This is a genomic window from Paenibacillus sp. MCAF9 (assembly GCF_052114265.1).
In the GTDB taxonomy this organism is placed as follows: domain Bacteria; phylum Bacillota; class Bacilli; order Paenibacillales; family Paenibacillaceae; genus Pristimantibacillus.
In genome coordinates this window covers 1-111,560 of the sequence record NZ_JBFREL010000019.1, presented here as the reverse complement: position 1 = coordinate 111,560, position 111,560 = coordinate 1, and the positions used below count along the sequence as shown (strand labels likewise).

The window sequence follows — 111,560 nt, the reverse complement described above, 5'->3', positions numbered from 1 at the left end:
TTGCGATTTAAACTTCATAGTAGAGCGTCCTCCTGGATGATGGAATTTTTAGGGCTATGACCCGTTGCGTACTTCCATCGTACCGAGGCGCTCGTTCTTATGCAAAGCGGAAATTTAACGCTCTACAGGAATGCTAACGGGACACGATAATTCAATAACACACACATGGATGAGCAGGCCTGCAGCGCCTGCTCATTTTTTTAAGCTGACGGGCAGAATAGCGCCACAATGCGAATTGACATAAAATCATGGTAATGATTCGGAAAACAGGAGGGGAATATTATAAGAATCCATATCATTGGTGGTGCTGGAAGTGGTAAGTCGTACATATCAGCATTGTTAAGTCAAGAAATCAATATCCCACATTACGATTTAGACGATATTTTTTGGGAAAATGATGCAGATGTTTATGGCGTAAAAGCTTCGGAGGAACTGCGAGACCAAAAGCTTATAGAAATCGTAAATCAAGATTCTTGGATCGTCGAAGGTGTATACAGATCTTGGGTAGAACCAAGTTTTTCAACTGCGGATAAGATTATCGTTCTTATGCCATCTTTGTCTGTCCAAGAAGCAAGAATATGGAAACGATATGAAGAACGTGTTTCAGGAGTTGCCGTAAGCCAAAAGCGGGAGACTTTCGAAGGTGTCAGGAACCTGATTGAGTGGAATAAAAAATATAATTCGGAAAAGCTACCCCATTTTATTGAAAATTGTGAGTACAAAGAAAAGATCATTACTGTTACCGATAATTTGGATATCCTTGAGTTGTTGCGAAATTGAACTAACGGGTAACGATAGTTCAATAAAAAAACGGAAGCAGTCGATCACAATGATCGGCTGCTTCATTACACTAACGGACAGGTTTGAGCAATGAAAAAGCTGCTTGGATACTGGGGCAGTGATACGGAATAATTGCTACTGGGTCAATTTATTATATTTTCAAAAAAAGCCATGGCTGCTCCTCCCATTACATAGCCAGATGCAAGCTATATGAGAGGATCGATACCGGAGATACCTTCCTTGTACAATCGCTAAGACCTAAGTGATAATAATAAATGAATAGCAGCAAGAATTCCCATCGGATAGATGATTAGACGAGAGAATGTATTTTTAAATTCGTTGCGGGAGTGCTTTTCGAAAAATAAGTGCAGGATCGCATGGATCATGAGAAAGATGTTTATCACCCAAAACGTAATCGTCTGATATTGGCTAAAAAGTAAAGCGAGTATGATGGTATACAGGGGGAGATGGATAAGGGTGAACACTTTATAGGCTTTTGCATCATCCATATCTTGTAGAACGAAAAATAGTTTCCATTCCGATCGTAGAATTGCATCCATTTCGTGCAGGAGAAATGGAAATTTCGTGAAGTTCGTAAATAAGACGATCTAGGAAATTCACTTAAAAACTTTTGTTATGGAGGTGTCTCATGGAGGATGAATTAAATCTCATAGAGGATGAAATAAAGCGAATTAAGAATAATCAATCGAAAATAATATTCTATTTCATGCTTTCGATTGCAATAATTGGATCAATGATAATATTGCTTCTGAATATCTATCGCTTTACTTTAGCTGATATCCTCACTTCTTTTTTTTCGCCATTTATTGAGATACAGGGTTATATTATTTTCTTGATTTGTTCACTGATTGTTTTTGTGTATTTTGTCGTAAGTAAATCCTTCAATATGGCAAGAAGAGGAATACCTTTTTTGTTGAATCTAATAATTTTTTTTTTGGTGTTAATTGTTCCTTCTACCTCAATAGTTTTAGATTTAGATTATCGCTTTAATAAGGAAGAAAGAGAAGCTGTAGTTCGAATGGTATTGGATGGCACACTGAAACCGAATGTATCTGATAATGAAAAATTGATTCGTTTGCCAGAGGAATATAAGAAACTTTCCAAAGGCGGTGGTGAGATCGTGGTTCAAGGATACGGACAGAGCGATCAAATTCTTTTTTTTGCCTATCGTGGAATATTAGGTAATATGGCTGGATTTATTTATACCGCTAATGATAGCGCCCCTGATGAAATGCTTTTTGGCGGAGACTTTATGGAAGTGAAAAAACTGAATAAGAATTGGTATTCGGTTAGAGCTACGTAAAATGGATTTCATATATGTTCACGCACCAGATCATTTTCACCGATCCTCATTCAGCAGAGGCATTTCGGGTTAACGGATATATACGACTGAAACAATCGTACTCGATATAACGTTCTTAAATGTGAGGTGATAATTCATGATCAAATGGATGTTAACATTAGCGGCAGCATTAGTGCTGATAGCGGGCTGCAGTGAGAAGTCGGGCAGATCTAGTGACAATATGACTGATCCTACTACTGCTCCTGCTCCGGGGGAGACGGTTACGCCGTTAGCGAAGCCGGAGGCGTTCCCCGCTGTGTCCAACCCTTATGATGCTGACCAAGCAGCGGAGAACGGCGATGTCGTGAACGTTCATGGGGAAATGTACAATCTCGACAAGTGGAAGCTGTTTCTTGCGAATCTAGATGTTGGCGTGCCGGATCAAGTGCGTATTACGCAGTATACGATTGAAGGTGACCCGATCTTCTATGAGCTAGTCTATGACGGGGCTGAAGTTATTACGTATACGTATGACAACTCGCGTGACGGGTTCGGCAGCAATACAGGTCGTCCGAGCACGTTGTGCCGAGGCATTGAGCTCGAGGAGGACAAGGAGCTGGGCTCCCATTACAAGCTAACCGGATGCGATTCTGAAACCAGTAATACGTTCTGGTTTACGAACGTAGAGTCGGAAGCTGAGCAGGGCAGCCAATAAGAACAATATACTCTTTCTTCATTAAGCTAATGATGAGCAGGCACTGCGGTAGCCTGCTCGTTTTATTAATCTAACGGTTGTTATGCTTGACAATATACTGTGAATTCATTAAATATTTTCGATAAAAATGATTTGTTAATTTTTCGAATTCCCATAAAACCATCTATTTTCTCCACCAAGCGCTTGTCGGAAATACCTTTGAGGCTAGCATAACAGTTTCGCCGATTTTTGGAGTTGCGATATTTACCTTTTGTTCTAATGCTGCTTTCGTGACCCGTTCTATGGGTTCGGTCCAGTAGTGGAAGGCTAGCGTGAACGCTCCCCAATGAATGGGAATCAAGAGCTGTCCTCTAAGATCAAGATGAGCTTGCACCGTTTCTTCAGGCTTCATATGAATCAAAAACCTCTCGTCGTATTGCCCGCATTCCAAAATTGTCAAGTCAAACGGTCCGTAAGTTTCTCCGATTTCCTTAAAGTGGGGCCCATAGCCGCTATCTCCGCTAAAGTAGACCTTCGTTTCGCCTCCGATGATTACCCATGAACACCACAGTGTAGAATTGCGGTTAAATAGCCCTCTTCCGGAGAAATGCCTCGCCGGCATACAAGCTAACGTAAGATCATCAATCACTAGCTCTTCATACCATTGGTGCTCGGAAATTTTTTCTGAAGCAATTCCCCATTTAAGCAAATGCCGACCTACTCCTAATGGTACGATAAATCGATTAACTTTGTCCTTTAGTTTACGAATTGAAGAATAGTCCAAATGATCATAGTGGTCATGGGATAAAATAATAGCATTAATTTCGGGGAAATCCTCTGGCTGAAGTGGTAGTTTATCGCTGTATCGTTTCGCACCAACCCAAGGAATTCGAGAGCCCAGCATGGGATCAAAAAGAAGTTTTTTATTCTCTATTTCAAGTAGAAACGCCGAATGGCCAAACCAAGTTATACGTGAAGCATCAGGTATAGTAATTTCGTCTGCTAACCGAAAAGTCTCTACATCAATATTGGCTGTAGGCTTTAGTTTCGCAGTTAATAATAGAGTATCCCTTAATAAACTGAATATTTTTGTTAAACCCATCCTCATATCTGTCGGAATCTGATTTTCATATTTTTTCATGGATATCCTCTTTCGTTCCTAAATCATCTTCGCTGCCATATTCATATCAATTCTATCAGGATCATATTTTTGATAGAATTGATATGCTATGATTGCCTCCTACGTGTCGATCCTTTAGTTAAACTTTGCTTTTAAAACCTATCCAACCGATCATTTGTGTAGGGCGCGCTTTAAAGCCGTATGATAACCTATCACAATACTCTGGCTGATTTCAGCGGCAGGGAAATACTCTTCAAAGCCGTGAAAACATCCGGGATATAAATGAAACTCTGTTGGTACTCCCGCCTGCGTAAGCCTTAATACATAATCGATAGTTTCATCACGAAACGGATCTAAGTCGCCAACGCATGTGTAAGTGGGTGGAAGTCCTGACAAATCTGTTGCACGCGCTGGAGCAGCATATTGCGATACTTCACCTATTTCCCCTAAATACATTTTCCATGCCAATTGGTTTTTTGTTTTGTTCCATACTCTTTCATCTGTTATTTCATTACTTGATTTAGTCATGTTGCGATCATCAATCATGGGGTAGAGGGGCATTTGAAAAAATATAGAAGGACCCTTTCGATCTCTTGCCAAAAGGGAGACAGCAGCTGTTAGTCCACCTCCGGCACTAGGTCCGACTACTGCAATTCTAGTTGAATCAACCCCTAGTTCCTCAGCATTTTCAGAGAACCAATTGAGTGCAGCATAGCAGTCTTCGAGTGGGGCTGGAAAAGGATGTTCTGGAGCCAGTCGATAATCAACTGAAACAATGACGCAATTGATTTCGGATACTAGTTGCTGCAAAGTAGGGTCCATCATATCAGCAGATCCAAGAATATAGCCGCCACCATGAATATATAGTACACCAGGAAGGATTTCATCCTTGACTCTTGGTTCATAAATTTTGATCCGAACATCTGGATCCCCGTTTGCTCCTGGAATATGTTTCTCTGATGTTAAAACGGCATCATTAATGGGCAGAGATCCAGCTATACCAGCAAACATCTCATACATTTCGTTCCTTTTTGCAACTAAATTCTCTTGGGTATATATGACTTCCGGCATATGTGAAAAAATTTCTTTTATTTCCGGGTTTACTTTTTTCTCCACAATCCAACCATCCTTCGGTTATAGTTTTACGAAAGCGTTTCTCAATGTCCACTCTTTACTTTAATCAGGCATGTATCGTGCTCATCATTTTAAAGCTTAGGTTTATTAAACATTAATTTCCTTGCCTATTTCTCCATGCTGTTTGCCCCATTAGTTCACGTATGGTAGTCATGTACGTTTCTTCCGACGTGGTCCATCTGAGTCTGGCAGTTTCTTCTGCATCTGGACCTGCAAGAAAACGTAATTGGTCAGACTCATCGCTGACAGCAGTGTAAATCTGATCGGCAACCTGGTTCTCATCTGCATTGTCAAATGGATAGTTCATCATAGATTGCATCATGTGATCAAAATAAGGCTTGTACGATTGTGGAAAGGACGCATCTTGGGATGCGGACATGGTGTTTGACGCAAAGCTCGTCGTTCGCATGGCTCCTGGTTCCACCAGTTTGACAGAGATATTTTGCGATTCAAGCTCGTACGCTAGGGATTCCGACAATCCTTCGATTGCATGTTTTGTCGCGGTATATATTGTCAGAAGTGGATTTGACGTAAAGCCCAAATTCGAAGTGATATTTACAATGGTTCCGCCGTCTTGCCCTCGAAAATAAGGTGTAATAGCCTGAATGACGTTTATGGTACCGAAGACATTGGTTTCAAAAACCCCGCGGATAGCATTCATAGGTGTTGTTTCAAGCACCGAGAGGATACTAACGCCAGCGTTGTTTACAACGGCATCTATCTGGCCAAACCGCTCAATCCCTGCCTCAATCGCGGACGATATACTAGTAACATTTGTGACGTCGAGCTCAGTTACAAAAATTCGTTCGGGATATTCCGCTGTCAAACTATGATCGGGTTTGCGCATCGTCGCAACCACGTTCCACCCCTCATGTGCAAATTTCCTGGCTGTAGTATTTCCTAATCCAGTCGAACACCCTGTAATCAACACCGTTTTTATCATAGGACAATCTCCTTCAGATATTTTATTGTTATTCAATCTTAGAATACTCGGTTAAAGTGGCTCTAAGTCAATTCCATATAGCTACTCCTTATTGGTAAAGGATTGTAATTGACGCGTTGTAATGTCTGAATATAAAATAGGTTAGAGTAACTCTAACTACACAGGCGGTGTATGATATCATATGGGTTATACTATGAAGGAAATTTCGAAAAAAATGGGCATTACCCCCTACACTCTTCGTTTCTATGAGAAAGAAGGCGTTTTGCCAATTGCTGACCGAGACGCGAATGGGGTTCGCATGTTTAATGAACACTACATCGACTGTATTGAGACGGTACAAGCCCTGCGTTCAACAGGTTTACCACTAGCAGAAATAAAACAATATGTTGAGCTGTATAAGATGGGGGATAGTACTTTGCAACAAAGGAAGAAGTTGCTGGTACTTCAGAGAAGCAAAGTAGAGGATCAAATAACACTTTTATTAAAAACAATGGAAAAGATCAATTACAAGCTGGCTTTAATCGATGCCCAAGATAATAAGTTTGCAAAGCTGCCATAATATGAAGGTCAGTTTGAATCGTATCCTTTTTAAAGCATAGTGGAATTCATGGTACAAAGTGGAATCGACTGGATATTACAAATCCAATCGATTACTAACTGATAGAAATGATCCGGAATATGAACTAACTGAAAGCAAATCAATTAAATCAGAACATTATTTAAATTATTTTCATCTCCAACTCGTAGTTTCACCTGATAATAAATGGATTGTTGATAATGGATGGGTGTGGCACCCTGCGGGGTGTGTGACAGGTTGGAGCATTCTTGAATGGATAGAAAATCGATGGGAATCGGAAGATGGAATGAGCAAAAAAAATCTCTGGAGTGGAAAAGAGGATTGGAACGATCCATTATGTTGGGTAAGTGATAACGAGATTGGATTAGTAGGTAGAAACAATTATGATTTCATTGATGAGGATGAGCCACATGGGTGGATTTTCAGAGCGATTAATCTGGAAACAGGAAATGTAGCTAAGGAGTTTCCAATATCGTCAGGTAATATTTTTATGGATACATATTTGTTCTCTTGTTTAAAGGAAACAGGAATGAAAATATATGATATAAATAGTGGACTTGTACTGTTCGAAGACGAGAAAATAAATCCATGCAACTATCATCATAAATCAAAAGAGTTTATTGGTTTTGATAATGAAAAAATAATGATCTATAAGTTAATCGAAGAAGAATGTAAAGCAGCTAACACAGACACATCTGAGAGGCTTAGTTCGTCGGATAGCAGTAAATTAAGAGGCAGCCGATGACAACGATCTGCTGCCTCTTGATCGTAGACCTAACAGTGCTAAAAGTAAATAATAATTCATAACTGGAATTGTCCGAATGATTAGCTCAGTCCAATTCTGCGCGAGTGAATAGATCGTAAATAAGCACCTCATCCTCACAGGCGAATTTGAACGCCCATGCGAACTGTTCTAATACGGGTCCATTATTCGAGTAGGCACAGAACATGTCTGCTTCCGGGTCAAAATTGATCGTTTCCGCGAGTTCCGGCATCCGCTCATTCAAGAACACCGCCGCCAGTGAAGCCCAATCGTATCCGTTGCCTTCGAACCCCTCGTCCGCCCGGGTGTCGAATAGTTCGGTCAAATAGCTGCCGACCGTCAGAATGACAGATTTGCCGCCATTATTTTGTTTCACGATGATAAAGGGGGCCACATCCTTCGTTTCTCCTGCAGCTGACAATAACTGTGCAGCTTCTGCTTCCGCTGAAAGCTTTGCTATAACCGCACTGCGTGCCTCGTCCGTGAAGCGGAGAACCTTGTTCTCCTCAACGATAAGACCTTCCGCGATCCGCCCATCCAGCCAATCGCTGATGAAGCCAGGAGCGTACCCTCCTTGGCTGAATTCACCGCCGAAAGCGATCATTTGCTCATAGGTATCCAGATACTGCTGACGGCTGGTAGTCGGGTAAGCGTTGGTGTATAGCCAGAACTGGACATCGTACATGAGATGAGACCGCTCATCCGCATGAAATGAGAAATGGTTCTTCTCCTGGACGATCCGGGTACAGACACTGCGTATTTTGGACTCCAGCTCGTCAACCTCAGAGGCCAGACCGCAGAGTTCCGCGAGCAGTGGAGAGAATTTTCCTTCAGCCACTTTGCGCAAATCGTTCTCTTTATCTTCTTCAGTAGTGTCATAATCCTCATCATTCACCAGACCACGGATGAACGACTCGAAGTTGGGTGCCAGGAATGTGATCTCGTAATCATCTTCCTGATCGACATGAATGACTTCAGGTTCGCCGTCCTTCCCACAGCGACGGTAGTCAAGCATCACAACATCGTGCCCTGCCGAAGGGCAATCACAGATTACCACGCCGATATCCGGATAACCCCATTCTTCAATCATGAACGGACTGCCGAGATCACCGCAGATAGAGTAGCTTTTGTCGCGTCCGATCCCCATAATTCCTGTTATAGCAATATGATCCTCAGCCCAAGAGGTAGCTTCATCTGTCGGAAAGGATGTATTATGGGGAATGCCACCGTTCTGATGCTTCATCAGTGCGATGTAGGCTGCCGGTAGCTTATAGCCAAGTTCTTCTTCTACAGAAGAAATCAACTCATCTGTAGGCGGATCAGAGACATATTGTTCTCTAGCATATTTACTGTCTTCCCAGAAGCTATCGAGATCCATACCTTCAAAAGGGATCGCTCCCTGGTCTTTCTTTTGTTTGCTGAGTGTGCGCTGGGATTCAGCTTTTTGTTGTTTTTGCCATTTGCTATGGCTCCAGTCTAACAATCTGGCTGAATGCTGATCGTTAGGATCCAGCTCTAGCGCGGTGCTTAGCACGCCTGCCGCTTCCTCATACCGCTTCATATAATAGTAGGAATAGCCTACGCGAAAATGCCACAACGGATCATTTTTTCCCTGGTCAGCAATGATAGCAAACTGTTCCAGTGCTTTTTTATACAAACTCAGATTGTTATAAGCCCGACCCATGCTGCTGATCATATCGTAATCTCTGTCCGCTGGAGGAATCTTCATCAGAGTATCTACGATCTGCTGGTGTTCGTCGTCTTCGTGCCACTGCAATATCTGTGCGCTTAGCTCTTGTTCCATCGTTGCCGTCTGCCTCCTAAGTAAAATATGATTTTCTCTATTTTACCAGAGAGAAAGCTATGAATGGAAATGTTTAGCGTCAAGTCAATACGGAGTCTGCGTCGGTCTGCCCCAAAAGGGCAGTATACAGCTATAGGAAATTAGTGGTAATCTAGTTTTGTTATTTTAAAAAAGGGGAGGACGATATAGTGGCTCCAAAACATATAGTTTCTGCGGCAACAATTGTAGTTAATGAGCGTAACGAAATATTATTGATAAAAGGACCTAAACGAGGATGGGAAATGCCAGGAGGGCAGGTTGAAGAAGGTGAATCATTGAAAGATGCAGCGATAAGGGAAACAAAGGAAGAGAGCGGTATAGATATAGAAGTGACAAAGTTTTGTGGTATTTTTCAAAATGTAAGTAGTAGTATTTGTAACACTTTATTTTTAGGTAGACCGGTCGGAGGAGAATTAACAACTACCGCTGAGTCTTTAGAAGTAGGTTTTTTTCCAATCGAAACAGCATTAGAGATGGTAAGTTGGGGGAATTTCAAGCAAAGAATTGAGCTTTGCTTGAATGAAGAACTTCATCCTTTTTATGTTGAATTTTCCATTCCGCTTAATGATTGCTAGAGTGACATAAGTTTTTTCCGTCGGAACTAAGGGTAAGTATGCTTTATTGGTCGTTGAAAGAACGATCTTAGTATGACACGGTGTTACAAAGGACTTAAAGTTGGTAATCGAATAGCAAAAAGCCATCGTTTTGATCAAACTAAACGATGGCTTTTTTTCTTTTCATCAGGTCCGGTTTAAGTGGATATAAAAGATCATTGCGAGTTATAAAGTAGAAATGTCAATAACGAACCGATACCGCACATCACTTTTGAGAACACGCTCATACGATTCTTCGACTTGGTCTGCACTTATCACTTCAATCATAGGGGAAATACCGTGTTCAGCTGCGAAATCAAGCATTTCCTGTGTTTCACGAATTCCACCAACGAGTGAACCTGAAATGCTGCGACGACCCATAATTAAGGAAAATACATGATACTTATCTGGTTCGGCTGGCGCACCAACATTTACAAGTGTCCCATCAACGCGCAGTAGTGATAAATACGCATCAACATCCAGATTTGCAGACACGGTGTTTAAGATCAGATCAAAACGACCCGCTAATTCTTTAAATGTAGCAGGTTCACTTGTAGCAAAGTAATGATCTGCGCCAAATTTTAATGCTTCTTCTTTCTTATCAATAGAGCGACTCAATACTGTTATTTCAGCACCCATGGCATGAGCAAATTGGACAGCTACGTGGCCAAGACCTCCCATTCCGACAATGGCAACCTTCTTACCTGGGCCAGTATTCCAGTGTTTTAAAGGAGAGAATGTCGTAATGCCGGCACATAATAGTGGACTTGCCACATCCATATCCAGACCGTCAGGGATACGGACAACAAACCCTTCCTTTACAACGATTTTTTGGCTATATCCTCCGTATGTCGGATTACCATCATAGTCTAGACCGTTATATGTGTTGACTACACCCTTCGTACAATATTGCTCTTCTCCACTGAGACAATATTCGCATTCTCCGCAGGAATCAACAAAGCAGCCAACGCCAACGCGGTCGCCAACAACAAACTTGGTGACTTCTGTCCCTACTGCTTCTACGACTCCGGCAATTTCATGACCAGGAACCATGGGGAATATTCCGCCGCCCCATTCACCGAATGCACTGTGAATATCAGAGTGGCAAATGCCGCTAAACTTAATATCTATTAAGATATCGTTTGACCGTAAATCTCTTCGCTCAATAATGATCTTTTCAAATGGTGCTTTTGCACTTGGGACACTTAGAACACGTGTCGTAGAAATGTTTTTATGATTATTACACATAATAGATAATACAATCCTTTCTTTGATAAAATAATAAGTTGATTGAACTTATTTTAATAGCAAGATTAGCTTAATCCTTAATGTGGACTTTAAGGCAAGGACTTTTTGAAAATTATTAAAAAAGTTCTTATTTAAGATTCTCTTTGTAGTACTTCTTTTCTAATACATCGTAGTATTCTATTTTCAAATCAATTTTTATAAAAGCGTTATCCAAGTCTCGTTGTTTCTCCATCATTTTCTCTTTATGCTTTTCAAATATCTGTTTGCGTTGCGAGGCTGTGCTATCTCCTACTTTTGTTAACTCCACTATTGCACGTAACTCTGAAAGAGGGATGTCAGTTTTCCGTAAACATACAATAAGCTCTAACCATAATAAATCTGCTTCGTTAAAAATACGGTTTCCATTTTCATCCCTTTTTATAAAAGGTAAAAGACCTTCTTGTTCATAATATCGGAGTGTATGTGCAGGCAAACCTATCTTATCTGCTGCTTCTTTGATATGAATTTCCATTTGAATCCTCCATAAATCCTTATAATTATTTTGCTCTTATTAATGTGATCATCAGTTAGGTTTTATTATAGACCTTAAAGTGCACTTTAATGCAACAGCGCTTTCTCATCTTGTTCTAGTGATTTTAGAATATCGCTTGACTTAAAGTCGGCTTTAAGAGTTATTGTTGCTTTGTTTAGAAAATAGTAAAGATAAAAGGAAGGCTGGAGATGCTTTTTATGGATAAACGAAGTAATTTGCTTATATTTATATTGGCGGTAGGAGTTTTCGGTATTTTGAATACTGAAATGGGTGTTATTGGTATATTGCCTTTGATTGCTGATTATTATGATGTCAGTGTATCAAAAGCTGGATTGTTTGTGAGTCTCTTTGCACTTGTGGTTGCAATTTCTGCTCCAAGCATGCCGCTATTGTTTTCAGGAATAAATCGCAAAAAGGCAATGTTACTTGTACTTGGTGTGTTTGTTTTGGGTAACTTAGTCTCGATAATTGCATCTAACTTTACAATTGCATTAATTGCTCGTGTGATCCCAGCTATTTTTCATCCCATTTATTGTTCAATGGCATTGACAGTAGCTGCTAACTCAGTAAGCAATGAAAAAGCTCCAAAAGCTGTTTCCAAAATAATGTTGGGAGTATCTGCAGGTATGGTACTTGGTGTGCCAATTACTAGTTTTATAGCTAGTGAAACTTCGTTTGAAATGGCCATGTTATTCTTTGCTATCATTAATGCTTTAACATTCCTTGCTACATTGCTATTTGTACCATCTATGCCTGTTAAGGAAAGACTCACTTACGGATCACAGTTAAGCGTATTAAAAAATTCCATTACTTGGATTTCCATTGCCGCAGTTGTTTTTATAAATTCAGCAATATTTGGGGTTTACAGTTACCTTRCTGAGTATCTTGAAACCATTACTAATATTTCAGGAAAAACGATTAGTTTAATGTTAGTAGTATACGGTGGGGCAAATGTTATTGGAAACATTGTGGCTGGGAAGTTACTTACTAAAAATGCCATCAAAACAGTAGCAATTTTTCCTTTCACATTAGGAGCAGTTTACATCTTGTTATTCTCATTTGGACAGTTCACTGTACCTATGGCTATCATTACTTTGGTTTGGGGAATATTAGCTGGTATTGGAGGTAATATAGCTCAATATTGGATCACGTCCGCAGCTCCCAAAGCTCCTGATTTCGCTAATGGATTATTTTTATCATCTGCTAATATAGGAACAACAATTGGTACAGCTGTAGGTGGATTATTTATATCAATAATCGGTACACAATACATTGTAGTAGGGGGATTACTATCATTGATATTGGGTGCGGTGTGTATTTTGCTAAGAAACAACATATTTAGTCCTAGAAAACAAGTTTCTATAGAAGAAATTTAATCCTGATTTTCAAAAATCTATAAACAGACGATTTTTTTTTAAAAATGCCATTCGAAAGCTGATTTCTTTTTTTACATCTATGGCTTACTAGGAGAAATAATCAATAGTATACCAAACGGCCGATTCCACTTAAAAAAATGCAATCTCTCTTCGCGTTGTGCTGTGAGATGTGGGTGGGTTGACCGCCATGAGCATATGTGGAGATCCAAAGGTTCAATCAACTTTACCGAACTATCCACTTTTTATAGGAAGGTGGTCTAAGTAGAGACTTTTCGTGCTTTTACCAGCCCTATAATTTTCTTCATTCACAACTTCGTTCCATCTAGATGCTATTTGAGAAGAAGAATACTTGGTCAAAATCTAAGAAAACGTGAGCATATAAGAGAAAAGCGATTCTCCATATAGGGATGTTAGCATGGAAATGATCAAATCAAAAACATGAAATTAGAAAACCGCAAGTTACACTTTTTGGATAAAAGTAAATGAAATATAATGTCCTAGGATCGACTCACTAAATGAAAGTAAGAAATACTAGGAGAGTGACGTGAGATGAACAGTAAAGAAAGCTTTTCGAACCGGGTTGATTCATATTTGAAGTATCGCCCGAGCTATCCGAAAGAGGCTGTTGATTATTTGTACGACTACGTCGGTTTACGTTCGAACAGTAAAATAGCTGACATCGGTTCCGGTACAGGCATCTTTTCAAAACTACTTCTGGAACGCGGAAGCTATGTGATTGCGGTCGAGCCGAATCAGGCAATGCGGGTAGCCGCCGAGCAAATGTTAGAAAGCAATCCGAACTTTCAGAGTATACCAGGTTCTGCAGAATCTACTGGATTACCTGATCAGACGGTTGAGTTTATTGTCTGCTCACAAGCGTTTCACTGGTTTGATCGCTTAGCAGCGCAAACCGAGTTTTGTAGAATTCTACAGCCGGGCGGGAGAGTAATACTAATCTGGAATTCCCGTATTACAAGCGGTACTACATTTCGTGAAGAGTACGATCAACTGCTCCATACATACGGAACCGACTACGTAAAAGTTAATCATAAAAACATTTCCCAGTCGATGCTTCACTCTTTTTTCAAGGAAGGTACGATGCATGAGGTGCGATTCAGAATGAGCCAGGAGTTTGATTTCGAGGGCTTGAGAGGCCGGTTGCTATCATCTTCCTACAGTCCTGTACCTGGGCATCCCAATTACAAACCGATGATGACGGAACTGCGAAATCTATTTGCTAGGAATAATCAGGATGGTTTTGTTCTATTCGATTATGAAACTGAAATATTTTGGGGAGAAGTATAGATCAAACTTCGATTATAGAGAATCATTGTGCTAATGGGGAACGCTAAATATATTAAAACTTCTCATTAAAAGCAACTCTAGAATTATGAGGTTTAATGGGAAGTTTTATTATGAATTTAGATGAATTGTGGAGACTGTATGTAGTCGATAAGCAGATTAAGGGATTTAGTCCAAACACACTAAAAGCATACGCCTTACAGTTACAGATGCTGGTTTCTGAATTCGGCTATCCCCACGATCAGGTGCTCATTAAAGCTTGTATTTGACCCATTAATTAACGGCACTTTTTTCAAAATAATAGCCGCTGTTACTCAAATAAAGGGCAGTACAACTTAATATTGAACTTAAAAAAAGGAACATTTTATTATCGATGTGCGTCTATATTTACGTGAACAATGATCTCCAGTACAGGGAGTTAATTCCTGTTTTAACGGTCTTTTTGGAAAGGAGTGCTCGAATGAAAAATTTTGGGATTAATAGCTACCACTTTTATTTTTGATAAAAGGAGCTTTTAAGATGAAAAAGGTATTATCAGCATTTGTCATGGCATTGATTCTAATTATTACATCGTCGACTACATATGCAGCAGATACAGACTTCAAAATAAAAGTTGACGGTTTTGTTATTGCATCCGTTGTGAAACCCGAAATTAAGAACAATCGTATAATGGTGCCGTTACGTGTTATTAGTGAAAATTTGGGAGCTAAGGTCAATTGGTCAAATTCTGAAATTACACTTACTAAAAGCAAAATAAAAGTAACATTAAAACTAAACAGCAGTACAGCAGTCATAAACGGTAAAACGGTACTGCTTGATGTAAAACCATTTTTAAAAAATAATCACACAATCGTTCCACTTCGCTTTATTTCAGAAGCATTTGGCTGCACAGTCAATTACAAAAACTCCATCGTAACCGTTGATACCGAGCCATTAGTCATAGATGGTATAAAAGTGAAAGCATTGCAGCATGAATACCATATGACTATGGGTGGCGTAGAGCAACAAATCAAAGTGAATGCTTATTACGAAGCAATTTATACTATTTTTGTAGAAAACAAAGGCAGCAAGGTCGAAGCTCCAGTTGATTACTCGTGGCAGATTCAACTCGTCCAAGCTGGAGCATATTATAAAAATGCGCAATATGATTTTTTAGATCAAAAAGGGAAAAGCATCAAACGTTTTGATATTTACTCATTAATGGAATCTTATCCAGCTGGACCTTTGACAAACTCCCCAAAAGTTTTGTTGTATGACGATACGGAAAAACAATGGTATTTGTTTAGCTATACCGCAAGTCAATCTATTAATCAATTAATGGATACCGCGTCAATGAACGGTTTTCTAACGATTATCAGTAACACGGTCGCATAGACATATAAAATTCTTTTATTGTTTTACTGACGGAGAACGATAGTTGAATAATACTCAATGTTGAGCAGGTGAGTGTTAGCCTAGTATGTGTCTATCAACCATCTCTACTTCTAGTTTGAGTTCAATAACTAAAAGGAGTCTAAGAATGACAAAAACGCAACTGCTACTCGCTGTTCAACTGCTGGTTTTCGTTCTTGCCGGTTGCTCTGATAACCAGGAAGATATCACCTCAAAGAATGACCCAACCAACGTATCTGTTTCGCCTACCCAGAATATCGAAAACACCATTGATTCTGGGGAACATTCGAAATCAAGCCAACCAAATTCAATGATCGAAAACGGCATCTCCAATTTGGAATTGACCCTGCCGAAGGGATGGAGCCTGAATATGGAAGACCACTTTGGCGCATCCCTCACCGACGAGAATGGAATCAATCTCGGAAGTGTTGTCATGTACCCGTTTACTGACGATTTCAGCTTTAAAATGTATAAGCCGAACCATAGTGAAATTACAGATGAAGAAGAAATTGATACTTCCATCGGAAGCGGCAAGCTGTATACGCTTGACGCGGACAACGGTACGGCAGCCTCAGGCCTGACCGGTACGCATGACGTCTATTTCGCAGTCATACCTATTCAAGACAAAATAATATATGTATTGGAATTCACGAAGCATGATAAAGAGGCATCTACCAAAAAACAATTTATCAGTTTACTGGACGGATTGCGGTTAAAAAAGTGAATGTCAGCCAATCTGGACCTTTTGGAAATGAAGTAATCCTTTTTATAATCAGTGGACTGTAGATCTTGGATCAAAGTACATTCATTAAATATGCTAATGGAGAACATGCAACCAATATTTCATTAAACTAACGGGCAGAAGAGTGTGGTGGGCAATTTATTATCGCTCTTTCTTATGCCAGAGTAACACATTCGCTTCACCTACAATATGATGAGTCTAGAAATCTAAAGAGGTGAGTCAATGGCAGTCGTAAAAGCAAGGCAACAGGATATTAACATGTTGGCAAGGTTGCTTCGAGCTGAAGCGGAGACCGAAGGCGAAATGGGAATGCTGCTTGTTGGAAATGTTGGCATTAACCGAATAAGAGGGAATTGCTCCGATTTTAAAAATATCCGGACAATTCCCCAAATGATCAACCAGGAGCATGCGTTCGAAGCGTTGCAACATAGTTTGTACTATCAAAATGCAAGAGACAGGGAACGCCGTCTGGCGCAACGGGCAGTGAATGGGGAGCGGAATTGGCCAGCCAAATTCTCCCTATGGTATTTCCGTCCAGGATCATTCGAAAATCCCGGTCCATGTCCGCCAACTTGGTATAATCAGCCGCTCGCAGGACGTTGGAAGAAGCACTGCTTTTATGAACCGACCGGGGAAGAATGTGAAAATATCTATAATACGTTTTAGTTTTAAAAATGCAAAGAGCTCATTAGTATCTCATAACCTGACTTGTCACAGCCATGTGTCGGTTGACAACAACTTTATCTCATTAAGTGCCGCGTAAATCGCGGCTTTTTTTGTGTTTCGTAGAATAAAGTCATTGTCGTGTTAGAAATTGAACTGACGAATAACTATAGCTTAACATTAACAAAGACAAGGCTTCCGGTATGTTAAACGGCAGCCTCGTTGAGCTAACGGCCAGGATACTTGAATTTGAATCATTTGGCGAATAATATTAGAATTAATAAATTATAATTACTTAGATACTGGAGAATGTAACAATGCAAATTCGTGAGATTGAAGAAAAGGACAATCAAACAATAGAGCGAATTATTAGACGCTCGTTGGAATCGTTTAACCTAAACATTCCGGGAACAGCATATTTTGACCCTCAACTCAGCAGTCTGGCACAATATTACAAGGAACAACCAAATTCAAAGTACTGGGTTGTAGTGAATGAACAAAACGAAGTGGTAGGCGGTGTGGGGATTGCACCTTTTGGGCGGAATCCGGGAATTTGTGAATTGCAAAAGCTATACATTACACCGGAAGCTCAAGGTATGGGTCTGTCGAATGATCTTATGAAAGTAGCACTCGACTTCGCCAAGCAACACTATACACATTGTTACTTAGAAACATTGAAGAAACTTCAAGCAGCAAACCTCCTCTACATTAAATTAGGTTTCCAACAACTTGAAAAACCATTAAATGGTTCAGAGCATAATGCTACAGACGCTTGGTTTATAAAAGATTTATCGATTATGGATTAGTGCATTATCCCGAAGGTGATGTTAGCACCTGGCTGGAGATTTTTGGGACGATAGTTCAATGAACTTCCAGATTTAATTAATTTAAAATAAAAAAAGTGATTCAGCTATTGGAACACGTTAGAGTGAAAACAATGAGTAGTCTGCCGCAGCAGCTGCTCATTGTTTTTTCTGTTACTCTTCGGTTGTTTTTCATTTTGAGGAGAATCTTACTGATCATGTGGACTACCAGGAGGCTGCGAAAATTGCCTGCTGTTCAGAATATCATTTTACACGGATGTTCTCATTTCTTGCAGGCATTACTCTGTCGGAATACATCCGCCGAAGACGCTTAACTTTGGCAGCACTCGAGCTAAGCCACAGTGACATCAAGATCATCGATGCTGCGATGAAATACGGATATACTTCGCCGGATTCCTTTGCTAGGGCTTTCCAAAGCATGCATGGAATTAATCCCTCGGAAGCCCGAATCCATGGACAGTCCCTCAAAGCCTTCCCGCGGATGACGTTTCAACTGACTATCAAAGGAGGAAGTGAAATGAATTACCGTATTGAAGACAAAGAGGCTTTTCGCATCGTAGGAATCAAAAAAAGAGTGCCAATCGTATTTCAAGGGGTGAATCCGGAGATTGCAGCGATGTTTGAAGGACTCACCCCAGAAATGATTGATAAGATTAAGAGTTATTCGAATGTTCAACCGTCAGGACTAATCAGTGCATCCACGAATTTTAGTGAAGAGCGGTTTGAGGAGAAAGGAGAGCTCGATCATTACATTGGGGCGGCCACAACGAAAGATGGAGATGGCTTCGCCCAGTTGGAGGAGCAAGCCTCTACATGGGCTGTATTCACAGTTGTTGGCCCTTTTCCGAGTGCACTTCAAGAGACCTGGGGACGTATTTATTCCGAATGGTTTCCATCTGCGGAATATGAGTTAAGTGATGGGCCGGAAATGCTCTGGCATGAGCACAAAGATGTAGCATCACCGCAATTTAAAAGCGAAATATGGATACCTATTATAAAGAAATAAGCAGCGGCAGCGTTTAATGAAGTAACGGAGAACTATAATTAAATGATACAGTGATGAGCAGGTACTACGGTAGCCTGCTCGTTTCATTATTCTAACGGGCAAGATAGTGGGATTATTCCTAGGGGAAAACGTAAGATATTAATATCATTTTTGTGAAAAAAGGGGTGATTTAGTGGTTTTATTAGGAATATTTGCAGGTCTATTTTCGATTTTTTTCTTATTTTTATTAGTTTTTGGTCTTATACAATGCAAGAAAAATCACTTCATTGCAGGCTTTTACTTCTTTCTTATTATTTTATTATTGAAGATCTATGATTTTATTGCACCTTTTACAATAAGTCGACTCATTAATTCTTATGATGCGAACCGTACTACATTACCGCTTGGAATGACATTTGGAGAGATGATCACAATACTGAATATCATCCCTAGAATCATAGAAGTTGTTGCTTTTATCTTTCTAGTTGTCGGACTGTATCGAGTGTGGAAATCTAAGACACTAAAGCTATGAAACTGAGATAATTGATTGTGCTATCGGGGAGGATCGTTTATTGAATGTGCGAAATGCTTAAAATGTTAGTTGTTTACTCAGTTTGCAAGGAGCATGATCTGATCATAAAATAAGCTTTGTTTCAAGGAGGAAAAACATGGATTACACTTCACCAATTGATGCGGCGTTAAAGGTGAAACGATGGCCTAAAGCTACAATAGCGACGGGTCGTCGTCATACCGTTGGTCTTAAATCGGACGGAACGGTGACGACAGTGGGTGATAATAAATATGGCCAATGTGATGTGAGCGGCTGGAGCGATATTGTGGCGATTGCGGCAGGTAATGTTCATAGGGCAACGAACACAGGTAATGCGCATACAATCGGGCTTAAATCTGATGGCACGGTGGTTGCTGTGGGCGATAATGAATATGGCCAATGCGATGTAAGCAGCTGGCGTGGCATTAAACTGCCGGGCAATTAGTTTCAATTTTGATAATACATATAAAGTTTTAAGTCGGTGGCACGTCTGCGTGGAATGTTTCATGCACCCATGTGTGATAAAATTTGGGTATGATTATGGAGAAATATGAGAGAATGCAGGTGAGAGATTGAACTATATTTTCATTAAACGATTTGGAATATTAGTAGCAAGTCTTTGCATCTGGTTTATCATTCATACTACTTTCGTGATAATAGATGGGTTGAATGATGAATTGAAACCAGTTGACGCAGCTGTAGTATTAGGAAATAAAGTAGAAGTTAATGGACAGCCTTCTGAGCGGTTAAAAGCAAGATTAGATAAGTCCGTAGAGCTTTATAATGGGGGCTACTTTACTTTTATCATTGTAAGTGGCGGTATTGGTAAGGAAGGTTTCGATGAAGCAAAGGTTATGAAATCTTACTTAATAGATAAAGGGTTACCGGAAGATAAAATTATAGAAGATAATAATGGGTACAACTCATATATGACAGCCCAAAATACGAGCAAGATTATGGATGAATTAGAATTAGACTCTGTTATGGTTATTACTCAATATTTTCATGTATCTAGAACAAAATTAGCGTTTAGAAAAATGGATATTAAAGAAGTGTACTCAGCTCATGCCAAAGTCTTTGAGTTTAGAGATATTTACTCCTTAATACGAGAATTCCCAGCATATTATAAGTATCTCTTAAAATAATGAAATAAATAAAATGATAACCTTACCTGCATTCAAGTAGGAAGGAATCAGCTTCACAACTCGTTAAGTTAACTGGCAGATTAACGCTATAAACCTATTAGGATTAGTATGCTTAAGCAAAAAAAAGTATTCTCATGAATTCTTTGATGTAATTAAATACAAATTCCACTTCAGTTAATCCATTTTCTATACATATTTTTAATAGTATATTGAGGTAAATAAAGTGATTATTCACTTTGATAAATCCGAAATTGTTTTGTTGTTATCATTTTATGGCTTCGTAAGAATTGCAAAACCATCGAAATATGGGAGTTTAAAACAGATGTTGTGCCGTAGTTAGTTTTATGAAAGGAAGGTATAGGGGTGAGTATTTATTACGCTTCAAGCAAAGAGGATATCACTAAGGATGCACTCCAAGAGTTATTTCTTTCGGTAGAATGGGAGTCTGGCAAGTATCCAAACGAGCTTTTACAAGCAATCGGAGGGTCTCATTCAATTGTTACCGCTTGGGAAGAAGGAAAGCTTGTCGGTTTAATAAATGCTTTGTCAGATGGTGTTTTAACGGTATATTTTCATTATATGCTTATTCATCCGAGTTATCAGAGTATAGGTATAGGTAAGGAAATGATGAATATAATGCTTGATAGATATAAAGGGTGTAAAACAAAAGTATTAATTTCTTATCCTCATGCAGTGGATTTCTATAATAAATTTGGCTTTAATACAGAGGATGGAGCTACACCAATGTTTATCTCAGAGTTGATATGATTGAAATAACAGTGAACATTAGTTCAATAATTAAAGGGCTGGCCGTGAGGTAGCCCTTTGTTCAACTAACGGACAGAATAGTTTAATTACTTCACGAATACTTTAAGTATGGAGAATATGCATAGTTTGTACAAGAGACGTTATATGAAAGGAAAGTAATATTTAAACTAAGGAGCGAATATGTGTGATCATTCAATCTATCACAATTTTATGGGACAAAAAGGTCAGAGGAGCTCCATACTCTACTTTGAGAAATAGATTTAGCAAGTCGTTCTCGATTCCAGATAAGCTGATAAATTATATTGGAAGCACCACAATTCCTTTTCAKGAAATACTAATTATTCAAAATAAAAATGGATTTGAAATTGAAAGTAATAAAGTCGAGTATCTTGACTCACATCGAAATGATTGGAAGATAGCTAGTACTGAAATACAAAACAAGGATGACGAACTACAAGTATATTTTAAGTATTCTGATTCTTGTGGCAAGCCTGTTCGTTATGATTCAAGATATCATTACTTATCTGAAAAGGCGTTTATACTTCAAAGTAGTGAATATGGAAGGATTACCTATAACGGTAGATTAGTACACAATGATACAGGAGATTGGATTTATCAGTTAAAGATATTGAACATTTATAATGGTCATAGTGATGACAATGAGGCTTTAACAAAGATATCACCTTCGAAAGATTATAAACAAATAGAAGTGCTTTTTTAGTATTTTACGAAGGCATTCCTATCATATAACACCATGTTCATGCTTCGAGCCATTCGGCTCTCGGACCGGTAAATTTAGAAGTTGATTCGAAGATGACATTGGCAGTAGCAGGGAATTGGAATCAGACGAACATACCCTCACCGCATTACGATCGAACCATTGAGCTAACGGACACGTTAGTTCAATGAAATAGCGACAGTCTAGGACTCTTTGTTTTCTCGTCCTTGGCTGTCGCTATTTCAATTTCTAAGTTCAGACCAAAACTTATTTACGGAGTCTTTCGATATGACAACTCGCAAAATCTTGTGGAATAAAGACATCCAGTATAATACTTTATGTTCTTTTTACATATCGAATCATGACTGCTTTTTCTTACCATGGAATTGAAAATTTATGACGCGTGCTTTTCCAATTCAACGTACCTGTCACGACTAGAGCAGCGAAATAAAGAAACATGGAACAGATAATTGAAATGATTACGCACCATAACTGCGGCATACCGTGGCTGACTAGCTGGTTATAGGTCAAGTGTCCGCAGATTGCCATTAGCATCATGCAGATCCCAACCTTGATATAAGGACGAATGCTCCCATAAAATCCGATCGAACTCGAGATGGAAAAAAAGTTCAATAGCGTTTGTATCAATATGCCAATACCGATGCCGAACGCAACACCAACGATTCCTAATTGACTGCCTAACACGAAGACCGAGACACCCTTAAATACAGTGGCTATTACGTAATTCCATAGAGCTGCTTTCGCGCGACCGAGGCCAAGTAGAATCGCATGAAGTGGAGCATCGAAATAATGTAGAAAAAACATAGGTGCAAGTATTTTTAGAAGTAATCCTGCTTCAGGCGCATTATAGACTTGTGTCGTTAGTGGAGTTGCCCATTCGTACAGGATAACGGTCGCTGGCGCGCCGATCAGAAGTCCCAGTATCATAGCCTGATTCATCCGCTCATGTATGAGCAAACTATTCTTGTTCACCGTGGCCTCACCAATCGCGGGAATAAGAGCTGTGGATAAGGATTGCGTGATAAAGCTTGGCATGAATAATAGCGGAAACACATAGCCGGCCAGCAGACCGAATTGCTTCGTGGCTAAAGCTGTGCCGATGCCGTACAGGCCCAGGCTGGTAGTAATAAGAAGCGGCTGGAAGGCGTTGTATAACGAATGAATGATACCATGACCAGTCGTCGGAAGTCCGATTTGCAGCAGCTCGGCGAGTGTGCTTCTTCCTTGTTTCAGATGGCTCGCCCAAGTCTCGCCCGAAACCTTCGATTCACCATATAGCTTGTAGCTTGTCATCAGAAATAAGAGGCTTATCGCTTCGCTTACGACAGAGGCAGCCATTGCACCAGCAGCTGCATAAGCAATTCCGTAAGGCAGCAATAGGTGTACCAACGCTAACACACAAGCGATTTGAACCGTATGCTCCAGCACATCGGAAGCTGCAATGGTCTTCATCTGCTGCATGCCCCGAAAATACCCCTTTAATACGGCGGAGACTGCGATAATCGGTGCGATCGGTGTAATCGCTAGCATGGCGTAATAAGCCCGCTGGTCGCTTAACAAAATAGACGCGATCCACTCTGATCCAAGTAACGATATGGTCGTGAGCGCTACGCTCAAAACGCCCGTAACAGCGAGCGAGACATACAGAATGCGCCTCACTTTCATTCGTTCGCCGCGAGCCTGGGCCTCTGCGACCAACTTGGAAATTGCCACCGGTAATCCAAGCTCCGTAATCGTAATGACGAGCGGAACAAGCGGATGCGCCATCATCAAGATGCCGATTCCTTCTGCACCCAGTACGCGAGCTATATACATGCCGCTGATAAAACCGAGAATACGATTGATGAAAGCAGCAACAGACAAAACCAGAGTACCTCTCATAAACGATTGCCCGAGTTGTGACATGACTTGTGTCCTCCTGTTAATCGAATACATAAATGTATTCAAAAAATTGAAAAGCATGCGAACAAGCTCAAGACGCTAGCTAGGCGCCAGCGGTGTCATAAGAAAATAAATTCTTAGGCAGACGATGCTTTATTAAGCTAACGGGTAAATAATCACCAGGACGAGGCTGCCGGAATAAATCGGCAGCCTCGTTGAGCTAACGGGCAGTTTATCAGGGTGGACAAGAAAAGTGAGCTGTAAAATCAGTCTCGGGAATGGTTACCATGGTTACCACTTCATGGTTACGTGCTAAATAAGCGTCTTACAAAATTGTAAGGTAGATGTAAGGCAAAGCGATAGCTTAGGCCAGTTTAGCAGGATAATATCGGAATAAAAAAATAGAAATTTTTTAAAGGGAGAATCGAGATTAGGCTGTTTGAACTGTTGCTTTTTTTGTCAAACATCGGCTTGTTTGCATTAACAGTCCTCTTAAAAAAAGGACGGCGTAAAATTTCAGTATTCGTTGCAAGCGGAATCGCCGCACTTTTACTGGTCATTCATTGGACGGTGGAAGGATACAGAGTTCAGCTATTTTTCCTATATTGCATAACGATCATTTTTTTAGCCATTTCAGGTTATAGCTATTTTTAAAAAAACGGCCCAAAAAAAATCCCGCGATTCATGTTGGGTTCAGCTAATACCGCTATAGCGCTAATGCTGGTCGTAACAGCGGGTCTCATGTATGTATTTCCTGTATTTAAACTGCCTGAACCGACAGGCGAATTTAAGGTAGGAACGCAAACTTATCATTTTGTGGATACAGAGAGGGAAGAGATTTTTGACGAAGCCAGTGATGGTAAGAGAGAATTGATGGTTCAGGTATGGTATCCGGCTCAAGCTGGCACCGGCCAGTACGCTCCCTTTATTCCTGATCCCCAGATTTTACGTTATATGGCTGGGAACTATGGCCTTCCCGGGTTTACTCTTCAACACCTTACTACGTATCCAGTCATGCTTATTCGGGGGCCGAAGTTTCTTCGGCACAGACTTCATACCCGCTGATCCTCATTTGCAACCGAGTTTCCAGATGGTCGAATCACGACCAGCACAACCAACGACTTATTCTCGCCAGACCATGATTACCGGACGGAAAGCGGAAATCGCGACAAATTGGGAAAAGTTTTAACGGACGATGTGGCGTTTACGCTGGACCAATTCGAGCTCATCCAATCGGGGAAGATTCCAAGTCATCTAAAAGGGAGGATTGATCTCGGACATGTAGGGGTGTTCGGTCATTCCATCGGAGGAGCGACGGCCTATGACGCTTCTTACGATCCACGAATCACGGTTGGAATAGACTTGGATGGAGCGCTTTATCGACTGCGTGAGAGAGAGGGTCTGCGTAAGTCGTAGCATTTGAATTTTACCGAGGTACAGTTCATTTCTCCGATTTTTAAAATGCTGGGAGTTACAGGAAAGATTGCGCCCGAAAGAGTGAACTCCGTTATCAATGCCTATATGCTGAATTTCTTCGATAGTTCGTAACCTCGCTGCTGTAATTCCGATATCAGGTCTTATATTAAGCATTAAGGGCTTCCACATGGCAGCCCTACGCTACGTTAATGGGCAGTAAGGACCAATAAATAGGAAAATACATATGATCATTTTTCTCTTTTTTTGGATTATAAATTCAGAGTATCATTGACTAGATAAATGGTCAGTTCCTTACATATATCAAAAAAATCTTCGGAGGTGCAAACCGGACACGTTCATTTAATAACACAGCGGCAGTTTGACTTCGATTCCTCTCAAAAGACTGCCTTTTTAGGATCAGTATCATACAGCGTCAAAGGGACTTTAGCATTCGCCGCTTCCAAAACTGCTTTCATTAAAATTTAGAAATCGGGCATTCAACGATGACGTCTACCTTATTGATTGCGGTGGCGAACCGCTAGAAGCCCGGTATCGGCGAAACGACAAGCGCGCCTGCCGCACAAGTCCTGTCCAATATCGACCGGAAGGAGCATTAAGAAATGCTATTGTTGTTCACTCCATTTCTTCTCCTAGCGTTCACCGCCCTCATTCGGGCGGTGTTTACGTTCGCGCGAAAAGCTGGGGAAAGCGAACAAGGCGAAGGATTAACGTTAACCCGGCTCGTAGACGACATTCTACTTTCGATCGCCTCGTTTCTCCTGATCGTTGGTTTCTTATTTGATGTGAAAGGAGTACCAGGAGGTGCACCGTTGAAAATGTACTCAGAAACCGGAGAGCCATTATATGCATACGCATCTCTGTCCCACAAGCATAGTGCCGTACTTTGCGTAGACTGGTTGCTCGGCTTCTTTTCCTATTGGGCGCTGAGAATCTATCATAGGAAGCTTTCTCCAATTGTCTATACTTGCTGCAACGTCTTTTTGGTTCTTTGCACTTCGCTGACCGTAGTCTATTTCATTCATACCGGCTTTTCCAATTACGATTTTAATAAGATCTTCTCCGTATTGCTTCTTCAAACCGGAAGCTTAACGTCTTGCCTGCTGTATCTGGCGCAGCTCAAGCGTTCATTGGACGTATGGAAGGTGTTCGGAAAGGAGGAAGATGCGGAGACGATGCCCGCCTGGCAGCGGCCTCTGCATCGCTTCATCATCATGCGTCGCGGGGCAATTCCGGCGCTGTGGTTCGCACTGCTATTCCCCGTTCAGCTTGTTGTTCAATTGCTTCTAGTCTTGTTCGGGCAGCGGCCGGATGGCGTAGTGCGGGCGTTTCTGGATACGAGCGGCTTCTACTTGTCGAGGCTGCCGGCGCCACCGCCGGAAATGGTGTCGGGGGATGGCCATTATTTGTGTACCGTCGCCGCTCTGGGGCATCGATCCCTAGTCAAGCCGCTTAGGCCTGGAATCCGGCACGGCATGACTATTACAGTGAATCGCCAGCTGATGATCGCTAACGCGTTCGAAAATGTGCTGGAACAGTACATGCCCGCCTGCCACCGGACGATTCGAAGACTTTACGATAAATACGGCTATCCGGTAAGTCGGCAGATTCGTACGAAGACAGCAGCGGATGTGATCTATGTGGCAATGAAGCCGCTGGAATGGTTCTTTCTGCTCGTTCTGTATACTGTCGACATTCGCCCGGAAGACCGGATTCAAGTGCAATACAGTGGGTTCGGTAAAAAGATTAGTCGACCGGACGCCGAATTGACAGGGTAACGCAGAAAATAAAGTGTCGGAATGGAATACTCTAAGTTTTATCCACGTCCAAATTTAAAAGATCGGATATAGATCGTTTAAGTAACGGGACACGTTAGTTGGATTAAAACAAAAGAACCTCGGGCACAGCTTCTTGCAAGCAGTGCCCGAGGCTCTTAGTATTGGAATTGCCCTTAAGCGGCGACGTCGCGTCTCGTAAACAGTAACCAAGCTAAGAATTGGAATACGATGTAGTAGGCGACAAGTATCATAATCGAGAACGTCAACGTCATTTCCGGTCTTAGTGGCGTCGCACCTTGCATATATTGCGTCAGGTCGATGTTGGAGAAGAGCAAATACTTGACCCAGCTATAGCCGCTGAGAAGTCCCGATAGCGTATTGCCGACCAGCATGAACAGAAGCGAGAAGGCTATGGCCATCGAGGAGCTACGGAACGCGGACGAAATCATGAAAGCCATCGTAACGTACATGAGCATGGATACGATCGAGAAAGCGTATTTCTCCAACGAATTTAACAAATAGGAACTTTGTTGGATAACTCCGCCATCGGTAATCGATATTTTCGCTTGGCTTGTTCCTTCGAAGCCTTCGAGAATACCTCCGGCCGCGTAAGCAGACGCAAATGTCAATATGAGCAGCAGAAGCGCGAACCCAAGCGTGGCGATGTATTTGCTGATCATAATCTTCGTGCGCGAAGCCGGACCGACAAGCAGCAGCTTGATCGTGCCCCAAGTGAATTCGGCCGCAATCATATCGGCAGCGATAATGACGGTTAGAATCGTCGCTAAAATAATTAAGTATGATGATGTATCTACATAATTCCACAATGACAATTCGTTAGGATTTGTATTTTGTTCCAAATAATATTCATTGAGCTTGATTTCGTTAGTGAAGTATGTTTTATCCTCTACCGAGAGTTCTTTGTTTTCTTGAAGCTCCTGCTGCATGTTGCTATTCCGTTCGGTCAGGTTGTTTTGCCAGTCGATCGTATTATTTTGGCCTGATTCCCACTTCATGATGCCGCTCATCAATGCGATTGTAAAAACGAGGAAGGCGATCATAAGCCATGTACGAGGACGACGATATATTTTCATATTTTCGTTTCGAATTAGATTAGACAGACTAGACAACCATCTCACCTCCGGTAATTTCCAAGAACTGTTCTTCAAGCGACTTCTGCGCCACTTGAATGCCGAGCACGTCAATCTCCGAGCTTACAAGCAGCCTTGTAATATCGGGAATGGCAGCTTTGTCAGCTGCAATTTCGAGCAGATTGCCTTTCACCGTAATGCGGGTGGCATCGAAGATGGCGGATAGCAGCTGCTGAGCGGCAAGTAAATCGCCGACTTCGATAACGATCTTCGACTGTATTGAATCGCGAGTTTCCTGCAACGAGCGAATATCGATGAGCTTGCCGGCTTGTATTATCGCAACCCGGTCGCACATAAGCTCCATTTCGGACAGAAGATGGGAAGAGACGATGACGGAGATGCCTTCTTCTCTCGTCAGCTTGCGCAAATAATCGCGCAGTTCTCGAATGCCTGCAGGGTCGAGCCCGTTTGTCGGCTCATCAAGGATGAGCAACGATGGACGATGCAGAATCGCTTGGGCAACGCCAAGCCGCTGCCTCATGCCGAGAGAGTAACGCTTAACCTTCTCGTGAATACGGTTCTGAAGTCCGAGAAGCTTAACGACCTCATTAATCCGTTCCTTCGTAATGCCTTTATGCCGACGGGCAAAATGAACAAGGTTTTGATAACCGGTCAAAAATTTATACATTTCCGGATTTTCGACGATCGCTCCTACATGCGTCATGGCAAGCTCGAAGTGCTCGCGGACGGATACGCCTTTTATTAGGGCCTCGCCCTTCGACATCGATATCAAGCCAACAATCATCCGTATTGTTGTCGTCTTGCCGGCACCGTTAGGTCCGAGAAATCCGAATACTTCGCCTGCGGGTATATCGAAACTAAGATTGTCGACGATCTTACGTCCGCCAATCGATTTGGTCACGTTGCGAAGCTTCAAAACGGCTTCTGTCATGCGTTAAAACCTCCTAGTATTATCTTACATATGGAACTATACTGGAAGTTGCTTTGTCATAAAATAGACCTTCGATCAGGATTTCCCCCCTGCTTAGGTCGAGTATGAACGTTTTTCAAAACATTTTTCAAACAAATATCTAATAATATGCTTGATAAAACAACTATGGATTATTTACAACATAATGAGGTATCTCTAGAATTTGAACTGGAGGGTATAGGTGCACTTTCTGATCATTACCCTGACTAGACAAAACCCGAAAGATGATCACTTTTTCTAAATTAAAATCAAATATGCTCGTTGCAGGGAGCTAGAATAGGAATGAAAAAGATCTTCATTATTGGAGTTGTAGCTAGTGGTAAGACGACATTGGCTAAACGCTTATCGCAGAAAGTTAGTGTACCTTGTTATGAACTTGACTCCATAGTCCATCATCAAACACCCACGGGACGATATAAACGTTCAGCAGAAGAACAAATTGAGGTTATAAAGGAAATAGATATACACGGTACATGGATATTTGAAGGAACAGATAGAGAGTCCTATCAATGTTTGTATGAAATAGCCGATACAATCATATTTCTAGATACTCCATTGTGGACGCGAAAGATAAGAATCCTAAAGAGATTTCTTAAGCAAAATCTTGGTATTGAAAAGTGTCATTATAAGCCAGACATCCTGATGTTGAAGATGATGTATAAATGGACACGGGATTTTGAACAAAATAGAAGCGGTTTCGAAGCCAAGTTAAAAAAATACAAAGAGAAAGTGATTCGGTTAAGTGATAATAACAACCTGGACTTTACCTGAACGAATATTTCTAGGGGATGGGAGGCGTTAGTTGAACACGGAGTGGGCTGCCGCGTGGTAGCTCATCGTTACGCTAACTGGCAGGGTAACTCAACTATGTTCCCGAATTTTTGATTAATAATCGATAGAATTGAGGGATGTATCGCTTCTTTATATGAACGATCCTTTGATAAATTCAAGACAACCGATTCATGGAAAGTATTGATTGAATGTGTGGATGAAATCATTGTTCCGGGAGTCATAGACTGTACAGGTGTTTGTAAGGTGAACCTCATCATAAATAGCGTGAAAATGTGACCCTCAATGATTGTAAAAGAGCTTATCCTCTCATGGTAAAATATGCCCCAAACAGCTTAACAAGCAAAGGAATTTGCAAATAAATGTCGAATTTACTCCTCATTACTTGTATTTTGTATGGTTTTGGGAGGCATTTCAATGATAGCTTCGACAAAAATTCACATTCCCAATGTACGTCATGCCCTGATTACCCGCTCCAATCTGCTTCGCCTGCTAGACGAGGGTATGGACGCGAAGCTGACACACATATTCGCCCCATCCGGCTATGGGAAAACGATGGCGTTAAGCGAATGGACTAAACAAAGCGGCAAGCTTGTTGCATGGGTATCACTCAGCAAGCAGGACGACGATTGGATCGCTTTCTGGAATATCATTATTGCTTCAATCCAGAATCGTGTCGCCGGCTTTGGTTTGACCGTTTGGCCGCTGCTAGCGGATGGCCCCACTGCATCATTTGAATCGATGGAGCCGGCAATGACTGCGCTGTTGAACGAGTTAAATCAACTGCCGGACGAGCTAGTCATCATTTTGGACGATTATTATCTTGTGACGATGCCGGCAATCCAGAGGTCGATAAGTTACTTGCTCGAATACATTCCTGAGCATATTCATTTCTATATTGCAACCCGCAACGTTCTTCCTTTTCCTACGGCAAAATTATTCGCAAAAGGAGAAATGCGGCGTATAACGATCGAGCAGTTGCGGTTCAAGCCTGAGGAAGTCTTCAGTTTCTTTCAAGAAACTACTGATTTGAATCTGTCATTTGAGCAGCTCAATATGATATATAACCAAACTGAAGGTTGGATTAGTGGCTTGCGGCTTGCGGCCCTCTCGCTGAAAAAAAGCGGTAATGTGGCTGAGTCGATCCGTCAATTCAGCGGCCATCAGCAGGACATATCCGATTATTTGTTGGATGAAGTCATTCGCGATCTGCCGGAGGAATTGTACAATTTCCTATTGCAAACCTCTGTGTTAAACCAGATGAACTATGAGTTGTGCAATGCAGTGACGGGTCAAGCGAGAGGTCAGCAACAGTTGGAACAGTTGGAGCAGCTTCAACTATTCATCATTCCGCTGGATAATCAGCGCCATTGGTATCGCTATCACCATCTGCTGTCTGATTTCCTCCAATCCATGCTCGCTCGAACGGCGCCTGAGCTGTGGGTACAGTCGAATATACGTGCCGCGCAATGGCTCGAAAACAACCTGTTTATCATAGATGCGGTGGAGCATTATCTAGCGGGACGGCAGTATGAAGATGTCGCTCGCCTCATTGAAGCGCATCTATACGAGCTTCTTGGAGGCAAGAACATCGTCGTTTCACGTTGGGTGATGCAAGTGCCTGAACCATATATAGCAAGCCGACCACTGGTTGAGCTTTTTTGTTTGTTTGTAATGATGGGTGTACGGCAGTTCCATAACATTCCGGCTCGAGCGGAACGGCTTCGTATTCGTGTTGAAGGAATGAAGGAGCATATGGAAGCGGATGTATGGCGTGCGTTAATGGGAGATATCTATAATGTATGCGGTGCTGCTGCTTATGCGGAAAGAAACCTTTCAGTCGTGGCTGACTATTTTATCCTTGGCGATCGGTACGCACCTGATCAAAGCTTCTTTATTCGGGCCGGCAACAATAATCATAGTGCAGTTGATGAGTTTGACGATCATCTTTGCTTCATTAACGATTACTATGATGCAGTACGATTCTTTTCCAAGATGTTAACACATTGGAGTAATCGTGGTAACCATCCGTATGCGACACCGATGTATGCTTCCTATGCTAAAGTATTGTACGAGTGGAATCGGTTAGAGGAAGCGGAGGAATGGATCAACCGCGTAATACATACAGACGGATTCGCGCCGGTTCCTCGCAATCGGCTTCAGATCTTTGTGGCTGCTTCGATAATTCAACAAGCCAAGGGAAACTCGCGAGAAGCGATGGAGATGCTGGAGCAAATTAAATGGAAGATCGATTCACCTGATTACGATATTTTTATACGAAAAATTGAAGCAGAACAAGCGAGCTTGGCGGTGCGACAAGGTGACGTGGAGTCGGCTCGACTGTGGTGGTCGCGGTGCGGACAATCGTATTCGGATGAAGTAACGCTGGACAAAGCTTCTGAACAATTGGCGCTCGTTCGCGTGCTTTCAGCATGCGGACAACTTGATTCGGCGCTATCTCTTGCAGAACGGCTGTATGATCTATTGACGAAGGAGAACCGTCTGCGAGATCGCATTCGTGTTCTTATTCTACAAAGCATGACGCTGTATCGCAACAATCAGATTGAACAAGCACTTGCGAAACTGGATAACGCTCTACGTCTTGCCGAACCTCAAGGTTTCATTCGCAGCTTTGTGGACGAAGGACCAGCGCTGGCAGAACTGTTGTCTATGTATGTGAAGTCGTATGGAGACAAAGGCATGGACTTGACGGATGTATCCGATTATACAAATCAATTATTACAAGCGTTTAATGTCTATCAATCTCCGCCACGAATTAAAATTAGATGTTTTGGGATGTTGCGGATAGAGACTGAGTACGGAACTGCGATTAAATGGCGGACATCAAAAACCGAGGAGATGATGGCATTTCTCGTTCACCATCGCGGCGAGGCAGTAAGCAGAGACCGTATTCTCGATTATTTGTGGGGAGAGGTTAATGTTGAACGGGCAGGAGCGCAGTTTAATACAACAACTCACTATTTGCGAAAAGCATTAAGCCAAATAGGGCTTGACGGCATCGTTCAACATGTGGAAGGCGGGTACCGTATTGAGTTGAATCAATTGGACTGTGATCTTGATAAATGGGATCGTATGCTGGCCAACGGGACGCAACTCGATGACATCCTGTTGCAGGACTATGCTGCTGAGCTTGTTCAATTATACGGAGAGGGATATTTGGCGGGTACTTCGTACGTATGGGCAGAGTCAACACGTATTCGTATGGAAAGAGAATATATAACAATGTTACTTCACCTCTACGAACGTGAGGTGAAGCTAGGGCATTATGATGCGGCTGCGGAACTGCTGCGGAAGGCGCTTGTACATGATTCGCTGAATGAGTACATACATGAAAGGCTCATTCACGTACTAGTGCTCGCGAATAACCGCGTCTCAGCAATGAAGCAGTATGAGGTGCTTAGAGTGATGCTGCTAACTGAATTTGGAATGAAGCCGCAGGAAGAGGTCACAAGATTGCTAGGTTTTGCTGATAAGCTTAATATGCATTGAGTGGTAGATTATTTGAACGAGAAGAGTGTATCTCAACGTCATTAAAGTTGACAATGGGGTACCTCTTTTTTGTATTTACACGTTCATTGATCGAATTGTTTAGACTTTGTTTAGCCTGCTTGTGATATTTTGTGGAAAAGTGTAGAAAATTGCGGGAGGGAAAGTATTTTGTATAAAAGAATACTAAGCTTATGGCTAACATTATGTATACTTGTTTCCTTAGTACCACCTCATATCTTTGCTGCTAACGCTAAAGCACCCGAAGCAGTATCACGGCAAGCTTCTCCGAATCTTTCTTCTTCGACAATCAATTGGCATGATCTGTCACAAGAAGGGTCGGTAGCCGCTGCGAACATCCCTGATGAACAACAGGGACCTCAACAATCGTTTAAAGATATTAAACCAACAGACTGGTTTTACGATGCCGTCACCTATGTACAACAAAGTGGAATATTCAGCGGGACGGATAAGGACAGCTTCTCGCCCGGCGGTACAATGACTCGTGCGATGTATGTAACTGTACTTGGGCGTATGGCAGGAGTTGATGTAAGCCAATATGCAACTCTTGTTTTTACAGACGTGCAGCCGACTGCTTGGTATGCGCCATATGTGCAATGGGCCGTTGACAAAGGCATTACAAGCGGAAGTGGCAACCATATTTTCTCGCCGGACGCGCCGATTACAAGAGAGCAGATGGCCACGTTGACTTTGAGGTTTTTTGAAGTATACAAAATACCCTATCAGACGAACGTCAGCCTAACCTCTAAACCCAAAGACATATCCAATATTTCTCCCTGGGCAGTCGATGCGATCGTCAAGCTGTGGCAGGCAGGATTAATTTCTGGCGATGCCAAAGGCAATTTTAATCCACGCTCCCAAGCATCTCGTGCTGAGGCAGCCACGTTTTGCATGAGAAGCAACGAGGTTGTAAAAGCAGTAGCAACCCCCGGTTCAACAACAAAACCTTCAACACCAACGACAATAGAACAGAACCCTGGTGGCAGTGGCGGTCAAAGCCCAAGCAACACCAAGTATATCATTTCATTTGAAACCAACGGGGGCTCCGCTATTAATAGCCTTACGCTGCGTCAAGGTGAATCACTAAATAATCTTCAGGTGCCATTCAAGGTAGGAGCGATTTTCCAAGGCTGGTATAAAGATAGTGGCCTTACCCAAGTATTGCTCAATAACGATGTCGTGAGCGGCAATATGACGCTGTATGCCAAATATGTGGATAGCGTCGAAGAGGCTGTGCAAAGTATTCCGAGTATTACGATACTGGATCAAACTCCGAGCTTCACTGCCCAAGTGAATGATGCTACTGGCAGCATGACGGCAGATCAAGTTAAAGCTGGATTGAAGTTTGAATCTCCGGCCAATCCTGCATTTGCTGGTATTGAAGTAACCGGCTCCAATGGTCGATTCACTGTTGCTGCCAAAGGCGGGAAATTTGAAGAAGGCAACACCTACCAATTAACGTTGACTGATACTAATCTTTCTTTTGCAGGTCAAGACCAAACGACCACAATCTATATTTTTAGCATTGCTAAACAAGAGGTTGTAAATCTACCGCTAAATTCCGATATGATTTATTTGCCATTCGCAGACCTATCGGGCATGACTAACAACGGCACGTCGGTTGCCTCTGCTTCGATTCCGGTACTATTTGCTAGTGTTGGTAATAGTGGAATTGATCTAGGCTCCGCAAATGTGACAAACGGCACTTTCGTATATACCGGCAGTACGATCATTCAAATTGGCGAAACCGTCACGATCTACGAAGGGATTCGGCCGGATCAGCGTACTGCGGATACAAGCGATGCCGATAATGGCGATGTAGCATATGTGCAGATCACGGCGATAAACGGCAACACGTACACCTACACAAGTGCCGATGTCAAAAATGTGTTAGTTAAACCAAACGTCCTACCAGTTAGCATGGCATCGGATACGGATGGGGATGCGACAAACCACTCCATTACAGTAGAGCATTCAACGATGAACTTCCAAGATAGCAAGTATGCGCCACTCGGTCTTAATGACCTCACAGTTGTCAAAGCGGGCGACTTTATCGCTTTCTACAATGGTGAATTCGGCAGCGGATCTTCTGCGGGCTACGGACTCATTACGTCAATAACTCATGATGCAGAAATGGATGTTATTGCCTACACCGATGCAGCTGAGGAGCAAATTACCGGCGCCCTGGATTTCTATCAAAAACAAAAAATCGATGGAGATCAATTATTGTCAGATGCTGATAGTGCTGCTTTGGAAGGACAAATTAAGCAGGAAGCGGTAGCAAGCGGATTCGTGCAAGAAGCTGCTAATTATTTGTCAGCTGTGGCGCTGCAGACTGACACCTTCAAGCAGCGTTACGAAGTAACTGCGTTGTCGGCTTCGGAAAACGATGGTGTAAAAGTATCGGTAGAAAATCTGACCGTCGTACCTTCCATAAGCGATAAGCTGAAGCATTTTCCTGGATATACGGGTGCAAGTGTTACACTCCAAGTTCAGTGCGATATTGTCATAGATACGGACGATGGAAATGATGATAGCATCGTTATCCATTTGACTAGTACATTCGTCGAAGAATTGCGCTTTGAACTCGGTATTAACGGGGATACCCAAATCCAGTGGTATTGGTTTATTCCTATCATAAAGGACTACATGATTACAGCCAACCTGGATGCCTACACGTATACAGGAATCACTGTGACTGCTGAGATCGGCACAATGGCAAAGGAAAAGCTGAAGGATTCGTTGGTGGACTGGGCCGAAGCAGAAGACGTGCAAAACATCGCTACGGAAATCCAAGCGCTTCTGGATGGTGTGGGTGATTCAGGTGCAATATCCGGGGACACATTGAGGAGCAAGTATCAAGACATACTTGAGAATGAGACGGAATGGGTTCCACTCTTAAGCAAAGAGCTGGTTAAAAAAAGCGCAAGAGTTTGCATGGGTATAATTGAGATTGAATTTACAGTCAATTTAGTTATTAACATGAATCCGAATCTTACTGTAGGTATTGATTTCAATTATAAGAGTGCTAAACGTTATTCGGTGACTGTACGCGTTCTAAGCGGATCAGGCAGCAGCAACACGGTAAGTTTATCAGGTGATGGCGAGTATAAATTTAAATTTTATGTCCTTGGCACTTTAGGGCTTCGAGCAGGTATTCAAATGGAGCTTAAAGCAGGAATTTTAAGTGTCGATCTGAACAGTATTGGGTTCGAGGTAGAAGCGGGTCCTTACTTGAACTTATGGGGGTATTTCTACTACGAGCTGACAAATTCGGCCGCCGGTAAGAAAGCTAAGTCTCTCGGAGCCTTGTATATGGAGGTGGGCATTTATTTGGAGTCGGCATTGGCCGCACAGCTGGGGGATGGCCTGCTCACAACCGAAGTCCCAATCTATGAAAATGAATGGCCGCTTTATACTGCGGGGGCACAACATGATGTCTATGACTTTGTATACCCACAGGATGATAAGCTTGGCGTTCAGCTCACAGGCAAGGTAACATCTGTACAATTGCCAGACAAGCTTTTCACGATGAATGTGATGGATTTGAAAACAGGAGAGACGAGTGAAAGGACGTTTGATCAATCCAATTTCACGATTGAGGTTGATAGTCCTGACTTCATATACGATTCTAGAACCAAGACATTAAAGATGAAAAACTCGAACACATTGGGAGCCACAGGAAACCTGACGATTACATGGAAGAATGCGCCTTTGGCATTCACTTCTGCCCAAATCAAGCGCACATTTTCATTGACTTTCTCAGCAGCCTCGTTTGATTGGGGATTCCAACTGTATTTTAATAACGGTGATATGCCTCTGGCGATCGCCGCGCAATATAACGCAAAAATCACGGTTCCGAAGGATCCTGTACGACTAGGGTATACGTTTGCAGGTTGGTATGACAATCATGAGGGCGGCTCGAAGTATACGATTCCTGACCGAATGCCGGCAGTTTTCAAGACGCTCTATGCGCGCTGGGTGCCTGACGCCGATACGCCGTATACCATTGAGCATTATCTGCGAGACCCTAATGACAACTCTGCTACCCTTGCGGATAAAGAGGTCTTGAGGGGCCCAACCGATTCTGAGATTAAACTCACTTCAACCAAATACGTGAACCAAGGTTATTTGCCGCAAACGGTACTCAAAGGAGTATACATTAACGCGAACGGCTCGACGGTCGTTAAGCTTTATTACCTGCGTGCGACTAGAACGATGACTTTCAAATCTGGCTACGGGGATCAATCGGTTGTGCGTTCGCTAACGTTGCCTATTGGTCAAAACATTTCATGGACGCCTGTAGTTATAAGACCAGGTTATACATTTACCGGATGGTCGCCATCCGTTCCGAGCATAGTACCGAATCAAGACACAACGTACACGGCGACGTGGACGGCAAAGAGCGATACGCCTTACAAAGTCGTGCATTTGCAACAGGATATTAAAACGGGTGTCACCGGACTATCGATCTTAGGAAATACGTATACAGTCGTCGATGAGGAAAACTATAAAGGTACTACGGATGCGGCGACGATCACGGCAACTGCTAAGAGTTATGAAGGCTTTACTTTGGACAGCAGCGCTCCCGGCACACTGCAATCGAGTACAATAGCAGGTGATGGAACTACTGTTCTAAGACTGTACTACAAACGCAACTTATATCCGGTGACCTATGATTTAAACGGAGGGACTGTCTTAGGCAACACCGAACCCTATTTCGTATACAACCTTCCATATGGTGCAAGAATCATGCAACCCTATGTGACGCATGAAACGGCTGCATTCGGCGGATGGTCACCTTCCAAGCCAGCAAAAATGACAATGCCGGCGTACGCTCTACATTTCAAAGCCATCTGGAATACGGGTTCTTATGTGGTGACCCATATAAGGCAAGATCTAAATGGCTCTTACACCATAAGCGAATCTGAGACAATTTACTCTTCAGAAAATGAAGCGGTCACAGCAACTCCAAAGAGTTATGAAGGCTTTACTTATGACAGCAGCGTATCGGGTACCGTTGCATCAGGTACAGTTTCGGCTAATAGCCCGCTTCAGCTAAAGCTGTATTACAAACGGAATACCTACAAGGTGACGTATGATGCAAATGGAGGGACAGGTGGTACAACGATCAATGTTGTGTATGGAACAGATATGTCCGGCGTAATTCAGCCGAGAGTGACACGAGCAGGTTATACATTCAAGGGATGGTTACCTGCCATTCCAGCCACAATGCCAGCCCAAGATGTCACCTATTCAGCACAATGGGAGCCTGGTGTGGTGAGAGCGAAGACACCGACGGCTGATGTAACGAGCGGAGCAGTACCATACGGAACTTACGTACATCTGAGCGCGGAGGCTGGCGCGACCATTCGTTACACGTCGAACAACGCCGTGCCGACAGCAGATATTACGGACTTGAATAGCTTTACGTATAATGCCGGTTCTCCAATTTATGTAGTTAACGATATGAACATTAAAGCCGTTGCCTTCAGAAACGGCGTAGAAGCCAGCGAAGTGTTGACACTGAGCTATACGATCAAAGCAAGTACGCTGCCTATCTCCGTATCCACTGTGGAGTATATTGGCGAAGCGGCGGGCTCATCCGGCAGTCTTCTGAAGGTGAAGTTCAGCAAGGCAGTCGATCAATCTTCGGCAGCAGAGATTGGAAACTATATGGTGTGGATACAGAGCGGTATGCCTCCCCAAATGGCGACCGTGCATTCAGCGACTTGGGGTGGCGTTGGTCATGAGAATGAAGTTACGCTAAAGGTCGATAGCTTGGCGAATGTAAATACAGGCACTTATGTAAGTATCCAAGTGTATGGTGTCAAAACCAGTGATTTGAGTGAAACGATCCAAAGCGGTAATTATAATGCCGGATTCGTGATGCCGGATCTAACCTGAATCTATTTTGATTTCATAAGTGAAGGCGCCCTATTGGGCGCCTTCGTTTTTACTCTTTAGCTGTTATGGTGATGCTTGCCACACCAAACCCTAAAACTAATATTATTGACATCAATGACCCTGTTGAGTTTGTTTTATCAATGAAGCAAGGCAATCTAGAAAGTGTAAAACGGGTTTTGCGATATTTTTGTAGACATCCTTTTTTTCAATCTTCCTCGCTCACTGCGAACTAACGCACACAAATTAACATTCACTTTATAAGCGTATTTAAGGGCAATCCAAAAAGCTGCGTTGACTATAATGGTAAAGATTCCTTGATGTACTGGATAAAAATAAATAGCGGTTAATGCTACTTTCCTATCGTTTCTTCCAAATCTAATTTAAATTAATAAGCAATTCTATTTATGAGAACAAGTATAGAATAAAATTTTTGTTCCTGTTCAATCGATGTCTTGGTATATAATGATAATTGAATAGGAGGGCGTTATCTAAATGGAATATATAGAAACAGGATTAAAACTATTTGTGTTTATAATAGTTATTTCACTATTCTTTAGTTTGGCACGGTTCCTTGTCCAAAAATATCTAAATGATTTCTTTCAAGGTTTCTCTGAAAAAACAATAAAAATATTTAGTTTACTTAAAGGAAAGTTTCAAAAAACAGGCTGACCATATGGTTAACGTTTTTGAGAAATTTTACGCGGAAAACCGACTGAAGGCGTGCATGAAATCGCTGAATCGTCCGATTAATAGTCGTTAACATTGTTACAAACAACATGTTGAAAAATACTACAAAGGTATTTTAATAATAAAAACCCGATGTACTGACAGGGAGATTAAGATTAACAAAAAGGAAACCGCCTATCGAACAGGTCACTGGCCGCCCAGCACGCACCTTTGCCCAGTGGGTGTCTGAGCATGTGCAATATTTTAAAAATCAATATATTGAGATATTACAAAGCAGCGACGATAACGGAATGAAAAGATATTTTATTAAAGAGAACTTCACTGCAGGGTACTGCGGGGAAGTTTTTTTGCGTATTCTTGTTATTTACTGTTGGGCAGTATGGTTCCAATATGTGTTAAAATTGGGTAACAAAAAAATAAAACTATCAATTTTTTCTGAGGTGATTCAGTACAATGAGCTTAAACCCTTATGAGGTAAAAACAAAAGAGGATATGCTTCATTTTGTAGCTTCTTTAATGAGCGATTTGGATACAAATAAAAATGATTGGGAAAATTCGAATTTGGAATCATTTTTAGAAGGGATGAAGGCCTGGCTTGAAGATTCATGGACTAATCTTGAGCCAGATTGGAGTATTTTCGCAATTATTCTCTCTGCTGGAAAATCCTACGAGTGATGATTATTAATTAGTCCAATTTTGATAGATTAATTTACTTTGAGAGCACCTTAATGGAATGATCACTAAGTTTGTAACTAAGACGTTCATATATTGTAAAATAAGGTAAAGATATTTTTGGAGGAAAACAATATGACTTTTGAACTGGTTATAATTATTGTTTTATTTCTTTTAAATATTCCAATATATAAATTTCTGTTCCGTATTTTCTTTGTGGATGAAAATGATTATAACGAATCTATTAGGCATACTTTTACTCCTAACATAATTTCGTTTTTTAGAGGGGAATATTTGAAGGATAGAATTAACACAGCGAGACTTCAGTTTTTTATACTTATTTGCATAGGAATAGTTGTGTTGGAATACATCGTTTTGAATAAGCTAATCGATGTTTTTCGTTAAAATACGGTATGACACTGTATAACCAAGTTTGGACAACGTTCTCAGATAAATAAGGCTCTCTTGCGCTAACTAGGGAAGTTAGTTGAATAAATCAAAAGATGAGTAGGGACTTCTGTGGCTTGCTCATTTTATTAAGCATATAATGATATGCAAATTGGGGGATTCTCAATGAATATGGATGAAAAATTGTTTCATTATTATCTTGAGCTCAAAAGTCCCGAAGCTGGTGAGTGGAACTTATCACCACCTTGTATCCACACTGAATTGGTGACAAGAGATTACGTTAGAAAAGCATTCCCCATTACAGATGAAATGCAAGTATGCAATGTCGGTATCGGTACAGGGGATTGGGATGACTACCTTGGATATTGGTTAAAGGGAAAGGGGAATTTAACGAGTATTGATATAGACACTGAAATATGTGAAATATTCTCGTATAGGCAACAGAAGGAAAGACATCCGAATCCTTCAGAAGTTTTGTGCAAAAATATTTTTGATTCGGATTTGCCTATAGAAAAATATGATCTTGTGACATTAATAGGATCTGCTATACACGAGACTGGGGATTTTAAAAAATGCCTGGATTCATGTTTTAGATTGTTAAAGCATGGGGGATATCTAATGTTCATGTCGAGCTTAAAATACTCAATAGAATTGGTTTATGAATACATAAGAAATAGTAGCTATCTCCTAGAACAAAAGGATGTATACGAAGTTTTTCCTGAATATTCTTTTTACATTTGCAAAATCAAAAAATGATTTAACTGACGGTACAAGTTAGCATATGAAAATCAGGATGAGGCTGTTGCATGAAATAGCAGCCTCGTTGAGCTATGGCCCAAGATAGTTCCAATATGAATTAGAATGAGAAAGAACGCCGATTGAAGTTGAATTTTAAATTCATTGATGAAAGGCAGTGGCATAATTGGGGACAGACATTCATGTATATATCGAGCAGAAAACAATTAAGATTGATAATCCTTTGATTACTGAATGGATCAGCGTAGATGAATGGATATATAACCCTTACTTTGAGGTAAAAGAAGTTCGAAAAAGATACTGGACAGATAGAAATTATCTACTGTTTGCGGTTTTAGCTAATGTAAGAAATCGATATAATATTCAACCAATATCGCTGCCAAAGGGACTTCCTGATGATGTTAGTCCAGACGTAAAGAATCAAAGTGATGAAGAAAATGGGGATGCTCACACAAGAAGTTGGCTCACTTTAAAAGAACTCCTCCAATATGATTGGCAACAAACAATGGAAGATGACAACGAAGAAATTTTTACTTTTGAAGAGTTGGTTATCCCTTTTGTGAGTGACTTTATCCCACGTCTAAGTAAAATTGACGATCCTGACAATGTACGCATGGTCTTTTGGTTCGACAATTAGTAGCGTTTAAAACTAACGGGACACTAAAGTGGACCAAAGAAGAACAGTTTACTAATGCCGTTGCTCCTTTGTTATCAAGCTATAACGGGTAAAATTAGAGTAAATATAACCATAATATAGCGGTTAACAATATATGAATAAAACCCAATGAGTATGTAATGCGGTGCCTGCTCATTTTATTAAGCTAATGCGTAAATTAGAATATAATGGCAACTGAATCTATGATCGAAAAATAATGAAAGCATATTTAATGAGGTGGGTTATGTTCGAGTTGAGTAGGAACGAATTTACTAAAGTATTACCAATGTTTTCAAAAATCCAAAACAAAGCAGTCTTTGCCATTTCTGTAATTGAACATGTGCAAAGAGGAAGGATATTTGTAAACAGTAGATTAGATCCGTCTGCTGCTTTTCTTACAAGTTGCGGTGGATTCTATTGTTTAGTTGGTAATGCCTCAGATTGCAGATTTAATGATGCTGTAGCGAACTTTCTAAATCATAAGGACAACCACATTGGGTTCTATGCACTAGCGATGTTCACAGACGAATGGGAAAGAGCTTTCCAGAAATATCAACTAGAACATGCAAATAAAATAAAACGTACTTATTTCCGATTTAATGATCAAAAGTTTATTGAAAATAGTAAAGACATACATATAAACATCGATGAAGGACTGAAATATGAAGTTCTAAACGAAGATATCTCGAATAGATATCGCGAGGATTTCTACACATACTATTAGATAGTGTGGGATTCCAACGAGCATTTTAATGAGCGCGGCATCGGACATTTTATTACAAAAGAGAATAAAATCATAAGTGTTTGTTCATCCCCTTACGTTGGCGGAGGTTTTGCTGAGATTGATATTATTACAATCGAGGAACATAAATGTAGAGGGCTCGCGACAAAAGTTGGTATCGAGTTTATCAATGAATGTCGTAGTAAAAGACTACTACCAAACTGGAGTTGTCATACAGATAATCAAGCATCGATATCTCTTGCCAATAAACTTGGATTTGATCTAATCGCAGAGCATCCGATGTATTGGTATAACATGTAGCGTGGCGAAGCCCATTGACGTAGGGAGCGCTTTGAAGGCGAGGACATCTCACATATTTAAAGGTTGGCAGCTTGATTAATATAGGGAAAAGAAATTGTAGAATATTTTGAGATTAGTCTCCATAGTATAGAAGGTGAAATTTATATTCTACAAATTGGCTTCGTTAAACTTGTTATTGGACGGTGATGAGATATGAAAAAAAGGTATTTATTAATAATGGTACTTATGACTTTTACTGTACTTTCATTAACGGGCTGTGTACCTGGAGATGGTGTAAATAATGCTCAAAATCCTGCAGGTTTTTTCTGGGGGATATGGCATGRCTGGGTTGCTCCTATTTCCGTTATTATTGGCATTTTCAATCACGATATTAGAGTATATGAAATCTACAACTCTGGCTGGTGGTATGATATAGGTTTTTACATTGCTGTCATCAGTGGCTTTGGAGGGGTATCACTCTCTCGACGAAAAAAAGTGAAACAAGAAGAGTAGTTGTTTGTATAATTAGCTCGTTAAACTAACAGATATGGTGATTGAATAGCATAGAAGAATGAGCAGGCGCTGCGGTGGCCTGCTTTTTTTTATTAAGCTAACGGGCAAAATAGTTATAACCGAAAATTACTAACTACGCATTGAATTTACTAGTTATAATTATAACAATTATTCATTAAGTGGAGGTGTTTCTATGCAAGAAATAGACTACAGCACTTACTTTTGGCAAGACGAAGCTATACGATTGCGGGGAATTTTACTAGAAGATTGGGAAAGCTGTTATGTAAGTGGATATGACACTCCTGCGCGTCGATTGTTAGAATGTACAATAGAATTGCCGCCTACAATTTCTGAAGCAAAAAGATTTGTTGAGGAAAATACGGACTTTTCATCAACGAACAGTAGAATTATGTTTACCATTGAAGACTTGAATGGTGTAAGTGTAGGCGGTATTAATTTAAATAGCATTGACGAGAGGAATGGAACATTTAGCATAGGCATCGTCATTGATAAACCCTACCGAGGTAAAGGATATGGTACCAGGGCAGTACACATGCTCCTAAGATATGCTTTCTTCGAGCGTAGACTAAATAAATTCAATGATTATGTTCTTGAAGGAAATGAGCCATCGGCTAATATGCTTAAAAAAGTAGGCTGTGTTCAAGAAGGAATCAGGCGTCAAGTGTTTTACATAAACGGAAAATATCATGATTCCATCTTGTTTGGTTTAACGAAGGATGAGTATGTGAATTTTCTTCATAAGGACCATCATATTATATAGACGCAATTTGGGTGATTGGAGAGGTGATTAATGAAAAATATAAATGTTGATGTTGTTGTAAGATTAATAAATGAACAATTCCCAGAATGGTCTGAGTTAGAAATAAGACCTGTAAAATTTAGTGGGAATGATAATAGAACATTTCATTTAGGTGAACATATGAGTGTAAGATTGCCAAGTGCAGCATCCTATGTTCCTCAAGTGGAGAAAGAACAAAAATGGCTGCCAATGTTATCAAAAAAACTTTCTTTACCCATTTCTATGCCAATAGCTAAGGGGAATCCTAGTGAAGAATATCCTTGGCCATGGTCAATCAACAAATGGTTGGAAGGAGAGACTTTGTCTCAGGAAAAATTAAATGATCTTAACCAATTTGCAATAGACTTGGGTTCTTTTTTAATTGAATTACAATCTATTGATGCAAGTGAAGGTCCTTTAGCCGGGGAGCATAATTTCTATAGAGGCGGATCTATAGCTGTATACGATGAAGAGTCAAGATATGCAATTGAGAATAATAAAGATGTTTTTAATGAACAGGTCTTAAAAGAAATTTGGGAATCAGCCCTTGATTCTAAATGGGAAATGGAGCCGGTTTGGGTCCATGGTGATATAGCACCAGGAAATATACTCATTCAAGACGGAAAACTCTATGCTGTCATTGATTTCGGTATATTGGGAGTTGGTGATCCCGCTTGTGATGCTGCAATGGCATGGACGTTTTTTGATAAAAAGAGTAGAAAGATATTCAAAAGTGCATTAAATATGGATGAAGGAACTTGGAACCGAGCAAGAGGATGGGCGTTATGGAAGGCTTTAATAACCTACAATGGTAATAAAAATACTAACAAAGCAATTGCAGACGAATCATATAAAATTATTAATATAATCGTAGACGACTACGAATCAGAGAAAATTGAAAAACAACTTTAGCTTCCGTTTAACAGAGACTTTGATTTTCGCAGTGGAGTTTGTTTTATATGAGTAAGAATTAAAATGAGCAGGCGCTGCGGTGGCCTGCTCATTTTATTAAGCTAGGGGTAGTAAAGTTGAGTAACACAAATATCGATATTGGATGAAACATTCTTAATTGGAAACATTTAAAAATCCCTTACGTCTATATTGTCATACTGATTGGATTAATAAAAAGGAAGGCGCTAAGTCTATAGATTCATTATTTAGAGAGAGGTGTTTAATTGAAAAAGACATTCAAAATTATTCTATCAATTGCAGTGGTAGTTCTTGTTATACCAATTGCGTCCATTCCATTTGTAAACAATAATATTGCATATTCCATTAAAAAAGATTTAATCAGATTAAATTTGCCAGATAAAACTGAAATAATAGATGCTGTATCATCAGCTGGAAAATTAGTTGGAAACGGAAATGGAATGCAATTTTTTGGTGCTATTTTAATCAAATCAGAACTTGCTTTGGAAGAATTAAATAATTTTTATTCGGTGTATCGCAAAAATGATTGGAGTTACATAGTTGAAAAACAGGTTAGTAATCACATTGCTTTTATAGAGCATGATGATTTAACTTTTAAGGCATTGAATAAAGATGAAACATTAATTAACTATTATATTGTTTATACTTGGGGTAGTAGTAATTATCCATTAAGTGATCTTGATTTACGAGGGCATTAAGACTCGATATGAGCAAATTATTACATTTTACAAATTACCTTTAATACTTTAGCATGCCCCTAAAATGGTTGATGCAAAGGTGATATGAGTGCTAGGACTACCCAAAGGTAAAGTCTTTCTTGCGGCTTGGACGGCAGAGTGGGAGAAGGAGTTTATATGGGAGAAGACACAAATAGAAAATGAACTTGGTGAACTTATTTTGGCAGTCCACCATATAGGCAGTACAGCTGTGAAAAACTTATCCGCGAAACCTATTATTGATATAGGAATTGAATTGAAAGAATTTCAACTTGGGGGTTAATGTGTCAACGGCTTATTAGAAAATAACGCAGCACTAAACGAATATCAAGACTTGAAAGTGAAACTCTCCAAGAAACACCAGACAGATAAACTGTTGTATGCGGATGAAAAAACTGAGTTTATTAATTTAATTTTGGACAGTTTAGGATTCGAACTAAGTGTAACTAAGAAGATTAAATGAACATAGTTAAAAATATATTATAGGAGTGTCGCTAATTGATTGGTCCAGATATAAAAAGTGTTTTCCCAATGAAGGATATCAGAAGCTTATGTTTTCTTAAAAATATAGTGGTTAATCCAAATATTGAAGTTGGAGATTACACCTATTATGACGATAATAATGATCCATTAGGCTTTGAGAAAAACGTTCTTTATCATTTTGATTTTATTGGTGATAAGCTGAAAATCGGAAAATTTTGCGCTTTAGCATCCAACGCCAAATTTATTATGAATGGTGGGAATCATAATACAAACTCGTTTACAACCTTTCCTTTTGGGGCATTTGGAGGAGAGTGGGAAGCCGGCCTAAAAATCTAAGTGGTGGTTTCAAAGGGGATACAGTTATAGGGAACGATGTTTGGATAGGCTATAATGCTACAATTATGCCGGGAATTCATATTGGAGATGGTGAGATAATTGCAACAAACGCAGTCGTAACTAAAGATGTTCCATCCTATTCCATTGTTGGAGGTAACCCAGCAAAATTAATCCGTTATAGATTTGACGAGGAGACTATTGATATTCTCAATACTTTGAAGTGGTGGAACTGGGATGTTGAAAAAATAACTGAATATATTCCAATTTTGACAAGCAATAATACGGATGATTTAAAAGAACTACTGAATTCATTATAAAAACGGTATTACGCTAACAAGGTATGATAGTTTGACAAATAAGGAGCAGTTTGCTATAGCGACTGCTTCCTTTTTTCATTAAGTTAGCCGGAAGTTAATGCAATTGTCAGGAAGGAATCGTGAACCGTTTCACGTATTTTAAATGTATATATTTTGAAGAAACAGAGGTCTGTTCATAATGATAACCGCAAAAACGGAAAAAGATATTAAAATTGACCCTGATTACTTACAGTCACTATTACAGCGAGTTGTAGCTTCTCAAAATTTACAGTTATTATCGTGGAATTTCAGCCCTCTTGGAAAAAACAAGGAAGAAAGTTCGGTTTATAGGGTATCTTGTATAGCTCTGGACAACGATAGAAAGCAAAATTATACAATGATACTCAAGATACTAAAATCTGATCCTATGCGTAATCAAGTCAATCACTACTACTACTGGAAACGCGAAGCTCTGGTTTATCGTTCAGGGATTCTGAATCAATTGCCACTTGGTATAAGGGCTCCCTTATGCTATACAGTAGAAGAGCATCCGGATGAAAATGTCTGGATCTGGCTCGAGGATATAGTTATTGAAAATGTCCAAAGCGAATGGTCATTCAAGCACATGTGTAAAATATCCTATTTACTTGGCAAATACAATGGCGCATACATAACAGCGAAAACTCTCCCAACTGAATCTTTTTTATGCCACAATTGGATGCGTTCTTGGGTTGAGGTGTGTACTGCTTATGCTAAACCTATTGAGGAGCAAAAAGTTATTTGGGATTCTTGCTTGAATGATTTTAATGGTAAGAGCTCAATGTGGGAGCTTTATCGTATCAATAGAGACCGAGTAAACAGCTTGCTGGAGACATTAGAATTACTGCCTCGTGTATTTGCCCATCAAGACGTACACTGGGATAACATTTTTATAGAGCAATTGAATGGAAATGATTCATTAATAGCGATTGATTGGCAGTTTGCAAGCATTTCAGGTGTGGGAGAAGAGCTTGGTCGAATGATTGGATATGCGTTATTAAAAAAGAAAGTTCCCGTTAACATGGTAGCAGAGTATAAGGAAGAGTTATTTCTAAATTTTATGCAAGGACTCAGAGATGGCGGGTGGGATGGGGATTTCAAACTTGCCCGTTTCGGTTTTACTGCGAGCACATCGCTTAGGTTTATCATGGTTATTGATAAGATGCTTAGTAATTTAGAAGTAGACGATAAAATAAACCAAAAAGAAAAATCAAGTCATCTGTTGTTAGTAACTCAGGCACTGCTTGATTTGGCAGAAGAGTCTTGGAACCTAAGAAGTCAAATACTATAGTACTTTTCGGGGAAAGGGTGGGAAATGAGTGACAGCATCACTTGATCGTTATCTCAATGACAAGTTTCTAGGACTAAAATTGGAATCCCCTCTATTTTATAACGCGGATGTAGGTATTCGATTTGAAATTGGTGACCCGGATCCTTTGGTTTCTGATGAAAAATACAGAGAACAAGTTCTCTATCGTACTACTCAACTATTTAAAAAAACGCACAGTGAAAGTGATGAAATATTTATTGTTTTATTTCTTAGCTTTAGAAGGAAGAGTAAGCCTTACAAGATAAAATTGTTTAAAAAAGGCGTTAAAAGCAAGGAAACTTTAAAAAAACTTAATTGTAACAGCATTACGATATCTGATGAAGAGGAAGATGAATGGGTAAGGTTCCGTTATGTACTGAGTTGCAAAACATCAGATATTAAACCTGCAATGTTTCTCTTCGCGTATCATAGAATATTTTTTGTAAATACAACTCGTAATACGATTTTTTATTTATATGACAGCAGAGGTTTAGATATTGTTTCTAACACAACGGCACCTCTCCAGGAACTTTACATAAATTATAATCACTGGATATTAGATTACGATAGAGAGAGTATCGACTCCATCTTCAAGTCGTAAGTCGTCGTAAGTCATGTTAGGAGGATAATAGATGTTCAAACCTATAACAGATTATGACTTTAGGATATATTCAGACGACAAAAAATCATACATTAATTTTACACTTGAAGAGTATAAACATAACCGCCTCCCTAGTCTATCCTGTACCATTGATGTGATTGATAACAAATTTTCAGGTTGTAATGCAGAAGTATGGTTTTCAATAGACGAGCTGATGCAATTTATTAATCAAGTTGAGAGTGGGAGAGTTTCAAAAAAATGCAGTTTACAATCAATGTCTCCGAATGAATTTACAATGTCATTTGAGCGAATTAATCACAAAGGAGACTTTTTGGTTACATATTCATTATCAACTTCAAGAAACGATTCCAGTGGGCATATAAATTCGACTCTAGCGGGAGAGTTTCATTTTAACCAAGAATTTATCGATTTAACTATTCAGGACCTAAAACGGTTTTCTTCAGTGACGAAGCTTCAAACGGATACCGATTTCAGATTTGCCACATAGAACCATAGCGAAATAAACGTTAGTTCTGCAAATATACTATAGGAATTTCAATTTAAGATGTAGGCTATGAGAAGAGCTTGAAAGGAGTATTCTTATGGATTTTACATCTTTTTTGATTTACTGTACGATTGCAACGTTTACACCTGGACCTACCTATATCGTCATATTATCCACTGTGCATAATTTCGGCGTAAAAAAGGCAATGAAATATTCGTTTGGAGCAACAATTGGCTTTTCCTCATTACTTGTTATTTCTGCTTTGCTGAATACGATTCTCATAACGATTATACCGAAAATAATCATTGTGATGCAGATCATTGGAAGTGGTTATATGTTTTATCTTGTTTATCAAATTTACAAAATGGATGCATCAAACGGAGCATTAAACCAAACGGCTACTTTCGTCTCAGGATTTCTTATGCAGTTTTTAAATCCAAAGGTAGTATTATTTACATTGACTGTGATTCCAACCTTCATTATGCCCAGCTATAACTCAAGTTCTGCAGTCACATTAAGTATTCTAGCTATCACGTTAATTGGTTTTATGGCATTTATGACATGGGCTCTCTTTGGTTCGATCTTCAAAGCGTTTTTACAAAAGTATAATAAGACATTTAATGTATTGATGGTGTTATCTCTCGCTTACGCTGCAATCATGATCTGGATGTAGGCAAGTGATGAAGAGGTGAATGGAATGAACAAATTTATTTATCAAAAATCAGCGGGTATTACGGTGCTGTCAGCGAATATGACTGATTTTACGTATAAAAAGCACGCCCACCAAGAGTATACCATGGGTGTAACTTTACGTGGAATCCAAAAATATAATTTGGATGGCACTTTACAATTATCCCACCAGAATGGTGTTATGTTTTTTAATCCGGAACAGGCTCATGATGGAATGGCGCAGGATAAGACAGGTCTGGATTATGTTATGATCTATATTGACCCGCAATTATTTTTGGAGGTTATTGAGAAAAAGGATATCGTACGTTTTCCTAAACCTGTTGTGTATGATGATCGACTAAAACAAGGGATATTAAACCTTTCCTATGCAATATTAAGCGGAAAAGACGAGGCCATTTGTAATGAATTATTCGTATCTCTCACTGATAGCCTCGTCCAAACGAAATTTTCGACAGATAACAAAAAGGATACCGCACTAATTCACAAGGCAAAGGATATGCTTCATGCCAATCTGGTACAGGTATTGAAACTTGATGAGATTTGTCATGAACTTTATTTATCAAAGTTTAAGTTTATTCGCTTTTTCAAGGAGAATACTGGAATTTCACCGTATCAATACTTTCTTAACTGCAAAATTGAACTTGCTAAACAGTTGATCGAAAAAAATAGAGATATTTACTCTGCAGTGGCTGCATGCGGTTTTGTGGATTTAACACATTTAAATAAACATTTTAAAAGTGTATATGGCACAACTGCTTTCGAATATATGTCATATTTGAATTAGAGGGGCGATAGGTGCCTATGACAGTAGGTGCAATAATCTATAACCACTGGGATTAGCCTTGTTATTCTTATTCAAATATAACTTAATAAACATTAAACGAGGCTGCCGACTTAGATTGGCAGCCTCGTTGCGTTTACGAGCAGCTTAGTTGAGATGAAAATGTTTATTTTGGATGATATACCATAAATTAAAACATTTTTGGATATCTAACGTCTATACAGTTATGGTTTTCAAAATTAAAGAAAGGAGTTCTTATAAAATTATGGAGGTGTGTAATTGAAAACTCTATATCTAATACTAGGTGGAATCATTAATTCATTTTTAGCGCAGATGTTTCCATACATTATAAAAATCAGTGCATCATGTATATATGTAATAGGTTATTTTATGGGATTTCATGACGGTTCTGATATGAGAGGAGAAGAAGATGTAATAGTCGTCCTCCTACCCATAACTCTTTTAATATTAACTTCATTTCTAGCTATTTTAATATTTAGCAATCGAACAATTTTCAGAAAAATAAAGATAAGAAAATCACGGTTCGTTTTGTTTAGTTTTGTATCCTTTGTACTTTTTTTTAGTTTAAGCATGATGATTTTTGACACTCCTAATCTTACATAACGACTTGAGAGAAAATCGATAACTATGGAGGTTTAAAAGTATGGATGAAATAGTAGGAAAATGGTCTGCAGATGCATTATTTGCTCCGGGAACTAGTGATGAGATCATTTATTTTCTTGAACACGGAGATGGGTGGATAGAATACCTAAATTGGTCACTTTCCACAATCGAAACATTTAGATGGTGGCGTAATGAGGAAGGGAGAATTAATATTAAGGGAGAAACCATCCATTCAAACTCTGAACCTCTGAGAAAGTCAAACAAAGTACATTCAAATTTATTAATAAGTATTCAACAAGGAATTACCACATTAGATAAACCCATAACTATCCTTACAGTAGAAAACGATAAGCTATATGAAACAAATAAATATGGTCTAGTGAATAAAACAATAGAAAAGGATTATTTGGCTAAAAGACTGCTACTTTTAAATAAAAGATAGTTTAAATGTGAACGACTGTTTGAGTTAATGGGTAAATAGTTAAACAAACAATTAGTGGCTGGAGTGTATGCGCACGGTGGCTAAGCATATCGTGGAGCGATGTGCAGCTTATCCGGTGCTAATCGCAGTGTTCGTCGAAAAATATCAACTAAGATGAATATCGCCAGTATGCTCAATCGATGTTAGGCATAAAAGAGGAATGAATGGAGAGGCTTCCAGAATGTTCCGGAGGCCTTTTATTCTGTTTGTGTAAAGTGCCAAATTGTAAAAACCGACTGATTTCATAAACAATGAGTACCATAGTTCAGCAATCACAAGAATGAGGGGAACAGCAGGAAACAAAAGCCATTATGAGTCAACTAGCATGGTAATAACTTGTGAGGGTATAACTAGAAATCTGGTTGTATACAATGAAATTATTAAGATAAAAAATTAATTAATAATAGAGTTTGTATGCAAACTGTACAATCCATAAAAATGCAGTACAATGGAACCTATGTGCAACTGATGAAAAAGTGATGACGCGGTATTAGTCGATGTCCATCAGCTTGGAGCGGGCACAAAAAGGGACAAGATTAGAAAGCAATCCTGTGGATTTATTAATGATGAAGAGGGGTATTCCTTGATGATAAATAGTGGACTGAATCTTAAGGTTGATGGATTTATAGGTAAATCTAAAAAGTGGAAAGAAGAATATAAGAAGTTGAGAAATATCGTTCTTGACTGTGAGCTGACTGAAGAATATAAGTGGATGCATCCTTGTTACACGTTTCAGAATAAAAACATAGTTTTAATCCACGGATTTAAAGAATATTGCGCGCTTCTGTTTCACAAAGGTGCTTTGTTAAAAGATCCTAATGGCATCCTAATCCAACAAACAGAAAATGTACAGGCGGCACGCCAAATTCGGTTCACCAGCGTTCAAGAAATAGTTGAAATGGAAGCTATCTTGAAATCCTATATTAATGAAGCCATTGAAGTTGAAAAAGCCGGTTTGGAAGTGGTTTTTAAAAAGAATACAGAATACACAATTCCTGATGAATTTCAAAACAAATTAGATGAGATGCCTGCCTTGAAAACTGCTTTTGAAGCATTGACGCCGGGACGGCAAAGAGCATACATTTTTTACTTTTCTGAACCCAAACAATCCAAAACTCGCGAGTCAAGGGTTGAAAAATATAAGCAGCAAATTCTGGATGGAAAGGGTTTAAATGATTAGGATGTGTATTTGTTTTCCTGTTCGAAAGAAATAGAAGAACCCAGTCGCTAAATACCATTTAGCTAATGGGACTGATAACGAAATCAAATTGTTTTTTAAACTAAACGGTAAAAGAGTGATTTTATGTTCATTGTTACTGTGGAAATGACTCAGGAGCGAAAAGATCAGCTGCTTAACTGGATTGACTCACATCAGAAGGCTACATTGGAAAATGATAAGGGAACCCTGGCGGGGCTGCAATGGATGGTTGATAAGTTGGATTTAACTAATCATCTCTACTCAGAGATGGCTGTAACAACTCCTATTATTATTAATCAAACTATTATTGATGAATGCAAGAAGAAGTTTGAAGAAAATTGGATTCATGCGTTATGGAATAGCGGGTTTGCTTTGGCAGTTTTTGCGGTTTTGGATCTATTCAGCATTCAAATTGTGGAGTTTCCAACTGCAAAAAGAAACTAAGAATGCTTGAAATACATAGATGAGAATTGCGATTTGGAAAATGAATTAAAGATAGTGCTAAATATAAAATAGTTAATTATGATTCTGCGGATAAGAACCGATACCAGCGCTGCTCCGCCAGCATAGGTATTGTATAAAATATTTGATCTTGTCAAAAAGTTGGTTATAATAGGTTTATATATTTAAACGAATGAACGGAAGTGAAGTGTATGAGCCAAAATACTGAACATATTGTACAGCAATTTAAAGATTCCATTCCCTTGCTGGATGTTCTTACAGATGAAAAACGTCAAGCCATAATTTTGCTGCTTGCACAGCATAAAGCTGGACTTAATGTTAATACTATAGCGGATCAAATTGACTTGTCCCGGCCTGCCGTCTCCCATCATTTGAAGGTATTAAGACAGTCTGGCTATGTTAGCTACGAGAAAAAGAGCGTTGAAAATTACTATGTCCTGACTCTCCGCAAACCATTAGAGCAACTTAAATCTTTAATTGAGGCTATTGAAGCTCAGTGTAGCGGATCTTTGCAATCTTCAATGGAATAAAATGAATTTTTTCGCTTTATACGTTTATATGTTTAAACGAATGATCTTGATAGGAGTGATAATAATGAAGGCTATGACGATTGAGAAATATGGGAAAAATGTACCCTTAATCATGACGGAACGACCAATGCCTACAATGGGAGAACATGATGTATTAGTAGAGATTTATGCGGCGAGCTTAAATCCTATCGATTTCAAAATAAAAGAAGGAAAAGTAAAATTACTGCTAACGTATGAATTTCCTTTAGTTCTCGGAAATGATTTTTCTGGGGTAGTAACGAAGGTTGGTAAGCGCGTGAGCGCATTTAAACCCGGTGATGAGGTTTATGGAAGACCTCGCAAAGACAGGATCGGAACGTTAGCTGAATATATTGCCATTCATGAAGATGATATTTCTCTAAAACCACGAAACCTAAATTTTGAAGAAGCGGCATCGATACCACTGGTCGGACTTACGACATATCAGGCCTTTTACGATATTTTGAACCTTCAAAAAGGGCAAAAGATTTTGATTCATGCAGGATCTGGAGGGGTAGGAACCTTTGCTATCCAACTGGCCAAATTGATGGGCGCTTATGTCGCAACAACAGCAAGTGATAAAGGCTATGATTTGGTCAACTCACTGGGCGCCGATCAAATCATTAATTATAAAACAGAGAATTTTGAAGAAATGCTTAAGGGATATGACGCGGTGTACGATACCTTAGGTGGGACAGCATTGGAAAAATCATTCCAGGTGCTGAAACCAAACGGAAAAATAGTATCCGTCTCCGGCCTGCCCAACTCCAGATTCGGCAAGGAAGCAAAATTAGGCTGGTTGAAGACGGCCGTTCTATCCATTGTGAGCCGTAAAATTACAGCCCTAGAGAAGAAAAGCGGTACGAGATATCATTTCCTCTTTATGAAACCAAGCGGAGCGCAATTAAAGATCATTAAGAAGTTTATAGAAGAGGGTCACATTATTCCGGTTATTGATAAAGTGTTTGATTTTAAAGAAACAGGGCAAGCCTTTCAATACCTTGAAAGCGGAAGGGCTAAAGGAAAGGTAGTCGTTAAAATAAAGTAAGTTTTACCAAGTAAAATAGTAGAATGACAAAAGGCAGCCTGGGCTGCCTTTTCCGCTTATATACATATTCAATAATAGGCTGTGGGAGGCATTAAAGTACTTACCTCTTTGAGCTTCGCTTCTCATCCAACTGCTTCTGTATTTCTTTCCGCACCTCTTCGATACCTGCTAGTTTTAGCTCCTCGTTAAATTTTGGGAGGATTGTGTCAACATCGACCGTACCAGTCATAAGACTTGGATAGTATTTTTTCCAAATCATCTCGATGTTATCGGTTTGGGCGGTCAGCTTAGATAGATCAGGCGTGAAGCCAAGAATGGTGGACTTGATTGCTTCAGCGTTGTATTTGCGGAATTGATCCCACTTATCGAGCGGTTCCGGGTTATCGCCGCCTATAGTTTTCAAGATAAACCAGTTGCCCTGTGTATATTGTACTCCTGCATAGCTCGCTGGTGCATCCGGGATTGGGTTGCCTTGGCTGTCTTTGCCGGGAATGGGGTTCGCTTGCCCATGTTCATCTAGCGTGTAATGCAATCCTTCAATTCCATAGTTAAATAGGTTTCGTATTTCAGGGTCTGTATTAAGCAGGTTCAGAAACTTAATAGACTCAACAGGATGCTTGGTGTTGGCATTAATAGCCATGATTCCGCCACGGACGGATTCCGTAGTGACGACACTAGGGGTTACGGGATTCGATACAACCTTGTACCCGCGATCCTTACTCCAATTCGTATCCGAGAGTGGGCCGCCGCCTGAGGATTTCCAGAATACCTGATCCCCACGCTTAAGTCCGCCAGGCTCCCGCAGTGCAGCATCCTTGTTAATGAAGCCCTCTTTGTAATACCGTCGCATTGTGTCTAATATCTGCCGGGCTTCCTTTGTTTCAAAAATATTCACGACCTTAGAGTTAGGGTCCAGTGATTTCACCATTAACGGAACTTTATGATTCAAAATATACTCGTAGCCATAGAGAGCGAAGAAATTTTGTGAATCCCGATCTAATTCCATTGGTATATAGGATGGTTCATTCTGCTGAATCATCCGGAGCAATGGTTCTAGCGATTCCAGCGTATTATACTTGGTGATATCGATATTGTACTTTTTCACGATCGAAGCAGGGTACATCCAATGATCACGTACAGCCAGCTCTTTATTGGTCGGTACACCATAAATGCCTCCATCATTCATTCTTACCCCTTGCCAGAAGGTGGGGTCAATCGTGTCGTACAAATCCTTACCTAGACTCAAAAGATAGTCATCAAGTTTCAGCCATGCGCCGCGCATAGCGGTAGTTGCATAGTTGGGGGCAAAAGCAATGTCGAACGGGCTACCTGCGGATATGAGCGTGTTCAGCCGATCCTCATACTCCTGCCAACCAACCTTAATATAGGTGATGGTCACGCCAATTTTACGAGCCATAATTTCATTAATTTTATCATTTACGAGCTTCAGATCTTTGTCAGGCTCTCCGATTGTGTAATAGATCAGATTTACCGTGTCCCCATGATATTTATCATTGTTGTTTTTGCTATCTTGCCGAGAGCAACCGGTTGTATACGCTGTGAGCAGCAGTATAACACTGAATGTAATGAAGATATATCTGTATCTAGAGCGCTTTTGCATCGATATCCGCCTTTCTGCCGAGTTCGTTGTTAACCTTTTCCCCGCAGATCAGAGGGAGACTTTCCGAAAAAGCTTTGAAAATGTGTATAGAAATAATTGAGATTGTTGTAGCCGACGGAAAGCGCGATAGAAGAAATCTTCTCATCAGTCGATTGAATTCGTTCTTGTGCGAGCAGCATACGGTAAGCCATTAGATATTCTGAAAATTTCATTTCGGATTCTTTAAGAAATAATTGTCCGAGATAGGTACTGTTCATCTGGAAACGTTCTGCCACTGATTTTAAAGTAATATTCTGAGCATACTCCGTCTTGATCATGAGCAAAATGCGGTTAACCAGCTTGGATAAGCTGTCATAACTTACACCGAGTACCGGGTCCTTGTTCAGGCTCTCGCAGCTAGCATTGCCTATCGTACCATGGAGATCCTCGACAATAATTTTCTCAATTACTTGCTGCAGCTTTGTACGATCTAATGGCTTGAGCAGATAGTCTTTAACACCACAGCGAATGGCTTCTTGGGCATACTTGAATTCACTATAGCCGCTCATAATCACATATTTGGTAGGGATTTGGAGCTCATTAAGTCTATGAATCGTTTCATAACCAAGATCCTTGCCAACACAGACATCAAAAATAGCGACATCAGGCAGCAGGTCTACAACCTTGGACATGGCTGCTTCCGTAGATTCGCACGTATCTATTCGACTGAATCCGTATTGTTTCCAGTCGAGGATTCGCTTCATCCCCTCCAAAATCTGTGGTTCGTCATCCATTATCAGCAGTTTGTACATGTTCAATCACCTCTTTTGGAATCCGTACAGAAATCTTAACTCCAGCTTCCTCATTATTTCCAATCTCTATATAAAAGCTTTTCCCGTAAAAGAAGTGAAGCCTCGTGTAGACGTTGCGTAAACCGATACTCTCGGAAGAAGTATCATCCTGGTTGGACAGTGTGCTTCGCACTGCATTTAAACGCTCCGCGCCAATACCACGACCATTATCCACAAATTCCAATACATAATAATCTTCAGCTTCCCAGCCATTAACGATATACAGGTTAAACTCATTGCTAGCGCTAAAGCCGTGGATGAAAAAGTTTTCAGCCAAAGGCTGCATCCAAAATTTCACGGTAGGGATCGAGAGTAGCGCAGGATCTACATTGACTTGATAAAAAAAACGTTCTGGATATTTAAACTCCATAATTTCCAAGTACTTTTGCAGCAATTCCAGCTCACTTGCAATCGAAATAATATTTTCCTTCTTGACGATTTCGCGATAGAGCGCCCCTAAGGTAGCAATGGCATCAGCGGTATCTCTGTCCTGATTAACCAAAGCAGTGGAGCGGATGACCTCTAACGTATTATAAAGGAAATGAGGATTGATTTGATTTTGAAGCGCTTTCATCTCAGTTTCTTGCTGCTTTAGTTTAAGTAAATATTCATTGCGGATATGCTTATCTAACTTCTCAATCATATCATCTAGTTCCCTTGCAATCATGCCGTATTCATTTCGACGATAACGGGCAGGGCGATTAGGTGTGAAATTAGCAGATTTTACGCGACCAATCGATTGAATAATGCGGTGCAGGAAGCGGAAATCATCCCGCATATTATACACAATGAGCAGTAGTACACTTATCATGGTCGTTATTACGATCAGAAAGATGGTAAGCAGCATCCTGGCATGCTGCTTAATCAGCATGGATAAATCAACGATGCTAACGAACTTGAAATTGAACTTGGTGGATGGAAAGGTAATATAAAATATATGCTTGAACAAGCCCTGCGAAATAACGCCATGACTGCGTCCATTCGCCGCTGCGAGACGCGATAATTCCTCTAATTTCTGATCCTGGCCGCTGCCGATAAGGTAGACCTCACCAGAGGTACTGACTGCAGCAGCTTTTCCCAAACGATAATTTTGTATAGATTTAAAGACTTGATCACTGCTGACCAAGAAGCGCAGCTCCCCTAATTCCTTAGAGCCCAGTGATGTATCCGATAGTTTCTTGCGATATACGAAGCCTTTTTGAATCGTATCGTGAAAAGCTTCGTCTGTATTTGGAAGACCGAATATGAAGCTTGCAATTCCGTTCTCATTAAAGCGTACAACATTGCTATACTGGTTGGTATGCAGACTAACCTGCGTAATTTCACCCTGCGCCCAGCTGTACAGGTAGGTTTTAATATCCTCTGGGAAGGATACCAACGGCTGTGAGAATTGGCTGTTTTGCAGGCTATTGGTTAAATAGCCTTCAACGCTGCTGTTCAAAAAGCTGCGAGCATCTTCCATTAGACTATGATTGGAGTATATACGCTGCATGTAAGCCTCAATTCGGTCAGCATCGTACTGCAGCTCATTCTCTACACCTGCGAACGCATTTGCAGCCTCTAAACGAGCATCACCAACCCACTGATTCAGCAGCATGACGCAGGTCAGAATGCCAAGGGCGAGTCCGATAGTTACGACAAAGACGACATAGGCAATAAACTTGTAACGATAAATTTTGATTTGTAAAAAAGAGCTCATATGGCACCTCAATTGCAGCAGCTCGCCTTAAAGCAAGTGGTTTCCATACCACTTTATCATGATTAAGCGAAGCTTCATAGATAGCAAGAAATAAGCATCCCATACAGAGTGACTCAATAGGGGATGCTTATTTAACTTACTTGAAGTAGTTATTAATTTGCTCTTGAGCCGCTTTCATAATCGTGTCCATACCAGCAGACTTTAATTCAGCAGTAATTTTCGGAATCATTTTCTCCGGATCGGATGCGCCTGTAATGAGTTCATATTTGTATTTGTCCCATACGGATTGGCAATTTGCCACTTCAGTCTGAAGATTGCTGATGTCCAGTGCGAAACCTAGTACAGTGGAGGATGTCGCTGCGTCATTCAGCTTTTTAACTTGATCCCATTGATCCTCAGGAGCACCTTTGGTAACTGCTAGATTAAAGAATGTACCTTGGGAGTATGCAGCCAGCGGCCAAGTATCAGAAGTACGCTCGATAACCTTTTCGCCATCCACATTTTTGTAATCTACGTCTAGCTCGCCGAATGCAAGCATATTGCGTAGTTTTGGATCTGTATTGACTAATTCGAGGTACTTCAATGCTTCTTTCTTATATTTCGAATTCGCAGAAATCGCATTCAAGGAGCCTTGGATCGTGCTTGTTGTATAAATAGGGCCAAAGTGTTGAACCATATCATATTTTTCAACAGCATCATTGATTTGCCAGCTTACTTCTGCACCTGGAAATGCCTGAGCTGCAAAGAAAGGTCTGCCTTTTTCATTCTCTGTTTTAGTCGGAGCATCTGGGTTGATGATGCCATCTTGGTACCATTTATGCAGGAGCTTCAGATCGGCCATAACATCAGGCTGCTCAAGAACAGAAACAACCGTGCGTGATGCATCATCAGCTTTTACGCCAACTGGAGTGAAGCCTAGCGTTAAATCATCATAATTGTTAAAGAAACCATTCAAGCCTTCACCTTGCGTCATCGGCAATGGGTAGAAGCTTTTGCCTTCGCCGGACTTGATGTTGTGAAGTGGTTGATCAAGGTCCTGCAGGGTTTTGATGTTGTTGATATCAATATTGTACTTTTGCACGTATTTATCATCGTACACCCAATATTGCGTTAGTGCCGAATCCTTATAAGTAGGAACAGAATAATATTTGCCGCCAATTTTCGTGCCATCCCAAACCTTTTCAGGAATCAATTTGTATAAGTCAGGCGCATCACTTTGAACTAAATCAGTGATATCTGCAAAAGCTCCCATAGCCACTTGCTTGCTGTATTTACCGCTGTTTGTGAACATAATGTCGAAGGGTTCGCCAGTATTTACAATTGTGTTGATTTTGGTATCCCATTCACCCCAGCTGGCTACTTTGATGTCAATTTTCACACCAATCTTCTCCGCTGTATATTCATTCATAGCATCAATCGCTTTGCCGAAGTTATTAGGCACTTGGCCGCCGATCGTCCACCAGATGAGCGTCGGAATATCCTTGCTTGGTGTTTCGTTGTCCTTTGGCGCGTCTGTCGTTGACGGAGCATTTGTTGCAGCTGGAGAGTTTGAGCCGGAGCAGGCTGCTAAGCCACTCACCAGTAGTGTGAGAATACAAAGCGTAGAGATGAACTTCCAAGATTTCTTCATTTCATTTCCCCCTTATTGAAGTTGTGTCACCGTAGCGTTGTACAGTGATCTATCATAAACCAAGCAGGCTTGGTTTATTTCGTTGATTATCCTTTGACTGCGCCAATCGTTAACCCGGAAATGAAATATTTCTGGAAGAACGGATAGGCGAAGGCTACAGGCAGAACAATGATAATCGCTACAGCCATGCGGGCAGATTCCTTCGGCATCGTTGCGACGAGCACGGCATAGCTTACGCCCATACTTGCAGCATTTTTGGCAAGCGCATCGACATTGCTCATCAAGCTGTTAAGCAGTGCCTGCAAAGAATATAGGTTCTGGTTGTTGATGTATAACATCGATTGAAACCAGTCATTCCAATAAGAGAAGCAGAGAAATAGTCCAATGGTTGCAATGACCGGCAGGGAAATCGGCAAAATGATGGAGAAAAAGATTCGCAGCTGGCTCGCACCATCAATTTCAGCAGATTCAATCAGCCCGTCGGGAATTGTGCTTTTAAAGAAGGTTTTACAAATGATAACGTTAAATGAAGAGACGGCAAGCGGCAGAATAAGTGCCCAGACGCTGTCTTTTAGTCCTAATAGATTAGTATTAATGAAGTAGCTGGAAACCAGACCGCCATTGAATATCATGGGGATGAAAACGACCCAAGTTAGAAAGCCCTTCAGTTTGTAGTTTGGGCGAGAAAGGACATAACCCATGGAGGTGGTAAGAAATATACCGAGCACAGTACCAACCACCGTAACAAGAGCGGATACGCCGAGCGCCCGCAAAATCATCGTTCCTTGCTTGATCACATAAGCGTATGCTTCGCCTGATAATGCAACCGGCAATATATGATATCCTGTCTCACGTATGGAGTCCTCACTGGAAAGTGAAATGGATAGCACTACAATTACGGGTATGACGCAGATCAGCGCCAAGACGATAAAGATCAGGTTGAAAAATAGGTTTACAGCGTTGCTTGTACGGTTGAATTTCTCAAGGCCTGTTTCGTAAGTCCTTCTCGTTGACATGGTCTTACCTCCTTACATCATCGCGCTATCTGGATCGATTTTGCGAACAATCCAATTAGCGATTAGAATAGTTGCACAACCCAGAACGGACTGTACGAATGCGGCAGCAGCTGCCATCCCTAAGGTGGCGGATTTCAGTTGTTTATACACCATGACATCGATGGTGGTAGACACGTTAAACAATGAATTGGAATCTCGCGTGACCTGAAAGAACAAGCCGAAATCGGTGTAGAAGATACGTCCAACTGATAGAATGAACAGCATGACGATAACGAGTTTGAGCATTGGCAATGTAATAAAACGTGTTTGCTGCCAAATGGAAGCGCCATCAATTACAGCTGCCTCATAGTAAGTGCTGTCAAGGCTTGTGATGGTTGCCAAATAAATGACCATGCCATAACCTAAGCCTTTCCATACATTTAAGAGAATTAGAATGTACGGCCAGTAAGCCGGCTCCATGTACCAGTTAACAGGATCGCCGCCCATGTTGACGAGCAATTGATTAAGAATCCCTTTATCAAAGCTTAGGAACGCCCAACCTACAGCAGATACGACAACCCAAGATAAGAAATAAGGGAGGAACATCATCGTTTGATAGACTTTGCTTGCTTTGCGGCTGTGGAGCAGCCCGATCATAATAGCGAAGAGAACGGGCAACACAATACCAAGAACGATAAAAATAATGTTGTATCCAATAGTGTTTCGAATAATGATCCAAGCGTCATTTGACTTGAATAAGAACTCAAAGTTTTTGAAGCCTACCCAAGGACTATTAAATACATTGCTCAAAAACCCGCCGCTAATTTTGAAGTTTTTGAAGGCAATTATGATCCCGAACATAGGTAAGAAGCAAAACAGGATGTACCATATCGTTGTAGGCAATGCCAAGAGGGTGAGTTCCGTATCCTGCTTGTGCCAACGAATTCGTAAGCGCTTTCTTTTATCTTGAAGTTCAACTGTCGATTTCATGCCTTTTACTCCTTTCGGTGTCTTCTCGGATGTGTTGCACTTGTTAAGCTCATTGTATAATAGGAGGATTTGATGCTTCTAGATAACAAACTTGATACTATAGTCAACAAACGTTAGATTCGATCATTCTGTTTTACAGAACTTTAAGAATGGACTCAAGGTTTAATTCCAATATGTGTTAAAATAAATGGATAATTACGTGAATGGGCTTGAAAAGTTAAGTCAGGAGTGTGGATAATGGGTACATTTCTTTCAAACATCCAGGTTTTCACCGGTGTGCAAGATAGCGCAAAGTTGCTCGAAGAACTGGTGCTTGCCGTAAGAAATAGGCTAGTAGGGGACGAATATGAGGAAACAGACTCCGCTGAATCGGCTGACCGCTCCCTTATTTTGCAGATTTCCTCTGACCGATGGATTTCCGTCTACGACCAAAGACTTGATGAACAGGACATGGATGCGCTGGACGCGCTGGGCACTTCCATCTCGGCATCTGCTGGTGTCCCTGCTATTGGTTCCCTCGTACATGATAGCGACCTGTTCTTCATGCGTCTGTACCGGAATGGCAGGATGGCCGATACGATAATCAATGACTTGAATCTATTCAATGAGATGTTCGGGGGGAGTCGTCCCCGAAAACGGAACGGTCTGCCTTCAAAATGGGCTGAGGTTTGTGCTACAGGTGTGAACCCTGCCGAACTAAAGGCGATTTGGGAGAAAGAAATGGTCTTCGCTGAAGAAGCGCTGGCGCTGGCGGCGGAGCTGCTGGATATTCCAGCTGATGCGGCAATGCGGGGTTATGAAACGGATTCGGATTTTAAGCAAGAAACGAAAGTAATTCATTTGCGCAGCAAGATCCGCTTCACAGATCATTTTGAAGAAATCAATGCACCCAAACTGGCATTCTCGAGCTGGAACTCCTTCGCAGCAGGAGATGCTGGCATTTTGTCAAAGGTTCAATACGGACTAATCAATCAAGGGCAAGCCTTTACTGGTCTTGATGTGCTGCTTTGGGGGCCTGCTCTCGAAGAGCGGCTGATTGAACTAGGAGCGGGGATTCTGATTTGTACGTCGAACCATTCCCACACCCGGCCTGAATGGAACATTGACCCGCAGCCGTATGAGTTCGAAGTAAAACAGTCGGGAATGGATCAACTATCGCAAATTAAGGGATACCGCTATGAATATCCAGAAATGTCCTTTCCTGATGCGTATATACAGATGATGAATCCAGAGACTGCTGCCAAGCTAGGCCTCATGCGTAAGTGGATGGATAGTTTTAATCAAAATGGCTATTCGTTTCAGCTTTCGTTTACAGGAAAAAGGGTGGGCAAATCCGATCTATTCATCGCATTTTTGCCGAGAGAGATTGGGGAAGGCCAGCTGGTTAAAAGCTTGCCAGTATTTATTGGTGTAAAACCGGACAAAGAATCGATTTTTATAAATGAGACGGGCGGCTAATGTAGTTAGTGACGTCGTTCCTGATCATAGTTCCTTTTGAAATAACCGGGATTGACTCCAGTTATGGACTTGAAAGTTTTGGATAAGTGATGAACATCAGTGAAACCGCAATATTCACTCGTCTGCTGGAGGGACATGCCTTCCTTCAACAGCTCCTGAGCATGCTGGATACGCAAGTTCAGTAAGTATTGATAAGGTGTCATATTGAATTGTTTCTTGAATAGCACTGTGAATCGAGAGGGAGAAAGGTCTGCTCTTTTGGCCATATCGCTAACATTGATAGGTTCTGAGATGCGAAACGCTAAATAGGAAGTAATCCAGTTCAAGAAAGGACGACGAGATGACGAGGCAGCTTGTGGCTTCATATAACTTTTGAAAATAACGGTCAGAAATTCATAAGCCAGCTGATTGGCTTCCATAATGCCTAGATAGGTTTGTGACTGCCAGCATTCGATGATCTTGAAGACGAGGTCACGCAGCTTAACGGAGTGCGGAGTTTCAAGTTTAAATGGAATGAGTAAGGATTCGCATTCATGCAATCTAGGTTGTGAGTAAGTGGAGTAGGGGGACATGTCCAATTGTCCTGGTCGCGTGATAAAGCTCTTATCCTTCTCTGGATTATAAAAGAAATCCAGATGCACGTAAGGATTGATCGTATCGGTAATGCCTTTGATTGTATGTACATCTCCGGGCTGAAGCAAACAGAGATCTCCTGCTTTCAAGAGATGAACGTTACCGTTGACCTCGATTTCGAACGAACCCTCCTGCACGTAAAAAATGATATAATCCAGCAAATTGCGCTCGCCTAGGAAAAAGGGCGGACGGATCGCATAATCTGATTCGCGAACATAAGGAGCGATAGTGTAGTCCTCTAATCTCATCGTAATTTGCCTCTTTCATTATAAAATAATCGTTTTATACATAATAAATAGATCTTATATATACAGGAATAAAGCTTATATTCCATTAAGATGAAGGTAGATTGTTGTTCAAGTATACCATGATCTTAAGGGAGGTAATAAGCATGAAAAAGGCGTATAAGGGTACTAAAATGAGAGAAATAAGTTTTCCGCTTGGAGGAATCGGCAGCGGAAGCATCGGTCTTGCAGGCAATGGCCGGTTGGTGGACTGGGAAATATTCAACCGTCCGAACAAGAAGAGTTTCAACGGTTTTAGCCACTTCGCCATAAAGGCGGAGCGGGAAGGAAAAGTGCTGGATGCGCGGGTGTTGAACGGCGATTTGCAAGCGCCTTATGTCGGCGAGCATCTTCGCGGTGCTCCGCTCCATAGCGGATACGGATTCGGACCTGAAAGCCAGACGATGGCGGGTATGCCGCATTTTCGAGAGGTCGAATTCAGGGGCGAATTCCCGTTGGCAGGCATGTCATTCGCGGAAAACGATTTCCCCGGGCGAGTCGAATTAGTGGCCTTTAATCCGTTCATACCGCTCCAAGAGGATGACTCTAGTCTTCCCGCGGCTTTTTTTGAGTGGGAAGTTGAAAATACAAATCATGAAACGATGGCGTACACGTTATGCCTCTCGGCTGGCAACCCCATTCCGACGGAAAAGGTAAATCACCGATACAGCATGATTGAAGGCAACGAAGGCGAATGCATACACATGATTAAGCTAAGCTCTGACCATCATGACGATGCGCACGCTCAGTTCGGCGATATCACTCTGTCAACTGATGCACCAGATGTCAGCTACCAAGAATTCTGGTATCGCGGCGGCTGGTGCGACAATCTCGAGATGTTCTGGCATGATTTCACGCAGCAAGGACGTTTGCAAAATCGGCAGTATCCCGTGACTGAGCCGCCTTTGGTTCGCAAAGACACGGCATCACTTGCCGCTCATATTGAGCTGAAGCCCGGAGAAAAGAAAAAGATTCGGTTTACGATCAGTTGGAGCTTTCCAAACGTGGAGAACTATTGGAATCCCAATCCGCTAGGCTCTAACAGCTGGAAAAATTATTATGCGACGCTGTTTGAGAATTCCAGCGCATGCGCGAAATATGCGTTTGACCATTGGGATCGTCTTTACAGTGAGACCGTAAGGTTCAAAGATGCGTTGTTCTCATCGACTGTGCCCGATGTCATCAAGGATGCGGTGTCCGCAAATTTATCCGTGGTCAAAACGGCAACAACACTTCGTCTAACCGACGGTTCCTTCTATGGATTCGAAGGCAGCATCGAAGATACTGGCTGTTGCGAAGGTTCCTGTACGCATGTATGGAATTATGCTTATGCACTTCCCTTCCTATTCCCACGCTTAGAGCGCAGCATGCGGGATTTAGATTTTAAATACAACAAACGTGACGACGGCAGAATGTCATTCCGGTTAATGCTCCCGCTTGGACGCGAGCGGATGGATTCCCGTGCTTGCGCGGATGGTCAATTTGGCGGCGTTATTAAAGCTTATCGAGATTGGAAAATATCGGGCAATACAGAGTGGCTTACGTCCGTCTGGCCAGAAATTAAGCAAAGCATTACGTATGCTTGGGCCGATACTAACGAGGACAAATGGGACCCGGATAAAATGGGCCTATTGTCGGGCAGGCAGCATCACACACTTGACATGGAGCTATACGGACCGAATTCTTGGCTGAGCGGATTTTACTTAGCGGCCCTTAAAGCGGGAGCGGAGATGGCGGCATTCTTAGGTGAGAGTGAAACTGCTGACGAATTTGACAGCCTGTTTCAATCGGGGAAACGATGGATCGACGAGCATCTGTTCAATGGCGAGTACTACGTGCAACAAGTCGATTTATCGGATAAATCGCTGCTTGATAAATTCGACACGGATACCGTCAGCACGTATTGGAACAATGAACGAGGGGAAATCAAATACCAGATTGGGGAAGGCTGCGTCATTGACCAAGTCATTGCACAGTGGCACGCTAATTTATGCGGTTTGGGCGAAATTTTCGATAAGGAACAGATGCGTACATCTTTGAAGTCGTTGTATCGGTATAATTTCAAATCCAGCATGAGGCGGGAAGCGAATACTTGGCGCTTGTACTCTCTTAACGACGAGAGCGGACTCGTGATCTGCACTTGGCCAGAGGACCGACATAAGCCGGCGATTCCACTCACTTATAACTCAGAGACGATGACCGGCTTCGAATACCAAGCGGCTGCGCACATGATTCAAGAGGGTTTTGTCGATGAGGGAATTTCCATCGTTCAAGCGATCCGTGACCGTTACGACGGCGAGAAACGTAATCCGTGGAACGAGATCGAATGCGGCAGCAACTACGCGAGATCTATGGCAAGTTACTCCTTGCTGCAAGTCTTCAGCGGCTTCGAATACGACATGGTCGAAGGCATGATTGGATTCAAACCTGTTCAGTCGGATGCGGATAAGTTTCGTACGTTATGGTCGCTTGACATGGGCTGGGGCGTCTACGAGCAAAGCGAGACACAGACGCAGTTGCAATTACTGGGCGGCAAGCTAGTCTTGAAGTCGATTGGATTACCCGAAGATAGAATCGAAACGATTAAACAAATTGAATTAGGCGATGCTAGTTTGGCTTATATCATCGTAGAAGATAGGATTCATTTTGAACTGCCGATTATCATTGATGAGGGAAACATGCTTGTAATTAAGCATGCTTAGAGGCAAGAAGTTTAGCTTTAACCAGTCTGACAGAACGTATCCTACCTAATTAAGTTAACTATTTCGGCCAAAGCGGCATTTGTACGAATGCTTCATATGCGCTTAACATCCAGAAAAGCTCTAGTTTATGGGCATTTGCGAACTTAAGCCTAAAACCACTGTTTTCCAAAACGGTGGTTTTTTTGTTTTATATTAAATTTGATCATTAGGAATAGTAGTTTACTATTTTGGAATGAACAAAGATTGAAAAACACTTGAACAACTCAGTGAAAAGTATAATATGGAAATGAAGCTATATTTAATAAGAACTTGGGACTGCGTGAAGCAAGCTGTTAAGGTATCGTTGTGCAAATAAAGGAGGAGCGTGCATGAGGATGAGTCAAGACGCTGCTGTTAAGAGCCAATGGGTGGTGGAGGTTCGATGAGGATTGACGATCAAGAGTATATTTCGAGCGAGCTTCTTTTGATTTTGGAAGCGGTTGCAGACCAACTGATTCCAGGAGATGCATGGCCGTCGGCGACCGATGGAGGAGTTATAGCATACCTGAAACGTATCTCTGCCCAGGATGCCGCTGTCTGGACGGATCTGATAGAACCAGGTCTTCGTGCATTGGAAGCAGAGGCATTAGCTCTCCATAACCAACCTTTTTCGGAACTATCGCCTCATGAGAAGGATCGATTGTTGCGCGACGCCGAGCATGATTCTTTTGGCGGCTGGCCTGTTTCATCCAAACATTTCTTTGACACTTTATTGTGTCTGGTCGTTGAAGGATACTATGGAAGCCCGGAGCTTGGCGGGAATAGTGAAGGCAGATCATGGGAAATGATCGGGTTTCGTCCGGGGACTGTCCCCGAAAGCGTTGACACAGCGCCAGAAATAGATTTACCGCAAAAAAACCTCGATCAGCTTCGCGACCAATATGATGTGGTCATCATAGGTGCTGGAGCTGGCGGCTCGGTAGCTGCGGCTGTATTAGCTGAATCAGGGCTTCAAGTTCTCGTTATCGAGCGTGGAAGCTGGCTTCGTTACAGTCAGGTAGGCAGTGATCATTTGCGCAACCATCGCTTTAGCAAATATGGTCATAACACAGGACCAGGAATGGAAGGCAGCCCTCGTACGATTCTATTGGCGGGCGGAGATGAACGGATTACGTCGCCTATTGATGGGGACTATCACAATAATGCAATGACGCTGGGTGGAGGGACAAGAGTTTACGGGGCGCAGGCATGGCGATTTCATCCAGATGACTTCCGCATGGCGAGTCGCTATGGAATACCAGACGGGAGCTCGCTCAGCGATTGGCCGATTAGCTATGAAGAACTTGAACCGTATTACATGCGGGCAGAGTGGGAAGTTGGCGTCTCTGGTGATGGGAATGCCCATTCTGGACGCGGGAAGCGACGACAGGATTATCCAATGCCAGCGCTGTCACGTACGCTGGAGGCAGACCGTCTAGCTAGAGCAGCAGAAAAGTTGGGATGGGAAGCGGGTCCGGTGCCGCTGCTCATCAACTCCGTTGATAGGGACGGTCGGCCAGCTTGCGGCCGGTGCGGACAGTGTGTTGGATTTGCCTGCCCGACCAATAGCAAGAATGGCGGGCATAATACGATGTTAGTGAGGGCACTCGCAACAGGTAACTGCGACCTGATCTGTGATACTACGGTGGAGCGCATTGAAACCGAGGGTGGAAAACATGCTACCGGGGTTCGTATCGTGCAGCAATTGGAGGGCTCAATCCAGCGACGGATAATACGTGCGGGGCATGTTGTAGTTGCCGCCGGAGCTATCGAAAGCGCACGCCTCCTACTCAACTCGGCAACGGAATCAGAACCGGATGGAATAGGCAATCGGAGCGGACAAGTAGGAAGAAACCTTCAAGGCCATGTCTACTCTGGTGCTTACGGCCTCTTTGATGAACCGATTCAAGACGGTCTTGGTCCGGGAGTAAGCATTGCTACTTTCCGCTTTGACCATAGCAACGAGGGCATTATCGGGGGAGGGCTGCTTGCCAACGAGTTCACTCGGTTGCCGCTTATTCACTGGTATCGAGCGCTTGCCCCGAATGCGGCGCGATGGGGGAGCGCAGGCAAGGAAACCATGCGGCAGAGCTTCTTGCGCACCAGCCAAATTCAGGGGCCGATCCAAGAGATTCCGAGCGCGGAGTCAAGGGTGCGGCTATCGAATACGGTAAAGGATCGCTTTGGCATACCTGTTGCTCAGCTCTCGGGCAGCGTCCATCCTGAGTCGCTGCGAGCTTCAGCCATGCTGGGAGAGCAAGCAGAGAAGTGGCTCTGGGCTGCTGGAGCAAGTGAAGTTTGGCAAACTCGGGCAGGTGGCGGGCTTAGCGCCGGACAACATCAGGCAGGTACACTTCGCATGGGCAATGACCCTTCTACTTCCGTCACTGATCCCTTAGGTCGTATACATGGATACGACAATCTATGGGTGAGCGACGGATCTGTGCACGTGACCAATGGCGGTGTTAATCCGGTGTTGACGATCATGGCTTTAGCTTTCCGTACCGCAGAAAACCTCGTTAAACAAGGGTAGCGAAAAATTATAGAAGCATAGTAAAAAAACGAATCATAAAAAACTCGCTAAACCCTCGGATGGTCATCTTGCTATTAGAGAAGCGTAGTGGAAGAACTGCATCTGTGCAGTTCAAAAAAGGGAGGTAATTATGTCCATTATACGCCTTGCTACCCTGGAAGATATCGATGAGCTTGTTCTAATGCGCTGGGAGTTCTCGGAAGAGGAGAACAGCGATAGTACACTAAACTACGAGGAGTTCCATCAGACTTGTTATGAATTCTTAGTTAAAGCAATGAAAAGCGGAGAATGGTATATTTGGGTAGCAGAAGATTCAGGAAGCATAGTGTCACATATGTATCTTCAACTCATTCATAAAGTACCGAGACCCGGTAAATCCCCGGACCCTTATTATGGATACGTGACCAACGTATATACGCGACCAGCATTTAGAAATCAAGGAATCGGCAGCGACATTCAATTGGCCATGGAGCATTGGTCAAAAGAAAATAAAGTCGAGTTCCTTTTGGTTTGGCCGAGCAGCAATAGTGTGCAATTTTACTCCAAAAATGGTTTCTTTCGCTGCGAAGAAGCGATGGAAAAGCATTTTTAATTCTATAATAAGAGCAGGAGCTGCGATAGCCTGCTCTTCTTTTTTTGCTCGATCAGAAAATATTCAGATTTCTCTATTCGTATTCGTCCACATCCGCTAAGATAGGTTTGTACTCAAAAAGATGGATAGCGGGGGTTCAGCACCCCAAAGAAAAGGAGCACTAACCATGATTAAGCAAGTATTAGGATTACAACAGAAAGAAGGATCTGCTGAAAAGAAGGTTACCTGGTTGGAATTGTTTTATGATTTGCTTTTTGTAGCGGCAGTTTCAAAAGCAGCTCATGTGCTGCTGCATGTCGAGAATGGCACCATTCCAGTAGAATACTTGGGGAAATTTGTACTAATCTTTGTTCCAATCTGGTGGGCTTGGGTGGGGCAGTCGCTTTTTGTAAATCGCTTCGGACAAGATGTCTTGTCTCACAGAATATTTCTGATTTTACAATTATTTTTTGTATTAATCATGACCGCCAGCTTATCGGTTGATTTTGATCAATATTATGTTTCATTTTTAATAGGCTATATTGGTTTAAGAGCTATGACGGCTATTCAATATTTAGCGGTACATAAGAAAGAAGAAGCACATAAAAAAATCACTGCTCAGTATTTAGGGAGTCGCTTTTGGATTGGTTTGGTCATATCTGCATCATCATTATTTTTTGACTCGTGGATACGATATGCCGTTTTGTATGCGGGAATAGCTGTAGACATATTGCTGCCTTTAATCGGTCGAAAATATTTAGTGAAAAGCCCGGTAAATACTCATCATTTATTAGAACGCTTCTCACTGTTTACCCTTATTCTGCTTGGCGAATCCGTAATCAGCATACTAGCTGTATTGCAGTCCAGCAACTGGACGTGGCAATCTATCTTATTTGCGTTAATTACTTTTGTGTTAATCATCGCTATGTGGTGGCAATATTTTGATAACGTCGAGAAGAAAGTAAACAAATCAATAGAGACTGCAGGACAAACGATTATTTATGGACATTTATTCATTTATTTATCAATGTGTATGATCGCAGCTTCGATTCAGTTGTTATTTTTGAAACAATTAGATTATTTATTTATGTTAGGTTATATGTTTGGATCTGTGTTGCTCTACTTTTTTTCAACCTCATTAGTTTTCCATAAGTATAGACATGAACATCAAAGATTGGGCATATCACATTTAGCACTTTTCTTAGGGCTGCTGATCACTTTTTTTACAATGGATTTATTTTTTGTACTCCCAAATTATATAATCATTGGAGAAGTAATGGTGTTTTTTGTTGTATATGCAAAATTAACAACGCAAAACATGAAAAAGCCATGAGCACGGATCATTGCTGAACGGTACTCATGACTATCGACTTGTCTGCTGCTTGCTATGGGCTGATGATACCTTTGGCCCGAGCGTCTTTCAGCCACTGCGGGTATTCATTGAATAGTCGATCATACAGATCCTCGTCACTAACTTGGTCCAAATCATCCAGCGCAAAAAAATCGGCGTTATCGAGTACTCGTCCCCTCAAATCATCGAGCTTGCGCAGCACGCCGAAGTCGGCATTACCGAGGCCGACAAATTGCCAAAATATATTTTGACCAGAGCTATCAATAAGCAGCTTCGAAATTTTTTTCGTTTCATAGATGCCGCCATCGCTGAAGAAGACAATGTAGGTTGGCATTTTAGAAGGCTCTTCTTGTGTATACTTCTTGATTATATCGGCCATAACGAGAGGCTCATTATTACCAGCGCCGAGGCCGCCAAATAGGCGAGGGGCCGGATATGTATTTTTAACGTAATTTTCGTATTCATTTTCGTTTACGCTCTTCATTCGTTGACTCTTCGAGGCAAAGAACCAGACATCCATCATGCCATCGTCATCCATACTGGCGGCAACTGCAAGTACCCGCTCAAATGCTCGCTGCACGACGCCTTTTTCGTAGAGAGCATACATGGAGCCGGAGGCGTCGAATATAACAGCTACGCGTGCTTTTTGCTGATCGATATTTTTTTTGCGAAGCGATATGGCCACTTTTTGTTTCAACAAATCAATTTTGTTCAAATTAATTTTAGATGGCGCAGTACTTGCCGAGGAACTCGCTGCGCCTGAGCGTGCAGCTTTGATTTCGGATACAGCTTTTGAGCGTGCCTGATCGGCTTGAATCGTCGGAGCTGCTGGGGATGGGGGACTGCTTGTATCTGCTTCCTCAGCAACGTTTACGCCATGAGCTTCCGCGAGCGGTTTCAAACCACCGTGGAAACCTTTGCCAACTGCACGAAGCTTAAAGCCACTTGAATGCAGGTACAGCTCGGCGAGCACTAGCGAGGTTTCAGCATTTCCTTCTGTTATTTCATATACAATTTTATTCACCGAGGTTTCGGCAGTGATTTGGCATCCCTTTACATCTGCGAACGTTCCCGGTCCATCAAGGGTGATTGCAAATACGCATTTTTGAACCTTCGATGATTGGAGGGCAGTAAGATTAATGATAAATTCACTATTCCATTTGTCTTGTGGAGTGAATTGCACGATGCGCCCGGGATCGGCAGGCTGGTTATAAAATACGAAATAATCATCGGATGAAACTTTACCGTCAGAGCCTACCATAAAGCAGCTGACATCGAGATCTGCTGGCGAATGCTTGCAGGAAATGGAAACCTTCACCGTGGCCGCCTCGCCAAGTGGAGCATTAGCGCCTGTTATTAATTTAATCGTAGAAGTACTCATACGTTCACTCTCCTTGTCTCGTACTGAGAATGTGAGGGATAACCTGCATATTATGGAAACCTTACACTGTAATGGTTGAATTATATCATAGGATTGAATAGAGAACTATTTTAATAGATAGGTGTGATTTAATAGATTATCCATGTTTAACAATCAATCTGCTTAGCTTGGTTTGGTGTCCGGTGAGAATGTGTTTGGCTGTTGGAATTTAAGATGTTGATTCTACGAGCTTCCAAACTTCACTCATTCTTTCAATCCCGACTGTCAAATCATCGTCAGTGAGGTGGGAAAAGCCGAGGCTTATGCCAATCCGATTACGGTTCGTTCGATCTTTCGCCCACTCGACGCCTGCTTCCCTGCAAGCCTTCTCAAAAGCATCATAATCCTCTTGTGCTCCTGCCCACCAACCGAAAATATGCAAACCTGCATCTCCCTCAACCCAGCGAATCGGAATGGTCAATCGTTTCAACGCGTCGCGCAAAAGAGTGAATTTGTGGCTGTATATTCGCTTCATTCGTCTCAAATGCCGTTCATACAGCCCGCTATTCATGAACGAGGCGAGTGCCCGCTGCTCAAGAATTGCGCTTGGATGCGGCTCATATAACGCCTTTGCTCTAGCAAAGGGCATGACTAAAACTCTCGGCAGAACAACAAAACCAAGCCTTATATCCGTCATCATCGTTTTGGAAAATGTTCCTGTGTATATGACGAGATCAGCTGAAGTTTCCAAACTTTTGAGCGTCTCAATCGGTTTGCCTCGGTGGCGGAATTCACTGTCATATTCATCCTCGACGATAAATGCACTCTGATCAGCGGCCCATTGGAGCAGCTGCTGCCTTCGCTCCATGTTCAACACTGCCCCCGTTGGGTATTGGCGATTCGGTGTAACAAAAAGCAGCTTGGCATTCCACGGCTTAGGAACTAGTCCTTGATCGTCAACTTCACCTTCAATCAACATTGCTCCTGAAGCAAGTACAGCTTTCCGAATCCCATAATAACCGGGGCTTTCGGCTACGACGGCATCCCCAGAGCCTGCTAAAAGCTGTGTCAACAAGGCAATTGCTTGCATCGATCCGTTTACGATCGCAATTTGCTCCGAATTAGCAACAATACCCCGATAGCGCTGAAGATGCTTAGCGATGGCTTCGCGCAAAGTTTCCACACCAAGCGGCTTGTGTGCATCGATATTAGCTTTTTCTGTCATTTTCCTTGTTTCATCATACAGGCACCGATTCCAGTCTTCCTTCGAAAACGAGCTCATGTCGGTTATTCCCAGTTGAAAGGATATTTTCTCGGAACATTTTGAATGTTCTGAACCATCATTTACTAATGTCTGATGGCTATCCGTCCCATCAATGTGGGTATCTGTTTCCCTGACATGAACTGCCATGCCTGCAATCCGCTCACCCCATTCAGACAATTGTATTTCTCTCTTGGCAAAAGGGAGCAAAGAAAGGTTCGTTGTCTGATAACTAACGTATGTTCCGCTGCCGGTCAAGGGAGCCACATACCCTTCAGCTGTGAGTGCTTCAAGTACATTCGAAACTGTACCGCGTGAAAATCCATACATCCTCGCTAGTTCCCGGCTTGAAGGAAGTTTATCCCCATGGACAAGCTTGCCTTCCATCAAAGCATCCCGCAGCGCATGGTACAACATCTCATATTTGGTGGTGTAACGTTCCTTATACGGCTCTAAAGCTAAATAAATAGTCATGTTTGCTTACCTGCCGTTTCTAAAGTGGTCTAATGAAATTTATCGAAAATGGATCTATTACTAATCCGATATGCATCATATAATGACAACAATCTCACATTTCAAGTAAACAAGCAATACGGAATCCATACCATAACAGAGATACTATTCTTATATAAAATTGGAGGTCACGGTAATGAATACAGAAAAAAAAACATTGCAAGGAACGCGCGCAAAGCTGACCTTGTTGGAGGAGCATCATGCTGGCATGCTGCTGGAAGCGGCAAAGGACACACTGATTTGGGGGGTGTCTTTGAAAGGGATTTCTTCGTTAGCTGATGCCGAGCAGTATATTGGGCAAGCCAAAAAAGAAGAGGCAGCGGGAACCTGCATTCCTTTTGTTATATGGGATCAGGTGCAGAATAAAATCGTTGGGAGTACCCGATTTTTCGATATTTCAGCAGAGCATCGCGGTTTGGAAATCGGCTACACTTGGATGAACCCCAGCGTTTGGCGGACAAGGGTGAATACCGAATGCAAATATTTACTGCTGCGCGAAGCATTCGACAATCACAACATGATCAGAGTACAGCTTAAAGCGGATCTTCGTAATACGAGGTCACAGGCAGCTATTGAGCGCATCGGTGGCATTCGAGAAGGGGTGCTGCGCAACCATCGCGTGTTAAGTGACGGCTATATTCGCGATACAGTAATGTACAGCATTACGAATCAGGAATGGCCGTCGGTTAAGGCAAGGCTGGAGTCTTATCTCTCTAAATAGGAATGGGGTTATACCCCTTCCTTTGTATATAACGAATCATTTCTTGGCAGCTCACCTCGAGTCGGTATACATCACGAGCATGGAGGATACAGAGACCTTGGACAATGAACATGACGGTAGAAAACATGAGCGTTCTTCAAGCGCTCAAACCTTTCGCCGAGGCAGAGCGATTGCATTCCTTATATATTTAAAGAAATTCCATAGGTTGAATTTCAAACCACAAATAATTAATTTATAAAGGTTGTGATTCCATGTTCACGCCAGTCACCCTTCGAGGGGATCTAGTCCATCTGGAACCAATGACAATGGACCACGTCGATGCTCTCTGCTCCGCCGCTTCGGAAGATCGGTCACTTTATATGTATACGAATGTGCCAAATGGGCGGGTGGATACCGAACGCTACATAGAGGGTGCATTAATGTCCTACGAGAAAGGCCGTGCAGTGCCGTTTGTGGTTCGTCATATTGAAACAGGGCGTATTGTTGGAACCACAAGATTTCTGGATTTAGAGGTTTTCTCATGGCCGCCTCCATGGCCTCCAGGCGTTGCGAGCGGACCATCGCCTTCGGATGAGAAACCGCCAACCGTGGCCGAAATCGGCAGCACTTGGTATGCAGCCTCAGTTATTCGTTCAGGAGTTAATACAGAGTCTAAGCTTCTTCTGCTTACCCATGCGTTTGAAACGTGGAAGGCGACTAGAGTTTCGCTCAAAACAGATGCTCGCAATTTACGTTCTCGTTCAGCGATATTACGGCTTGGTGCTGCTTTTGAAGGTATTCGAAGGGTACATGTCCCTGCAAGCGATGGGGGTATTAGAGATACAGCTTATTATTCGATACTTGCCGAGGAATGGCCAGCGGTGCGAGCCAATCTTCAAGAACGTCTTCAAAGAGGCCCAAATCGTCGTTGATATTTTAGCAAATGTCGCATGTGAAAATGAACTGAACAAATAATAAGCTTAAAAACGAGCTCCCAAACGATCAATTTAGCATAAATGAACTTGCAAAACAGTACATTCAGATGAAGGTAAGCAAGTTAGGAGGGAAAAAATGTGGAAACCATATCAAGAAATACTGAATCATGAGGCGGATTTTAGGGTTAAATATAGGTTCTATTCTCATGAAGAAGGGGGCAGGAAGAAGCCTGTATTTCAAGGTTTACGCACTGATTTCTTTTATGATGTTAATGATAGCAAGGAAGGTATTTTTTCTGCTATCTTTCCAGAGTTTGAAGACGAACATGGAAATATTATATTAAATGATGCTAGACCTGTACCAATAGAAGGCACTGCTAAAATGTGGATTATTTTCTCTCAAATGAGAAGAGAAGTTCACGTGAATAATATTAAAATGGGAATGATAGGCTATTTCATGGATGGTCCGAAGAAAGTGGCGATTGCTGAAATTATTGAGATTTTAGGGCTGCACTCTAATGCGGAATTCATAAAATAAGATATTTAATTAAAATGTGATTTTTTAACAAGAAACTGGACAGGTTTTTTTGGGCAACTCCTGGCACACTTCTCAATTGTACATTGCTGCGCGTGTAGTTACCTCACTCTTCTAAAGCCAAGAACACAAAGAAGGTTAACTTAGTGAGTACATCAATCAGCAGCAGCTTCATCCAAGTGCACAAATGCACTTATTTAACCAACTACTTTTCAAATTTGCTCAACTAGATGTATTTGTGCACCTATTTTCTTCATTTCGTCTTGTTTGTTAAAAATCAGGTGCACTTCTGCACTTATTTAAATTCCAAAAGGCAGAATTGCTTGATCTCATCCGAGAGAATTCTTTTTTTGTAGAGGGGACGAATGAACGGGCAGATCTTATCGAGGCATGCAAGTTATCCTATACAAATTTGTAATAGAGGATTGTTAAAATTCATTGTTTTCTCAACCTAAAACGAGCCACTAGAAGCGATTCTAGGGCTCGCTATTTTTTTGGATATGACTTTCAAGTTGCGGGTTATCGTTAAGACAGGCTATTTGGTATTACAAGTGCTGAATCAGTTGCTTAACGAGCTTTTCCAAGTAAAGCTGGTCAACCTCGTCAAAACGATCAAGCTCAGGACTATCTATGTCGAGAACGCCGAACAACTCGTCGTTTATAATAATTGGAATAACGATTTCGGATTGGGATGCGGCATCACATGCGATATGTCCCGGAAACTCATGCACATTTCCAACTCTGACAGTCACTCTTTGGCTGGCAGCTTTCCCGCAAACGCCCCGATGTAGAGGAATGCGGACGCAAGCAGGCAATCCTTGAAATGGTCCTAGGACTAGTTCTTCGCCCCGATACACGTAAAATCCAACCCAATTAATACGATCTAAAAATTGATTAAGCAAGGCCGATGCATTGGACAGGTTGGCAATTACATCAGATTCACCCTCCAGCAAAGCTTGAAGCTGCCGGATGGCTAAATCGTATTTTTGCTCCTTTGATCCTTCGTAATGTTCTGGATGAAACATCGTTCGACTCCTTTATCTTAAACGGGATTAGTTTATTATTTTTTGTTGTACATCACATTTTAGCATACTCCCTAATAAAATTTAAACATTTCGAGATAACTAGGAAATGAAGCAGCGGAAATCAAATGGATTAATTTTCAATGGGAGAACGCATACTAACAAAAAGGAGTGATGGTTATGGAGAATAATAAAGACAATCCGAAAAAAGACTACAAGCCAGACATTACGAATTACGATTATGTTTGGGGCAGTGACCAAGATGAATATGTGAAAAACGACCAACCTGCTGACGAAGCAACAAAGCAAGAAATTGAACTTTCCGAAAAATGATTTAATGGCACGTATATTTAAATCAGGAAGAAAAAAAGTCCCTATCTTTGGGGATTTTTTTTTGCTATTTACACCATTGGTAATTAGTCGTAAAATAAGACGCGAAATGGGAAAGATGAGATATTTTCTATGGGGGAATGATAATGAGTTCGTTCATTAATTGGTTGAATCGTAAACGAATTATTCCTTGTGATTTATGTGGAAAAGAGCTTAACATTTATGCATATCAATCAGACGACTCATTAATCTTACTATGTCCATTATGTAAGCAATACTATTTTAAATCGGATGCGACTTCACCAATTGTTAAATATGATCTGCCTGAAGGTCTTAGAAAAATATTTGATATGGACCCGGATAACAAATATTATATTGGAGGTTCAATTAGCGAAGCGTATGAACCACGTTGGATTAAGGTTTTACGCAAACTATTACATTAATTTAGTTTAACTATCGTTCTGCGTTAGAGTTGAAACCAGTTCAACCTTAATTCTGTCGGGGTCTTCAAAAAATACTGCATAATTATGCTCCCCTCCAGCATACGGATGTTTGTCTTCGTACAATATCTTCATACCACGTGCTCGCAACTTTTTGGTGAAGTTATCGACTTGCTGACGGGATTCTGCTTGGAAAGCCAAATGGTTAAGCCCTACACGACACCTATGATAAGTGGTATCTAGGTACTTTTCCTCTGCTTGAACGAATACAATATATGTTTCTTCATGCTTCCAACTTATCCCTTGACTCCATTTCTGAAACTCCTCATAACCGAGTTCACTTAGAAACCATCCCCAAAATTCTGAAGAATGCTCTAAATTTGAAACGTAGATTTCAATATGATGAATGAGACCTGCCTTTTTGCTCATAGAATTTCCTCCATTTAAACAATCATAAACAATTAAATTCTGTATATTTATTGTTCTCTCTTGCTCATAGCAAGAAATAGCCGTTTGTTTCATTCAAATTGATCAACGATTAAAGATGATTTCGCCAATTTTTCGGTATCCTATGGAGTTGGGGTGAATCAAATCCTTAGACCAAAAGGTGTCGTCTTCAGCTATTGGATGATTCCAGAAATCGATTGGGATTAATTTGTACTCGCTGCTAAGTGAACGAACGACTTCATTTGCTTGCAGCAGCTGTTCTTTTATTACTCGTTTTTTTTCATCAGGCAAAGGCAATCTAGCTGTAAAGTCGGGAAGATTTCCGATTATAACAGCAGCACCTGACTTGCTTAACGCATCTATCATAAGCTCCATTTCCGACTTATAATCATTGAAGTTCCAGCGTCCTTTTAAAATATCATTTGCGCCTGCGATTAGGCTGACTAAGTCGGGCTCTAGTGCTAGAGCCTCTTCCAGCTGCTTTAAGCGAATTTCTTTGGTTATCAATCCACGTTTAGCCAAATTGGTGTATTTTAATGCGGGCTCATGCAGCTCGGCGAAGTGATGGACCCAGCTCTTTAATGGGGTCTCCTCAACTTCATCACCAATACCTTCCGTAAAGCTATCACCTATGGCTACAAAGTGTTTCCACATATCGGGCACCTCTTTCTATTTTATGTATACCTATAGTATAAGACACCGATGTAATGGAGTCGAAGACTAGATGAATCAAGCTATTGATTTATCTAGTCTTTTTTCTGTCCAAATGTTAAAAACGTCAATGTTGAAAGCACATGAAATCGCTTAACATTAAACTAGTGTTTGTATTGCTTTTGAGCACAATCTTCTAAATAATGAAAAAGTGTATACGGTGAAGCCGCATCATTTGCAAGTGGAAACAAAAAACGAGTCTAAGCTGCTGCTTCACGGCAATCTTAGCAAAAATGGAGGCGGTACTTATCCGTACAGGGTTTAGCAGAATAAAGAGCTCACTGTTGCTTCGCTTCGCGTTATTGCTAGCTTTGTTGCTGATCCCGATTGTCTTGATCGGGAACAACTTTTATTCTGGAGGCAGGGAGCTGCTGCGAAGGGAAATATCCAACTCGATGGAGTCGAGGGTTGATGCGAATATACGTGCGATGGAGAAGGAAGTCGAACGGATTCAACTGCTGCAGTTTGAATTAATTAACGACGAATCGCTGAACAAGTTGGCGGTTATTCCAGACTACATGAATCAATATGACAAAAGCCAAGCCATATTAATGGTACAGGACAGGCTGTTTGCACTAAAAAACAGCAGCGTCTATATATCGGATGTGTCCGTACATATTCCCTCCCTTAACCGTACGATATCCGCTATGCAGGGAACGGGCGAAATGATGCATGAACAATTTAATGCTACTAGTGAGCTGGCTAGAAAAAGTCCGGGAAAAGCGATTTATTTCCTTAATCATATTCCTTATATTGTACTTGTTCACGAGGTGCGTGGTTTGTACGAAGCGGAAAATGCGATGTATTCCATTATTGTGGAGCTCTCACCGAATGAGCTAAGCAAATCACTTTCCTCTTTAGAGAGCAGTGAGAATAGCGGCTCCGTTCTAAGCGATCCGAACGGCGATTTTATTATTCGCACTCATCATTATGAGAATCCCTATTTGGATCAGTACATCGATCAATATAAATCGGGTGCACCGAATGAATACGAGAATATTAGGAGTGTCGGCGAGGGAGATGATAGAGTGCTCGTATCCTCTCGGTTCTCTGAGCTTCTCGGGTTCTCGCTCATTCATTTTGTTCCAGAGAAACATTTGTTCAATAACTTACATCGATACCAGCAGCTGTTCTGGGTGTTAATTGCCGTATTCCTCTTCTTTATTATTGTTTTGTGTCTTTCCTTGTACCGTATGATCCATCGGCCGTTGCTTGCGCTTTTGCGCGCATTTAGGAAGATGGAGAAGGGCGAATTGGACGTAACGATTACCGAGAACAGCCGAAGCGAGTTCGGATATTTGCTCCAGGGCTTTAATAAAATGTCCCGTTATATGCGGGATTTAATTGAACAAGTATATACGCACAAAATATTAGTTCAACGAGCTGAGCTGAAGCATCTGCAATCACAAATTAATCCGCATTTTCTATATAACAGCTATTTCACGCTGTATAACATGATTGCGGTAGAAGATCATGACAGTGCCAAGCAGTTCGCTTCCCAGATGGGCAGCTATTTGCAGTACATTACCCGCAATTCCTCAGATGAAGTACCGCTTTTCGAGGAGGCCAAGCATGCCACAATTTATGCTGAAATTCAGGGCAGGCGCTTTCGTCTGCGGATGAAGGCCAAGTGCGGTGAAGTTCCAACCGCTTATCGTGAGGTTAAGGTACCGCGCCTTATTCTTCAGCCCTTAATCGAAAACGCTTTCGAGCATGTTTTTGATCATGTGGAGGAAGGGGGACTTCTGTCAATCACTTTCGAAGAAGCAGAGGATTGTTTGTTGATTCGTGTGGAAGACAATGGCCTATTATTGGACCAGGAACGGCTGGAGATGCTAGAGGATCTGCTGAGAACGGATGAAAGTACGATTGAAACGACCGGCCTTCTAAACATACACCGAAGATTGCGGATGAAATACGGGGAGCGAGGCGGAATCGTTGTGGGGCGCAGCCGCCTTGGAGGATTGGAAGTTCGTTTGACCATATGGAAGGAGGACAAGGAGTATGCTTAGATTGTTAATTGTTGATGACGAGCCCGATATTGCGGACGGTCTCTATACGCTTCTGCAGGAACGTTTTCCGATCGAATTTGAATTATATAAGGCTTATTCTGGAAAGAGCGCACTCGAATGGTTAAGGAGGGGCAAATTTGACATCGTAATGACCGATATTCGAATGCCTGTTCTAAGCGGTCTGGAGCTTCACAAGCATATTCGCAGGTTATGGCCTAGATGCAAAGTTGTTTTTTTGACCGGGCATAGCGAATTTGATTATGTATACGAGGCTATCCATTATGACAATACCAGCTATCTTCTTAAGACGGAGGGTCATGAGAAAATTTTGGATACAATTGGCAAGCTGGCAGAGGATATCGCTGGAGAACATCAGATTGAAGGTCTTATGGGCAAAGCGATGCAGCAGATGGAGCAAACGCTGCCGCTGCTTCAAAACGAGTTGTTAAGCGAACTGCTCTATGATGAATCATTTGATAGGCGCAGCAGATCCAATCAATTCGAGGAGCTCGGTATTCCGCTCGATCCGAAGCGTCCAGTTCTCCTTATGATGGCTAAACTGATCGGATTGGATTCTGGATCGCGGCAGGCTGGAAAGGCGCAGCTGCACGCAGGGATGAAGGTAATCGAGGAGCAGTATGGTTATTCCCACCTGCATATGAAGTATATATTTGTGGACAAGGAAACAATGGCCTGGTTCATACAACCGGCAGCCATTCATCTAAGCGAACCGATTGAGCTTGAACAATCTGCTTTGTGGAGCGACACTCGACTAGCGGTTCGGGAATATGCGGAGAATGCAGAGGCTGCTTTTCAGCTCTCTTTCCATATTTCACTATTTTTTCTGCTGGACAGGTCTCCTTGCGAGTGGGATGACATTGCCGACCGATGGGCGATGCTGGAGCATGAGTATCATCGTCAATCCGGTGATCGAAACGGTGTTGTTCAAGTTGAATTTGACGAGACCGAGCTTTACCTTGCGAAGATGCTGCGCAAAACGGATTTGTTTGGCGAATATTTAGCAAACGGCCAAGCCGAAGCGTTTGATTCCGCCTGGGATCACTTCAAAGCTGAGCCTATGCGAATAGAATCGGTTTACTCTGCGCTATCGCTTGTTTTCCTGCGCCATATTCATCGATTTAATTTGCAGGAGCGCCTTTCGGTACGCATTGATTTGTCGGTATTAATGCAGCCGGCAGCTGATCAAGTGAATCTGGCATCATATATGGATTATTATTATCGGCTTGCCATGACGATTTTTGAGATGCAGCAGCAGGACCAGGCTGAATGCCGCGACCGAACCATTGATCTTGTGAAGGGCTATATTCACAATCACCTAGGAGAGGATCTATCTTTGGTGCGTTTATCCGAGATTGTACAATGGAATCCGTCTTATTTATCCAGAGCATTCAAAAAGGTGACGGGTACAAACGTGCTTACTTATATCCATGAGGCTAAGCTGAAAGAAGCGATGCGGATGCTGCTTCAACCAGATCTGAAAATTCATGAAATAAGTGCCGCGCTTGGCTTTATTTCACCGCCCCATTTTACACGATTCTTCAAGAAAGCAAGTGGTTATACCCCACAGGATTACCGATCGCTGGAAGAACGATGATGGATGGGTTTGCTCGGCAAATTTTTGTACAAAGGTAAAAAATAGATAAGCAGAAGTAAAGAAATGGCCTGTTACGTAAGTCGATGTAGCGGGCTTATACTTTATTCATGCATGTGATAGCGTTTACAACAAAAGGGGGATTGAACATGCAACACAAAAGCTTGAAGCGATATTTGATTCTCGCTACAGCAGTCATGCTTCTCTTAACATCAGCATGCAGCACTACGAATAACGGAGCGAGTGGAAACAAGGGCAAGCAAGAAAACACTGCAAGCACAGGCGACAGCAAGGGCGTAGAGAATTCGACAGACAAACCAGCCGATGGTGTTCCGCTGGGCAAATATGAGCCTGCAATTGAGGTGACAACCGTAAGATCGCTGCCGCCGTCGATCAAGTTCGAGAAGGGCGACAGCATAGACAACAATATTTGGTATCGCTCTTATGAAGAGGAGCTGGGTATTAAGCTGATCAATAAGTGGAGCGTTCCACAGACACAGTGGCAGCAAAAAATGAATGTGACCATCGCATCTGGCGATATTCCTGATATTTTGACGGTGTCAGCGAATGAGCTGAAGCGCCTTGTCGATGCCGATATGGTCGAGGACATGACGGAAGTATTCGAGAAATATGCCTCGGAGAAAACGAAACAAGTCATAAGTAATGATGGAGGCAATGGAATGAAGGCCTCCACCTTCGAAGGCAAATTGCTTGCACTGCCTGGTGTTACCTTCACAGGTACCGGTGCGCAGATGTTATGGATTAGACAAGATTGGCTGAAGAAGCTTAATTTGCCTGAGCCCAAATCGATGGAGGACGTATATCGCATTGCCGAGGCGTTTGCGAGTCAAGATCCTGATGGCAACAACCAGAAGGACACGATAGGGCTGGGTGGAATCAATAAGGATCTGAATTCCTTAATGGGCTTCTTCGAGAGCTTCCATGCCTATCCAGGCCGCTGGGTCAAAGATGATTCTGGACAGCTCGTCTACGGAGATATACAACCAGGACTCAAGCCGGCGCTGCAGAAGCTGCAGGATCTGTTCAAAGCAGGTCTGATCGATCCAGAGTTTGCGGTCAAGGATCAGGCTAAAGCATACGAATTAATTGCCGGTAACAAAACGGGCATGTTCTACTCAGGCGAGGGTGCCGTGTGGTGGCCTTTGACGGATCATTATAAGAAGGAAAAGTCGGATTGGAAGCCGTATCCGCTTATATCCTTTGACGAACAGCCAGCCAGCACCTCGGGCGGCATTCCGGTTGGGAACTACTATGTCGTGCGCAAAGGCTTCAAGCATCCGGAAGCGCTTGTGAAGCTGCTTAATTTTGCGGTAGAGAAGCAGTATGGTCCAGAAGGTCGTCTAGATGCCTATTGGTATGGCGGAGAAAACAAGGAAATTAATGTATCAGCATTTGCAGCAGTCATTATTAGTGATCCATTGGAGCTCATTAATATTCACCGAGGTGTTCAGGCATCGGAGGATGCAGGGAAGTATGTAGATAATCCGATTGCGGATGTAAAACATCATTATGACCTCTACCAGTTGTGGTTATCGGGGAAATTTAAAGACAGCAACGAGGAAGGGCAAGCATGGTCATCCTACAAATGGGCTGGACCTGGTGGCGGTATGAATGTAGTCAGCGACTATGTGAAGGAAAACAAGTACCTGGTCGATGAATATTCGGGACCGAGCACGCCGACGATGACAGCCAAGAAAAGCACGCTGGATAAGATGAAGCTGGAAGTGTTCACGAAAATTATTATGGGGCAATCGGATGTAAGCGAGTTCGATAAGTTTGTAGCGGATTGGAAGAAATTTGGCGGAGATGCAATTACGGCTGAAGTAAACGAATGGTATAAAGCTAAACAATAACCTGAGAAGGGAGAGGAAGCAGCTCGAATGGCTTGCTTCCTTTCTTACTCTATCAGCTTAGAAAGGAATGATCATGTTGCAAGCGGCGACCGTCAAAAGAAGACGATCTTGGAAGAAGCATCTACCTCTGCATCTTATGCTGGTGCCCGGAATTCTATTGTTAATCATGTTTCATTATATCCCTATGGCAGGAATCGTCATTGCCTTCCAGAATTTCATTCCTGCTAAAGGCTTCTTCGATTCCAAATGGGTGGGTTGGAACAATTTCGAGTTTATGCTCCAAATGCCTGGGATTGGCCAAGTATTATGGAACACCATTTTTATTGCTTTTCTGAAAATCATCTTCGGGCAAGTTGCCCCTATTGTGACGGCATTGCTGCTTAATGAAGTGCGGAAATCATCGATCAAGAGATCGGTGCAGACTCTTATTTATTTGCCGCATTTCCTATCGTGGGTCATTCTTGGCGGCATTCTGATCGATATTCTCTCACCATCACAGGGACTACTGAATGAAGTGATTAGCTGGTTTGGAATGGAACCGCTATTTTTTCTTGGCAATGATAAGCTGTTTCCTTATGTGCTCGTTGTCACGGATGTATGGAAGGAATTCGGGTTTGGCACGATTGTTTATCTCGCTGCGCTTACAAGCATTAATCCTACATTATACGAAGCCGCCATTATGGATGGGGCAGGCAGATGGAAACAAACGATTCATGTGACATTGCCAGGCATGCTTCCCATCATCGTGCTGCTCGCGACACTCGGGCTTGGGGGCGTACTGAATGCAGGCTTCGACCAAGTATTCAATTTGTATAACCCGCTTGTCTATCGTACGGGAGATATTCTAGACACTTTTGTGTATCGACTAGGTCTTATAGATGCTCAATATGCGGTTGCGACAGCTGTCGGCTTGTTCAAATCGGTGGTCTCTTTGATTTTTGTAGGAGCATCGTACTGGCTGGCTTACCGTATAGCTGGATACCGGATTTTTTAAGGAAAGGAGAGACCGTTATGGACATCAATGATTCACTGGGAAGAAAAGTTTTTCTTATCTGCAATAATGTTTTCCTTATTACGTTAGCTGTTGTTTGTTTGCTTCCTCTCATTAATATATTAGCTCTGTCGTTTAGCTCAAGCTCAGCGGCGACGGCTGGGGCGGTCAAGCTATGGCCAGTTGATTTTACGCTGAGCTCCTACAAGTACGCACTGTCCAAACCGGAGTTTTTACAGTCGCTTTTTGTTTCTATTGTGCGGGTTGTTCTCGGAACGATCATTAGTTTGTTGGTGGTTGTTATTTCCGCGTATCCGTTGTCGAAGGAACGGACGGAGTTTCCGATGCGAACCTTCTATGTGTGGTTCTTCTTTGTAACCATTTTGTTTAGCGGGGGATTAATCCCAACCTACATGGTCATTAGAAATTACCATATGCTTGATACGATCTGGGCACTTGTACTTCCAGGCGCTGTGGCGGTGTTCAACATCGTGCTGCTGCTGAATTTCTTTCGCGGTACACCGAAAGAAATTCAAGAGGCTGCACTTGTTGACGGATGTACCCATTGGCAGCTGCTTTGGAAAATGATGGTTCCGATATCGATTCCTGCACTTGCGACAATTCTGTTGTTTACATGTGTAGGACAGTGGAATTCTTGGTTCGATGGACTGATCTATATGAACTCGCCTATGAATTATCCGTTGCAGACGTATCTGCAGACACTTGTTGTAAGCACGGAATTATTTACGGCAGGGGGAAACCTGACAGCGGAAGATATGAAGGCGCTTGCTGAGGTATCCGACCGTACGACCAAAGCCTCGCAAATTTTTCTTGCAGCACTGCCTGTGCTTGTTCTCTATCCTTTTTTGCAAAAGTATTTCATGAAAGGCATTGTACTTGGCAGCGTGAAAGGATAGATTCAAGAATTATCATGACTTCATATCGGGAGGAATGGTTTGTGATGAAGATGAAGCTGTTGCTTGTGCTCTTTTTAATAGCAACTTTTTTGAATGTTGGGGAGGCGCATGCTGTGAATCAGGAAAATAAGCAGAGCACTTCAAAAATCGTTACTTGGGATACACCTGCTTGGCAGCAAAAAAACAATAGTTTTTCGGTTTGGATAAGAGAGAGCGGCCAGAAAACGTGGAATGAGCTATATGTTTATAACGTAAAAAACGGCGAGCAGAAGGAGCAAGATGTGCCAACGGATGCAGCCATGGTTAACGTAGACTTTTCAGGTACAGCAGAGTTTAAGGTAACGTATAACAAGGAAAAAATCCAAAATTATGAAATACGCCCTTCGGCTTATGGAATAAATGCTAAAAAAACAGAAGGAAATACATTAATTTTTTCGCTCACGCAAAATAGCAAAGCTCCATTAAAGCCCACTATTATGGTGAATGGCAGCTGGAGTGAGGGCAATTTGCATATCCTTTCAAACATGCCTGAGAACGATGCACCTTTACAGAATGCCGCAAACGTTTATGTTATAAATCCTGGCGACCCGATCCCGCTTTATTTGCCAACGGGCAAAGATACGTATTATTTTAAGCCGGGCGAGCACGAGCTGCCAAAAGGGATGTGGGTTGAGCTTGATCTCGAGGAAACCGTTCAACTGGAAAAATTTGATTTGGTGCAGCAGCTAACCAACTCCCAGTGGTTTGCAAAAGGACCCCAACGATTTGTGATTGAGGCCAAGGAGAGAAAAGACGACCCGTATGTAAAAGTATACGATGGGTATGAGAATAACAAGGAAGGAACAGTCACCGATTTATTGAGTAATGTGAACGCGAGATATGTAAAGCTTGTCCTACTAGGTAATACCGGATCAAGTCATTATGTAATGACATCATTGGCAAGCGAATTTAAGCTTTATAAAAAGGGAGACGATTCTACAAATATTGCAAAGGGCAAAGCGGTAAATGGGGCATTCCCCAGTTACTCCAATATGACTGACGGCAATGATTCTACTCATTATATGTCGTCTACCGGTTATGGCAATTGGCATGCAGGAGAAGCGTTTTATATCAGTCAGAGCGATACGACTGTTTATTTGGCACCAGGCTCGCTTGTCAAAGGGTCAATTTCTGCAGATGATCTGAGCAACATTACAATTAAAGGCCGAGGTATCATGTACGGTGGTGATCTTTTGCGGCCTAGAAATTACGCTGAGGGACGAAGCGGGGCGATATGGATTACGAGAAGCACTAATTCAAAGGTAGAAGGCATTACACTGATCGATTATCCGATGTGGTCAGTCGTTATGAACTTTACGGATCAAACGTCGATCAAAAACATAAATTTTTTCGGTTCGATGGTTAATGCTGATGGCATTCACCTCTCAGGCAGCAAAAATGCGCAGGTTTCAGGCGTATTCATAAGAACGACAGACGATAATTTTGTCATTTATCATTATGGTGAGAGTTCAAATATAACGGTGAAGGATTCTATATTCTGGGCAGATAATGCTCGTCCTATTTTGCTAGGCTTGGGAGATACGCCAAATGCGACGATCGATAAGGTTAACTTTGAGAATATCTATATTTTGAATCAACGAGGCGTATGGGATCTGAATAAATATAATGGTGCGATTCAAATTTGGGCAACAGGAGGGAACAAGATAAGCAATATTGCCTTTAAAAATATTCATATCGATGAGTTCGAAGCTCCGGGGGACTCTATGCTTTTTCAAATCAAGACAGATGAGATGGCTGCTGGAATTACGCCTGGTTCTGTGAGCAACGTCTCCTTTAACAACATTATCTACCGCGGCAAGCTTCCGCGAAAATCTCTTATTAGCAGCGTTGACGACAGCCATAATGTGAGCGGGATCGTATTTAACCGTTTTAAAATAAACAATACGTTATTGTCTTCTACTAACATGAAACAGTTTATCGAATTTAAAGGGAAGTATTCGGATATAAAATTTAAATAGCATCAAAAAAACGGAAAATAAGCTGTTGACCTGCCTGTTATGGGCAGGTTTTTTTGTGTTTGCTATCAGGAAGGATGCATGCGTTCACGGAAAGCGGTAGGGCTGATTTTCTCATATTGCTTAAATAATTTACTGAAATAAAAGGTGTCCGAGATTCCGACTTCTTGAGAGATTTCTTGTACCGATCGATTTGTGCTTTTTAATAAAAACTTTGCTTTTTGAATTTTTAGCATGTTCGTATATTTGATGATGTTTGTACCTGAATATTTCTTAAAGATTTGACACAAATATTCATACGTACGATCCATGCTGCGTTCTATTTCTTCTTTTGACAGGTTGTCGGTGTATGCTTCGTCCAAGAGACGAACCAATTTCCGATAAACAACAAAGGATTCGGGAATGTAACGCTGATTTTTGGATTCGACTAAAATGGACAAAGCAATGGATTCCAAGATTTGCGCAAATTGCAGCGTTGAGCGAAAACGAAAGTATACTTCTGGTTTTGAGAAGGTCTCCAGCAGCTTTTCGAATTGGGAAAGAAGCTCGTAAGGACGAGGGAATTGAAAATGCCTAGGCAGGATCAATTCATCGACATGCTCATATTCAAAGGTACGTAAATCCTGGTGCTCCAGCAGCGAATAATCGATGCCAGATGCCAAGTCTCCGACTTCCTTCAGAGAAGGCGTGCAGGAAAATTGAACCCAGAAGAAATTCGCTTTGGGGTTCGTTTTTTTCCAGCTGTAATGCCGCTCCCACGGTTTTAAAATGAAAATGTCTCCAGAGTTCAGCTCCAGCTGTTCGGATTCCACTTGCAGGTAAATGGGCCCTTCGGCAACGACCATCAGTTCAAAAAAAGGATTGGAATGCTCCATCATATAGAGGTTATCATTGCCCTGTTGTATGCCAGCCCATCTCACATCAAGGCTCGCGAGCCTTGACATCGTAAAAAAAGACATGAAATCCCTCCCGTACCTATTAAATATGATCAATTAATTATAGGAGATTATGGTACCTCTGACAACACTGCGAACATACGAATATGAACCGATAGAATCGATGAAATGGAACGGTTTTTTTTAACATTATTTATTTTTAAACCTTAACAATGTCGATGTTTCTCGTACTGTTTCGTTGATAAACTCATTGATGTAACCACTATGAGAATAAGAGGTGCAACGATGAAAATTTCATTAGACCAGTATAAGAACAAAGTGCGCGGATGTTGGATCGGGAAAAACGTCGGAGGGACGCTCGGAGCGCCATTTGAATGCAAACGCGGGGTGCTGGGTGTCACTTACTACACCCATGATCTGACGCAAGGAGTTCTTCCTAACGATGATTTGGATTTGCAATTGGTGTGGTTAAATGCAGCAGAGAAACACGGGAAAATGATTAATTCACGAATATTGGGCGAATATTGGCTGTCTTATATCGTTCCTAACTGGGCCGAATACGGTGCAGGGAAAAACAATATGCGGATGGGAATCGTGCCGCCGTTATCCGGTTATGTAAACAATAAATTCCGTGACAGCAATGGGGCTTTTATTCGCTCGGAGATATGGGCATGTCTCGCACCCGGCCATCCGGATATCGCTGTGAAATATGCTTTTGAAGATGCGGTTGTCGATCACAGTCACGAGGGTGTCTATGCAGAAGTGTTCTTCGCAGCCATCCAAAGCGCCGCTTTCGTAGAGAGCGATACGTATAAGTTAATCGACATCGGACTTTCATATCTTCCAGATGATTGCGGATCTGCAAAAGCGGTTCGGACAGTTATAGAATGTTATCGTTCGGGTATGAGCTGGCAGGAAGCTCGAATTCGTGTGCTGACTGAGCTTCCTGGCAGCTTCGGTATTATCGGGATGACTCCGGAACTGTTGACGGATGAAGTTCCTGTCGGGGACATGGGCTGGGATGCGCCAAGCAACGTTGGAATTACAATCATCGGCTGGCTTTACGGAGAAGGCGACTTTGGCAAAAGCATTTGTATCGCGAATAATTGCGGTGAAGATACCGATTGTACAGCGGCAACACTTGGCGCCATTATGGGGATTATTGGCGAGCCTGAGCGTGTGCCATCGGAATGGCTGGAGCCTATTGGGGACGAGATCAAAACCTTATGCATCAATCTGGGAGATCAAGGCTTAAAGATCCCGAAGACGGTGACGGAACTTACGGATCGGATCTTAAAGCTGACACCGATTTTTCTTGGAAGCGAGTATTGTGACTATGTAAATGCGGAACGCGGTTATACGATCGAGACTAAAGAGGATAAGGATTTATATAATCATCCGAAAAGAGTAAACTGCTGGGTTTATCGCGAAACCTCCGATTTATTCAAGCAAAGCCCATTTATGGTCCACTATGACTTTCAAATCTTTTCGGTCTATTTGGATTATCGGAATGAACCCTTTGTATCGGAGGCTCAGCCAAAACGGTTCCGCCTTGTTTTGGACAATCAGCTGTTTATACAGCAGTGGTTAAACGTCAAATGGCATTTGCCGGAGGGTTGGACCGTGTCTCCTGGACCGAATATTAGCGTACCGCTTGAGCAGTATCACTGCAATGTTGGCTATAATGAGCTTTTCTTCGAGTTGACGCCTCATGCATTAAAGGAGCCGCGGTATGATCTGATCGTCGAGATCACATCGGCTGGACGGCCTACGAAGGGGCTAATTCCCATCGTTCTATTGAATGTGCCTCAAACTGCCGAAGAAGAAACGGTATCTCTTGTGGCGGATCGTTCAAAGGCTCCTGCCGCCCACATGATCCGATCAGTTATTTAATCTAGCTGCTAAAACATAACCAAAACAGCTTGGAGGCTAAACAAATGACAACTCCGACAGTGATTTGGCCAAAAGGTGCACCTCATATTATTAGTGGAGAACCGCAAGGAGACCCAACATTAACTCCTTATTTGGTTCAAAGTGCTGTTCCTACAGCAGCTATTATTGTATGTCCAGGGGGTGCCTATGGCATGCTGGCAGATCATGAAGGTGAGCCGATCGCCCACTGGTTTAACAGTATAGGCATTTCTGCATTCGTGCTGAAGTATCGGTTCGCGCCCTATAAATATCCTGTTCCAATGCTTGACGCTCAACGTGCCATTCGATATGTGCGTCATCATGCAAAAGACTGGAATATTGATGCGGAACGAGTAGGTGTGATAGGTTTTTCCGCAGGAGGTCATCTTGTGTCCACAGTTGGAACACATTACGACAGAGGGCGTATGGTGGATCTTGATCCAATTGAGAGGGAAAGCAGTCGCCCCGACTTGGTTATCGCATGTTACCCTGTTATTAGCTTTGGTGAATACCGACATCATCATTCAATGATAAATTTGCTAGGAGAATTTCCTTCGGAGGAGCAGAGACACGACTTATCTAATGAGCTGCAAGTCACCGCGGATACTCCGCCTGCCTTTTTGTGGCATACGGCAGACGATGAGGCCGTTTCGGTGGAGAACAGCCTTCTCTTCGCACAAGCTTTGTATCGGAACCATGTTCCGTGTGAAATGCATATGTTCGAGAGTGGTCCGCACGGAATGGGATTAGCCGAGAACGATGCAAGTGTTGGAATGTGGACATTACTGTGCAGGGAATGGTTGAAAAAACGAGGCTGGAGAGTCGTAGAGGGAAAAGCTCCATAAATAATATTTTTACAACGTTGAAAACAAGCAACAGCTCCTATCGAATGATGATAAGGAGCTGTTGCTTGTTTTTAGTTGATTTCAAATAGATGGTGGCCGAGCTGGAAAAGGATCATGGTGTTGTAGAACGCACCGCCTACTTTTATAGACTTGATTTTCTCACTAATTAAACATTGTTATATATAAAGTATATGAATATAATAGTGATAATGAAATAAAACCATGGGAGGATCATATGAAAAACTTTATTATTTTTGGAGCGAGTAAAGGACTCGGTGAAGCATTCGTTAAAGGATTACCGGAAGCGGGAGATAACGTATGGATAGTTTCTAGAAGCTGTCCGAATCGTATGGAACTTAACGATGGTGTTCATCGCTATTGGATTGAAGCTGATCTGGCATTAGTAGAAGCAAGCGATAAAATTGCGAGTAGATTACGTGATGTCGTCATAGACGTATTCATATATAATGTTGGGATATGGGAAAGCAAAGGATTTATGGATGACTACGATTTTGAGAAGGATGATCCTAACGAAATTGTTAAAATTATAAATGTAAATGTGACCTCTGCAATAACTTGTGTCCAGAAGCTGCTGCCGAATTTAAAAAAATCAAACAACGCAAAAATTTTCTTCATCGGATCTACATCAGGTCTTGAAAATAATGACAGTACACAAATTTCATTTGTTGCCTCGAAATTCGGATTGCGTGGAATAAGCAATTCCTTGCGGGAGCATGTGAAGAAGTACGGAATAGGTGTTACGTGTATAAACCCAGGCGAAATTGCAACTCAGATCCCATATGAAGATGGAATAGAGAAGGTTTTATCGGCTTATAATGGGACACAGATCCCCCTTCAGGATATTGTATCCTTGGTTAAATGTGTGATGAATCTCTCAAGGGCTTCCTGTGTGAAAGAAATAAATATTCCAGCCATGCTCGGCACGAGTGTATGATTGCACGGACAAAGCATGGTAATGGGAGAAAAGAGATGACAAATCAAGATGAATATTGGAATTGATGCTGGCGGGACACTTATCAAAGTCGCCTATATGAAAAATGACCTGCTCGAATTTGAAAAGTTTCCTATTGCTGAATTGGAGCAAGTGGCATCTTGGATAAACGGATTAGATAACATTAAGATCTGCACGACAGGCGGTAAAGCTACTTTTTTGAGATCGCTATTAAGTCAACAAGCAGAACAAATCGTTGAATTTGAAGCAACATCGAGTGGTGTGCGACATCTTCTTGCAACGTGTGGAATAACGGAGGAGTCATACATATTAACGAATGTTGGCACCGGAACTTCAATTCACCATATAAACAAAAGCGAGCAGCAGCGCGTCGGCGGTACCGGGGTCGGCGGCGGCACCATGATGGGGCTATCACAGCTGCTTACAGGAATAACTGACTATGACAGCATTGTACCTTTAGCAGCTAAAGGTATACGAGAGCGTATAGATTTGAAGGTAAGTCAAATTTATAAGGGGACAGTGCCCCCTATACCGGGAGATTTAACAGCCAGCAACTTCGGGAATGTTGACCCCATGGTATCGAAAGCAGATTTGGAACAAGAAGAACTGCTAGCTTCTGTCATTGGAATGGTAGGGGAAACGGTGGCGACCGTTAGTGTTCTTGCGGCTGGACAATGCGGCGTATCCTCTGTCGTATTCATCGGTTCGTCGTTTAATCGAAATGAATTTCTTAAAGAAGTGGTACAAAGCTATACGAGGCTTAGAGGGGCAAATCCTATATTTCTCGAAAATGGGGAGTATTCAGGTGCCATCGGCGCTTTGCTGCATGTGAGTAAATAAACGCAGCTAGCAAGTAGAGTATTCAAGGAAATGATAGTTCAACGAGACATCTATGATAGCGCTAACAAAAATGCTTGCCAGTCCTCTGAAGTTGCAGTAAGTTAGTAGTATAAAGGAGGAATGAAATGATGGAACGGACTACTCTTCATTTACCCAGAAGTCAGCCGGAAGCACAAGGAATACCCTCCGCTGCTGTAATTGCCTTTTTAAATACTGTAGAAGAAAAAAAGCTGGAACTGCATAGCCTTATGCTGCTTAGACATGGACAGGTAGTAGTAGAGGGATGGTGGAAACCTTATGCATCAGATATTCCTCATATGCTGTTCTCACTTAGCAAAAGCTTTACCTCAACCGCAATGGGTCTCGCAGCTGCAGAAGGGAAATTGTCGTTAAACGATGCGGTTGTATCGTTTTTTTCGGAGGATGTTCCAGCTGAGATAAATTCTAATTTAGCTGCAATGGAAATCCGTCATTTGCTGATGATGGGAACAGGGCATGATCAGGACACAACAAGTAAGCTGCAGCAGTGTGAAGATGGAAATTGGGTCAAGGCGTTTCTGGATGCTCCTGTTGAGCATGCACCTGGTACACATTTTGTCTATAACAGTGGGGCTACATATATGCTGGCAGCCATACTGCAGAAGGTGACTGGTCAAACGCTGCTTGCATATTTGCAGCCGCGGTTGTTTGAACCGCTTGGCATTGAAGGGGCGACATGGGAATCTTGTCCTCGGGGAATTAATGTTGGCGGCTGGGGACTAAACGTCACCACGGAGGATATCGCTAAGTTTGGCCAGCTATATTTGCAGAAAGGCGTGTGGAATGAACAGCGTCTGCTGCAGGAGGATTGGGTTGATGAAGCAACGTCAGCACAAATATCCAACGGAGACGGTGGAGTGAGCGACTGGGCGCAAGGTTATGGCTACCAGTTCTGGCGATGTCGGCACGGAGTGTACCGCGGTGACGGTGCATTCGGTCAATTTTGTATCGTAATGCCGGAGCAAAATGCGGTGCTGGCAATGACAAGCGGTACAAATGATTTGCAAGGTGTCCTGGATGCGGTATGGTATCACTTGCTCCCAGCAATGGAATCTTCGTCACTACCTGCAAATCAGGATGCACATTCGAAGCTTTCGGATGAATTGCAGCAGCTAGCGCTACCGCTGCCGCAGCTGCCGCCGGATTCACCGTTGGAAGCCATCATTGACGGAATTGAATATACGCTCGAACAAAACGAACCGCTTTGGAAAAGCATTTCTATATCCTTCGAGGCTAATACAGCCGTTGTCCTTCTGAGCAAGGAGGATATTGAATATAAGATTAAGCTTGGTCGAGGTGCCTGGGTAGAGGGAACGACGCCTCTGTTTCAGGGAGAATATCAACGCTTCGTTGGCAGCTTTGCTTGGGAGCAGGAAAACACGCTTCAGCTGACCTTGAGGTTAATCGAAACGCCTTTCTCTATTCATGTCCACATTTTATTTGATGGTGACAACGTTGTATTAAGTCAAAACTCAAATGTATTAGCTGAAAAGTCTGAAATTCGTGGACGGAAAACGGAAGTGAAATAGTTAAAAGCCGCATGGAATGCGGCTTTTTTTTTGAGATAACTGTGATTAACGTAACATTATTGATAAGTTGTTTGAAATTTATCTTTTATGCTAGTTTCGGGAACAATCCGCCTTGTATGCGGTCCCCAGCTGCTAGACCCAAACTTTCCGTACAGCTGTGCGGCTTTCCGCTAAATATGGTGCCATCCGGCATGAAAATAATAGCAAGCGCGCGCCGCGGTTTATCGGTATGATTGGCATTCGCATAATGGAACGTCAACCCGTCATGAAAGGTACAGCTTCCGGCTTTCATACGCACGACCACCGCAGTGTTTCTATCCACGTCTTGAGCTCCTGCATCGGCAAATATATCACTTGGAGCAACTAAGTCGATGCTTTTTAAATTTTTTATTTTTTGCGATTTCGGAACAAACATCATACAGCCGTTATTCTCATCCACATCATCCAGCGCGATCCAAATAGAGAATGCTCCGCTTTCCTGCATCGGCCAATATGGCCAATCTTGATGCCAAGGCGTTGGCTTGGAATCATTCGGCATCTTCAAGAGGGCATGATCATGAAATAAACGGATTCCTTCGAATCCAGTAAGCTGCTTGCCCATATCTGCAAAACGATTGCCTAACACGAACCGGGCCATCCCGCCATGATCTCTCCATGTGTTTACACGCTGATTCAGCACTTTGAAGTAAGAGCCGCCAGCTTGGTCCGTCTGAATGGAACGCCCTGTAGTATCACGCATTGCTTCTTCCAAATACGTCCTCAGTTCTTGCAGCTCGTCCTCGGAAAGTACATTATCCACTTGAACAAAACCGTTTTCCCGATAAAAAATGATTTGCTTTTCAGTCAAAACCCTCTTATCATTCAACATAACCATTCTCCCTTTTATATAAAGTTCTTAGGTTTACTTTACGACAGGGAGCTGTTCGAATTCTTGGATGATCTACAAAAAAAGTAGGACGATCTGCTAAGGAGGATGGACTTGAATTGTCTATTCTAAATGGAAATGCATTTTTCGAGGACAGAGAGTTTCCTTTTTTTATACAGCGCTATCAAATTAAAAAAGGTGAGGTCATTCCTGCGCATACACATGATTTTGTTGAGCTTGTGTATGTGGTTAAGGGCGGAGCACTGCATGAATTGGCCGATCAACGGTATCCGCTTGCAACCGGTGATGTATTCGTCATCGAGCCGCAAACCTATCATGGCTACTTTAACACCGATGGGGAAGAAACGATCGTATACAATCTCCTATTTGAGAAGCAACTGCTTCAGAAGGAATTGGGCGTCCTGCTGCAAATACCCGCCTTCATTAATTTCTTCTATCTCGCTCCTTTTCTAAGGAAAAACGCCTCTTTTGTACCGTATATATCATTGAACGAGCATCAGCGGGGGCACTTGGAATTTCTTCTCCAAAAAATTCATAAGGAGTTTTATGAAAAGCCGGTAGGTTATCAGCTCGTCATAAAAACAAATTGGATCGAGTGTTTGGTATTGTTAAGTCGTTATCAGGATAACAACGAGAACAATAATAATAGTCCGCTGCCGAAAGAGGAATGGATGAGTTCTATTTTGCATTTCGTAGAACAAAATTATCGACAGCCGTTATCGTTGAATCAGCTATCCCAAACCTGCGGCATGAGCGTATCATCCTTCACGGCAAAATTTAAGAAAGCGACAGGCATGAGCCTCATGGACTACAAGCATTCTCTTCAAATCAGGCATGCTTGCGAATTATTGAAGGATCATCGCAACAAGGTTGTACATGTCGCATATAGTTCCGGATTTCAAGATGTCAGCTTCTTCAATCGGATTTTTCGCAAACACATGAGTATGACGCCAAGACAATTCCGCAATGGTTTGTAGCGATATTATGGCGGTATTGGTTGAATATCTGGAAGCAAGAGTGTAAGGTTAATGATGCTGGACTAACTGGCTGATTAGGATAAGAACAATAGTGGAGGTAACTTTATGAGTCAACGCTATAGAATTACAAGGACAATGCAAGAGCAGAACCATTCGGAGCAAAACATATCTTTGGAAGAGTGCAAAAGTTATTTTGCTGCCAAACCTGATTTTTCGTATACATCCGTTTTCACTGTAAAAGGGGAAACCACGATGTCTATTGATGGTGATTTTTTTATGTGGAGCTATGGCGATATCACAATCCCGTTCAGGCATTATCAGGGAGATATATATGTGTCCGGAACGAATGAAGCCGTGATCCCTAAGATGATTGAGGTTGCGAGCGAATTGGGTGCGGACGTGGTGGAAGGGTAAGAAGCAATATGAAAAAAAGCCTCCGATCAGTAAAGTAATTTTACTGACAGGAGGCTTTTTGAATTGATGATTGATTTGATAACTTTATTGTACAATCGTTTTTGCAATAAAGGCTAGATCAACAATATCGATAATGCCATCATGGTTGATATCCGCTTTTTTGACCGCATTCCAATCAGGGCTAGATGAATTTTTGCCATAGCTGGCTGCTGCAATGCCGAGATCACCAATGGTCACTTTTCCATCTGAATTCGTGTCTCCTGATGTTGGGACATGGACTGCGTTTTTAAATGCTTGCAGTGCTTGATTCAAGGCGGTAACCGCTTGATCAATTTCCGCTTGGTTAACAGCTTTATCGGCTGCTGCTTTGGCTGCGTTAATGGCTGCTTGCAAAGCTGCTTTGGAACCAACAGGGTATTGTCCAGGCGAACTGCCTTCTACAGCAGCTTGAATGGCTGCCTCTGATTGTGCAATTAAGGCATTCAATGCTTCTTTGTTCAGCTCATTCGTGCTCGTGATTTTAACATTATGCGTGACATGAGCAAGTGTCGTCTCCACGCCTGCTGAATTGGCAAGCTTCGCTTGCGAGAGTGTAATACTCGTATTAGGTGACTCTTTAATCGCTTTCCAGTTTAATTTAAGCAATTCTCCATCGGCGATGACAGCATGGTCTGCACCTTGACTAGCAAGCAAAATCCGAATCTGTCCGGGGACGTCCGTTTTAGAATCAATAATGATAAGACCATTCTTTATGGACTCCGCCGAAACAAATGCGAGCTTGTCGGCATCATAATCAAATGTGAGATCCTGAGCATAAATGGCATCTTCCGATTTAGTTGACACATGCGTTAACCCGTAATTTACTTCGAAGCTTTTACCTAATGATATTTGAGAAGCACCTGTAAGTGTCGCCGTTAATTCGTCTTCAGCAGGGGGATTGAGGTTAGGAACATCTGCCTTATACATCGTCAAAAAGTCCAAATTCACATTGCCAATCGAACCATTATCAATACGATAGCTGATCACATTTTTGCCAGCCTTTAAGCGTAAACGCTCAGAAGCGGTAAACCATTCATCCCAGCTGATCGCCGTTTTATCTGGGCCAATCGTTTTTACTTGTATGCCATTTACATATACATTGATGTTTGCTCTTGCCGGCAACTGTGTCGTAGGATTATTTGTGGATTCCCCATCGACTTGCACACCATATGCGTATCTAACACCCACGATGTAATCACCATCTTCAGCCGCATTCACTACAAAACTGGCTTCTGCACCAGCTTTTTTTGGCAGGTTAATATAACCCGTTCCTTGATAATTTGAATGGCTGTTGTCTTTCGTAATATCACCATAAAGAATAGCATCTTCAGCTTGATACATTTCTCCGAGTCCTAAATCACCAGAAGGCAAGTCTTGCCATTCATATGGCGATACAGGTATACCGAAATGAGGTGTTCCATCTGAATTCCAATCAAATTTTTGAATATTGACCTGACGCCACCAGTTGCGCCCAGTATCTTGATATACGCGCGAATGATAAATCATCCAATCTTCCTTGCCATCTGCCGATTTGACAAAACCTGCTCTGGCAGGGCCGGATACATCATCTGTAGCAACGAAAACATCATTTGTGCGCGTCCAAGAATCCGGGTTCAAAAAATCGCCATCGGTATTCATAAAATAAGATAAACGATAGCCATTTGATGCATAATCACCTTCGGACATAGTAATAAACACTTTCCCATCCTTTTGCAATACACGAGGGCCTTCACCTCCGCCGCCTGGCAGGAAGGAGCGGTCTGCTGTAATTGTATAGGGGTTATCCATTGGCGCAATTGCCGGGCCAATAGGTTCGCCGGAGCCTAAAGTGCCCCAAACCGCATACAATTGTCCTTTGTAGTCGAAGACCGTGAAATCATTGGCTTGTTTATAAACGCCGTTTTCACCTGCATATATGGCGCCTTTATCTACATAGGCTCCTTGCGGGTCGTCAGTCACAGATTCCAAAACCGTTGCCATATGCTTGTAATCAAACTCTTTTAAGTCAGCGCAATAATAGATATACCATTTGCCATCAAAGAAGAATAGTTCAGGTGCAAAAATCCGAGTTTGTGTTCCTTGGGAATCGAATACCATAATTTTTTCGCCTTGGTCTAACAGGGTACGAGACTTGGATACATAAACTTTATTGTTGGAGTCTAAATTGCTTGAAGAAACAAAGTAATAAAAACCATCTTTGTACGTGACAAAAGGGTCCTGTCCTTGATAAAGCGGGTTGTTAAATTTATCAGATACGGAGGAGCTAGTAACTCCCATTTCTTTCATAAAGTCAGAACGGGCAATCGATACGCTCTTAATGGCATCATCGAGCAAAGCAACCTTATCTAAATCACTAATTTCTTTGTCATCAATAGTGGCAAGAAGCTCTGTCGCAGTTATTTTAGCAGCGTTTAAGTTGTTTACTACGCTTTCTGCTACTTTGTCTGCAAAGTTTTCTGTTAAGTAATCTACCTTTTGAATTTCTGCGGTCAAATCAGCTTTCTTAGTCGTGAGTACACGATCTGTAGGCATATAAAGTGCTGATTCTGGCACGACCTCTCTGCTTTGGCTAGCGCTTTTCCATTCCATCTTAAGCCAAGTGCCTCCCCAGCCTTGCAAGTATTCAACTTTAATATCGTAATGCTTGCCTGCTTCCAATGAAATGGAGGTGCTAACTTGTGGTTTTTCCCATGCTTGCTGCCAGAAGTCAATGATCAATGCTCCATTAACCCATAGTCTGAAACCATCATCACCAACCATATGGAAGGTGTAGTCTTCTGAATATTTTGGAACGATTGTACCTGTAAAACGTGCTGTATTAAAATCGGGGGTTCCTGAGAGCTGATTGAAAATGCTTGCAAAAGAATCGCCGTTTAGATTGGAGACCGCTCTTTCTCCTCGAAAATCATTAAAATTAAAAATAGTAATATCTTCACGATTGTTARGGTTCTTTTCACATTTAAAAAACTCGCCCAGCAATCCATGACCGTCCACTGCTGCATCAGCAGCACGAGCATTTGCGGGTATAACAATCGTGCCAGCAAAAACAAACATGGCCAAAAGTATTCCTAGTACTCTTTTCATCGTTAAGCCTCCTGATTTCTCATTCTTATCATGCAAAGTAGGGAAGTATTACTCCATAGCTGCTTCTCAAATTACCTCCTTTTCTCGTCCTATTGATTGCTTCAAACTTACCATTTTTTATCGATTATAGATTTGTAAAATACGGGCTTTTTTTGCGTTTTTCTGTCCTTTTATTTATCAGATGGAGGGTTTGTGTTAAAGTATGGAATATTAGCGAAAGGTGGAGTAATAATGGAAATAGAGATTGATCAGAAGGGGAATTCCAAAGTTGCGGTTATAGAGAGCACAGAAATTGTAGTAAGCGACGTGCAAGGGGCACTGGACTTGATGGCAACTGTGAATTATACAGATGGCTGCCATAAACTATTGATCCATAAAGCGAATATAACAGAGGAATTTTTTGATTTAAAAACAAAGCTTGCCGGGGAGATTTTGCAGAAGTACACGAATTATCAAGTCAAAATCGCAATCGTTGGAGATTTTGATGGTTATGAAAGCAAAAGCTTGAAGGATTTTATTTATGAATGCAATAAAGGCAAGCAGGTTTTCTTTCTAAAAGATAAACAAGCTGCACTCGACGCACTGCACAATGTCAATTAATGCTATAAAGAAAAAGGGCAGCCAAGCGTAATTGGCTGCCTTTTTCTCATGAAACAGCTAACTGCTTCTGTTTCTTATTGCTACCGTGCCATCCGGATACGAGAACACCGAGTAATACAAGCGCTGCGCCGATATAACCTTTGAATGGCAATATTTCATTGATGAACACAAACCCGAACAAAGCAGCAAACAGCGGTTCGAGCGAAAAAATAAGCCCGGTTCGGATAGGAGTCGTATATTTCTGAGCTAAAGGCTGAACCACATAGCCAAATGCACTGCACACGATACTTAATACGAGTACGGCTACCCATCCTTCTGATGTATTAGGAAGTTTGGGCGTTTCGAATAGGAAAGAGAAGAACAAGCCATAAGCGCCTGCGAATCCCAATTGTAAAATGCCTAAGTTCAACGTATTCGTTGTTTTCGCCGCAGAATCGGTAATTAGAATATGTATGGCATACAATAGGGCCCCCATCATACATAAGAAATCTCCCGGATATATTCGCAGCTCGCTGTTTAATGTAAGAAATCCAATACCTATAATAGCAAGGCAAACCCCAATGACGAGGCTAAGCTTAAGTTTTTTCTTGAACACGGTGACATAAATTAAAGGGACAAATATAACGGTTAAGCTAATTAAAAATCCGGCGTTAGAAGTTGTGGTCGTTTTTAGACCAAACATAATGCCTGTAAATACACCAAATAATAATAATCCAAGCAAAGCTGCATATTTTAACGTCTTCAGGTCGGTTTGACGCAAGCTTTTGTGAAAGAGGGCGGCCGATAAAAGGAACGCAAACCCGCAGCGAAGAGCAATCAAATTAAATTCTTCAATCGAATTCAGTCCCAGCTTCATAAAAATGTAGGATGAACCCCAACATAACGTAATCATTAAAATAAGAAAATCGGCTTTCAGCGGTTTCAATCTGTACCATCCTTTGTTTAGCAAGTGTTAGTAATCGAACCGGGTGGATACCAAGTACTAACACAGTATACTAAGGAAGGATTAACAAGTATATTGAATGTTTGTTATGATATACATTAGTAAACCTCATGTTAAAGGCGGGCTATCGATGAGTATTAATAAATACGAAGTTTTCATGAAAGTAGTTGAACAAGGGAGTCTGACAAAAGCTGCTGATCTGCTAGGATTCACGCAATCGGGCGTAAGTCATATGATTAAAAGTTTGGAAATAGAATTGGGTTTTGCCCTCCTGCTCCGAGGACGGTCGGGGATAAAATTAACGGCAAATGGAGAGCAGATGCTAAAGCCAATTCGTGAAATATTAAACTGGAACGAACAATTGAAGCAGGTCGTGTCATCGATTCATGGTTTGGAGGCAGGTACAATCCGTATAGGCACCTTCACCAGTGTATCGGTTCATTGGCTTCCTGGCATGATTAAGCAGTTTCAGAAAGAGTATCCGACTATTGAAATTAAGCTGATGGAGGGCGACTATCAGGAAATAGAAAGCTGGATTGAAGAAGGTCAAATTGACTGTGGCTTCATATCTATTCCAACTCGCGGCACATTTGAGGTTATTCCTCTAAAGAAGGACCGAATGCTGGCTATTTTACCGCTGGATCATCCTTTAAGTGAGCTGTCCTATTTGCCATTAGCCAAACTCGAAAATGAACCGTTCATCATTTCGAGCGAAGGTTCTGATTATGATGTCCGGCGGGTTCTAGATCACGCATCGATTAAACCCAATATTAAGTTTTCGTTAGGGGATGATTTTGCGATTATTGCCATGGTGGAGAATGGGCTTGGCGTCAGTATCCTGCCTGAGCTTGTTCTTCAAGGGCGCGACCATAAGGTGTGCGTGATGGAACTCGAGGAGCGCAGCTACCGTTCACTCGGAATTGCCGTCCAATCCATGAAAAATGCATCGCCTTCCGCAAGGCGATTCGTGAATTATGTCCAGCAATGGTTGGAGAATTGGGAGCAATAAGAATCAGGCTGATCGAACGAAAGAACAGGAAGATAGTAGAGTTTAAAGGAATTTCATAGTAAAATATACTAAAAATTAAATAACCGAGGGGGTTGCTGATTGTGATCATTGAGACGGAACGGTTAATTTTAAGAGATTTTGTAACCAATGATTTCGAAGATATACATGTGTATGCATCGAATCCGGTCGTAGTGAAGTACATGTTATGGGGACCAAACTCGAAAGAGGATACACAAAATTATATGAATATGATAGCCGATATGCAAAAGCAACAGCCTCGACTTGGTTATGAACTCGCAGTGGTCATGAAAGAGAACAATCAGTTGATCGGCGGTTGTGGAATTCACATCATCAAACCTTCACAAGGAGAGCTTGGTTATTGCTTTAATCATAACTATTGGGGAAGCGGCTTCGCATCAGAGGCTGCGGCTGCCTTGCTTGAATTTGGATTCCGCGAGCTCAGTCTTCATCGCATATTTGCTACTTGTCGCCCAGATAATATTGGATCGGCTAAAGTGCTGCAAAAAATAGGAATGAAATATGAAGGACATATTAGGGAGCATATGCGCCATAACGAGAAATGGCATGATTCCTATCAATATTCCATTTTAGAAAATGAATATGTCTAGAAGGCTGCTGACTATATTATTAGCTGTATTGTTAATGATGCTTATTTTCTATTTTGTAAATGGTCGTGATCAGGCTAGTCAGAGAGAGATTAACGATGCAATGGATATCGTTCGTCAGGATTGTAAGTTATGGTGTCTCGACTCTTCAACCACTTTTCAATATGTGGGCAAATATAATGGTCCTTCACGTAAACGAAATTTAGTTATTACATTGGAAAGAAAAAAAGATAAGCTGCCAGAAGCAAGTTATTATGTCACTCCAGGTACGAAGAATTTTATGAAAATTATACACAACTGGCGAACAGCAGCCATTGATGATGGCAGCGCTGCTAAAGCTAAGGAATATAGTGATTTAGACTATACACTTATTAAAGAGAAAAATAGGCTTAATCTAACTTCACAAATTATGCACATAAGCACAAACGGTGAAGAATTAGCTATGTATCGTGGTAAATTGATGACGTTATTCGGTACGCCTTTAATTGAGACGGATGATGATGAAAATGCTTATTCGTATTTATTTGAGGCTAACGATCATGCAAACAACAAGTGGTTGTTTACAGCGTATCAGGGCCCTTCGGGTTTTGCCATCGGCGGCGACCCTATCAGAAAGATAGTAAAGCAGCAGCTGTTGCATTTGTAGACGACCTAAGTAAGCTCGATCCTGCTGACTATGAACGTATTTTAACTAACCACGATTTTGATTCTAAAGTCATATATGGCTGTAAACAAAAAAGATGTTATTCGAAATGAGCTATGGGTGTAAGGCTAAAAAGTGAGGTGACAATGATCATGGTTCGAGAAGAGGATAAAGCAATTATTAATCATTATGTTGCTGCTTATAATTCATTTGATGTAGCGGGAATGGTTAAGTTTTTGCATAACGATATTATATTCAGGAATGTTTCCAATGGCGAAATTAACACTGAAACCAGAGGTATACAAGAGTTTATACAATTGGCGGAAAAATCCTCACAGATGTTCTCTAGCCGCTGTCAGACAATCATGAGTTATGATGCTGTAGAGGACAAAGTAGAAGTGCAGATTGATTATGAAGGAACACTTGCTGTTGATTTGCCTAATGGATTAGGGGCAGGAGATAAAATACAGTTAAAAGGGAAATCAATAATTGCGATGGTAGAAGGAAAAATTTATATGATAGAAGATTATAGTTGAGAATAATGGCTAACAGAATAACATTCATTGGAGGTGCTTCACCGTGAAGACAATGGGTCTGATAGGCGGTATGAGCTGGGAGTCATCTGTGCTCTATTACCAAACCATTAATCAAAAGGTAAAAGAGAAGTTAGGGAAACTTCATTCTGCAAAAAGTATCATGTATTCGGTAGATTTTGAACAAATTAAGACTCTCCAGGAGCAGGGGAACTGGGACGAAGCAACAGAGATCATGATTGATTGTGCACAAAAACTAGAGTTAGCTGGAGCAGAGTTCATTATTATATGTACGAATACGATGCACAAAATGGCCAAAGAAGTAGAGGATGCAGTATCCATCCCACTGCTTCATATCGCAGATGCAACAGCAAATGAAATAATTAAAGATGGAATCAAGAAGGTTGCTTTGCTTGGTACGGCTTTTACAATGGAACAGCCATTTTACAAGGGAAGACTAAGTGAAAAGTTTGGGATTGATGTCATTATTCCGAATGAGTCAGAACGAAAAATGATACACGACATCATCTATGAAGAGCTTTGCCTTGGAATTATAAATGAACAATCCAGGGAATCTTATGTAAAGATCATTAATCGACTTAGCGAGCAGGGAGCAGAAGCTATTATTCTTGGGTGTACAGAAATAACACTGCTTATATCGCAAGATATTTGCAGTGTCCCATTATATGATACAGCAAGAATTCATGCGGAGTGTGCAGTTGACTTTGCATTGCAAAAGGGCTGAGAAGAAGGCTGCCATCATTAGTATTCCTGCTAATGGATAAAGTTCAGAAACATTAATAGAAAGAGGTAGCCCGTAGCAACGGCTGTCTTTTTTCATTGAAATAAAAACAATATCAAGAGCATATATTAAATTGAAAATGAAGATGTGTTTTTCTGTAAAACTGCACATTAAAAAGTAGAAAATGGGTGGTAGAAGAGACTGTTGTTAAATTTAAAAAGTTGCTAGATTGACACAAAAAAAGATATCTTTTAATTGAGTTAGTACAATAAGCTGCTGTCACCATTATTTGATGGAAAAGCCTTCAGTTCCGCTTGCACAGCGGTTCTGAAGGCTTTTTGCGCATAAAGAATTGATGAGAACAATTCACGAGACACATTTTCAGTAGCGACAGTAAAAAGGAAACATCTCACTAACAATCTTTATTGAAATATCTTGTTCAAGACTTATTTTCCAGATAATACTGGTGAAGGAGTGCTATTAGGTGCTTGCACGCTATTTGCATTCAAATTTGATTGTTTTTCAACCTGACTGGACGGTTCCGGTATCACCTGCACTGTTTGTTCGCCAATTGGTTTAACTGTCTCTTCACCTTTTTCATTTGTAATTACATGTAGGACTCTGTCGAATATGACATAGATGGATTCCGAACGTTCATCGTTTAAATAATAAACACTTCGAGGAATGCCACTCCCGCCTTCCCAATCAGGCGCCCCAGCAATCTTATTAAATTCTGCGACCACATCAGATGAGAACTGTTTGCTTCCCTCATATTTCTCCCTAAGTCTTTCTGCTTCTTGCAGTGTGATTCTGGGAGTTTTAGAAGAAAGCTTCCCTACGGCGATGAGTGCACTCCTTTTCCACTCTCCAGGCAACCCCATACTCTTATCTTCAATTAATTTATCCAAAATTACCTGTTGTTCTTTTGTTGCACCACTGTATAGGTCGTCATAAAAAGGCTTTGCCTCATTGCTATTATTATTATTACGTTGTGTATATGTGATATCCTTATTGTTTAATTTGAGTTGTTGATCTATATATGCCTCCGCATCTTCTTTTGGTACAAAAATCCGGCCGAATTGTTCGTTTGCAAAAACTGACCCAGCACCAATCAAAACTATGGTTAACACAAGCATCAACAGTAAAAACTTTTTATATTGTTTCATAGTAGAGCACTCCTCTCCAATTGTAGTTAAAAACCTATTTCATTTTCATAATACCTCGAATTTTAAGAACACCATAGAATATAGTACCCTGTATTTTTCTTGGCATCATTAATTTTTATATAGATTTTTTTTCCTGAGGTTAAGTAAATATTAAAAGATGCATTACTAGTTGTAAAATCTGATGCAATAATATTGCCATCAGCATCATATATTATTCCATCTATATCATATCCGCTTCCTCTATCGGTTGATATTGTATAATACTTGCTAGTCGTAGGAGTGAATTCGAAGAAATCGACATCATCAGGATAGTCAAATCTAGAATTCCAACTGTTTGTAATTTTGTAACTTTTGGTTAACACATCACCAGCTTTGTCTCTAAAGTCGGTTTGTGTATATTGAGTACTTGCATTTTGTCCGTAATAGTGAGGATAGTCCACAACAGCGGATTTTCCGATTAGAAAATATCTTGTACCATTAACATAACCTCCCTCGATACTTTTAGAAGCTATATTAGAATCAGTTATAACTGTTTCTGTGTCAATCGACAAATCTGTAATTGGCAGTTCTCCTCTTTTATGTGACCATTTTCCATCATCGTGTCTCAAATAAAAATGATAATCACTAGTCATTCCCGATTGCCTAATGGTCAGAGCGATTTTTCTTTTTCCAGATGGGACAGCAGCAGATGCTGTTGTCTCAGAAATTGTCCATTCTGACTCCGACGTACTCAATGTAGCAAAATCTTCATATATCCGATCTTTTACAAAGGCATAAAGATTATTCCACGAATTAGCTGCATTATAATAGCTGTTCATTAAACTGCTAAAAGCTTCAGTATTGTTTGTAAATTCGCCGGGTTGTTGTTTGTACTTCCCACCTCCAGGATAGTACACATGTATGGCATAACCATAACAATTCATTTTATCTGTCATATAACTCCGATAACTTGAAGTGGCACTGAACGTCGAGGAGGTTCTATTTAATACTACTGCAGCGTGAACAGTTATGCTGGAAACAAACATCAACAACACTAACAGTAAGAAAATGGTTTTCTTCATGAATAATATTCGCTCCTTCACCCTAAATATTACTTCATAAAATCAGTTTCCTCAGATGGAATTTGATACAAATGGATATAGTTTTATCTCGTCACTTATCTGGTGAATTGAGCAAGCTTTTCTTAAGGCAAGCCATCAATTGGCTTTTTTCACTCCTTTCTGACAGAATCACACCAACCTATTAATGCTTCGACATTTTTTATGTAATATTTTACCTTTTATTGCTTTTTAGAGGGATAGTTCTATAGTACTTATTAATTTTGTTGTAATGTGTCTTATATTGTAAAAATACAAAAATATAGGTTGAACTTTAAAAGTTAATACTGTCTATTAAGGGGCAAGAAAGACAAAGAACCTACCCCAAATAGGCAATGTCATTAAGATAAGGAGCAGGACCAAATATCAAGAAAAAGAGAAGGTTATCAAAAAGATAACCTCAGGCTGTCGAGAAAGTCTCGACAGCTATATTTATGTTTACATAGTTTATTACGACACCGCGTTAATATGTTATAATAAAGTTAACTCGTTTGAATGGAAGGTGTCGTCTATGCTGCGTTCTAATCGCGAAAAACAACAAAGCCTTGAATTGGTTTCTATTGAGGATTTAGTTCCTACTGACCATATGCTTCGGAAGATTGATAAGTATATCGATTTCTCATTTATTGATAAAAAGGTAAGCCATCTTTACTCGTTGGATAATGGACGTCCTGCTATTGATCCACTTGTACTTTTTAAGATGATTTTCCTAGGCTACTTCTATGGGATTCGTTCGGAGCGTCAGTTGGAACGTGAAGTGCAAACTAATCTGGCTTATCGCTGGTTTTTGGGCTTAGGATTAACC

At 41.6% G+C, this 111,560-nt stretch carries 95 protein-coding genes and 6 pseudogenes; 73 read left to right on the top strand and 28 right to left on the bottom strand.

Annotation, left to right across the window (positions count from 1 at the left end; translation table 11 throughout):
* Positions 1-336 precede the first annotated feature (336 nt).
* Positions 337-780, top strand: coding sequence for a hypothetical protein (locus AB4Z45_RS23305; protein WP_441911921.1), 444 nt, complete (start codon positions 337-339; stop codon positions 778-780).
* A gap of 251 nt (positions 781-1,031) precedes the next feature.
* Here the strand turns inward: AB4Z45_RS23305 and AB4Z45_RS23300 are convergent, their stop codons facing one another.
* Positions 1,032-1,349: a DUF6713 family protein gene (locus AB4Z45_RS23300; RefSeq protein ID WP_441911925.1), complete on the bottom strand. Its 318-nt coding sequence runs from the start codon at positions 1,347-1,349 to the stop codon at positions 1,032-1,034.
* An 80-nt stretch (positions 1,350-1,429) separates the two neighbouring features.
* Here AB4Z45_RS23300 and AB4Z45_RS23295 point away from each other — a divergent pair, with 80 nt between their 5' ends.
* Together AB4Z45_RS23295 and AB4Z45_RS23290 are read left to right on the top strand one after the other, a co-directional pair.
* The gene (locus tag AB4Z45_RS23295; protein WP_441911919.1) at positions 1,430-2,104 is read left to right on the top strand and encodes a hypothetical protein; all 675 of its coding nucleotides are present in this window, start codon (positions 1,430-1,432) and stop codon (positions 2,102-2,104) included.
* Between the two features lie 136 nt (positions 2,105-2,240).
* Positions 2,241-2,798: a DUF4362 domain-containing protein gene (locus tag AB4Z45_RS23290; RefSeq protein WP_441911918.1), complete on the top strand. Its 558-nt coding sequence runs from the start codon at positions 2,241-2,243 to the stop codon at positions 2,796-2,798.
* A gap of 163 nt (positions 2,799-2,961) precedes the next feature.
* On the opposite strand, the gene AB4Z45_RS23285 is transcribed toward AB4Z45_RS23290, so the two are convergent.
* The 3 genes from AB4Z45_RS23285 to AB4Z45_RS23275 form a co-directional block, all read right to left on the bottom strand.
* Positions 2,962-3,918 (bottom strand): MBL fold metallo-hydrolase, encoded by a 957-nt coding sequence (locus AB4Z45_RS23285; RefSeq protein ID WP_441911917.1) that lies wholly within the window; start codon positions 3,916-3,918, stop codon positions 2,962-2,964.
* Between the two features lie 150 nt (positions 3,919-4,068).
* Complete coding sequence (locus AB4Z45_RS23280; protein ID WP_441911916.1) at positions 4,069-5,013, bottom strand: alpha/beta hydrolase; 945 nt, start codon at positions 5,011-5,013, stop codon at positions 4,069-4,071.
* A 112-nt stretch (positions 5,014-5,125) separates the two neighbouring features.
* Positions 5,126-5,974 carry an SDR family oxidoreductase gene (locus tag AB4Z45_RS23275; protein ID WP_441911914.1) on the bottom strand — a complete coding sequence of 283 codons (849 nt, stop codon included), beginning with the start codon at positions 5,972-5,974 and terminating at the stop codon, positions 5,126-5,128.
* Positions 5,975-6,155: 181 nt separating this feature from the next.
* On the opposite strand from AB4Z45_RS23275, the gene AB4Z45_RS23270 reads away from it, so the two are divergent.
* Positions 6,156-6,533, top strand: coding sequence for a MerR family transcriptional regulator (locus AB4Z45_RS23270; protein WP_441911912.1), 378 nt, complete (start codon positions 6,156-6,158; stop codon positions 6,531-6,533).
* 58 nt (positions 6,534-6,591) lie between these two features.
* Entirely contained in the window at positions 6,592-7,296 is a 705-nt protein-coding gene (locus AB4Z45_RS23265) for a hypothetical protein (RefSeq protein WP_441911911.1), read from the top strand.
* Between the two features lie 85 nt (positions 7,297-7,381).
* Here the strand turns inward: AB4Z45_RS23265 and AB4Z45_RS23260 are convergent, their stop codons facing one another.
* Positions 7,382-8,911 (bottom strand): Imm51 family immunity protein, encoded by a 1,530-nt coding sequence (locus AB4Z45_RS23260; protein ID WP_441911909.1) that lies wholly within the window; start codon positions 8,909-8,911, stop codon positions 7,382-7,384.
* A 392-nt stretch (positions 8,912-9,303) separates the two neighbouring features.
* Here AB4Z45_RS23260 and AB4Z45_RS23255 point away from each other — a divergent pair, with 392 nt between their 5' ends.
* A complete protein-coding gene (locus AB4Z45_RS23255; RefSeq protein ID WP_441911923.1) occupies positions 9,304-9,732 on the top strand; it encodes an NUDIX hydrolase in 429 nt (142 codons plus the stop codon).
* Between the two features lie 204 nt (positions 9,733-9,936).
* On the opposite strand, the gene AB4Z45_RS23250 is transcribed toward AB4Z45_RS23255, so the two are convergent.
* Together AB4Z45_RS23250 and AB4Z45_RS23245 are read right to left on the bottom strand one after the other, a co-directional pair.
* On the bottom strand, positions 9,937-10,998 hold the full coding sequence (locus tag AB4Z45_RS23250) for an NAD(P)-dependent alcohol dehydrogenase (RefSeq protein WP_441911907.1): 1,062 nt from the start codon (positions 10,996-10,998) through the stop codon (positions 9,937-9,939).
* A gap of 127 nt (positions 10,999-11,125) precedes the next feature.
* A complete protein-coding gene (locus tag AB4Z45_RS23245) occupies positions 11,126-11,509 on the bottom strand; it encodes a MerR family transcriptional regulator (RefSeq protein WP_441911906.1) in 384 nt (127 codons plus the stop codon).
* 218 nt (positions 11,510-11,727) lie between these two features.
* On the opposite strand from AB4Z45_RS23245, the gene AB4Z45_RS23240 reads away from it, so the two are divergent.
* The 11 genes and pseudogenes from AB4Z45_RS23240 to AB4Z45_RS23190 all read left to right on the top strand — a co-directional run bounded on the left by AB4Z45_RS23240 (position 11,728) and on the right by AB4Z45_RS23190 (position 21,998).
* Positions 11,728-12,906, top strand: a complete 1,179-nt coding sequence (locus AB4Z45_RS23240) for an MFS transporter (RefSeq protein ID WP_441911904.1) — start codon at positions 11,728-11,730, stop codon at positions 12,904-12,906.
* A gap of 549 nt (positions 12,907-13,455) precedes the next feature.
* On the top strand, positions 13,456-14,211 hold the full coding sequence (locus AB4Z45_RS23235) for a class I SAM-dependent methyltransferase (RefSeq protein WP_441911903.1): 756 nt from the start codon (positions 13,456-13,458) through the stop codon (positions 14,209-14,211).
* Positions 14,212-14,727: 516 nt separating this feature from the next.
* Positions 14,728-15,582 (top strand): copper amine oxidase N-terminal domain-containing protein, encoded by an 855-nt coding sequence (locus tag AB4Z45_RS23230; RefSeq protein WP_441911901.1) that lies wholly within the window; start codon positions 14,728-14,730, stop codon positions 15,580-15,582.
* Between the two features lie 145 nt (positions 15,583-15,727).
* Positions 15,728-16,324, top strand: a complete 597-nt coding sequence (locus tag AB4Z45_RS23225) for a hypothetical protein (RefSeq protein WP_441911899.1) — start codon at positions 15,728-15,730, stop codon at positions 16,322-16,324.
* A 240-nt stretch (positions 16,325-16,564) separates the two neighbouring features.
* On the top strand, positions 16,565-17,008 hold the full coding sequence (locus tag AB4Z45_RS23220; protein ID WP_441911897.1) for a cell wall hydrolase: 444 nt from the start codon (positions 16,565-16,567) through the stop codon (positions 17,006-17,008).
* 314 nt (positions 17,009-17,322) lie between these two features.
* Positions 17,323-17,811 carry a GNAT family N-acetyltransferase gene (locus tag AB4Z45_RS23215; protein WP_441911895.1) on the top strand — a complete coding sequence of 163 codons (489 nt, stop codon included), beginning with the start codon at positions 17,323-17,325 and terminating at the stop codon, positions 17,809-17,811.
* Positions 17,812-18,001: 190 nt separating this feature from the next.
* Positions 18,002-18,835, top strand: a pseudogene (locus tag AB4Z45_RS23210) (AraC family transcriptional regulator); the annotation flags it as partial.
* Positions 18,836-19,482: 647 nt separating this feature from the next.
* Positions 19,483-19,791: pseudogene (locus tag AB4Z45_RS23205) on the top strand (RCC1 domain-containing protein); the annotation flags it as partial.
* Between the two features lie 145 nt (positions 19,792-19,936).
* Positions 19,937-20,509, top strand: coding sequence for a YdcF family protein (locus AB4Z45_RS23200; protein WP_441911893.1), 573 nt, complete (start codon positions 19,937-19,939; stop codon positions 20,507-20,509).
* A 363-nt stretch (positions 20,510-20,872) separates the two neighbouring features.
* On the top strand, positions 20,873-21,277 hold the full coding sequence (locus tag AB4Z45_RS23195) for a GNAT family N-acetyltransferase (protein ID WP_339208350.1): 405 nt from the start codon (positions 20,873-20,875) through the stop codon (positions 21,275-21,277).
* 184 nt (positions 21,278-21,461) lie between these two features.
* Positions 21,462-21,998, top strand: coding sequence for a hypothetical protein (locus tag AB4Z45_RS23190; RefSeq protein WP_441911891.1), 537 nt, complete (start codon positions 21,462-21,464; stop codon positions 21,996-21,998).
* Between the two features lie 372 nt (positions 21,999-22,370).
* On the opposite strand, the gene spoVB is transcribed toward AB4Z45_RS23190, so the two are convergent.
* A complete protein-coding gene (gene spoVB / locus AB4Z45_RS23185; RefSeq protein ID WP_441911889.1) occupies positions 22,371-23,921 on the bottom strand; it encodes a stage V sporulation protein B in 1,551 nt (516 codons plus the stop codon).
* 405 nt (positions 23,922-24,326) lie between these two features.
* On the opposite strand from spoVB, the pseudogene AB4Z45_RS23180 reads away from it, so the two are divergent.
* Both AB4Z45_RS23180 and AB4Z45_RS23175 read left to right on the top strand, forming a co-directional pair.
* Positions 24,327-25,436, top strand: a pseudogene (locus AB4Z45_RS23180) (alpha/beta hydrolase); the annotation flags it as partial.
* 497 nt (positions 25,437-25,933) lie between these two features.
* Positions 25,934-27,109 carry a DUF6688 domain-containing protein gene (locus AB4Z45_RS23175; RefSeq protein ID WP_441911887.1) on the top strand — a complete coding sequence of 392 codons (1,176 nt, stop codon included), beginning with the start codon at positions 25,934-25,936 and terminating at the stop codon, positions 27,107-27,109.
* A gap of 173 nt (positions 27,110-27,282) precedes the next feature.
* Here AB4Z45_RS23175 and AB4Z45_RS23170 read toward each other — a convergent pair whose 3' ends face one another.
* Together AB4Z45_RS23170 and AB4Z45_RS23165 are read right to left on the bottom strand one after the other, a co-directional pair.
* Positions 27,283-28,239, bottom strand: a complete 957-nt coding sequence (locus tag AB4Z45_RS23170; RefSeq protein WP_441911885.1) for an ABC transporter permease — start codon at positions 28,237-28,239, stop codon at positions 27,283-27,285.
* Positions 28,232-29,152 (bottom strand): ABC transporter ATP-binding protein, encoded by a 921-nt coding sequence (locus tag AB4Z45_RS23165; RefSeq protein ID WP_441911883.1) that lies wholly within the window; start codon positions 29,150-29,152, stop codon positions 28,232-28,234. The genes AB4Z45_RS23170 and AB4Z45_RS23165 overlap by 8 nt, the downstream gene beginning before the upstream one ends.
* A 321-nt stretch (positions 29,153-29,473) precedes the next feature.
* Here AB4Z45_RS23165 and AB4Z45_RS23160 point away from each other — a divergent pair, with 321 nt between their 5' ends.
* The 24 genes and pseudogenes from AB4Z45_RS23160 to AB4Z45_RS23045 all read left to right on the top strand — a co-directional run bounded on the left by AB4Z45_RS23160 (position 29,474) and on the right by AB4Z45_RS23045 (position 55,973).
* A complete protein-coding gene (locus AB4Z45_RS23160) occupies positions 29,474-29,962 on the top strand; it encodes an AAA family ATPase (RefSeq protein WP_441911882.1) in 489 nt (162 codons plus the stop codon).
* 435 nt (positions 29,963-30,397) lie between these two features.
* Positions 30,398-33,490 carry a BTAD domain-containing putative transcriptional regulator gene (locus AB4Z45_RS23155; protein ID WP_441911880.1) on the top strand — a complete coding sequence of 1,031 codons (3,093 nt, stop codon included), beginning with the start codon at positions 30,398-30,400 and terminating at the stop codon, positions 33,488-33,490.
* A 168-nt stretch (positions 33,491-33,658) separates the two neighbouring features.
* Positions 33,659-39,415 carry an InlB B-repeat-containing protein gene (locus tag AB4Z45_RS23150; RefSeq protein WP_441911878.1) on the top strand — a complete coding sequence of 1,919 codons (5,757 nt, stop codon included), beginning with the start codon at positions 33,659-33,661 and terminating at the stop codon, positions 39,413-39,415.
* 492 nt (positions 39,416-39,907) lie between these two features.
* A complete protein-coding gene (locus tag AB4Z45_RS23145) occupies positions 39,908-40,084 on the top strand; it encodes a hypothetical protein (protein ID WP_441911876.1) in 177 nt (58 codons plus the stop codon).
* A gap of 471 nt (positions 40,085-40,555) precedes the next feature.
* Positions 40,556-40,777, top strand: coding sequence for a DUF7660 family protein (locus tag AB4Z45_RS23140; RefSeq protein WP_441911874.1), 222 nt, complete (start codon positions 40,556-40,558; stop codon positions 40,775-40,777).
* 570 nt (positions 40,778-41,347) lie between these two features.
* A complete protein-coding gene (locus AB4Z45_RS23135) occupies positions 41,348-41,938 on the top strand; it encodes a class I SAM-dependent methyltransferase (RefSeq protein WP_441911872.1) in 591 nt (196 codons plus the stop codon).
* 166 nt (positions 41,939-42,104) lie between these two features.
* Positions 42,105-42,575 carry a hypothetical protein gene (locus AB4Z45_RS23130; protein ID WP_441911871.1) on the top strand — a complete coding sequence of 157 codons (471 nt, stop codon included), beginning with the start codon at positions 42,105-42,107 and terminating at the stop codon, positions 42,573-42,575.
* A gap of 235 nt (positions 42,576-42,810) precedes the next feature.
* Positions 42,811-43,635 (top strand): annotated as a pseudogene (locus AB4Z45_RS23125) (GNAT family N-acetyltransferase).
* A 192-nt stretch (positions 43,636-43,827) separates the two neighbouring features.
* Complete coding sequence (locus AB4Z45_RS23120; RefSeq protein ID WP_441911869.1) at positions 43,828-44,127, top strand: hypothetical protein; 300 nt, start codon at positions 43,828-43,830, stop codon at positions 44,125-44,127.
* 193 nt (positions 44,128-44,320) lie between these two features.
* On the top strand, positions 44,321-44,908 hold the full coding sequence (locus tag AB4Z45_RS23115; protein ID WP_441911867.1) for a GNAT family N-acetyltransferase: 588 nt from the start codon (positions 44,321-44,323) through the stop codon (positions 44,906-44,908).
* 30 nt (positions 44,909-44,938) lie between these two features.
* Positions 44,939-45,838: an aminoglycoside phosphotransferase family protein gene (locus AB4Z45_RS23110; RefSeq protein WP_441911865.1), complete on the top strand. Its 900-nt coding sequence runs from the start codon at positions 44,939-44,941 to the stop codon at positions 45,836-45,838.
* Between the two features lie 263 nt (positions 45,839-46,101).
* Positions 46,102-46,554: a hypothetical protein gene (locus AB4Z45_RS23105; RefSeq protein WP_441911864.1), complete on the top strand. Its 453-nt coding sequence runs from the start codon at positions 46,102-46,104 to the stop codon at positions 46,552-46,554.
* 88 nt (positions 46,555-46,642) lie between these two features.
* Positions 46,643-47,035: pseudogene (locus AB4Z45_RS23100) on the top strand (GrpB family protein).
* Between the two features lie 68 nt (positions 47,036-47,103).
* A pseudogene (locus AB4Z45_RS23095) lies at positions 47,104-47,708 on the top strand (CatB-related O-acetyltransferase).
* Between the two features lie 178 nt (positions 47,709-47,886).
* The gene (locus tag AB4Z45_RS23090; RefSeq protein ID WP_441911862.1) at positions 47,887-49,017 is read left to right on the top strand and encodes a hypothetical protein; all 1,131 of its coding nucleotides are present in this window, start codon (positions 47,887-47,889) and stop codon (positions 49,015-49,017) included.
* Positions 49,018-49,045: 28 nt separating this feature from the next.
* Complete coding sequence (locus AB4Z45_RS23085; protein WP_441911861.1) at positions 49,046-49,636, top strand: DUF3885 domain-containing protein; 591 nt, start codon at positions 49,046-49,048, stop codon at positions 49,634-49,636.
* 31 nt (positions 49,637-49,667) lie between these two features.
* On the top strand, positions 49,668-50,144 hold the full coding sequence (locus tag AB4Z45_RS23080) for a WapI family immunity protein (RefSeq protein WP_441911859.1): 477 nt from the start codon (positions 49,668-49,670) through the stop codon (positions 50,142-50,144).
* 94 nt (positions 50,145-50,238) lie between these two features.
* On the top strand, positions 50,239-50,814 hold the full coding sequence (locus AB4Z45_RS23075) for a LysE family translocator (RefSeq protein WP_441911857.1): 576 nt from the start codon (positions 50,239-50,241) through the stop codon (positions 50,812-50,814).
* Positions 50,815-50,838: 24 nt separating this feature from the next.
* Entirely contained in the window at positions 50,839-51,615 is a 777-nt protein-coding gene (locus tag AB4Z45_RS23070; RefSeq protein WP_441911855.1) for an AraC family transcriptional regulator, read from the top strand.
* A 661-nt stretch (positions 51,616-52,276) separates the two neighbouring features.
* A complete protein-coding gene (locus tag AB4Z45_RS23065) occupies positions 52,277-52,678 on the top strand; it encodes a hypothetical protein (protein WP_441911854.1) in 402 nt (133 codons plus the stop codon).
* Between the two features lie 625 nt (positions 52,679-53,303).
* Complete coding sequence (locus AB4Z45_RS23060; protein WP_441911852.1) at positions 53,304-53,897, top strand: YdeI/OmpD-associated family protein; 594 nt, start codon at positions 53,304-53,306, stop codon at positions 53,895-53,897.
* Between the two features lie 123 nt (positions 53,898-54,020).
* Complete coding sequence (locus AB4Z45_RS23055) at positions 54,021-54,359, top strand: hypothetical protein (protein WP_441911850.1); 339 nt, start codon at positions 54,021-54,023, stop codon at positions 54,357-54,359.
* Positions 54,360-54,568: 209 nt separating this feature from the next.
* Positions 54,569-54,907 carry an ArsR/SmtB family transcription factor gene (locus AB4Z45_RS23050; protein WP_339208387.1) on the top strand — a complete coding sequence of 113 codons (339 nt, stop codon included), beginning with the start codon at positions 54,569-54,571 and terminating at the stop codon, positions 54,905-54,907.
* A gap of 64 nt (positions 54,908-54,971) precedes the next feature.
* Positions 54,972-55,973: an NADP-dependent oxidoreductase gene (locus AB4Z45_RS23045; protein WP_441911848.1), complete on the top strand. Its 1,002-nt coding sequence runs from the start codon at positions 54,972-54,974 to the stop codon at positions 55,971-55,973.
* Positions 55,974-56,073: 100 nt separating this feature from the next.
* On the opposite strand, the gene AB4Z45_RS23040 is transcribed toward AB4Z45_RS23045, so the two are convergent.
* The 6 genes from AB4Z45_RS23040 to AB4Z45_RS23015 form a co-directional block, all read right to left on the bottom strand.
* Entirely contained in the window at positions 56,074-57,594 is a 1,521-nt protein-coding gene (locus tag AB4Z45_RS23040; RefSeq protein ID WP_441911846.1) for an ABC transporter substrate-binding protein, read from the bottom strand.
* Between the two features lie 29 nt (positions 57,595-57,623).
* Positions 57,624-58,385, bottom strand: coding sequence for a response regulator transcription factor (locus AB4Z45_RS23035; RefSeq protein WP_076270578.1), 762 nt, complete (start codon positions 58,383-58,385; stop codon positions 57,624-57,626).
* Entirely contained in the window at positions 58,360-60,123 is a 1,764-nt protein-coding gene (locus tag AB4Z45_RS23030) for a sensor histidine kinase (RefSeq protein WP_441911844.1), read from the bottom strand. Before AB4Z45_RS23030 ends, AB4Z45_RS23035 begins: the two co-directional genes overlap by 26 nt.
* A gap of 136 nt (positions 60,124-60,259) precedes the next feature.
* Positions 60,260-61,753: an ABC transporter substrate-binding protein gene (locus AB4Z45_RS23025; RefSeq protein ID WP_441911842.1), complete on the bottom strand. Its 1,494-nt coding sequence runs from the start codon at positions 61,751-61,753 to the stop codon at positions 60,260-60,262.
* Between the two features lie 86 nt (positions 61,754-61,839).
* Complete coding sequence (locus AB4Z45_RS23020) at positions 61,840-62,769, bottom strand: carbohydrate ABC transporter permease (protein ID WP_441911841.1); 930 nt, start codon at positions 62,767-62,769, stop codon at positions 61,840-61,842.
* A 12-nt stretch (positions 62,770-62,781) separates the two neighbouring features.
* Positions 62,782-63,738, bottom strand: a complete 957-nt coding sequence (locus AB4Z45_RS23015) for an ABC transporter permease (protein WP_076270575.1) — start codon at positions 63,736-63,738, stop codon at positions 62,782-62,784.
* Positions 63,739-63,975: 237 nt separating this feature from the next.
* Between AB4Z45_RS23015 and AB4Z45_RS23010 the strand changes: the two genes are divergently transcribed.
* The gene (locus AB4Z45_RS23010; RefSeq protein ID WP_441911840.1) at positions 63,976-65,196 is read left to right on the top strand and encodes a hypothetical protein; all 1,221 of its coding nucleotides are present in this window, start codon (positions 63,976-63,978) and stop codon (positions 65,194-65,196) included.
* A gap of 5 nt (positions 65,197-65,201) precedes the next feature.
* On the opposite strand, the gene AB4Z45_RS23005 is transcribed toward AB4Z45_RS23010, so the two are convergent.
* Positions 65,202-66,077: an AraC family transcriptional regulator gene (locus tag AB4Z45_RS23005; RefSeq protein WP_441911838.1), complete on the bottom strand. Its 876-nt coding sequence runs from the start codon at positions 66,075-66,077 to the stop codon at positions 65,202-65,204.
* A gap of 143 nt (positions 66,078-66,220) precedes the next feature.
* On the opposite strand from AB4Z45_RS23005, the gene AB4Z45_RS23000 reads away from it, so the two are divergent.
* The 4 genes from AB4Z45_RS23000 (at position 66,221) to AB4Z45_RS22985 (ending at position 73,270) form a co-directional block, all read left to right on the top strand.
* Entirely contained in the window at positions 66,221-68,815 is a 2,595-nt protein-coding gene (locus tag AB4Z45_RS23000; RefSeq protein ID WP_441911836.1) for a GH116 family glycosyl-hydrolase, read from the top strand.
* Between the two features lie 421 nt (positions 68,816-69,236).
* A complete protein-coding gene (locus AB4Z45_RS22995; protein ID WP_441911834.1) occupies positions 69,237-71,366 on the top strand; it encodes a GMC family oxidoreductase in 2,130 nt (709 codons plus the stop codon).
* A gap of 130 nt (positions 71,367-71,496) precedes the next feature.
* On the top strand, positions 71,497-71,958 hold the full coding sequence (locus AB4Z45_RS22990; protein ID WP_441911832.1) for a GNAT family N-acetyltransferase: 462 nt from the start codon (positions 71,497-71,499) through the stop codon (positions 71,956-71,958).
* A 166-nt stretch (positions 71,959-72,124) separates the two neighbouring features.
* Positions 72,125-73,270 carry a low temperature requirement protein A gene (locus tag AB4Z45_RS22985; RefSeq protein WP_441911830.1) on the top strand — a complete coding sequence of 382 codons (1,146 nt, stop codon included), beginning with the start codon at positions 72,125-72,127 and terminating at the stop codon, positions 73,268-73,270.
* 52 nt (positions 73,271-73,322) lie between these two features.
* On the opposite strand, the gene AB4Z45_RS22980 is transcribed toward AB4Z45_RS22985, so the two are convergent.
* Complete coding sequence (locus tag AB4Z45_RS22980) at positions 73,323-74,669, bottom strand: VWA domain-containing protein (protein ID WP_441911828.1); 1,347 nt, start codon at positions 74,667-74,669, stop codon at positions 73,323-73,325.
* A gap of 208 nt (positions 74,670-74,877) precedes the next feature.
* Positions 74,878-76,383 carry a MocR-like pyridoxine biosynthesis transcription factor PdxR gene (gene pdxR, locus AB4Z45_RS22975; RefSeq protein ID WP_441911826.1) on the bottom strand — a complete coding sequence of 502 codons (1,506 nt, stop codon included), beginning with the start codon at positions 76,381-76,383 and terminating at the stop codon, positions 74,878-74,880.
* Between the two features lie 175 nt (positions 76,384-76,558).
* On the opposite strand from pdxR, the gene AB4Z45_RS22970 reads away from it, so the two are divergent.
* From AB4Z45_RS22970 to AB4Z45_RS22960, 3 genes are all read left to right on the top strand, one after another.
* A complete protein-coding gene (locus AB4Z45_RS22970) occupies positions 76,559-77,143 on the top strand; it encodes a GNAT family N-acetyltransferase (RefSeq protein ID WP_441911824.1) in 585 nt (194 codons plus the stop codon).
* A 251-nt stretch (positions 77,144-77,394) separates the two neighbouring features.
* Positions 77,395-78,054 carry a GNAT family N-acetyltransferase gene (locus AB4Z45_RS22965; RefSeq protein WP_441911823.1) on the top strand — a complete coding sequence of 220 codons (660 nt, stop codon included), beginning with the start codon at positions 77,395-77,397 and terminating at the stop codon, positions 78,052-78,054.
* Positions 78,055-78,193: 139 nt separating this feature from the next.
* On the top strand, positions 78,194-78,595 hold the full coding sequence (locus AB4Z45_RS22960) for a hypothetical protein (protein WP_441911821.1): 402 nt from the start codon (positions 78,194-78,196) through the stop codon (positions 78,593-78,595).
* 542 nt (positions 78,596-79,137) lie between these two features.
* Here AB4Z45_RS22960 and AB4Z45_RS22955 read toward each other — a convergent pair.
* Complete coding sequence (locus AB4Z45_RS22955; protein WP_441911820.1) at positions 79,138-79,617, bottom strand: GAF domain-containing protein; 480 nt, start codon at positions 79,615-79,617, stop codon at positions 79,138-79,140.
* Positions 79,618-79,794: 177 nt separating this feature from the next.
* Here AB4Z45_RS22955 and AB4Z45_RS22950 point away from each other — a divergent pair, with 177 nt between their 5' ends.
* Together AB4Z45_RS22950 and AB4Z45_RS22945 are read left to right on the top strand one after the other, a co-directional pair.
* Complete coding sequence (locus AB4Z45_RS22950) at positions 79,795-79,947, top strand: hypothetical protein (protein WP_339208423.1); 153 nt, start codon at positions 79,795-79,797, stop codon at positions 79,945-79,947.
* 143 nt (positions 79,948-80,090) lie between these two features.
* Entirely contained in the window at positions 80,091-80,387 is a 297-nt protein-coding gene (locus AB4Z45_RS22945; protein ID WP_441911818.1) for a hypothetical protein, read from the top strand.
* Positions 80,388-80,393: 6 nt separating this feature from the next.
* Here AB4Z45_RS22945 and AB4Z45_RS22940 read toward each other — a convergent pair whose 3' ends face one another.
* Positions 80,394-80,813 (bottom strand): VOC family protein, encoded by a 420-nt coding sequence (locus AB4Z45_RS22940; RefSeq protein ID WP_441911816.1) that lies wholly within the window; start codon positions 80,811-80,813, stop codon positions 80,394-80,396.
* A gap of 102 nt (positions 80,814-80,915) precedes the next feature.
* Entirely contained in the window at positions 80,916-81,485 is a 570-nt protein-coding gene (locus tag AB4Z45_RS22935) for an SGNH/GDSL hydrolase family protein (RefSeq protein ID WP_441911814.1), read from the bottom strand.
* 341 nt (positions 81,486-81,826) lie between these two features.
* On the opposite strand from AB4Z45_RS22935, the gene AB4Z45_RS22930 reads away from it, so the two are divergent.
* From AB4Z45_RS22930 to AB4Z45_RS22905, 6 genes are all read left to right on the top strand, one after another.
* Positions 81,827-83,554, top strand: a complete 1,728-nt coding sequence (locus AB4Z45_RS22930) for a sensor histidine kinase (protein WP_441911812.1) — start codon at positions 81,827-81,829, stop codon at positions 83,552-83,554.
* Positions 83,547-85,169 (top strand): response regulator transcription factor, encoded by a 1,623-nt coding sequence (locus AB4Z45_RS22925; RefSeq protein WP_441911810.1) that lies wholly within the window; start codon positions 83,547-83,549, stop codon positions 85,167-85,169. The genes AB4Z45_RS22930 and AB4Z45_RS22925 overlap by 8 nt, the downstream gene beginning before the upstream one ends.
* 146 nt (positions 85,170-85,315) lie before the next feature.
* Complete coding sequence (locus tag AB4Z45_RS22920; RefSeq protein ID WP_441911809.1) at positions 85,316-87,040, top strand: extracellular solute-binding protein; 1,725 nt, start codon at positions 85,316-85,318, stop codon at positions 87,038-87,040.
* Positions 87,041-87,113: 73 nt separating this feature from the next.
* Entirely contained in the window at positions 87,114-88,034 is a 921-nt protein-coding gene (locus tag AB4Z45_RS22915) for an ABC transporter permease (RefSeq protein ID WP_441911808.1), read from the top strand.
* A 17-nt stretch (positions 88,035-88,051) separates the two neighbouring features.
* Positions 88,052-88,948, top strand: coding sequence for a carbohydrate ABC transporter permease (locus AB4Z45_RS22910; protein ID WP_441911806.1), 897 nt, complete (start codon positions 88,052-88,054; stop codon positions 88,946-88,948).
* 44 nt (positions 88,949-88,992) lie between these two features.
* Positions 88,993-90,966 (top strand): glycosyl hydrolase family 28 protein, encoded by a 1,974-nt coding sequence (locus AB4Z45_RS22905; RefSeq protein ID WP_441911922.1) that lies wholly within the window; start codon positions 88,993-88,995, stop codon positions 90,964-90,966.
* A 65-nt stretch (positions 90,967-91,031) separates the two neighbouring features.
* On the opposite strand, the gene AB4Z45_RS22900 is transcribed toward AB4Z45_RS22905, so the two are convergent.
* Positions 91,032-91,922, bottom strand: a complete 891-nt coding sequence (locus AB4Z45_RS22900) for an AraC family transcriptional regulator (protein ID WP_441911805.1) — start codon at positions 91,920-91,922, stop codon at positions 91,032-91,034.
* 222 nt (positions 91,923-92,144) lie between these two features.
* On the opposite strand from AB4Z45_RS22900, the gene AB4Z45_RS22895 reads away from it, so the two are divergent.
* From AB4Z45_RS22895 to AB4Z45_RS22875, 5 genes are all read left to right on the top strand, one after another.
* The gene (locus AB4Z45_RS22895; RefSeq protein ID WP_441911803.1) at positions 92,145-93,752 is read left to right on the top strand and encodes an ADP-ribosylglycohydrolase family protein; all 1,608 of its coding nucleotides are present in this window, start codon (positions 92,145-92,147) and stop codon (positions 93,750-93,752) included.
* Between the two features lie 44 nt (positions 93,753-93,796).
* Positions 93,797-94,615, top strand: coding sequence for an alpha/beta hydrolase (locus AB4Z45_RS22890; RefSeq protein WP_441911801.1), 819 nt, complete (start codon positions 93,797-93,799; stop codon positions 94,613-94,615).
* A gap of 235 nt (positions 94,616-94,850) precedes the next feature.
* The gene (locus tag AB4Z45_RS22885; RefSeq protein ID WP_441911799.1) at positions 94,851-95,570 is read left to right on the top strand and encodes an SDR family NAD(P)-dependent oxidoreductase; all 720 of its coding nucleotides are present in this window, start codon (positions 94,851-94,853) and stop codon (positions 95,568-95,570) included.
* A 48-nt stretch (positions 95,571-95,618) separates the two neighbouring features.
* The gene (coaW, locus tag AB4Z45_RS22880; RefSeq protein WP_441911797.1) at positions 95,619-96,428 is read left to right on the top strand and encodes a type II pantothenate kinase; all 810 of its coding nucleotides are present in this window, start codon (positions 95,619-95,621) and stop codon (positions 96,426-96,428) included.
* A gap of 125 nt (positions 96,429-96,553) precedes the next feature.
* Positions 96,554-97,996, top strand: coding sequence for a serine hydrolase domain-containing protein (locus tag AB4Z45_RS22875; protein ID WP_441911795.1), 1,443 nt, complete (start codon positions 96,554-96,556; stop codon positions 97,994-97,996).
* An 85-nt stretch (positions 97,997-98,081) separates the two neighbouring features.
* Here AB4Z45_RS22875 and AB4Z45_RS22870 read toward each other — a convergent pair whose 3' ends face one another.
* Positions 98,082-98,864, bottom strand: a complete 783-nt coding sequence (locus tag AB4Z45_RS22870) for a phytanoyl-CoA dioxygenase family protein (protein ID WP_441911794.1) — start codon at positions 98,862-98,864, stop codon at positions 98,082-98,084.
* A 116-nt stretch (positions 98,865-98,980) separates the two neighbouring features.
* Between AB4Z45_RS22870 and AB4Z45_RS22865 the strand changes: the two genes are divergently transcribed.
* Together AB4Z45_RS22865 and AB4Z45_RS22860 are read left to right on the top strand one after the other, a co-directional pair.
* Positions 98,981-99,859 (top strand): AraC family transcriptional regulator, encoded by an 879-nt coding sequence (locus AB4Z45_RS22865; protein WP_441911793.1) that lies wholly within the window; start codon positions 98,981-98,983, stop codon positions 99,857-99,859.
* Between the two features lie 105 nt (positions 99,860-99,964).
* Positions 99,965-100,273: a hypothetical protein gene (locus tag AB4Z45_RS22860; RefSeq protein ID WP_076270544.1), complete on the top strand. Its 309-nt coding sequence runs from the start codon at positions 99,965-99,967 to the stop codon at positions 100,271-100,273.
* Between the two features lie 84 nt (positions 100,274-100,357).
* Here AB4Z45_RS22860 and AB4Z45_RS22855 read toward each other — a convergent pair whose 3' ends face one another.
* A complete protein-coding gene (locus AB4Z45_RS22855) occupies positions 100,358-103,396 on the bottom strand; it encodes a family 43 glycosylhydrolase (protein WP_441911792.1) in 3,039 nt (1,012 codons plus the stop codon).
* Between the two features lie 231 nt (positions 103,397-103,627).
* On the opposite strand from AB4Z45_RS22855, the gene AB4Z45_RS22850 reads away from it, so the two are divergent.
* Positions 103,628-103,996, top strand: a complete 369-nt coding sequence (locus tag AB4Z45_RS22850) for a DUF4180 domain-containing protein (RefSeq protein WP_441911790.1) — start codon at positions 103,628-103,630, stop codon at positions 103,994-103,996.
* Between the two features lie 46 nt (positions 103,997-104,042).
* Here AB4Z45_RS22850 and AB4Z45_RS22845 read toward each other — a convergent pair whose 3' ends face one another.
* The gene (locus AB4Z45_RS22845; RefSeq protein ID WP_441911789.1) at positions 104,043-104,921 is read right to left on the bottom strand and encodes a DMT family transporter; all 879 of its coding nucleotides are present in this window, start codon (positions 104,919-104,921) and stop codon (positions 104,043-104,045) included.
* Positions 104,922-105,069: 148 nt separating this feature from the next.
* Between AB4Z45_RS22845 and AB4Z45_RS22840 the strand changes: the two genes are divergently transcribed.
* The 5 genes from AB4Z45_RS22840 to AB4Z45_RS22820 all read left to right on the top strand — a co-directional run bounded on the left by AB4Z45_RS22840 (position 105,070) and on the right by AB4Z45_RS22820 (position 108,495).
* Positions 105,070-105,948, top strand: a complete 879-nt coding sequence (locus AB4Z45_RS22840) for a LysR family transcriptional regulator (RefSeq protein ID WP_339208447.1) — start codon at positions 105,070-105,072, stop codon at positions 105,946-105,948.
* A gap of 101 nt (positions 105,949-106,049) precedes the next feature.
* Positions 106,050-106,577, top strand: a complete 528-nt coding sequence (locus AB4Z45_RS22835) for a GNAT family N-acetyltransferase (RefSeq protein WP_441911787.1) — start codon at positions 106,050-106,052, stop codon at positions 106,575-106,577.
* Positions 106,578-106,611: 34 nt separating this feature from the next.
* A complete protein-coding gene (locus AB4Z45_RS22830) occupies positions 106,612-107,220 on the top strand; it encodes a hypothetical protein (RefSeq protein WP_441911785.1) in 609 nt (202 codons plus the stop codon).
* Positions 107,221-107,369: 149 nt separating this feature from the next.
* Positions 107,370-107,753 (top strand): nuclear transport factor 2 family protein, encoded by a 384-nt coding sequence (locus AB4Z45_RS22825; RefSeq protein ID WP_441911784.1) that lies wholly within the window; start codon positions 107,370-107,372, stop codon positions 107,751-107,753.
* Positions 107,754-107,796: 43 nt separating this feature from the next.
* The gene (locus AB4Z45_RS22820) at positions 107,797-108,495 is read left to right on the top strand and encodes an aspartate/glutamate racemase family protein (RefSeq protein ID WP_441911782.1); all 699 of its coding nucleotides are present in this window, start codon (positions 107,797-107,799) and stop codon (positions 108,493-108,495) included.
* A gap of 443 nt (positions 108,496-108,938) precedes the next feature.
* Here the strand turns inward: AB4Z45_RS22820 and AB4Z45_RS22815 are convergent, their stop codons facing one another.
* Both AB4Z45_RS22815 and AB4Z45_RS22810 read right to left on the bottom strand, forming a co-directional pair.
* Positions 108,939-109,658: a hypothetical protein gene (locus tag AB4Z45_RS22815; RefSeq protein ID WP_441911781.1), complete on the bottom strand. Its 720-nt coding sequence runs from the start codon at positions 109,656-109,658 to the stop codon at positions 108,939-108,941.
* Between the two features lie 62 nt (positions 109,659-109,720).
* Entirely contained in the window at positions 109,721-110,719 is a 999-nt protein-coding gene (locus tag AB4Z45_RS22810; RefSeq protein ID WP_441911779.1) for a hypothetical protein, read from the bottom strand.
* 547 nt (positions 110,720-111,266) lie between these two features.
* Between AB4Z45_RS22810 and AB4Z45_RS22805 the strand changes: the two genes are divergently transcribed.
* Positions 111,267-111,560 (top strand): transposase (locus AB4Z45_RS22805; RefSeq protein ID WP_441911777.1); only part of this gene is annotated, 294 nt, incomplete at its 3' end.

Excerpts from the sequence above, each read along its gene's own strand:
- AB4Z45_RS22850 (WP_441911790.1), top strand. The coding sequence starts at position 103,628 with ATGGAAATAGAGATTGATCAGAAGGGGAATTCCAAAGTTGCGGTTATA.
- AB4Z45_RS22925 (WP_441911810.1), top strand. The coding sequence starts at position 83,547 with ATGCTTAGATTGTTAATTGTTGATGACGAGCCCGATATTGCGGACGGT.
- AB4Z45_RS23175 (WP_441911887.1), top strand. The coding sequence starts at position 25,934 with ATGCTATTGTTGTTCACTCCATTTCTTCTCCTAGCGTTCACCGCCCTC.
- AB4Z45_RS23010 (WP_441911840.1), top strand. The coding sequence starts at position 63,976 with ATGGGTACATTTCTTTCAAACATCCAGGTTTTCACCGGTGTGCAAGAT.
- AB4Z45_RS22900 (WP_441911805.1), bottom strand. The coding sequence starts at position 91,922 with ATGTCTTTTTTTACGATGTCAAGGCTCGCGAGCCTTGATGTGAGATGG.
- AB4Z45_RS22985 (WP_441911830.1), top strand. The coding sequence starts at position 72,125 with ATGATTAAGCAAGTATTAGGATTACAACAGAAAGAAGGATCTGCTGAA.
- AB4Z45_RS22965 (WP_441911823.1), top strand. The coding sequence starts at position 77,395 with ATGTTCACGCCAGTCACCCTTCGAGGGGATCTAGTCCATCTGGAACCA.
- AB4Z45_RS23145 (WP_441911876.1), top strand. The coding sequence starts at position 39,908 with ATGGAATATATAGAAACAGGATTAAAACTATTTGTGTTTATAATAGTT.
- AB4Z45_RS23080 (WP_441911859.1), top strand. The coding sequence starts at position 49,668 with ATGTTCAAACCTATAACAGATTATGACTTTAGGATATATTCAGACGAC.
- AB4Z45_RS22840 (WP_339208447.1), top strand. The coding sequence starts at position 105,070 with ATGAGTATTAATAAATACGAAGTTTTCATGAAAGTAGTTGAACAAGGG.
- AB4Z45_RS23045 (WP_441911848.1), top strand. The coding sequence starts at position 54,972 with ATGAAGGCTATGACGATTGAGAAATATGGGAAAAATGTACCCTTAATC.
- AB4Z45_RS23075 (WP_441911857.1), top strand. The coding sequence starts at position 50,239 with ATGGATTTTACATCTTTTTTGATTTACTGTACGATTGCAACGTTTACA.
- AB4Z45_RS22890 (WP_441911801.1), top strand. The coding sequence starts at position 93,797 with ATGACAACTCCGACAGTGATTTGGCCAAAAGGTGCACCTCATATTATT.
- AB4Z45_RS23275 (WP_441911914.1), bottom strand. The coding sequence starts at position 5,974 with ATGATAAAAACGGTGTTGATTACAGGGTGTTCGACTGGATTAGGAAAT.
- AB4Z45_RS22875 (WP_441911795.1), top strand. The coding sequence starts at position 96,554 with ATGATGGAACGGACTACTCTTCATTTACCCAGAAGTCAGCCGGAAGCA.
- AB4Z45_RS23015 (WP_076270575.1), bottom strand. The coding sequence starts at position 63,738 with ATGAAATCGACAGTTGAACTTCAAGATAAAAGAAAGCGCTTACGAATT.
- AB4Z45_RS23055 (WP_441911850.1), top strand. The coding sequence starts at position 54,021 with ATGTTCATTGTTACTGTGGAAATGACTCAGGAGCGAAAAGATCAGCTG.
- AB4Z45_RS22915 (WP_441911808.1), top strand. The coding sequence starts at position 87,114 with ATGTTGCAAGCGGCGACCGTCAAAAGAAGACGATCTTGGAAGAAGCAT.
- AB4Z45_RS23065 (WP_441911854.1), top strand. The coding sequence starts at position 52,277 with ATGGATGAAATAGTAGGAAAATGGTCTGCAGATGCATTATTTGCTCCG.
- AB4Z45_RS23220 (WP_441911897.1), top strand. The coding sequence starts at position 16,565 with ATGGCAGTCGTAAAAGCAAGGCAACAGGATATTAACATGTTGGCAAGG.
- AB4Z45_RS23050 (WP_339208387.1), top strand. The coding sequence starts at position 54,569 with ATGAGCCAAAATACTGAACATATTGTACAGCAATTTAAAGATTCCATT.
- AB4Z45_RS22935 (WP_441911814.1), bottom strand. The coding sequence starts at position 81,485 with ATGTGGAAACACTTTGTAGCCATAGGTGATAGCTTTACGGAAGGTATT.
- AB4Z45_RS23270 (WP_441911912.1), top strand. The coding sequence starts at position 6,156 with ATGGGTTATACTATGAAGGAAATTTCGAAAAAAATGGGCATTACCCCC.
- AB4Z45_RS22825 (WP_441911784.1), top strand. The coding sequence starts at position 107,370 with ATGGTTCGAGAAGAGGATAAAGCAATTATTAATCATTATGTTGCTGCT.
- AB4Z45_RS23035 (WP_076270578.1), bottom strand. The coding sequence starts at position 58,385 with ATGTACAAACTGCTGATAATGGATGACGAACCACAGATTTTGGAGGGG.
- AB4Z45_RS23135 (WP_441911872.1), top strand. The coding sequence starts at position 41,348 with ATGAATATGGATGAAAAATTGTTTCATTATTATCTTGAGCTCAAAAGT.
- AB4Z45_RS22960 (WP_441911821.1), top strand. The coding sequence starts at position 78,194 with ATGTGGAAACCATATCAAGAAATACTGAATCATGAGGCGGATTTTAGG.
- AB4Z45_RS22810 (WP_441911779.1), bottom strand. The coding sequence starts at position 110,719 with ATGAAGAAAACCATTTTCTTACTGTTAGTGTTGTTGATGTTTGTTTCC.
- AB4Z45_RS22815 (WP_441911781.1), bottom strand. The coding sequence starts at position 109,658 with ATGAAACAATATAAAAAGTTTTTACTGTTGATGCTTGTGTTAACCATA.
- AB4Z45_RS23235 (WP_441911903.1), top strand. The coding sequence starts at position 13,456 with ATGAACAGTAAAGAAAGCTTTTCGAACCGGGTTGATTCATATTTGAAG.
- AB4Z45_RS23110 (WP_441911865.1), top strand. The coding sequence starts at position 44,939 with ATGAAAAATATAAATGTTGATGTTGTTGTAAGATTAATAAATGAACAA.
- AB4Z45_RS22955 (WP_441911820.1), bottom strand. The coding sequence starts at position 79,617 with ATGTTTCATCCAGAACATTACGAAGGATCAAAGGAGCAAAAATACGAT.
- AB4Z45_RS23040 (WP_441911846.1), bottom strand. The coding sequence starts at position 57,594 with ATGCAAAAGCGCTCTAGATACAGATATATCTTCATTACATTCAGTGTT.
- AB4Z45_RS22990 (WP_441911832.1), top strand. The coding sequence starts at position 71,497 with ATGTCCATTATACGCCTTGCTACCCTGGAAGATATCGATGAGCTTGTT.
- AB4Z45_RS23005 (WP_441911838.1), bottom strand. The coding sequence starts at position 66,077 with ATGAGATTAGAGGACTACACTATCGCTCCTTATGTTCGCGAATCAGAT.
- AB4Z45_RS22870 (WP_441911794.1), bottom strand. The coding sequence starts at position 98,864 with ATGTTGAATGATAAGAGGGTTTTGACTGAAAAGCAAATCATTTTTTAT.
- AB4Z45_RS23290 (WP_441911918.1), top strand. The coding sequence starts at position 2,241 with ATGATCAAATGGATGTTAACATTAGCGGCAGCATTAGTGCTGATAGCG.
- AB4Z45_RS23155 (WP_441911880.1), top strand. The coding sequence starts at position 30,398 with ATGATAGCTTCGACAAAAATTCACATTCCCAATGTACGTCATGCCCTG.
- AB4Z45_RS22945 (WP_441911818.1), top strand. The coding sequence starts at position 80,091 with ATGAGTTCGTTCATTAATTGGTTGAATCGTAAACGAATTATTCCTTGT.
- AB4Z45_RS23115 (WP_441911867.1), top strand. The coding sequence starts at position 44,321 with ATGCAAGAAATAGACTACAGCACTTACTTTTGGCAAGACGAAGCTATA.
- AB4Z45_RS23215 (WP_441911895.1), top strand. The coding sequence starts at position 17,323 with ATGCAAATTCGTGAGATTGAAGAAAAGGACAATCAAACAATAGAGCGA.
- AB4Z45_RS22995 (WP_441911834.1), top strand. The coding sequence starts at position 69,237 with ATGAGGATTGACGATCAAGAGTATATTTCGAGCGAGCTTCTTTTGATT.
- AB4Z45_RS23030 (WP_441911844.1), bottom strand. The coding sequence starts at position 60,123 with ATGAGCTCTTTTTTACAAATCAAAATTTATCGTTACAAGTTTATTGCC.
- AB4Z45_RS22910 (WP_441911806.1), top strand. The coding sequence starts at position 88,052 with ATGGACATCAATGATTCACTGGGAAGAAAAGTTTTTCTTATCTGCAAT.
- AB4Z45_RS23000 (WP_441911836.1), top strand. The coding sequence starts at position 66,221 with ATGAAAAAGGCGTATAAGGGTACTAAAATGAGAGAAATAAGTTTTCCG.
- AB4Z45_RS23020 (WP_441911841.1), bottom strand. The coding sequence starts at position 62,769 with ATGTCAACGAGAAGGACTTACGAAACAGGCCTTGAGAAATTCAACCGT.
- AB4Z45_RS23070 (WP_441911855.1), top strand. The coding sequence starts at position 50,839 with ATGAACAAATTTATTTATCAAAAATCAGCGGGTATTACGGTGCTGTCA.
- AB4Z45_RS23160 (WP_441911882.1), top strand. The coding sequence starts at position 29,474 with ATGAAAAAGATCTTCATTATTGGAGTTGTAGCTAGTGGTAAGACGACA.
- AB4Z45_RS23165 (WP_441911883.1), bottom strand. The coding sequence starts at position 29,152 with ATGACAGAAGCCGTTTTGAAGCTTCGCAACGTGACCAAATCGATTGGC.
- AB4Z45_RS23250 (WP_441911907.1), bottom strand. The coding sequence starts at position 10,998 with ATGTGTAATAATCATAAAAACATTTCTACGACACGTGTTCTAAGTGTC.
- AB4Z45_RS22895 (WP_441911803.1), top strand. The coding sequence starts at position 92,145 with ATGAAAATTTCATTAGACCAGTATAAGAACAAAGTGCGCGGATGTTGG.
- AB4Z45_RS23025 (WP_441911842.1), bottom strand. The coding sequence starts at position 61,753 with ATGAAGAAATCTTGGAAGTTCATCTCTACGCTTTGTATTCTCACACTA.
- AB4Z45_RS23230 (WP_441911901.1), top strand. The coding sequence starts at position 14,728 with ATGAAAAAGGTATTATCAGCATTTGTCATGGCATTGATTCTAATTATT.
- AB4Z45_RS22885 (WP_441911799.1), top strand. The coding sequence starts at position 94,851 with ATGAAAAACTTTATTATTTTTGGAGCGAGTAAAGGACTCGGTGAAGCA.
- AB4Z45_RS23140 (WP_441911874.1), top strand. The coding sequence starts at position 40,556 with ATGAGCTTAAACCCTTATGAGGTAAAAACAAAAGAGGATATGCTTCAT.
- AB4Z45_RS22980 (WP_441911828.1), bottom strand. The coding sequence starts at position 74,669 with ATGAGTACTTCTACGATTAAATTAATAACAGGCGCTAATGCTCCACTT.
- AB4Z45_RS22950 (WP_339208423.1), top strand. The coding sequence starts at position 79,795 with ATGGAGAATAATAAAGACAATCCGAAAAAAGACTACAAGCCAGACATT.
- AB4Z45_RS22860 (WP_076270544.1), top strand. The coding sequence starts at position 99,965 with ATGAGTCAACGCTATAGAATTACAAGGACAATGCAAGAGCAGAACCAT.
- AB4Z45_RS23225 (WP_441911899.1), top strand. The coding sequence starts at position 15,728 with ATGACAAAAACGCAACTGCTACTCGCTGTTCAACTGCTGGTTTTCGTT.
- pdxR (WP_441911826.1), bottom strand. The coding sequence starts at position 76,383 with ATGACTATTTATTTAGCTTTAGAGCCGTATAAGGAACGTTACACCACC.
- spoVB (WP_441911889.1), bottom strand. The coding sequence starts at position 23,921 with ATGTCACAACTCGGGCAATCGTTTATGAGAGGTACTCTGGTTTTGTCT.
- AB4Z45_RS23285 (WP_441911917.1), bottom strand. The coding sequence starts at position 3,918 with ATGAAAAAATATGAAAATCAGATTCCGACAGATATGAGGATGGGTTTA.
- AB4Z45_RS23245 (WP_441911906.1), bottom strand. The coding sequence starts at position 11,509 with ATGGAAATTCATATCAAAGAAGCAGCAGATAAGATAGGTTTGCCTGCA.
- AB4Z45_RS22970 (WP_441911824.1), top strand. The coding sequence starts at position 76,559 with ATGAATACAGAAAAAAAAACATTGCAAGGAACGCGCGCAAAGCTGACC.
- coaW (WP_441911797.1), top strand. The coding sequence starts at position 95,619 with ATGAATATTGGAATTGATGCTGGCGGGACACTTATCAAAGTCGCCTAT.
- AB4Z45_RS23295 (WP_441911919.1), top strand. The coding sequence starts at position 1,430 with ATGGAGGATGAATTAAATCTCATAGAGGATGAAATAAAGCGAATTAAG.
- AB4Z45_RS22830 (WP_441911785.1), top strand. The coding sequence starts at position 106,612 with ATGATGCTTATTTTCTATTTTGTAAATGGTCGTGATCAGGCTAGTCAG.
- AB4Z45_RS22940 (WP_441911816.1), bottom strand. The coding sequence starts at position 80,813 with ATGAGCAAAAAGGCAGGTCTCATTCATCATATTGAAATCTACGTTTCA.
- AB4Z45_RS22905 (WP_441911922.1), top strand. The coding sequence starts at position 88,993 with ATGAAGATGAAGCTGTTGCTTGTGCTCTTTTTAATAGCAACTTTTTTG.
- AB4Z45_RS23090 (WP_441911862.1), top strand. The coding sequence starts at position 47,887 with ATGATAACCGCAAAAACGGAAAAAGATATTAAAATTGACCCTGATTAC.
- AB4Z45_RS23060 (WP_441911852.1), top strand. The coding sequence starts at position 53,304 with ATGATAAATAGTGGACTGAATCTTAAGGTTGATGGATTTATAGGTAAA.
- AB4Z45_RS22920 (WP_441911809.1), top strand. The coding sequence starts at position 85,316 with ATGCAACACAAAAGCTTGAAGCGATATTTGATTCTCGCTACAGCAGTC.